Origin of the sequence: Streptomyces glaucosporus (assembly GCF_039533345.1) — a bacterium.
Lineage (GTDB): Bacteria > Actinomycetota > Actinomycetes > Streptomycetales > Streptomycetaceae > Streptomyces > Streptomyces glaucosporus.
Genome location: NZ_BAAATJ010000019.1, coordinates 1 through 112228 on the forward strand (window position 1 = coordinate 1; position 112228 = coordinate 112228).

Annotated in this window: 107 protein-coding genes, 8 tRNA genes, 1 pseudogene and 1 riboswitch (1 of these 117 cut by a window edge); of the genes and pseudogenes, 61 read left to right on the forward strand and 55 right to left on the reverse strand. The window is 73.5% G+C overall.

The annotated features are described in order from the left end of the window. Window positions 1-174 precede the first annotated feature (174 nt). The 4 genes from grpE to ABD358_RS19265 all read left to right on the forward strand — a co-directional run bounded on the left by grpE (window position 175) and on the right by ABD358_RS19265 (window position 3550). Window positions 175-894, forward strand: coding sequence for a nucleotide exchange factor GrpE (gene grpE, locus ABD358_RS19250; RefSeq protein WP_344632319.1), 720 nt, complete (start codon window positions 175-177; stop codon window positions 892-894). Window positions 895-927: 33 nt separating this feature from the next. Beyond that, the gene (dnaJ, locus tag ABD358_RS19255) at window positions 928-2097 is read left to right on the forward strand and encodes a molecular chaperone DnaJ (RefSeq protein ID WP_344632320.1); all 1170 of its coding nucleotides are present in this window, start codon (window positions 928-930) and stop codon (window positions 2095-2097) included. 4 nt (window positions 2098-2101) lie between these two features. After that, the gene (locus ABD358_RS19260) at window positions 2102-2578 is read left to right on the forward strand and encodes a heat shock protein transcriptional repressor HspR (protein WP_344632321.1); all 477 of its coding nucleotides are present in this window, start codon (window positions 2102-2104) and stop codon (window positions 2576-2578) included. A gap of 132 nt (window positions 2579-2710) precedes the next feature. Beyond that, entirely contained in the window at window positions 2711-3550 is an 840-nt protein-coding gene (locus ABD358_RS19265; protein ID WP_344632322.1) for a trypsin-like serine peptidase, read from the forward strand. 84 nt (window positions 3551-3634) lie between these two features. Here the strand turns inward: ABD358_RS19265 and ABD358_RS19270 are convergent, their stop codons facing one another. Next, window positions 3635-4057 carry a pyridoxamine 5'-phosphate oxidase family protein gene (locus ABD358_RS19270; RefSeq protein WP_344632323.1) on the reverse strand — a complete coding sequence of 141 codons (423 nt, stop codon included), beginning with the start codon at window positions 4055-4057 and terminating at the stop codon, window positions 3635-3637. Window positions 4058-4168: 111 nt separating this feature from the next. On the opposite strand from ABD358_RS19270, the gene clpB reads away from it, so the two are divergent. After that, window positions 4169-6763: an ATP-dependent chaperone ClpB gene (clpB, locus tag ABD358_RS19275; RefSeq protein ID WP_344632324.1), complete on the forward strand. Its 2595-nt coding sequence runs from the start codon at window positions 4169-4171 to the stop codon at window positions 6761-6763. A 176-nt stretch (window positions 6764-6939) separates the two neighbouring features. Further along, window positions 6940-7476 (forward strand): YbjN domain-containing protein, encoded by a 537-nt coding sequence (locus ABD358_RS19280; protein ID WP_344632325.1) that lies wholly within the window; start codon window positions 6940-6942, stop codon window positions 7474-7476. A 99-nt stretch (window positions 7477-7575) separates the two neighbouring features. Here the strand turns inward: ABD358_RS19280 and ABD358_RS19285 are convergent, their stop codons facing one another. Beyond that, a complete protein-coding gene (locus ABD358_RS19285) occupies window positions 7576-8760 on the reverse strand; it encodes a pyridoxal phosphate-dependent aminotransferase (protein ID WP_344632326.1) in 1185 nt (394 codons plus the stop codon). 183 nt (window positions 8761-8943) lie between these two features. Between ABD358_RS19285 and ABD358_RS19290 the strand changes: the two genes are divergently transcribed. The 12 genes from ABD358_RS19290 to ABD358_RS19345 all read left to right on the forward strand — a co-directional run bounded on the left by ABD358_RS19290 (window position 8944) and on the right by ABD358_RS19345 (window position 19566). Continuing rightward, window positions 8944-9168 (forward strand): hypothetical protein, encoded by a 225-nt coding sequence (locus ABD358_RS19290; protein WP_344632327.1) that lies wholly within the window; start codon window positions 8944-8946, stop codon window positions 9166-9168. Between the two features lie 124 nt (window positions 9169-9292). Then, window positions 9293-9529: a hypothetical protein gene (locus ABD358_RS19295; RefSeq protein WP_344632328.1), complete on the forward strand. Its 237-nt coding sequence runs from the start codon at window positions 9293-9295 to the stop codon at window positions 9527-9529. A gap of 254 nt (window positions 9530-9783) precedes the next feature. Beyond that, window positions 9784-10311 carry a DUF2617 family protein gene (locus ABD358_RS19300; RefSeq protein WP_344632329.1) on the forward strand — a complete coding sequence of 176 codons (528 nt, stop codon included), beginning with the start codon at window positions 9784-9786 and terminating at the stop codon, window positions 10309-10311. A 137-nt stretch (window positions 10312-10448) separates the two neighbouring features. Beyond that, the gene (locus ABD358_RS19305) at window positions 10449-12107 is read left to right on the forward strand and encodes a polyamine aminopropyltransferase (protein WP_344632330.1); all 1659 of its coding nucleotides are present in this window, start codon (window positions 10449-10451) and stop codon (window positions 12105-12107) included. Window positions 12108-12193: 86 nt separating this feature from the next. Next, complete coding sequence (locus tag ABD358_RS19310) at window positions 12194-13333, forward strand: hypothetical protein (protein ID WP_344632331.1); 1140 nt, start codon at window positions 12194-12196, stop codon at window positions 13331-13333. Window positions 13334-13363: 30 nt separating this feature from the next. Continuing rightward, window positions 13364-14173, forward strand: a complete 810-nt coding sequence (locus tag ABD358_RS19315) for an aldose epimerase family protein (RefSeq protein ID WP_425576371.1) — start codon at window positions 13364-13366, stop codon at window positions 14171-14173. Window positions 14174-14217: 44 nt separating this feature from the next. Next, window positions 14218-14757 (forward strand): orotate phosphoribosyltransferase, encoded by a 540-nt coding sequence (gene pyrE, locus ABD358_RS19320; RefSeq protein ID WP_344632333.1) that lies wholly within the window; start codon window positions 14218-14220, stop codon window positions 14755-14757. A gap of 288 nt (window positions 14758-15045) precedes the next feature. Next, on the forward strand, window positions 15046-16068 hold the full coding sequence (gene fbaA, locus ABD358_RS19325; protein ID WP_344632334.1) for a class II fructose-bisphosphate aldolase: 1023 nt from the start codon (window positions 15046-15048) through the stop codon (window positions 16066-16068). A 104-nt stretch (window positions 16069-16172) separates the two neighbouring features. Beyond that, complete coding sequence (locus tag ABD358_RS19330; protein ID WP_344632335.1) at window positions 16173-16586, forward strand: DUF3151 domain-containing protein; 414 nt, start codon at window positions 16173-16175, stop codon at window positions 16584-16586. Between the two features lie 133 nt (window positions 16587-16719). Continuing rightward, window positions 16720-17568, forward strand: coding sequence for a tryptophan 2,3-dioxygenase family protein (locus ABD358_RS19335; RefSeq protein WP_344632336.1), 849 nt, complete (start codon window positions 16720-16722; stop codon window positions 17566-17568). Beyond that, window positions 17561-18790: a kynureninase gene (kynU, locus tag ABD358_RS19340; RefSeq protein WP_344632337.1), complete on the forward strand. Its 1230-nt coding sequence runs from the start codon at window positions 17561-17563 to the stop codon at window positions 18788-18790. Before ABD358_RS19335 ends, kynU begins: the two co-directional genes overlap by 8 nt. Continuing rightward, window positions 18787-19566 carry an alpha/beta hydrolase family protein gene (locus ABD358_RS19345; RefSeq protein WP_344632338.1) on the forward strand — a complete coding sequence of 260 codons (780 nt, stop codon included), beginning with the start codon at window positions 18787-18789 and terminating at the stop codon, window positions 19564-19566. The genes kynU and ABD358_RS19345 overlap by 4 nt, the downstream gene beginning before the upstream one ends. A 39-nt stretch (window positions 19567-19605) precedes the next feature. On the opposite strand, the gene ABD358_RS19350 is transcribed toward ABD358_RS19345, so the two are convergent. After that, on the reverse strand, window positions 19606-21174 hold the full coding sequence (locus tag ABD358_RS19350; protein WP_344632339.1) for a PH domain-containing protein: 1569 nt from the start codon (window positions 21172-21174) through the stop codon (window positions 19606-19608). 1056 nt (window positions 21175-22230) lie between these two features. On the opposite strand from ABD358_RS19350, the gene ABD358_RS19355 reads away from it, so the two are divergent. The 3 genes from ABD358_RS19355 to ABD358_RS19365 all read left to right on the forward strand — a co-directional run bounded on the left by ABD358_RS19355 (window position 22231) and on the right by ABD358_RS19365 (window position 26175). Continuing rightward, on the forward strand, window positions 22231-23574 hold the full coding sequence (locus ABD358_RS19355; RefSeq protein ID WP_344632340.1) for a sensor histidine kinase: 1344 nt from the start codon (window positions 22231-22233) through the stop codon (window positions 23572-23574). After that, complete coding sequence (locus tag ABD358_RS19360) at window positions 23571-24236, forward strand: response regulator (RefSeq protein ID WP_344632341.1); 666 nt, start codon at window positions 23571-23573, stop codon at window positions 24234-24236. The genes ABD358_RS19355 and ABD358_RS19360 overlap by 4 nt, the downstream gene beginning before the upstream one ends. Before the next feature lie 109 nt (window positions 24237-24345). Next, entirely contained in the window at window positions 24346-26175 is a 1830-nt protein-coding gene (locus ABD358_RS19365; RefSeq protein WP_344632342.1) for a protein kinase domain-containing protein, read from the forward strand. A 74-nt stretch (window positions 26176-26249) separates the two neighbouring features. Here ABD358_RS19365 and ABD358_RS19370 read toward each other — a convergent pair whose 3' ends face one another. Beyond that, window positions 26250-27887, reverse strand: a complete 1638-nt coding sequence (locus ABD358_RS19370; protein WP_344632343.1) for an ABC transporter permease — start codon at window positions 27885-27887, stop codon at window positions 26250-26252. Next, complete coding sequence (locus ABD358_RS19375) at window positions 27884-28819, reverse strand: ABC transporter ATP-binding protein (RefSeq protein WP_344632344.1); 936 nt, start codon at window positions 28817-28819, stop codon at window positions 27884-27886. Before ABD358_RS19375 ends, ABD358_RS19370 begins: the two co-directional genes overlap by 4 nt. A gap of 51 nt (window positions 28820-28870) precedes the next feature. On the opposite strand from ABD358_RS19375, the gene ABD358_RS19380 reads away from it, so the two are divergent. Beyond that, window positions 28871-29461 carry a GbsR/MarR family transcriptional regulator gene (locus ABD358_RS19380; RefSeq protein WP_344632345.1) on the forward strand — a complete coding sequence of 197 codons (591 nt, stop codon included), beginning with the start codon at window positions 28871-28873 and terminating at the stop codon, window positions 29459-29461. 12 nt (window positions 29462-29473) lie between these two features. Here ABD358_RS19380 and ABD358_RS19385 read toward each other — a convergent pair whose 3' ends face one another. After that, window positions 29474-30301: a diacylglycerol kinase family protein gene (locus tag ABD358_RS19385; RefSeq protein WP_344632346.1), complete on the reverse strand. Its 828-nt coding sequence runs from the start codon at window positions 30299-30301 to the stop codon at window positions 29474-29476. A 309-nt stretch (window positions 30302-30610) separates the two neighbouring features. Between ABD358_RS19385 and ABD358_RS19390 the strand changes: the two genes are divergently transcribed. Continuing rightward, window positions 30611-31894, forward strand: coding sequence for an adenylosuccinate synthase (locus ABD358_RS19390; protein WP_344632347.1), 1284 nt, complete (start codon window positions 30611-30613; stop codon window positions 31892-31894). 145 nt (window positions 31895-32039) lie between these two features. On the opposite strand, the gene ABD358_RS19395 is transcribed toward ABD358_RS19390, so the two are convergent. Together ABD358_RS19395 and ABD358_RS19400 are read right to left on the reverse strand one after the other, a co-directional pair. Beyond that, window positions 32040-32489 carry a MarR family winged helix-turn-helix transcriptional regulator gene (locus ABD358_RS19395; protein ID WP_344632348.1) on the reverse strand — a complete coding sequence of 150 codons (450 nt, stop codon included), beginning with the start codon at window positions 32487-32489 and terminating at the stop codon, window positions 32040-32042. Then, entirely contained in the window at window positions 32486-33139 is a 654-nt protein-coding gene (locus ABD358_RS19400) for a DJ-1/PfpI family protein (RefSeq protein WP_344632349.1), read from the reverse strand. The genes ABD358_RS19395 and ABD358_RS19400 overlap by 4 nt, the downstream gene beginning before the upstream one ends. 163 nt (window positions 33140-33302) lie before the next feature. Here ABD358_RS19400 and ABD358_RS19405 point away from each other — a divergent pair, with 163 nt between their 5' ends. Both ABD358_RS19405 and ABD358_RS19410 read left to right on the forward strand, forming a co-directional pair. After that, window positions 33303-33956, forward strand: coding sequence for a GntR family transcriptional regulator (locus ABD358_RS19405; RefSeq protein ID WP_344632350.1), 654 nt, complete (start codon window positions 33303-33305; stop codon window positions 33954-33956). A gap of 111 nt (window positions 33957-34067) precedes the next feature. Next, window positions 34068-34718 (forward strand): hypothetical protein, encoded by a 651-nt coding sequence (locus ABD358_RS19410; protein ID WP_344632351.1) that lies wholly within the window; start codon window positions 34068-34070, stop codon window positions 34716-34718. Window positions 34719-34749: 31 nt separating this feature from the next. Here the strand turns inward: ABD358_RS19410 and ABD358_RS19415 are convergent, their stop codons facing one another. After that, window positions 34750-35496 carry an SLATT domain-containing protein gene (locus ABD358_RS19415; RefSeq protein WP_425576372.1) on the reverse strand — a complete coding sequence of 249 codons (747 nt, stop codon included), beginning with the start codon at window positions 35494-35496 and terminating at the stop codon, window positions 34750-34752. Between the two features lie 269 nt (window positions 35497-35765). On the opposite strand from ABD358_RS19415, the gene purD reads away from it, so the two are divergent. The 4 genes from purD to ABD358_RS19435 all read left to right on the forward strand — a co-directional run bounded on the left by purD (window position 35766) and on the right by ABD358_RS19435 (window position 41762). After that, window positions 35766-37079 carry a phosphoribosylamine--glycine ligase gene (purD, locus tag ABD358_RS19420; RefSeq protein ID WP_344632352.1) on the forward strand — a complete coding sequence of 438 codons (1314 nt, stop codon included), beginning with the start codon at window positions 35766-35768 and terminating at the stop codon, window positions 37077-37079. A gap of 206 nt (window positions 37080-37285) precedes the next feature. Beyond that, window positions 37286-38929 (forward strand): M48 family metalloprotease, encoded by a 1644-nt coding sequence (locus ABD358_RS19425; protein WP_425576373.1) that lies wholly within the window; start codon window positions 37286-37288, stop codon window positions 38927-38929. Between the two features lie 281 nt (window positions 38930-39210). Further along, complete coding sequence (locus ABD358_RS19430; RefSeq protein WP_344632354.1) at window positions 39211-40689, forward strand: N,N-dimethylformamidase beta subunit family domain-containing protein; 1479 nt, start codon at window positions 39211-39213, stop codon at window positions 40687-40689. A gap of 161 nt (window positions 40690-40850) precedes the next feature. Further along, entirely contained in the window at window positions 40851-41762 is a 912-nt protein-coding gene (locus ABD358_RS19435) for a phosphoribosylaminoimidazolesuccinocarboxamide synthase (RefSeq protein WP_344632355.1), read from the forward strand. A 117-nt stretch (window positions 41763-41879) separates the two neighbouring features. On the opposite strand, the gene ABD358_RS19440 is transcribed toward ABD358_RS19435, so the two are convergent. The 8 genes from ABD358_RS19440 to ABD358_RS19475 form a co-directional block, all read right to left on the reverse strand. Beyond that, window positions 41880-41952 (reverse strand) — tRNA-Gly (locus ABD358_RS19440). 55 nt (window positions 41953-42007) lie between these two features. Beyond that, window positions 42008-42649 carry a response regulator gene (locus ABD358_RS19445; RefSeq protein WP_344632356.1) on the reverse strand — a complete coding sequence of 214 codons (642 nt, stop codon included), beginning with the start codon at window positions 42647-42649 and terminating at the stop codon, window positions 42008-42010. Beyond that, complete coding sequence (locus ABD358_RS19450) at window positions 42646-44007, reverse strand: sensor histidine kinase (RefSeq protein ID WP_344632357.1); 1362 nt, start codon at window positions 44005-44007, stop codon at window positions 42646-42648. The genes ABD358_RS19445 and ABD358_RS19450 overlap by 4 nt, the downstream gene beginning before the upstream one ends. Window positions 44008-44024: 17 nt before the next feature. Continuing rightward, a complete protein-coding gene (locus tag ABD358_RS19455; protein ID WP_425576374.1) occupies window positions 44025-44855 on the reverse strand; it encodes an ABC transporter permease in 831 nt (276 codons plus the stop codon). Next, on the reverse strand, window positions 44852-45835 hold the full coding sequence (locus ABD358_RS19460; protein ID WP_344632358.1) for an ABC transporter ATP-binding protein: 984 nt from the start codon (window positions 45833-45835) through the stop codon (window positions 44852-44854). The genes ABD358_RS19455 and ABD358_RS19460 overlap by 4 nt, the downstream gene beginning before the upstream one ends. A gap of 142 nt (window positions 45836-45977) precedes the next feature. Further along, a tRNA-Gly gene (locus ABD358_RS19465) sits at window positions 45978-46050 on the reverse strand. Window positions 46051-46122: 72 nt separating this feature from the next. Beyond that, window positions 46123-46197, reverse strand: a tRNA-Gly gene (locus tag ABD358_RS19470). 100 nt (window positions 46198-46297) lie between these two features. Next, complete coding sequence (locus ABD358_RS19475) at window positions 46298-46615, reverse strand: histone-like nucleoid-structuring protein Lsr2 (protein ID WP_344632359.1); 318 nt, start codon at window positions 46613-46615, stop codon at window positions 46298-46300. Between the two features lie 344 nt (window positions 46616-46959). Here ABD358_RS19475 and purS point away from each other — a divergent pair, with 344 nt between their 5' ends. The 7 genes from purS to purM all read left to right on the forward strand — a co-directional run bounded on the left by purS (window position 46960) and on the right by purM (window position 55229). Beyond that, entirely contained in the window at window positions 46960-47226 is a 267-nt protein-coding gene (gene purS / locus ABD358_RS19480) for a phosphoribosylformylglycinamidine synthase subunit PurS (RefSeq protein ID WP_344632360.1), read from the forward strand. Next, window positions 47223-47903, forward strand: coding sequence for a phosphoribosylformylglycinamidine synthase subunit PurQ (gene purQ, locus ABD358_RS19485; RefSeq protein WP_344632361.1), 681 nt, complete (start codon window positions 47223-47225; stop codon window positions 47901-47903). Before purS ends, purQ begins: the two co-directional genes overlap by 4 nt. Then, a complete protein-coding gene (purL, locus tag ABD358_RS19490; protein WP_344632362.1) occupies window positions 47900-50161 on the forward strand; it encodes a phosphoribosylformylglycinamidine synthase subunit PurL in 2262 nt (753 codons plus the stop codon). Before purQ ends, purL begins: the two co-directional genes overlap by 4 nt. Window positions 50162-50274: 113 nt before the next feature. Beyond that, on the forward strand, window positions 50275-51546 hold the full coding sequence (locus tag ABD358_RS19495) for a hypothetical protein (protein ID WP_344632363.1): 1272 nt from the start codon (window positions 50275-50277) through the stop codon (window positions 51544-51546). Between the two features lie 66 nt (window positions 51547-51612). Next, entirely contained in the window at window positions 51613-52416 is an 804-nt protein-coding gene (locus tag ABD358_RS19500) for a maleylpyruvate isomerase family mycothiol-dependent enzyme (protein WP_344632364.1), read from the forward strand. 72 nt (window positions 52417-52488) lie between these two features. Further along, window positions 52489-54048, forward strand: coding sequence for an amidophosphoribosyltransferase (gene purF / locus ABD358_RS19505; protein ID WP_344632365.1), 1560 nt, complete (start codon window positions 52489-52491; stop codon window positions 54046-54048). Between the two features lie 95 nt (window positions 54049-54143). Next, a complete protein-coding gene (gene purM / locus ABD358_RS19510; protein ID WP_344632366.1) occupies window positions 54144-55229 on the forward strand; it encodes a phosphoribosylformylglycinamidine cyclo-ligase in 1086 nt (361 codons plus the stop codon). A 104-nt stretch (window positions 55230-55333) separates the two neighbouring features. Here purM and ABD358_RS19515 read toward each other — a convergent pair whose 3' ends face one another. Both ABD358_RS19515 and ABD358_RS19520 read right to left on the reverse strand, forming a co-directional pair. Next, a complete protein-coding gene (locus tag ABD358_RS19515; protein WP_344632367.1) occupies window positions 55334-55612 on the reverse strand; it encodes a DUF3073 domain-containing protein in 279 nt (92 codons plus the stop codon). A gap of 347 nt (window positions 55613-55959) precedes the next feature. Beyond that, window positions 55960-57093, reverse strand: a complete 1134-nt coding sequence (locus ABD358_RS19520) for a Leu/Phe/Val dehydrogenase (RefSeq protein ID WP_344632368.1) — start codon at window positions 57091-57093, stop codon at window positions 55960-55962. Window positions 57094-57294: 201 nt separating this feature from the next. Between ABD358_RS19520 and ABD358_RS19525 the strand changes: the two genes are divergently transcribed. Next, complete coding sequence (locus ABD358_RS19525) at window positions 57295-58158, forward strand: DUF8083 family protein (protein WP_344632369.1); 864 nt, start codon at window positions 57295-57297, stop codon at window positions 58156-58158. Between the two features lie 500 nt (window positions 58159-58658). Then, a complete protein-coding gene (gene bldC, locus ABD358_RS19530) occupies window positions 58659-58865 on the forward strand; it encodes a developmental transcriptional regulator BldC (protein WP_020869672.1) in 207 nt (68 codons plus the stop codon). 486 nt (window positions 58866-59351) lie between these two features. On the opposite strand, the gene ABD358_RS19535 is transcribed toward bldC, so the two are convergent. The 3 genes from ABD358_RS19535 to hrpA form a co-directional block, all read right to left on the reverse strand. Continuing rightward, window positions 59352-59774, reverse strand: coding sequence for a DUF6274 family protein (locus ABD358_RS19535; RefSeq protein ID WP_344632370.1), 423 nt, complete (start codon window positions 59772-59774; stop codon window positions 59352-59354). Between the two features lie 151 nt (window positions 59775-59925). Continuing rightward, window positions 59926-60000, reverse strand: a tRNA-Asp gene (locus ABD358_RS19540). A gap of 101 nt (window positions 60001-60101) precedes the next feature. Continuing rightward, on the reverse strand, window positions 60102-64073 hold the full coding sequence (hrpA, locus tag ABD358_RS19545) for an ATP-dependent RNA helicase HrpA (protein WP_344632371.1): 3972 nt from the start codon (window positions 64071-64073) through the stop codon (window positions 60102-60104). 107 nt (window positions 64074-64180) lie between these two features. Between hrpA and ABD358_RS19550 the strand changes: the two genes are divergently transcribed. Beyond that, window positions 64181-65287 (forward strand): ABC transporter permease, encoded by a 1107-nt coding sequence (locus ABD358_RS19550; protein WP_344632372.1) that lies wholly within the window; start codon window positions 64181-64183, stop codon window positions 65285-65287. Here the strand turns inward: ABD358_RS19550 and ABD358_RS19555 are convergent. Further along, window positions 65284-65865, reverse strand: a complete 582-nt coding sequence (locus tag ABD358_RS19555) for a DUF2087 domain-containing protein (protein ID WP_344632373.1) — start codon at window positions 65863-65865, stop codon at window positions 65284-65286. The genes ABD358_RS19550 and ABD358_RS19555 overlap by 4 nt on opposite strands. Before the next feature lie 116 nt (window positions 65866-65981). Between ABD358_RS19555 and ABD358_RS19560 the strand changes: the two genes are divergently transcribed. Beyond that, on the forward strand, window positions 65982-67271 hold the full coding sequence (locus ABD358_RS19560) for a DUF1877 family protein (RefSeq protein ID WP_344632374.1): 1290 nt from the start codon (window positions 65982-65984) through the stop codon (window positions 67269-67271). A gap of 227 nt (window positions 67272-67498) precedes the next feature. Here the strand turns inward: ABD358_RS19560 and ABD358_RS19565 are convergent, their stop codons facing one another. The 5 genes from ABD358_RS19565 to ABD358_RS19585 all read right to left on the reverse strand — a co-directional run bounded on the left by ABD358_RS19565 (window position 67499) and on the right by ABD358_RS19585 (window position 70168). Then, complete coding sequence (locus ABD358_RS19565) at window positions 67499-67717, reverse strand: cold-shock protein (protein ID WP_344632375.1); 219 nt, start codon at window positions 67715-67717, stop codon at window positions 67499-67501. A 437-nt stretch (window positions 67718-68154) separates the two neighbouring features. After that, a tRNA-Phe gene (locus ABD358_RS19570) sits at window positions 68155-68228 on the reverse strand. A gap of 4 nt (window positions 68229-68232) precedes the next feature. After that, window positions 68233-68307 (reverse strand) — tRNA-Asp (locus tag ABD358_RS19575). Window positions 68308-68345: 38 nt separating this feature from the next. Further along, window positions 68346-68418 (reverse strand) — tRNA-Glu (locus tag ABD358_RS19580). 136 nt (window positions 68419-68554) lie between these two features. Then, a complete protein-coding gene (locus ABD358_RS19585) occupies window positions 68555-70168 on the reverse strand; it encodes a metallophosphoesterase family protein (protein ID WP_344632376.1) in 1614 nt (537 codons plus the stop codon). Window positions 70169-70266: 98 nt separating this feature from the next. On the opposite strand from ABD358_RS19585, the gene ABD358_RS19590 reads away from it, so the two are divergent. The 3 genes from ABD358_RS19590 to crcB are packed head-to-tail and all read left to right on the forward strand — an operon-like array spanning window position 70267 to window position 71509. Continuing rightward, on the forward strand, window positions 70267-70629 hold the full coding sequence (locus ABD358_RS19590; RefSeq protein WP_344327321.1) for a metallopeptidase family protein: 363 nt from the start codon (window positions 70267-70269) through the stop codon (window positions 70627-70629). Next, a complete protein-coding gene (locus ABD358_RS19595; RefSeq protein WP_425576375.1) occupies window positions 70626-71114 on the forward strand; it encodes a fluoride efflux transporter FluC in 489 nt (162 codons plus the stop codon). Before ABD358_RS19590 ends, ABD358_RS19595 begins: the two co-directional genes overlap by 4 nt. Further along, complete coding sequence (gene crcB, locus ABD358_RS19600; protein WP_344632377.1) at window positions 71111-71509, forward strand: fluoride efflux transporter CrcB; 399 nt, start codon at window positions 71111-71113, stop codon at window positions 71507-71509. The genes ABD358_RS19595 and crcB overlap by 4 nt, the downstream gene beginning before the upstream one ends. A gap of 24 nt (window positions 71510-71533) precedes the next feature. On the opposite strand, the gene ABD358_RS19605 is transcribed toward crcB, so the two are convergent. Further along, complete coding sequence (locus tag ABD358_RS19605; RefSeq protein ID WP_344632378.1) at window positions 71534-72007, reverse strand: hypothetical protein; 474 nt, start codon at window positions 72005-72007, stop codon at window positions 71534-71536. Between the two features lie 575 nt (window positions 72008-72582). On the opposite strand from ABD358_RS19605, the gene ABD358_RS19610 reads away from it, so the two are divergent. Continuing rightward, window positions 72583-74508, forward strand: coding sequence for a DEAD/DEAH box helicase (locus tag ABD358_RS19610; protein WP_344632379.1), 1926 nt, complete (start codon window positions 72583-72585; stop codon window positions 74506-74508). Window positions 74509-74762: 254 nt separating this feature from the next. Then, window positions 74763-74835: transfer RNA gene (locus ABD358_RS19615), tRNA-Lys, on the forward strand. Window positions 74836-75053: 218 nt separating this feature from the next. On the opposite strand, the pseudogene ABD358_RS28465 reads toward ABD358_RS19615, so the two are convergent. Together ABD358_RS28465 and ABD358_RS19620 are read right to left on the reverse strand one after the other, a co-directional pair. Then, window positions 75054-76217, reverse strand: a pseudogene (locus ABD358_RS28465) (tyrosine-type recombinase/integrase); the annotation flags it as partial. Continuing rightward, on the reverse strand, window positions 76214-76966 hold the full coding sequence (locus tag ABD358_RS19620; RefSeq protein WP_344632380.1) for a helix-turn-helix domain-containing protein: 753 nt from the start codon (window positions 76964-76966) through the stop codon (window positions 76214-76216). The gene ABD358_RS19620 and the pseudogene ABD358_RS28465, both read right to left, overlap by 4 nt. 85 nt (window positions 76967-77051) lie before the next feature. On the opposite strand from ABD358_RS19620, the gene ABD358_RS19625 reads away from it, so the two are divergent. The 8 genes from ABD358_RS19625 to ABD358_RS19660 all read left to right on the forward strand — a co-directional run bounded on the left by ABD358_RS19625 (window position 77052) and on the right by ABD358_RS19660 (window position 81498). Continuing rightward, window positions 77052-77312, forward strand: a complete 261-nt coding sequence (locus tag ABD358_RS19625) for a hypothetical protein (RefSeq protein ID WP_344632381.1) — start codon at window positions 77052-77054, stop codon at window positions 77310-77312. A 132-nt stretch (window positions 77313-77444) separates the two neighbouring features. After that, the gene (locus tag ABD358_RS19630; protein ID WP_344632382.1) at window positions 77445-77876 is read left to right on the forward strand and encodes a hypothetical protein; all 432 of its coding nucleotides are present in this window, start codon (window positions 77445-77447) and stop codon (window positions 77874-77876) included. Further along, window positions 77873-78076 carry a hypothetical protein gene (locus ABD358_RS19635; protein WP_344632383.1) on the forward strand — a complete coding sequence of 68 codons (204 nt, stop codon included), beginning with the start codon at window positions 77873-77875 and terminating at the stop codon, window positions 78074-78076. Before ABD358_RS19630 ends, ABD358_RS19635 begins: the two co-directional genes overlap by 4 nt. Beyond that, window positions 78073-78561, forward strand: a complete 489-nt coding sequence (locus tag ABD358_RS19640; protein ID WP_344632384.1) for a DUF2742 domain-containing protein — start codon at window positions 78073-78075, stop codon at window positions 78559-78561. The genes ABD358_RS19635 and ABD358_RS19640 overlap by 4 nt, the downstream gene beginning before the upstream one ends. Continuing rightward, complete coding sequence (locus tag ABD358_RS19645; RefSeq protein ID WP_344632385.1) at window positions 78558-79634, forward strand: AAA family ATPase; 1077 nt, start codon at window positions 78558-78560, stop codon at window positions 79632-79634. Before ABD358_RS19640 ends, ABD358_RS19645 begins: the two co-directional genes overlap by 4 nt. Before the next feature lie 257 nt (window positions 79635-79891). After that, window positions 79892-80197: a hypothetical protein gene (locus ABD358_RS19650; RefSeq protein ID WP_344632386.1), complete on the forward strand. Its 306-nt coding sequence runs from the start codon at window positions 79892-79894 to the stop codon at window positions 80195-80197. A 157-nt stretch (window positions 80198-80354) separates the two neighbouring features. Further along, window positions 80355-80711: a hypothetical protein gene (locus ABD358_RS19655; protein WP_344632387.1), complete on the forward strand. Its 357-nt coding sequence runs from the start codon at window positions 80355-80357 to the stop codon at window positions 80709-80711. Between the two features lie 16 nt (window positions 80712-80727). Then, window positions 80728-81498, forward strand: coding sequence for a hypothetical protein (locus tag ABD358_RS19660; protein ID WP_344632388.1), 771 nt, complete (start codon window positions 80728-80730; stop codon window positions 81496-81498). Window positions 81499-81587: 89 nt separating this feature from the next. Here the strand turns inward: ABD358_RS19660 and ABD358_RS19665 are convergent, their stop codons facing one another. The 9 genes from ABD358_RS19665 to ABD358_RS19705 all read right to left on the reverse strand — a co-directional run bounded on the left by ABD358_RS19665 (window position 81588) and on the right by ABD358_RS19705 (window position 87661). Continuing rightward, entirely contained in the window at window positions 81588-81737 is a 150-nt protein-coding gene (locus tag ABD358_RS19665; protein WP_344632389.1) for a hypothetical protein, read from the reverse strand. 150 nt (window positions 81738-81887) lie between these two features. Then, on the reverse strand, window positions 81888-84059 hold the full coding sequence (locus ABD358_RS19670) for a cell division protein FtsK (protein ID WP_344632390.1): 2172 nt from the start codon (window positions 84057-84059) through the stop codon (window positions 81888-81890). Between the two features lie 87 nt (window positions 84060-84146). Continuing rightward, window positions 84147-84329: a DUF6257 family protein gene (locus tag ABD358_RS19675; protein ID WP_344632391.1), complete on the reverse strand. Its 183-nt coding sequence runs from the start codon at window positions 84327-84329 to the stop codon at window positions 84147-84149. 19 nt (window positions 84330-84348) lie between these two features. Further along, complete coding sequence (locus ABD358_RS19680; protein WP_344632392.1) at window positions 84349-84528, reverse strand: hypothetical protein; 180 nt, start codon at window positions 84526-84528, stop codon at window positions 84349-84351. A gap of 119 nt (window positions 84529-84647) precedes the next feature. After that, window positions 84648-85031 (reverse strand): DUF6251 family protein, encoded by a 384-nt coding sequence (locus ABD358_RS19685; RefSeq protein WP_344632393.1) that lies wholly within the window; start codon window positions 85029-85031, stop codon window positions 84648-84650. Then, a complete protein-coding gene (locus ABD358_RS19690; protein ID WP_344632394.1) occupies window positions 85028-86047 on the reverse strand; it encodes a hypothetical protein in 1020 nt (339 codons plus the stop codon). Before ABD358_RS19690 ends, ABD358_RS19685 begins: the two co-directional genes overlap by 4 nt. Beyond that, complete coding sequence (locus ABD358_RS19695) at window positions 86044-86313, reverse strand: hypothetical protein (protein WP_344632395.1); 270 nt, start codon at window positions 86311-86313, stop codon at window positions 86044-86046. Before ABD358_RS19695 ends, ABD358_RS19690 begins: the two co-directional genes overlap by 4 nt. Further along, on the reverse strand, window positions 86310-86474 hold the full coding sequence (locus ABD358_RS19700) for a hypothetical protein (RefSeq protein ID WP_344632396.1): 165 nt from the start codon (window positions 86472-86474) through the stop codon (window positions 86310-86312). The genes ABD358_RS19695 and ABD358_RS19700 overlap by 4 nt, the downstream gene beginning before the upstream one ends. A gap of 227 nt (window positions 86475-86701) precedes the next feature. Continuing rightward, entirely contained in the window at window positions 86702-87661 is a 960-nt protein-coding gene (locus tag ABD358_RS19705; RefSeq protein ID WP_344632397.1) for a helix-turn-helix domain-containing protein, read from the reverse strand. 50 nt (window positions 87662-87711) lie between these two features. On the opposite strand from ABD358_RS19705, the gene ABD358_RS19710 reads away from it, so the two are divergent. Continuing rightward, window positions 87712-88143: a DUF2000 family protein gene (locus ABD358_RS19710; protein WP_344632398.1), complete on the forward strand. Its 432-nt coding sequence runs from the start codon at window positions 87712-87714 to the stop codon at window positions 88141-88143. A 435-nt stretch (window positions 88144-88578) separates the two neighbouring features. Here ABD358_RS19710 and ABD358_RS19715 read toward each other — a convergent pair whose 3' ends face one another. Together ABD358_RS19715 and ABD358_RS19720 are read right to left on the reverse strand one after the other, a co-directional pair. Next, window positions 88579-89964 carry an Nramp family divalent metal transporter gene (locus ABD358_RS19715; protein ID WP_344632399.1) on the reverse strand — a complete coding sequence of 462 codons (1386 nt, stop codon included), beginning with the start codon at window positions 89962-89964 and terminating at the stop codon, window positions 88579-88581. Between the two features lie 488 nt (window positions 89965-90452). Next, window positions 90453-91361, reverse strand: a complete 909-nt coding sequence (locus tag ABD358_RS19720; protein WP_344632400.1) for a manganese catalase — start codon at window positions 91359-91361, stop codon at window positions 90453-90455. Between the two features lie 291 nt (window positions 91362-91652). On the opposite strand from ABD358_RS19720, the gene ABD358_RS19725 reads away from it, so the two are divergent. After that, a complete protein-coding gene (locus tag ABD358_RS19725) occupies window positions 91653-92423 on the forward strand; it encodes an AfsR/SARP family transcriptional regulator (RefSeq protein ID WP_344632401.1) in 771 nt (256 codons plus the stop codon). A gap of 80 nt (window positions 92424-92503) precedes the next feature. Here ABD358_RS19725 and arsB read toward each other — a convergent pair whose 3' ends face one another. Together arsB and ABD358_RS19735 are read right to left on the reverse strand one after the other, a co-directional pair. Further along, on the reverse strand, window positions 92504-93532 hold the full coding sequence (gene arsB, locus ABD358_RS19730) for an ACR3 family arsenite efflux transporter (RefSeq protein WP_344632426.1): 1029 nt from the start codon (window positions 93530-93532) through the stop codon (window positions 92504-92506). Between the two features lie 80 nt (window positions 93533-93612). Further along, entirely contained in the window at window positions 93613-93927 is a 315-nt protein-coding gene (locus tag ABD358_RS19735) for an ArsR/SmtB family transcription factor (RefSeq protein WP_344632402.1), read from the reverse strand. Window positions 93928-94007: 80 nt separating this feature from the next. Between ABD358_RS19735 and ABD358_RS19740 the strand changes: the two genes are divergently transcribed. The 4 genes from ABD358_RS19740 to ABD358_RS19755 all read left to right on the forward strand — a co-directional run bounded on the left by ABD358_RS19740 (window position 94008) and on the right by ABD358_RS19755 (window position 98541). Continuing rightward, entirely contained in the window at window positions 94008-94457 is a 450-nt protein-coding gene (locus tag ABD358_RS19740; protein ID WP_344632403.1) for an arsenate reductase ArsC, read from the forward strand. Between the two features lie 116 nt (window positions 94458-94573). Then, complete coding sequence (locus ABD358_RS19745) at window positions 94574-95806, forward strand: APC family permease (protein ID WP_344632427.1); 1233 nt, start codon at window positions 94574-94576, stop codon at window positions 95804-95806. A 107-nt stretch (window positions 95807-95913) separates the two neighbouring features. Continuing rightward, window positions 95914-97065, forward strand: coding sequence for a PP2C family protein-serine/threonine phosphatase (locus ABD358_RS19750; protein WP_344632404.1), 1152 nt, complete (start codon window positions 95914-95916; stop codon window positions 97063-97065). A gap of 237 nt (window positions 97066-97302) precedes the next feature. After that, window positions 97303-97473: riboswitch (cyclic di-AMP (ydaO/yuaA leader) on the forward strand. A gap of 12 nt (window positions 97474-97485) precedes the next feature. Then, on the forward strand, window positions 97486-98541 hold the full coding sequence (locus ABD358_RS19755; RefSeq protein ID WP_344632405.1) for a M23 family metallopeptidase: 1056 nt from the start codon (window positions 97486-97488) through the stop codon (window positions 98539-98541). Window positions 98542-98703: 162 nt separating this feature from the next. On the opposite strand, the gene ABD358_RS19760 is transcribed toward ABD358_RS19755, so the two are convergent. The 4 genes from ABD358_RS19760 to ABD358_RS19775 form a co-directional block, all read right to left on the reverse strand. Next, the gene (locus ABD358_RS19760) at window positions 98704-99114 is read right to left on the reverse strand and encodes a PPOX class F420-dependent oxidoreductase (protein WP_344632428.1); all 411 of its coding nucleotides are present in this window, start codon (window positions 99112-99114) and stop codon (window positions 98704-98706) included. A 137-nt stretch (window positions 99115-99251) separates the two neighbouring features. Continuing rightward, window positions 99252-99974 carry an antibiotic biosynthesis monooxygenase family protein gene (locus ABD358_RS19765; protein WP_344632406.1) on the reverse strand — a complete coding sequence of 241 codons (723 nt, stop codon included), beginning with the start codon at window positions 99972-99974 and terminating at the stop codon, window positions 99252-99254. Between the two features lie 181 nt (window positions 99975-100155). After that, complete coding sequence (locus tag ABD358_RS19770; RefSeq protein WP_344632407.1) at window positions 100156-100380, reverse strand: DUF397 domain-containing protein; 225 nt, start codon at window positions 100378-100380, stop codon at window positions 100156-100158. After that, complete coding sequence (locus tag ABD358_RS19775; RefSeq protein WP_344632408.1) at window positions 100380-101222, reverse strand: helix-turn-helix domain-containing protein; 843 nt, start codon at window positions 101220-101222, stop codon at window positions 100380-100382. Before ABD358_RS19775 ends, ABD358_RS19770 begins: the two co-directional genes overlap by 1 nt. A gap of 227 nt (window positions 101223-101449) precedes the next feature. Between ABD358_RS19775 and ABD358_RS19780 the strand changes: the two genes are divergently transcribed. Both ABD358_RS19780 and ABD358_RS19785 read left to right on the forward strand, forming a co-directional pair. Next, window positions 101450-102094, forward strand: coding sequence for an ATP-binding protein (locus ABD358_RS19780; RefSeq protein WP_344632409.1), 645 nt, complete (start codon window positions 101450-101452; stop codon window positions 102092-102094). Next, on the forward strand, window positions 102091-102468 hold the full coding sequence (locus ABD358_RS19785; RefSeq protein ID WP_344632410.1) for a hypothetical protein: 378 nt from the start codon (window positions 102091-102093) through the stop codon (window positions 102466-102468). The genes ABD358_RS19780 and ABD358_RS19785 overlap by 4 nt, the downstream gene beginning before the upstream one ends. Here ABD358_RS19785 and ABD358_RS19790 read toward each other — a convergent pair. From ABD358_RS19790 to ABD358_RS19820, 7 genes are all read right to left on the reverse strand, one after another. Then, the gene (locus tag ABD358_RS19790; protein ID WP_344632411.1) at window positions 102452-105598 is read right to left on the reverse strand and encodes a DEAD/DEAH box helicase; all 3147 of its coding nucleotides are present in this window, start codon (window positions 105596-105598) and stop codon (window positions 102452-102454) included. The two genes, ABD358_RS19785 and ABD358_RS19790, sit on opposite strands and share 17 nt — an antisense overlap. A 73-nt stretch (window positions 105599-105671) precedes the next feature. Continuing rightward, window positions 105672-106826, reverse strand: coding sequence for a PrsW family intramembrane metalloprotease (locus tag ABD358_RS19795; RefSeq protein WP_344632412.1), 1155 nt, complete (start codon window positions 106824-106826; stop codon window positions 105672-105674). A gap of 221 nt (window positions 106827-107047) precedes the next feature. Next, complete coding sequence (gene trmB, locus ABD358_RS19800) at window positions 107048-107917, reverse strand: tRNA (guanosine(46)-N7)-methyltransferase TrmB (RefSeq protein ID WP_344632413.1); 870 nt, start codon at window positions 107915-107917, stop codon at window positions 107048-107050. Between the two features lie 86 nt (window positions 107918-108003). After that, window positions 108004-109275: an alpha/beta hydrolase gene (locus ABD358_RS19805; protein WP_344632414.1), complete on the reverse strand. Its 1272-nt coding sequence runs from the start codon at window positions 109273-109275 to the stop codon at window positions 108004-108006. Window positions 109276-109412: 137 nt separating this feature from the next. Beyond that, window positions 109413-109820, reverse strand: a complete 408-nt coding sequence (locus ABD358_RS19810) for a PPOX class F420-dependent oxidoreductase (protein ID WP_344632415.1) — start codon at window positions 109818-109820, stop codon at window positions 109413-109415. Between the two features lie 126 nt (window positions 109821-109946). Next, window positions 109947-111182, reverse strand: a complete 1236-nt coding sequence (gene lhgO / locus ABD358_RS19815; RefSeq protein ID WP_344632429.1) for an L-2-hydroxyglutarate oxidase — start codon at window positions 111180-111182, stop codon at window positions 109947-109949. 181 nt (window positions 111183-111363) lie between these two features. After that, window positions 111364-112228, reverse strand: partial view of an NsdA family TPR-like regulatory protein gene (locus ABD358_RS19820; RefSeq protein WP_344632416.1) — the 3' portion only. 602 nt of this gene lie beyond the right edge of the window; the window shows 865 of its 1467 coding nt (coding positions 603-1467); its start codon lies off the right edge, out of view; it ends in the stop codon at window positions 111364-111366.

Sequence of the window (112228 nt, forward strand, 5' to 3'; positions counted from 1 at the left end):
GGCGTCGGAGAAGGTGGCCACCACCAGTCAGAAGCTGGGGCAGGCGCTGTACGCCGATGCGCAGGGCCAGCAGGCCGCGGGCGGCGCCTCCGCCGGCACCGGCCCCCAGGGCGGCGACGACGACGTGGTGGACGCCGAGATCGTCGACGAGGACAAGTCCAAGGGTGATGCAGCGTGACGGAGGAGACCCCGGGCTTCGAGCAGGAGCCCGACGTCCCCACCGAACCGGCACAGGGGCAGCAGGAGCCGAAGGCCCAGGGCGAGCAGCCCGCCGACGCCCCGGCGCAGCCCTCCGGACCCGCCGAGGAGGCGGGTCCGGGGGACCAGGCCGGTGACGGCGGCGCGGTGGCGGCCCTGACGGCCCAGCTCGACCAGGCCCGCAGCGCTCTGAACGAGCGCACGCAGGACCTCCAGCGGCTCCAGGCGGAGTTCTCCAACTACCGCCGCAGGGTCGAGCGGGACCGGGTCGCGGTCAAGGAGGCCGCGATCGCCAACGTGCTGACCGAGCTGCTGCCGGTGCTCGACGACATCGGCCGCGCCCGGGACCACGGCGAACTGGTCGGCGGCTTCAAGTCGGTGGCCGAATCGCTGGAGACCGTCGTGGCGAAGATGGGTCTGCAGCAGTTCGGCAAGGAGGGCGAGCCCTTCGACCCGACCGTGCACGAGGCTCTGATGCACTCGTATTCTCCGGATGTCACCGAGACGACGTGCGTGCAGATCCTCCAGCCCGGGTATCGCATCGGCGAACGCACGATCCGCCCCGCGCGGGTGGGCGTCGCCGAGCCTCAGCCGGGCGCGCAGCCGTCGTCCCAGTCGCCGGCGGCGCCGCCGGCCGAGGCACAGCAGGCGGAAGCGGCACCTGATGAGGAGAGCGGTGGCCCCGAGCAGGGCTGACGCGAGGAGAGACCGAGAGGAGGGACGCCGGGGATGAGTACCAAGGACTTCGTCGAGAAGGACTACTACAAGGTCCTCGGCGTCCCCAAGGACGCCACCGAGGCGGAGATCAAGAAGGCGTACCGGAAGCTCGCCCGCGAGTACCACCCGGACGCCAACAAGGGCGACCGCCAGGCGGAGGAGCGCTTCAAGGAGATCTCCGAGGCGCACGACGTCCTGGGCGACCCCAAGCGCCGCAAGGAGTACGACGAGGCGCGCGCCCTCTTCGGCTCCGGCGGGTTCCGCGCCGGGCCGGGGACGGGCGGCGGCTTCAACTTCGACCTGGGCGACCTCTTCGGCGGCGCCCCGGGCGGAGGCGGGGCCGGCGGCTTCGGCGGCGGCCTCGGGGACGTCTTCGGCGGACTGTTCGGCCGGGGCGGCACCACGACGCGCACGCAGCCGCGCCGCGGCCAGGACGTCGAGTCCGAGGTGACGCTCAGCTTCACCGAGGCGGTGGACGGGGCCACGGTGCCGCTGCGGATGTCCAGCTCCGCGGCGTGCAAGGCCTGCTCGGGCACCGGCGACAAGAACGGCACCCCCCGGGTCTGCCCGACCTGTGTGGGCACCGGGCAGGTCAGCCGCGGCGGCGGGGGCGGTTTCTCGCTCACCGACCCGTGCGTGGACTGCAAGGGCCGCGGGCTGATCGCCCAGGACCCGTGCGAGGTCTGCAAGGGCAGCGGCCGGGCGACCAGCTCGCGCACGATGCAGGTCCGCATCCCCGCCGGGGTCTCGGACGGCCAGCGGATCAGGCTGCGGGGCAAGGGCGCGCCGGGCGAGCGCGGCGGACCGAACGGGGACCTCTACGTCGTGGTGCACGTCGAGCCGCACCCCGTGTTCGGCCGCAAGGGCGACAACCTGACGGTCACCGTGCCCGTCACCTTCCCGGAGGCGGCGCTCGGCGGCGAGATCAAGGTGCCGACCCTGGGCGGCCCGCCGGTCACCCTCAGGCTCCCCCCGGGCACGCCCAGCGGCAGGACCATGCGCGCCCGCGGCAAGGGGGCGGTGCGCAAGGATGGCACCCGGGGCGATCTGCTGGTCACCATAGAGGTGACGGTCCCGAAGAACCTGAGCGACAAGGCACGGGACCTGCTGGAGTCCTACCGTGACGCGACCGCCGGGGAGGACCCGCGGGCGGCGCTGTTCAAGGCCGCGAAGGGAGACTGACGAGATGGACGGGCACGGCCGCGGGCGACAGGGCCAGGGACGGATGCGCGGCAACCCCTACGAGCTGACGGACGACTCACCGGTGTACGTCATCTCGGTCGCGGCCCAGCTCTCCGGGCTCCACCCGCAGACGCTGCGGCAGTACGACCGTCTCGGCCTCGTGTCCCCCGACCGCACCGCGGGGCGCGGCCGCCGCTACTCGGCCCGCGACATCCAGCTGCTGCGGCAGGTGCAGCGGCTGTCGCAGGACGAGGGCATCAACCTCGCGGGCATCAAGCGCATCATCGAGCTGGAGAACCAGGTCGCGGCCCTCCAGGCCCAGGTGGCCGAGCTCCAGCAGGCGCTGGAGGGCGCGGCGCTGGCCATGCGCCAGCGCGAGGCGCAGGTCCACGCGTCCTACCGTCGCGACCTGGTGCCCTACCAGGAGGTGCAGCAGTCCAGCGCGCTGGTGGTCTGGCGCCCCCAGCGGGCCGCGGACTGACCGGACCGGCCGGACCGCCGGACCGGAATCATGCGGCGGGGCCGTCCGGAATCCCCCGGACGGCCGCCTCCGGTCACCCGACCGGCGGTGTGCGGATGGCCGGATGGCCTAAGCGGAGCGCAGCGTGAAGACATGGCCAAGATACGCGCAGTCATAGCCGCAGCCGTCACCGTCGCCACGTCCGCCGCGCTTCTGGGGGCTGCTCCGACGAACCCGCCCGGGCCCGTCCCCGGGGAGGAGCGCACGGCCGGGACGTCCCAGGCGCCCTGGCCGCAGGGCACCGTCGGGACGGTCGGGAAGCTCGTCGGGACCTACCCGGACGGGCAGCTCCTCACCTGCTCCGGAGCCGTGGTGGACGCACCCAACGGGAGCGTCGTCGTCACCGCCGCGCACTGTGTCCACAACCCCGGCGAGCCCCGCTGGGAAGAGGCCTGGTTCGTCCCCGGGTACGACCGCCACGGCACCGCGAACGTCGCCAGGGACGGCTGGCGCGTGACGTCCGTGCACATCGAGTCCGCCTGGAAGGGCGGAAGCCTGCCCCAGGCCCTGCCGTACGACTACGCGTTCCTGACCGTCGAGAAGAAGGACGGCCGGACGATCAAGGAGCGGGTGGGGGCCAACCGGATCGACTTCGAGCCCGTCGACCCCTCCAGGCACACCCTCGTCCTGGGCTACCCGGCCGCGGCGCCGTACGACGGCGAGACGCTCGGCCACTGCGCGGGCACGCCCACCCTGCTGACCGGCCGGGACACCCGGCAGCCCAACGTGGGCGGGCTGCTGCTGGAGTCCTGCGACCTCACCCAGGGGTCCAGCGGCGGACCGTGGCTCCAGGACTACGACGGGGCGAGCCAGTCCGGCACGGTCGTCGCCGTGATGTCGGTCGGCGACGACCGGGGCCGGGTGCTCGGCCGTCCTCTCCCGGAGGAGGCGCGGAAGCTGCTGGAGGCCGCCGGCGGGACCGCCGTCCGCTGAGCCGCCGTCCCACCGGGCCCGCCGGGCCGCTCGCCACCGCACCGCCGGCGTCGCAGGACGCCGGCGGTGCGGTGGCGAGCGGGGTCAGACGCTGCCCAGCGCCCGGTCCACGGCGATCTCGATCAGCACCCGCTCCGGGTTGGGGCGCGGGGTGCGGTGGTAGCGCTCGGCGTACCGGGCGACCGCTTCCGCGATCGCGTCGGGGTCGGTGCGCACGGTCGCGGCGCCCTCCAGGGTGGCCCAGCGCCGCCCGTCCACCTGGCAGACGGCGACCCGGGCGCCGCCGGGGCGTTCGGATCCGGCCAGGACGTGGGCGACCTTGGCGCTGCCGCGCCGGGTGATGACCCGGGCCAGGCCCGCGCCGGGGTCGTAGGTGACGCCGACCGGGACCACATGGGGGGTTCCGTCCGGCCGGAGGGTGGTCAGGGTGCACAGGTGCCGTTCGCGCCAGAAGGCGAGGTAGGCGTCTTCGGGGTTCCGGGGGTCCCGCCGTGATTGCGTGGCCATGATCCGGAAACTATCCCGTTTCCTCTCCCGCCCACGCCTTGAGTGCCTTAGACTCAACTTAGTGCATGTGGTTCATCGCAGAGTTGGCGACAGCAGGAGGAGCACGCACCCGTGGACGCCGAGCTGACGAACAGGAGCCGGGACGCGATCAGCGCGGCCGACAACCGCGCCCTCACCGGAGGCCACCCGGACATCACCCCCGCCCATCTGCTGCTGGCCCTTCTGGAGGGCCGCGACAACGAGAACATCCAGGACCTGCTCGCGGCCGTCGACGCCGACCAGGCCGCCCTGCGGTCCGGCGCCGAGCGCCTGCTGGCCGCCCTGCCCAGCGTGCAGGGCTCCACCGTGGCCCGGCCGCAGCCCGACCGCGAACTGCTGTCCGTCATCGCCGACGCCACCCAGCGGGCCAGGGAGCTGGGCGACACCTACGTCTCCACCGAGCACCTGCTGATCGGCCTGGCCGCCAAGGGCGGGCAGGCCGCCGCGCTCCTCGCGCAGCAGGGCGCCACCGCCGCCAGGCTGCTCGACGCCTTCGAGCGCAGCCGCGGCGGGCAGCGCGTCACCACGCCCGACCCCGAGGGCACCTACAAGGCCCTGGAGAAGTTCGGCACCGACCTCACCGCCGCCGCGCGCGAGGGCCGGCTCGACCCCGTCGTCGGCCGCGACCAGGAGATCCGCCGCGTGGTGCAGGTCCTCTCCCGGCGCACCAAGAACAACCCGGTGCTCATCGGCGAGCCCGGCGTCGGCAAGACCGCGGTCGTGGAGGGCCTGGCACAGCGCATCGTCAAGGGCGACGTGCCCGAGTCGCTGAAGAACAAGCGCCTGGTCGCCCTGGACCTGGGCGCGATGGTCGCGGGCGCCAAGTACCGGGGCGAGTTCGAGGAGCGGCTCAAGGCCGTCCTGGCGGAGATCAGGTCCAGCGAGGGGCGGATCGTCACCTTCATCGACGAGCTCCACACGGTCGTCGGGGCCGGCGCCGGCGGGGACTCGGCGATGGACGCGGGCAACATGCTCAAGCCGATGCTGGCCCGCGGCGAACTGCGGATGGTCGGCGCCACCACGCTGGACGAGTACCGCGAGCGGATCGAGAAGGACCCGGCCCTGGAGCGCCGCTTCCAGCAGGTGCTGGTCGCCGAGCCCACCGTCGAGGACACCATCGCGATCCTGCGCGGCCTCAAGGGACGCTACGAGGCGCACCACAAGGTGCAGATCTCCGACGGCGCGCTGGTGGCCGCCGCCGCCCTCTCCGACCGGTACATCACCTCCCGCTTCCTCCCGGACAAGGCCATCGACCTGGTGGACGAGGCCGCCTCCCGGCTGCGGATGGAGATCGACTCCTCGCCCGTGGAGATCGACGAGCTCCAGCGCGCCGTGGACCGGCTGAAGATGGAGGAGCTGGCCCTGGCCGGGGAGAGCGACGCCGCCTCCCGGGAGCGGCTGGAGCGGCTGCGCCGGGAGCTGGCCGACCGCGAGGAGGAGCTGCGCGGCCTCACCGCCCGCTGGGAGAAGGAGAAGCAGGGCCTCAACCGCGTCGGCGAGCTGAAGGAGAAGCTCGACGAGCTGCACGGCCAGGCCGAGCGCGCCCAGCGCGACGGCGACTTCGAGACCGCCTCCAAGCTGCTGTACGGCGAGATCCCGGCCCTGGAGCGGGAGCTGGAGGAGGCGTCGGCCGCCGAGGAGGAGGCCAGCGGCAAGGACACCATGGTCAAGGAGGAGGTCGGCGCGGACGACATCGCCGACGTCGTCGCCTCCTGGACCGGCATCCCCGCCGGGCGGCTGCTGGAGGGCGAGACCCAGAAGCTGCTGCGCATGGAGGAGGAACTGGGCAGGCGGCTGATCGGCCAGAACGAGGCCGTCCGGGCCGTCTCCGACGCCGTCCGCCGCTCCCGCGCCGGGATCTCCGACCCCGACCGGCCCACCGGCTCGTTCCTGTTCCTCGGCCCCACCGGCGTCGGGAAGACCGAGCTGGCCAAGGCGCTCGCCGACTTCCTCTTCGACGACGAGCGGGCCATGGTCCGCATCGACATGAGCGAGTACAGCGAGAAGCACTCGGTGGCCCGGCTGGTCGGCGCGCCTCCCGGCTACGTCGGCTACGAGGAGGGCGGCCAGCTCACCGAGGCCGTGCGGCGGCGCCCGTACAGCGTCGTGCTGCTGGACGAGGTGGAGAAGGCCCACCACGAGGTCTTCGACATCCTGCTCCAGGTCCTCGACGACGGGCGGCTGACCGACGGGCAGGGCCGGACGGTGGACTTCCGCAACACCATCCTCATCCTCACCTCCAACCTGGGCAGCCAGTTCCTGATGGACCCGCTCGCCAAGGAGGAGGAGAAGCGGGAGAAGGTCATGGCGACCGTCCGCTCCGCCTTCCGCCCGGAGTTCCTCAACCGGCTGGACGACCTGGTGATCTTCTCCGCGCTCAGCGGCGAGGAGCTGCGCCGCATCGCGAAGCTCCAGATCGACGCCCTCTCCCGGCGCCTCGCCGACCGGCGGCTCGCCCTGGACGTCACCGAGGCCGCGCTGGACTGGCTGGCGGTGGAGGGCAACGACCCCGCCTACGGCGCCCGGCCGCTGCGCCGCCTGGTCCAGACGGCGATCGGCGACCAGCTCGCCCGGGAGATCCTGGCGGGCGAGGTCCGCGACGGCGACACCGTCCGCGTCGACGTGGACCCGGAGCAGGAGGGCCTGGCCATCGGCGCGGTGCGGTAGCGGCACCGCCCGCCGGGGGATCCCTCCGTCCGCCGCCTCCCCTGCTCCGTACCGTCCGATCGCACCAGTCCGACGGACGCCGACGGACGCTGATGGACGAAGCCGCATGTCCGGGCTTGCCATCCCCGGGCCGGGGTAGGGGAGGATGGCAGGAATCGTATGAAGGGAAATCCACGGTGAGCATCGACCCGTCCTCGATTCCGAACTTCGGGGGCCAGCAGCCCGAGAAGCAGCCGACGGGACCCGCCGGTCCCATCGTCCCCGACCAGGACCTGGTCAAGCAGCTCCTCGACCAGATGGAGCTGAAGTACGTCGTCGACGACGAGGGTGACCTCGCGGCGCCGTGGGAGGAGTTCCGCACCTACTTCATGTTCCGGGGGGAGGAGGAGCAGCAGATCTTCTCCGTCCGGACGTTCTACGACCGCCCGCACTCCATCGAGGACAAGACCCGCCTCCTGGAGCTGATCGACGACTGGAACCGCCGCACGCTCTGGCCGAAGGTCTACACCCACACCCACGACGACGGCACGGTCCGCCTGATCGGCGAGGCCCAGATGCTGATCGGCGTCGGCGTCTCGCTGGAGCACTTCGTCTCCAGCACGGTGAGCTGGGTGCGGGCCTCGGTCGAGTTCGACCGGTGGCTGGTGGAGCAGCTCGGCCTGGCCAAGGACGTGGACTCCGACGGCCCCGGCGACTCCGACGGCGAGGGCTGACCCCGGCCCCCGCGGGATCCCGGGACACCTCCGCACGGCCCCGGGCGCACTCCCCGTGCGCCCGGGGCCGCCGCGCGTCCTCCGTGCCCCCGCGGGCGCTCAGCCGTCCCGCAGCCGCCGCAGACGGGACACCGCCTCCCGCAGCGTCTCCTCGCGCTTGCAGAACGCGAAGCGGACCTGGGCGCGGCCGGCGTCCGGGTCGTCGTAGAAGACGGCGTTGGGGACGGCGACCACGCCGCACCGCTCCGGCAGGCTCCGGCAGAAGGCCAGGCCGTCCTTCTCGCCGAGCGGGGCGATGTCGGTGGTGACGAAGTACGTGCCCTGCGGGCGGAACACCTCCAGGCCCGCGTCGGCGAGCCCGTCGGCGAGGACGTCCCGCTTGGCGCGCAGGTCCTCGCGGAAGGCGGTGAAGTACGCGTCCGGGAGGCGCAGCGCCTCCGCGACGGCGTACTGGAACGGGCCGGCGCTGACGTAGGTGAGGTACTGCTTGGCGGTCCGCACGGCCGTGACCAGGGGCGGGGACGCCGTGACCCAGCCGACCTTCCAGCCGGTGAAGGAGAAGGTCTTCCCCGCGGAGGAGATGGACACCGTGCGGTCGCGCATGCCGGGCAGGGAGATCAGCGGCACGTGCTCGCCGTCGAAGACCAGGTGCTCGTAGACCTCGTCGGTCACCACGAGGAGGTCGTGCTCCACCGCCAGCCCGGCGATCGCGGTCAGCTCCTCGCGGGTGAGGACCGTGCCGGTGGGGTTGTGCGGGGAGTTCAGCAGGAGCAGCCGGGTGCGGGGGGTGATCGCGTCCCGCAGGGCGTCCAGGTCGGGGCGGAAGCGGGGGGCGCGGAGGGTGAGGGGGACGCGCACCGCGCCGGCCATGGCGATGCAGGCGGCGTAGGAGTCGTAGTACGGCTCGAACGCGATGACCTCGTCCCCCGGCTCCAGCAGGGCCAGCAGCGCGGCGGCGATGGCCTCGGTGGCGCCGGCGGTGACCAGGACCTCGGTGTCGGGGTCGAAGTCCAGGCCGTGGAAGCGTCGCTGGTGCTCGGCGATCGCGGCCCGCAGCTCGGGGACGCCGGGGCCGGGCGGGTACTGGTTGCCGCGGCCGTCGCGCAGGGCGCGGACGGCGGCCTCCCGGACGGACTCGGGCCCGTCGGTGTCGGGGAAGCCCTGGCCGAGGTTGATCGCCCCCGTCCGGACGGCCAGCGCCGACATCTCGGCGAAGACCGTCGTGCCGAATGCGGCCAGGCGGCGGTTGAGCAGCGGTCGTCCGGAGGCGGTCATGCCGGACATCCTCCGCCGAACCGCCGGACTTCCTCAACCCCGCCGTGACCCGTACGGCCGCCGCGGCGGCCGTACGGCGGGGACGCCCCGGGCCGAACCTCTGGACTTGCTCAACTCCGTTTCCCGCAGGTCAGCGATGGGGCATCGTGGCCGCAAGCCCCGCACGGGGGAATGTGTGGACAAGGGGGCACCATGAGGTTCCTGGTCTTCTCGCTCGTCGCGCTGTTCGTGCTGCTGATCATCGCCGTGGCCGTCTCGGCCCGGAGGAGCGGCCGCCGCAAGACCTCCCGCGGAGGCGGTGACGGCTCCGACGGCGGCTCCTTCTTCGGCTGGTGGGCCGACGGGGGATCGTCCGACGGAGGCTCGTCGGACGGGGGCGGCGGCGGGGGCGGCTGCGGCGGGGGCGGCGGCGACTGACGGCCGTTCCGGACGCCCTCCGTCCAATCCTCTGGGTTCGCTCAATTCCGCTTTGAGCCGTGCGGGGCCGGGGCATCGTGAGGGCAGGCCCCGCACGGGGGAGTGCGTGGACAAGGGGGGCGCCATGGAACTCGTCCTGATCGCTGTGCTGTTCGTCTTTCCGTTTCTGTTCGTGGCCGGTCTGACGGCCCGCGGGCTCGTGAACGAGCGGCGCGACCGCCGCCACCCGGGCGCCGGCGGTTCCTCCGGCGCCTGGTGGCTCCGGGCCGGTTCGTCCCGCGGGAGCGGCTCGTCGCACGGCGGATGCGGCGGCGGTGGCGGTTGTGGTGGAGGCGGCTGCGGCGGGGGCTGCGGTGGCTGATACTCGTTCACTCGTACGGCGGTTGCAGAACGCCGGGGAGAACATCTGACCTGATAGACCCCCGTTGGCATGGAATGCTGACGAGATTGTGTGAAAAGCCTGTGAGCGGTATGCATTCCATGGTTCGGTGACTTCGTACACCCGAACCACACGTGGGCACGAACCGGCGCACAGACGGTCTCTCGGGCTCTCTTTCAGGCCATCTGCGAGGGGCGGGCCGGCCCACTCCCACTGCGTGCTTGCGGAGCCGTTCCATGCTCACCACCCTGAAGACCCCCTATTCCGACACCCGCGCCGGCGACCTCGCCTGGGCACTCGGACGCGAGCCCCTGCCCGCGCTGGCGGAGCTGGACCTCGAACTGTCCGGCCTCCACGTGCAGTTGAGGTTGCTCGGCGCCTCCCACCAAGTACTGCTCAGCGGTGCGGACGGCACCGTCTGCTCCGAGACCGTGGCATGCATGCCCGGCAGCAGGACACCGCTGCCACTGGGCGTGTCCAAGCGGATCGACGACTGGGAGTACGCGTTCGCGGCACGCGTCGAGAGACTCTCCGGCGGCTCCTTCGCGGGACGCGCGCAGGAGCTGCTCGCGCTCGTCGCGGACCACCCGCACGGCCTGGCCGGCACCTTCCCCGGCAGCCCGCACGCCTTCACCGCCCTGCTGGTGCAGCGCCTCGGCGGCCAGGTGCACTGGCGGACCTGGCACGCCTACCCGCAGGAGGGGAAGCTCGTCGTGACGCACACCCGGGTGGGGACGCGGGTGCGGGAGCCGGCGGGCGTGTGAGCCCGGTGCGCACCGCGCGTATCCGGCGCGCACCCGGCGTGGAGCCGCTCGCAAGACGCCTGTGCGGCCGTTTGTGCTAACCATTGCACCCTCGTGGGTGACAGGCTGTGCGTTTGAAGTCACGTAGCGTTCACAACATGATCGAAACGTCCGCTTCCGCGCAGGCGGGGCCGGCCGGGCACGCGCCGCACCGCGCCACGGCCGGGCTGCCCGTACCGGCCGGGGTCGGCCGCTTCCTCGTCCTCGCCGCGGTCTTCGTCTGCGCCGCCTGCGGGCTCGTCTACGAGCTCGTCCTCGTGGCCATGGGCTCCCATCTGGCGGGCGGCTCCGTCACCAACACCTCCGTGGTGCTGTCGGTGATGGTCTTCGCGATGGGCCTGGGCGCGCTGCTCGCCAAGCGGCTGCGCGTCCGAGCGGCTGCGGGCTTCGGAGCGGTCGAGGCGCTGCTGGCCCTGGTCGGGGGCGGCTCGGCGATGGCGCTGTACGGGTGCTTCGCCTGGTTCGGCGGATCCCGGGCCCCGCTGATCGGCTTCGCACTGGTCATCGGAGTGCTCATCGGCGCCGAGATGCCGCTGCTGATGACCCTCATCCAGCGGATCCGCAGGCAGGACGCGGGCGGAGCGGTCGCGGACCTGTTCGCCGCGGACTACGTGGGCGCCCTCGTCGGCGGACTCGCCTTCCCCTTCCTGCTGCTGCCGCTGCTGGGCCAGATCTCGGGAGCCCTGCTGGTCGGGGCGGTCAACGCCGCCGTGGGCTGCGCGATGGTGCTGGGGCTGTTCCGCGGGGACCTCTCCCGGCGCGCCCGCCGCGCCCTGCTCCTGGTCAACACCGCGATCACCGTGCTGCTGATCGCCGGCACCACCGTCGTCGGGCCCTTCGAACAGGCCGCGCGCCGGGCGGTGTACGGGGGCGAGGTGCGGTCGGCGGTGACCACCGACGGCCGGCGGATCGTGCTGGTCGAGAACGGTCCCCCCGCGGACGGAACGGGGCGGAGGGGAGTCGGCCTGTTCGTCGACGGCCGCCTGCGGATGTGCTCCCGGGACGAACGGCGCTACCACGAGGCGCTGGTCCACCCGGCCATGGCCGCCGGGCCGCACGGCCGGGTGCTGGTCCTGGGTGACGGCGACGGCCTCGCGCTGCGCGAGGTGTTGCGCCACCCCGCCGTCGGCTCGGTCACCCTGGTGGAGCCCGACGCCGGGGTGGTCGGACTGGCCCGCGCCGACGCCCTGCTCGGACGCCTCAACCGCCACTCCCTCGACGACCCCCGGGTGCGGGTCGAGACCGGCGACGTCTTCGACTGGCTGCGCTCCTGGCCGGAGTCCGGGCGGCAGCCGTACGACGTGATCGTCGTCGATCTCCCCGGACCCGCCTCGGCGGCGGACCCCCGGCCCTACTCCCAGGAGTTCTTCGGGCTGGCGGGCCGGGCCCTCGCCGGACGGGGGCGGCTGGCGGTGCACGCGGGCCCACCCGGGGAGGACCCGCACACCTACTGGACGGTGGAGGCCACGGTGCGGTCCGCGGGACTGGGCACCACCCCCTACGCGGTGGACGGGCGGCTCCCCGGCTCCTGCGCCGGGCCCGGGCACACGCGGCCCCCGGAGTCCGGACGGTCCGCCCACTGGGGGTTCGTCCTGGCGGCGCGGGACGCCGGCCCGCCCCTCGGCCTCCCGCCGGACGGCCCGCGTCCGCGCGCCGTCGGTCCGGAGGACCTCCGCCGCGCCGCCGCACGCGCGGCGGCGGACCGCGTCGCCGGCCTGCCCCCCTCCACCCTGACGCGCCCGCGTTACCGGGGGTGAGGGCCGGAGCGGCGGCGGGAGGCGCGACGTGCCGTGTCCGCACGGACCGGGCACTGGCGGGGGGTGTACTGGGTAGGCTCCGCCCCATGGAGCATGAGGTGTACGTTCCGTTCGCTGTCGGGGCCGTACGGGCGGCGCTCGCCGAACCGGAGCGCGTCGCGCGCTGCGTCCCGGGACTCCAGCCGGACGCGTCGGAGGCGGAGGCCGGGGACGGCGTGTCCCTCAGGGGCCGGCTGCGGGTGCGGATCGGCGGCTCCAGCATCACCTACCGCGGCGGCCTGCGCCTGACGCACGAGATGCGCGGAGCGGACGGCGGGAGCGGGGACGAGCGGTACACGGTCGGGGGCGAGGGCGCCGAGGCCCGGGGCGACGGCTCGGTGGAGCTGACCCTGACGGCCGTGCCGCGCCCGGCCGGCGACGGCGAGGGCACGGTGCTCGCCTGCACCGCGGAACTGCGCGGCACGGGCCGGATCACGGAGTTCGAGGAGAAGCAGCGGGAGAGCGCGGGACGCCGCCTGCTGGACCGTTTCGGCAGCGAGCTGGCCGCGAGCATGGCGGACGACCCGGTGTCCCCGGTGGACGCGCCCGGCCCGGCCGCCGGGACCGGCGGCATCGGTGAGCCCGACGACAACGAGCCGGTGATCCCCGGCATCCCCGCGCCCGAGACCCCCGGCTCCGCGGACGCCCGGGAACGGGACGCCGAACGCGCCGGGGCCGCGGAGGAACCGGAGGAACCGGAGACGCGGAACGAGCCGGACGAGCGGGAGAACCCGGAGGAACCGGGGGAGGGGGCGCGGTCCGGAAGCGTCTTCGACGTCGAGGTCCCGCCGTCCTCGCTCGACCCGGAGAGCGACGCCGCGTTCGACGGCGGGCCCGGTGGAGGCTTCGGCGACGACCTCGCCGGCAGGGACGCCGGGGACGGCGGGGACGAGGGGTTCGAGGGGGACTTCGGCGGTTTCGGCGGCCCCGACGACTTCGGTGGTTTCGGCGACGGCCTCGGCGAGGGGCCGTCGCCCGCCGAGGCCGAGGCGGCCCACGCCCGCCGTACGATGATCGGACGCAGCGCCGAGGAAGTGGACCACGCCCCGCCGCGCGGCCGCTACGCCCCCGTCCCCCCGCCCGAGTCCGCCTCCTCCGCCCTCGCCGTGCTGCGCTGGGCCGCCCCGGCGGCACTGGTGCTGGTCTCCGCGGTCGTCATCGGCCGGATGCTCAGGCGACGCCGCTGACCGACGCGGTTTAGGGTCGGTGGTGTGACGGTGCATGAGACAGAGAGCGGAGTGCGTCTGCGGGCCGGCGACGCCGAGGTGACCGTCGAGCCGGAGCACGGCTGCCGGATCGCCTCGCTGCGCATCGGCGGCACGGAGGTGCTGCGGCAGGGCGAGAGATACGGCTCGTTCGTGATGGCGCCCTGGTGCGGCCGGACCAGGAACGGACAGTTCCGCAACGGCGGCGAGCTTCACCGGATGCCCGTGAACGCCGGCGACCACGCCATCCACGGCCTCGTGCGCGGACGCCCCTGGCGCACGGCCCGCGTCGACGAGCTGAGCGCGTCCTTCTACTGCGACCTCGCCGACCCCTGGCCCTGGCCGGGCCGGGTGACCCAGGTGGTGGAGCTGGCCGGGGACGGCGGCGGACTCACCCTCACCCTGGGCGTGGAGACGTTCGGGGACTCCTTTCCGGCCCAGGCCGGCTGGCACCCCTGGTTCCTGCGCAACCTCGGCCGGGGCGGACAGGACGTCACCCTGGACTTCGCCCCCGCCTGGCAGGAGGAGCGCGGCGAGGACCACCTCCCCACCGGCCGCCGCGTCGAGCCGGGGCCCGGCCCCTGGGACGACTGCTTCGGGATGCCCGACGGGGTGGACGTGACGCTGACCTGGCCCGGGGAGCTGGAGTTGAAGGTCACCAGCCGCACCGAGTGGGTGGTGGTCTACGACCAGCAGGCCGAGGCCGTCTGCGTCGAGCCCCAGACCGGCCCGCCCAACGGACTCAACACCCACCCCCGCCTGGTCACGCCCATCGACCCGCTGGAGGTCACCACGGACTGGACGTGGCGCTCCCTGGCCTGAAGGGCTGGTCCGGGGGGCGCGGGGGCTGGCTTAGGCTCGTCGGCATGAGCGACGCGCGCGAGAAGCTGCTGCAGCAGATCAAGGACAAGGCCGTGGTCCACGGCAGGGTGACCCTCTCCTCCGGCAAGGAGGCCGACTACTACGTGGACCTGCGCCGGATCACCCTGGACGGGGAGGCCGCGCCGCTGGTCGGCCAGGTGATGCTCGACCTGACCGCCGGCGTGGAGTACGACGCGGTGGGCGGCCTGACCCTCGGCGCCGACCCGGTGGCCACCGCCATGCTGCACGCCGCCGCCGCGCGCGGACGGAAGCTGGACGCCTTCGTCGTCCGCAAGCAGGGCAAGGCCCACGGCCTCCAGCGCCGGATCGAGGGCCCGGACGTGGCGGGCCGCCGGGTGCTGGCCGTCGAGGACACCTCCACCACGGGCGGCTCGGTGCTCACGGCGGTCGAGGCGCTGCGGGAGGCGGGAGCGGAGGTCGTGGGCGTGGCCGTGATCGTCGAACGCGGCGCGGCCCCGGCGATCGAGAAGGCGGGCCTGCCGTACTTCCAGGCGTTCGGGCTGGAGGACCTGGGTCTGGAGTGACCCGTTCCGCGCCCTGGCACGAGGGCGCGAGACGTCCGGAGGGTCACCGTTTCACGTGAAACGGTGACCCTCCGTGGTGCGTGAGGGAGCGAAAGCATCCCCGTGTGTCGCGGCACGGGCCCGGCAGCCCGGCCCCTCCGGTGACGGCGCGGGAGACTCCTCCGCCCGTCCCGGGGCGCGGGGGTGGATCATTCGCGCAGGTCTGGGAGGATGGGGACGACGATGACGTCGATCCGTTGACCCACACCAGAGCCGAACACTTTTCGCAGACCATCAAGGAGCGGACAGATGCCCATCGCAACCCCCGAGGTCTACAACGAGATGCTCGACCGGGCGAAGGCCGGCAAGTTCGCCTACCCCGCCATCAACGTGACCTCGTCGCAGACGCTCCACGCCGCGCTGCGCGGCTTCGCCGAGGCGGAGAGCGACGGCATCATCCAGATCTCCACGGGCGGCGCGGAGTTCCTGGGCGGCCAGTACAACAAGGACATGGTGACCGGCGCGGTGGCGCTGGCCGAGTTCGCGCACGTGGTCGCCGAGAAGTACCCGGTCAACGTGGCCCTCCACACCGACCACTGCCCCAAGGACAAGCTGGACGGCTACGTCCGCCCGCTGCTGGAGATCTCCCGCAAGCGCGTCGAGGAGGGCCGCAACCCGCTCTTCCAGTCGCACATGTGGGACGGCTCGGCCGAGACCCTGGCCGACAACCTGGAGATCGCCCAGGAGCTCCTCGCCGCCGCTCAGGCCGCGAAGATCATCCTTGAGGTCGAGATCACCCCGACCGGCGGCGAGGAGGACGGCGTCAGCCACGAGATCAACGACGAGCTGTACACCACCGTCGAGGACGCGATCCGCACCGCCGAGGCGCTGGGCCTGGGCGAGAAGGGCCGCTACCTGCTGGCCGCCTCCTTCGGCAACGTCCACGGCGTCTACAAGCCGGGCAACGTCGTGCTCCGCCCCGAACTGCTGAAGGACCTGCAGGAGGGCGTGGCCGCCAAGTTCGGCAAGCAGAACCCGTTCGACTTCGTCTTCCACGGCGGCTCCGGCTCCACCGAGCAGGAGATCGCCACCGCGCTGGAGAACGGCGTGGTCAAGATGAACATCGACACCGACACCCAGTACGCGTTCACCCGCCCGGTCGTGGACCACATGTTCCGCAACTACGACGGCGTGCTCAAGGTGGACGGCGAGGTCGGCAACAAGAAGGCCTACGACCCGCGGAGCTGGGGCAAGCTCGCCGAGGCGGGCATGGCCGCTCGCATCGTCACGGCCTGCGAGAACCTGCGCTCCACCGGCACCCGGCTGAAGTAACGGAGGACGCGGCGCACGGCACCGCGCACCCGGCGGCGGACGAGCCCGGCACCCGGCGGTGCCGGGCTCGTCGCACACCAGGGGCGACCGTGCAGACTGGGCCCATGGCCATTCACGAGAACCTCCTCGGGGGACCGCCCCCGACCCACCTCCCCGACGACCCCGAGCCGCGCGAGCTGCTCGCCGCGGGCACCCCGCCCGCCGAGGTCGCCGCGAAGCACCCGGCCTCCTCCCTGGCCTGGGCGCAGCTCGCCGACGACGCCTACGACGCCAGGCGCGTGGTCGAGTCCTACGCCTACGCCCGCACCGGCTACCACCGCGGCCTGGACGCCCTGCGCCGCAACGGCTGGAAGGGACACGGCCCGATCCCGTTCGAGCACGAGCCGAACCGGGGCTTCCTCCGCGCCCTCCACGCCCTCGCCCGCGCCGCCAAGGCCATCGGCGAGGAGGAGGAGTACGAGCGCTGCACCACCTTCCTGAAGGAGAGCTCGCCCACCGCGGCGGCCACGCTCTCCTGACGGCCCGCCCCACGGGCCCCGGGGGCCGTTCCGGAACGGCCCCCGGTCGGAGCCCTTGCCGTCGCCGGGCCCCGGACCGATGATCTCGGGTAGGGCCCGGCGATCCCGGGCGAGCGCGCAAGGAGATCCACGCATGTCGTCACAACAGCCCGAGGCCCCCGCCGAACACGGTCCGGAGGCCCCGAACCTCGACTTCGCGGGTACCACGCCGTACGAGGACTACGTCAGGGCCGACGTCCTCACCCACCTCCAGCACCCCCTCTCGGACGACCCCGGAGAGATGGCCTTCCTGGTGACCACCCAGGTGATGGAGCTGTGGTTCACCGTCATCGTCCACGAGTGGCACACCGCCGCCCAGGCGCTGCGCGAGGACGACCTGAAGACCGCACTGGCCGCGCTGAAGCGCTCCACCTACGAGCTGACCTCGCTCAACGCCTCCTGGGAGCCGCTGGCCCACCTCACCCCGGCGCAGTTCAACTCCTACCGCGGCGCCCTCGGCGAGGGCTCCGGATTCCAGTCGGCGATGTACCGGCGGATGGAGTTCCTCCTCGGCGAGAAGTCCGCCTCCATGCTCGTCCCGCACCGCGGCGCCCCCCGCGCCCACGCCGAGCTGGAGAAGGCGCTGCACGAGCCGAGCCTCTACGACGAGGTGCTGCGCTACCTCGCCCGCCGCGGCGAGGCCGTCCCCGAGCCGGTCCTGACGCGGGACGTCTCCCAGCGGTACGAGCCCGACCCGGGCGTGGAGGAGGTCTGGGCGCGGATCTACGCCGAAGACCCCGACAGCGACCTGGTACGCCTGGGCGAGGCGCTGACCGAGGTCGCCGAGCTGGTCTGGCGCTGGCGCAACGACCACCTGGTGGCCACCCGCCGGGCCATGGGCGCCAAGCAGGGCACCGGCGGCTCCGCGGGCGTGGCGTGGCTGGAGAAGCGCGCCCGCAAGAACGTCTTCCCCGAACTGTGGACGGCCCGAAGCCATGTCTGAGACCACCGATCTGCGAGACGAGGCGGCCGAACTGGACGCCGCCGACGACCTGGCCGGCAAGCGCGAGCACTTCGTCCTGGAGGACGAGAAGGGCGAGCGCATCGTCTACCTCGACGGCAACTCCCTGGGCGCGCTGCCCCGGACCGTGCCCGCCCGCGTGGCCGAGGTCGTGGAGCATGAGTGGGGGCGGCTGCGCATCCGCTCCTGGACCGAGTCCGGCTGGTGGACCGCGCCCGAGCGGGTCGGCGACCGGATCGCCCCCCTCGTCGGCGCCGCACCGGGCCAGATCGTGGCCGGCGACTCCACCAGCGTCAACGTCCTCAAGGCGGTGGTCGCCGCGATCCGGATGGCCAGGGAGGACAACCCCGCCCGCACCGACCTGCTGGTCGACGAGACCACCTTCCCCACCGACGGCTACATCGCCGCCTCCGCCGCCCGGCTGACCGGCGCGGCGGTCCGCGCGCTGCCCGCCGAGGGCCTGCCCGGCTCCGTCGGGCCGCGCACCGCCGCCGTCCTGGTCAACCACGTGGACTACCGGACCGGCGAACTCCACGACCTGCCCGGCATCACCGCCGCCGCCCACGAGGCCGGGGCCTACACCGTGTGGGACCTGTGCCACAGCGCGGGCGCCCTCCCCGTCGGGCTCGACGAGCACGGCGTGGACCTCGCCGTCGGCTGCACGTACAAGTACCTCAACGGCGGCCCCGGCGCCCCCGCTTACCTCTACGTCCGCCGCGACCTCCAGCCGCGCTTCGACTCGCCGCTGCCCGGCTGGAACTCGCACGCCGACCCGTTCGGCATGAGCCCCGAGTACGAGCCCGCCGAGGGCGCGGTGCGCGGCCGGGTCGGCACGCCCGACATCCTGTCCATGCTGGCCCTGGAAGAGGCGCTGACGGTCTGGGACGGCGTGGACATCGAGGCGGTGCGCGCCAAGAGCCTGGCGCTGACGGACTTCTTCCTGCGCTGCGTGGCGACCCATGTCCCCGAGGGCCGCGTGGAGTCCGTCACCCCGGCCGAGCACGCCCGGCGCGGCAGCCAGATCGCGCTGCGCTGCGCGGACGCGGGCGAGGTGATGGCGGAACTGGTCCGGCGCGGGGTGGTCGGCGATTTCCGCCGCCCCGACGTCCTGCGCTTCGGTTTCACCCCGCTGTACACGTCCTTCGCCGACGCCGAGCACGCCGCCCGCGTCCTGGGCGAGGTGCTGGCGGAACGCGACGCGTGACCGGGGCGACCGCGGGCCCGGCCGTCAACGAGGCGGAGGAGGCGGCGCTGCTGGGCCTGGCCCCGGTGCCGCCGTCCGCCACCGAGCGGTACGGCCCCCACCCCTCCCAGGTGATCGACCTGTACGGGCCCGGGGACGGCCCCCTGATCGCCGTCCTCCACGGCGGGTTCTGGCGCGAGGCGTACGACCGCGTCCACCTCTCCCCGGCCGCCGCCGCGCTGGCCGGCGGGTACGGGCTGCGGGTGGCGCTGGTGGAGTACCGGCGGGTCGGCGGGGGCGGCGGCTGGCCGGAGACCTTCGAGGACGTCGAAAGCGCCCTCGAGCACCTGGGCGGGACGGAGAGGGTACGGGCGCTGGCCGGCCACTCGGCGGGCGGCCACCTCGCGCTGTGGGCGGCGGCCCGCCGGCCGGCGGCGGGAACGGTGGTCGCCGTCGCCCCGGTCGCCGACCTCGGCCGCGCCCACGAGCTGGGCCTGAGCCGGGGCGCGGTCGCCGGGCTGCTGGGCGGCGCCGAGCACGTCGCGGCCCGGCTGCCCGAGACCGATCCGGTACGGCTCCCGCCGCCCGACCCCGCCGAGGTCGCCGTGACACTCCTGCACGGCACCGAGGACGCGGACGTGCCCGTCGAGCTGTCCCGCCGCTACGCCGCCGCCACCGGCGCCCGCCTCACCGAACTGCCCGGCACCGGCCACTACGCACCCGTCACCCCAGGCACGGCCGCCTTCGGGCTGCTGGCGGAACTGCTGGCGGCGCCCCGGACGCCGGGCGGCGGCTGAGCCGGGCCCGCGGAGGCCCGCCGCAGGCCGCGGAAGCGGTCAGGACCCGGCGTTCACGGGGGCTCCCGCGGCCTCCAGCGCACGCAGGATGCGGGCCAGGTCGGCCGGAGCGGCCACGAGCCGGACCGGCCTGCCCGCGTCGTCGATCTCGGCGACGTGCCAGCTCCTGGGGACGGCGCCGTCGTCGCCTCCCCGGAGGCGCCGCACACTCCCGACGGTGAGCCGCTCCACCGGTATCCGCTTCGCCGCGAACCGTCCCGGGCCGGAATGGGGCACCACCGCGGGCGGGCCGCCGCCGAGGACGATGTGGGTGCCGAAGCCGTGCGGGTTGTAGTCCGTGTTCTCCAGGAAGCGGGCGGCCAGGAACACCTCGCCCCCTTCGGCGGACTCCCCGGACTCCCCGGACTCCCCGGCCGCTTCGGGCGCGCCGACCGCTCCGGGCGTACGGACGCGGGTGGCGCGCCAGGCCCGGACGAGGAGGCCCAGCGTGGCCGCCGAACCCGCGGCCGCCCACGCCACCGTCACGGGGAAGGGGAGCGAGGCCGCCTGGTGGAGGTAGCACAGCGGCAGCAGCCACAGGGCCGTACCGGCGAGCGCGCCCGCGAACGGAAGGGCCGACGGGAGGACCTCGTCGTCAGGCCGGCGGCGCCCGCGCAGACGCAGCAGCACCTGGGCGCCGGGGTAGCCCGCGGCGAGGGCGAGCGCGGCCGAGACGACGGCCACGTCACCGGCGGGGGTGATGTGCTCGCGCCACACGTGGCGCTCCCCGGCGACCTTCCGCACCTCACCCCGCCAGAGGGTCAGCTCGACCCTGTCGCCGGGCCGGAACCCCTGGGCGGCCTCCCGCGAGACGCCGAGCCGCTCCACCGGCCGGCCGTCGGCGAAGTACAGCCAACTGTTCTCCCTGGGCCTGTTGGCCTCGGTTCGCTCGATCACGGTCGGCAGGGTGGTCAGGCACTCGGCGGACTCGGCGGCGGGCGTTCCGGCGGGGCACGGGGCGGCCGACCGCCACGCCCGCTCCTGCGCCGCGGTGTCCGGCACGGACCACGCGGCGAGGCCCGCGGCCGCGAGCAGCAGCGCGCACAGGGCCGCCGGGAACACCCAGCCGCCCCCGGCGCTGCGGTACGAGATGACGGGGAGGTGATCCGACGCCGGTGCCCCGTGGCGGCGGTGCAGCGCGCGGAGCGCGTCCAGCTTCGCGTCGAACTCCGGGTCCTGGAGGGACGCACTCCGCGGCTGGGGCAGGTTCAGCTTGCGTCCGTCGCGCAGCGCCACGCCGACACGGCGGCCCTCAGGGGCCTTGTGGTTCCTCTCGTGCGTCAGGTGCACGCGCAGGTCGGCGACGTCCTGCCACGGCACGCTGCGGCGGCGCAGCAGCGTCCAGGTGTGCAGGCCGTACGCGTCGGCGCGCACCCGGGCGGTGGCACTGTGGAGCGACGCCGCGCCCACCAGCGCGGACAGCAGGCCGACGGCCGCCCACAGCACGTCCGGGCCCCGGTACGCCGTGCACGCCGCTGCCAGGACCGCCCCGGCCGCGCCGAGTCCGGCGAAGAACCACAGGGCGCGTCTCCAGGGGGAACGGCAGATCACTTCCCCGGTACTGGTCATACGCGGAATTCTGCCGCCGTCCGGGCCGCGGTTTCCTGTGCAGCATGCGGCAGTCTTCCGGCCATTCACGTTGCCGACCGCTGGAGGCGGGGTGCCCCACGGTGCCCGTGCTCCGGGCGGGGTTTGGAGGTGCGGGTGGGGGTGCCGGGTGGAGGCGGGGCCGGTCCGGGGCGGGTACTCCGGACGGCATGATTTACGGCCGTTGCCGTGTCACGTTTCGGTGCCCGCTCATCGGCCGCAAATCACGCTTGAGTGTCCGGAGCACCCGCCCCTCCCCGTCCCCTCCCGCCGTCGCCGAGTGCGGGCCGCCTCCTGCACACCTCGCGGCCGGGCACATCGGCCTGTGCGACCGTCCTGCCGCAGGATGACGCCGACGGGCCCCTCCTCGTCGTCGCCGTCGTTCGGCACGCCTTGGGCCCGGGGCCGGGCAGGCTCGGATCGTTGTCCCCATGGCGGGGGCGGGGCCGACGGACCCCGCGGATGGGCCGCCCGGGGGACGGGAGTGGTGGAGGGGTGTCTCGCCCGGGTCGGGTCCGGCCGGAGGTGATCGTGGACGGTCGTCCTCGCCCGTGGGTTGCCGGGGTGCCGCGGGGTCGGCCGTGCGTCTGGTGCACGGTCGTCCCCGTGCGGGTGGCGGTGGGCACAGTGCTGGTGCGTTCGGCGACGGCGGGAGGGGACGGGGAGGGGTGTCTCGCCCGGGTCGGGTCCGGCCGGAGGTGACCGTGGAGGGTCGCCCTCATGTGCGGGTGGCGGTGGGCACGGTGCTGGTGCGCTCGGCGACGGCGGGAGGGGACGGGGAGGGGCGGGTGCTCCGGACACTCAAGCGTGATTTGCGGCCGATGAGCGGGCACCGAAACGTGACACGGCAACGGCCGTAAATCATGCCGTCCGGAGTACCCGCCCCGGACCGGCCCCGCCCCCACCCGGCACCCCACCCGCACCCCGGCATCCCGCCGTAGCACGGGCACCCCCCGTCGTGTCCTACCTGAGACGGATCCGGAAGGATGCGACCGCGGGGGGACGACCGGGGCGCCCGCGGTCCCTAGGGTCTTCCCCGTGACCGAGACGACGAAGACGATCCCGCGGGCCACCCCCGCCGCCGGACCGCGCACCGAGCTGCGGATGGTCCGCGACACCCTGCGCGGCCTGCGCGAGGACCTGCTGACCGGGGTCTTCGCTCTCCGGCCGCTCCCCCCGCTGCCGGTGGACGGCCCCTTGCTGCGCCGGCTGTCCGCGGCTGTGCGCGACCGCGTCCGCTGGCTGCCGCACCTGGCCCTCGGGGCCCTGGCGCTGCTGCTGATGTCCGCCGAGATTGACATCTCCTACGACGGTGACGCGGCCTTCGTCCGCGCGCTGCTCCTCGGGGCGCCGCTGGTCGTACTGATCTTCCGGCCGGTCGCCGCCTTCTGGCTGTCGCTGGCCGGGGTGCCCGTGATGGCGCTGACGTACGAGAACTCCGGGGGCTCCTGGCCCTGGACGGGGTCCGCGTTCGTCTCGTACCTGGTGGTGATGCTGGTCGTCGCCGCCCGCTTCCGGCCCCGGGTCGCGGCCTGCCTGTGGCTGCTGACCGTGGTGGTCAGCGGGTTCCTCGACCTGAATGCGCACGGGCAGGAATCGGGCGTCGCCGACATGGCGTACGTCTCCGGGATCGCGCTCACCCTGCTGCTGGCCGTGCGCGGCTGGCGCGAGTCGCGGCGGCAGGTCGTCGAGCAGGTGGCGGTGGTGGAGGAGGAGCGCTCCCGGCGCACGCTGCTGGAGGAGCGCACCACGATCGCCCGTGAGCTGCACGACGTGGTCGCCCACCACATGTCGGTGGTCGCGATCCAGGCGGAGGCGGCCCCCTACCGGGTGCAGGACCCGCCGGAGGAGCTGGTGGCGGCCCTGGCCACCATCCGGGAGAACGCGGTGACGGCCCTGACCGAGCTCCGCCGCGTCCTGGGCGTCGTCCGCGCCGACCTCCCCGCCGGCCTGGACGGCTGGGGTCCGGAGGCCCCGCAGCCCACCCTCGCCGACCTCGACGACCTGCTGGCCAACGTGCGCCGCGCCGGGCTGGACGTGGAGTCGGTGACCACCGGCAGGGTGCGGACGCTGCCGCAGGGTGTGGAGCTGTCCGCGTACCGCATCGTGCAGGAGGCGCTGAGCAACGCCCTGCGGCACGCGCCCGGCGCGAGCGCCCGCGTCGAGCTGGGTCATGTGCCGGTCGGGCTGGGCCTGCGGATCGTCAACGGCCCGCCCAAGGGGCTGGTGAAGGCGTCCCCGGGTGCCGGGCACGGGCTGCTGGGGATGCGGGAGCGGGTGGCGATGCTCGGCGGAGAGCTGACCGCCGAGGAGACCGAGGACGGCGGCTTCGTGGTGGAGGCGTTCCTCCCGGCGGAGCCGGTGGCGGAGGACGCGGCGTGATCCGGGTCCTGATCGCCGACGACCAGATGATGGTCCGCGAGGGCTTCTCCGTCCTGCTGAACGCCCAGCCGGACATCGAGGTCGTCGGAGAGGCCGTGAACGGGTGCGAGGCCGTGGATAAGGTCGCCGGACTCGCCCCGGACGTCGTGCTGATGGACATCCGGATGCCCCGGCTCAACGGGCTGGAGGCCACCCGGGAGATCTGCGCCTCCGGAGCCGGGGCCCGGGTGCTGATCCTGACCACCTACGACCTGGACGAGTACGTCTACCAGGCGCTGCGCGCGGGGGCGAGCGGCTTCCTCCTGAAGGACGCCTCCGCACGCCAGCTCGCCGACGGCGTCAGGACGGTGGCGGGCGGTGAGGCGCTGCTCGCGCCGACGGTCACCCGCCGGCTGATCGCGGAGTTCTCCCGGCTGGCCTCGTCCGCCGGGCCGCGCGCCCCGCTGAGGGAGCGCATCGGGGATCTGACCGAGCGGGAGACGCAGGTCCTGGCGCTGGTCGCGCAGGGACTGTCCAACGGTGAGATCGCCGACCGGCTCGTCGTCGCCGAGTCCACGGTGAAGACCCACGTCAGCCGGGTGCTGGTGAAGCTGGGGCTGCGGGACCGCACCCAGGCGGCCGTCTTCGCGTACGAGTCGGGGCTCGTCGTCCCGGGCGGCTGACCCGCCGCTCCGGCCGGCGCGGGGCGGTCACGGATTGGTTGCCGCCGCCGATGGCGTCCGTGCGCGCCTCTATCCTCGACACACGAGGTGAACGGGGAGGAGCCGCGCGATGGAGCCACTGGGGGACGGGGATCCGCGCCGGATCGGGGCGTACCGGTTGCTGGGCCGACTGGGCGCGGGCGGGATGGGCCGGGTGTACCTGGCGCGTTCCGAGCGCGGCCGTACGGTGGCGGTGAAGGTCGTCCAGGAGGAGCTGGCGCGGCAGCCGGCCTTCCGGGAGCGGTTCGCCAAGGAGGTGGCCGCGGCCCGGCGGGTGGGTGGCGAGTGGACGGCGCCGGTGCTGGACGCCGACACCGAGGCCGGGACGCCGTGGGTGGCCACCGGGTACATCGCCGGCCCGTCCCTCCAGACGGTGGTGGACGAGGACTACGGCCCGCTGCCGGAGGACTCGGTGTTCGCGCTGGCCGCCGGGCTGGTGGAGGCGCTGCGGGCGATTCACGGCGCGGGGCTGGTGCACCGTGACCTGAAGCCGTCGAACGTGCTGGTGACGATCGACGGGCCGAAGGTGATCGACTTCGGCATCGCGCGGGCGCTGGATCCGTTCGCCGACAGCGGGCTGACGCAGACCGGCGCGGTGATCGGTTCGCCGGGGTTCATGTCGCCCGAGCAGGTGCGGGGCGAGCGGGTGGGCCCGGCCGGCGACGTCTTCTGCCTGGGGTCGGTGCTCGCCTACGCCGCGACGGGCCGGACGCCGTTCGGGACGGCCGACAGCGGTTTCCACGCGCTGCTGTTCCGCATCGCGCAGGAGGAGCCGGATCTGAGCGGTCTGCGGGGGCCGCTGCGGGATCTGGTGGGGAGCTGCCTGGCCAAGGACCCGGCCGCCCGGCCCTCGCTGGACGAGCTGGCGGACCGGATCCGGGAGCGCGCGCCCCGGGGCGGGACGTGGCTGCCCGGCGAGGTGCTGGCCCAGCTCGGCCGCCATGCCGTCCAGCTCCTCGACAGCGAGGAGCCCGTCGTCGCGTCCGTCGGAACGCATCCGCCCACGGCGCCGCTCCAGGACCTTCCCTCCGCCCCGCCGCCCGCGGCCTTCGGCGCGCCCTTCACCGGGCCGGTGGCGGCCCCGCAGGCCGCCCCGCCCCTCCACGCGTATCCGACCGCGCCCGTCACCGGCCCGTACGCGCAGCCGGGACAGCAGGGGCAGTCGTGGCACTCCACGCCCCCGCCCCCGGTGACGGCCCCCTATGCGGCGGCCGGGACGGGGCAGGCCGGGGCGGAGACGGTGCGGTCCGTCCGCAAGCTGTCCAGGCTGCTCTGCCTGGCGCTGTTCGTGATGCTGGCCTTCGCGGTGTGCGACGTGGTGGTCCGGCTGCAGATCTTCGGCGAGCTGAACGACCTGTCCGAGGGGAGGGTGTCCTACTTCGCCGTCGACTACGGGTGGCTGGAGACGAAGACCGACCTGATGGCGGTCCTCAGGACGCTCCTGCTGTCGGTGACGGCCGTGCTGTGGCTGGTCTGGTTCTGGCGGGTGAGGGCCAACGCGGAGGCCATCGCCCCGGGCCGCATCCGCTTCCACCGGGTGTGGGCGGTCCTCTGCTGGCTGGTGCCGGTCGTGTCGCTCTTCATGCCCAAGCAGATCGTCAACGACGTGTGCGACAACAGCGACCCCGCGGCGACCCGGGTCGGCCCCTACGGCCACCGCCTGAGCGGCAACCGCGGGCTGCTCAACGGCTGGTGGGCGCTGTGGCTGATCACCATGGTCACCACCGGGCTGATCTCCGGGCACTCCTGGTACGACGAGCCCACCATCGACGACCAGGCGGGCTTCGCCGCCCTGTGGTTCCTCCAGGCCATCCCGGCCCTTCCCGCCACGATCCTGGCGGTGCTGGTGGTCACCCGTCTCACCGCCCTGCAGGAGTACCACGTCGCCCGGCGCGACTGACGGGACAGACGGGACAGACGGGACGCGGAGGCCGGCGGGCCGGCCGGGGAGGCCGGTCCGCCGGCCGCGGCCCGTCAGCCGATGTCGCGGCGGCGGAACGCGGCGAGTCCGGCCGCCGTCAGCCCGGCCGCGAGCAGCAGCAGCCACAGGTACGGGGCCGCGGTCGCCTCACCGCCCGGCAGTTTGGGGAGGTGGGTGAACGGGGTGAGGTTCATGACCCATTGGGGCAGCTCCAGCGTCGGGCCGATCCAGCCGACGACGAGCACGCCGGTGACCAGTCCCCACGCCGCCGCGCTCAGCCTGGGGAGGGCGCCGAAGAGCAGCACCGCCGCCCCGGCGAGCAGCCACACCGCGGGCGTCTGCGCCAGGGTCGCCGCGGCCACCCGCCACACCGCGTCCGCTTCGCCGGCGACCGTCCCGTAGCCCACGCCCATGCCCAGGCCGGCGGCGGCGAGCAGCGCGGCCGATCCGGCGTGGGCGACGAGCAGGTGGCCGGCCGCCCAGCGCAGCCGCGGCAGTGCCCCGGCCAGGACGGGCTCGGCGCGCCCGGAGGTCTCCTCGCCGCGCATCCGCAGCACCGCGCTCGCCGCGTAGACCGCGGCGACCATGCCGAACAGCCCGGCCAGAGCGGCGAGGAAGGCGTCGGTCATGCCCTCCGCGCCGCCCATCCGCTCGATGAGCCGGCGGCTCTGCTCGTTGCCGCCGAGCAGGTCGTCCGCGCCGTCGGCCATGCCGCCGAAGGCCAGGCCCGCCAGCGCGAAGCCGATGCCCCAGCCCAGCAGTGAGCCGCGCTGGAGCCGCCAGGCCAGCCCGTACGGGCCGGCGATGCGGCCCTCGGCCGGGCCGGGGCGGGTGGCGAGGAGGCCGGCGCCGATGTCGCGCCGCCCGGACAGCCCGTACGCCGCGGCCGTCACCGCCAGGGCCAGGGCGGGCATCAGCAGCAGGACCCAGGGGCGCTCGTCGGCGAACGGCCGGACGTTGCGCGTCCAGCCCAGCGGGGAGAGCCAGGCGAGCGCGGAGGAGCCGTCCGCCGTCCCGGAGTCGCCGGCCGCGCGGAGGACGAACGCGGCGCCGAGCACGGCGCCGGTCATCCCCTTGGCGAGCCGGGCGCTCTCGGTGAGCTGGGCGGCCAGGGCTGCGACCGAGGCGAAGACGAGTCCCGTGCCGCCGACCGCGAGCCCCGTGGCCAGTGAACCGGTGGCGGGCAGCCCGGCGCCGGTCAGTCCGAGGGCGATCAGGACGGCGATGGCCGCGTCGGCGGTCGCGGCGGCCAGCAGCGCGGCGGTGAGCGGGGCCCGCCGGCCGACCACCGCGGAGGAGAGCATCTCCTGGCGGCCGGTCTCCTCCTCCTCGCGGGTGTGCCGCACCACGACGACCATGCTCACGATGGCGGTGAGCACGCTGCCCATGGTGAGCAGCTCCCAGACGGAGACCGCGCCGAGGGAGTGGCCGAGGACCGGGCCGTACAGGGCGCGGATCGAGCTGTTGGCGTTCGAGGACGCGGCCAGTTGGGCGCGTTCGGCGGCGGTGGGGTAGAACTCGGCGACGGCGGCGGCGCTCTGCGCGGCGAGGACGGCGAGCAGGACCGCCCACACCGGGATCAGCACGCGGTCGCGGCGCAGCGCGAGCCGCAGCAGCGTTCCGGTGCCGGTCAGGTCGCGGCGGACGCCTCGGGGGAAGGCGGCGGGCGCGGGGTGCGCGACGGCGGTCACGATGCCACGACCCTCTCGTCCTCGGCGGTGCCGGCGGCCGTCTCGTCCCGGTAGTGCCGCAGGAACAGCTCCTCCAGGGTGGGCGGGGTGCTGGTCAGGCTGCGGACGCCGGCCTCGCCGAGCCGGCGCAGCACGCCGTCCAGCTTGTCGGTGTCGACCTGGAGCCGTACCCGCCTGCCCTGGACGGACAGGTCGTGCACGCCGGGGAGCCCGTCGAGGCCGTCGGGTTCGCCCGCCAGTTCGGCGCTGACGGAGGTGCGGGTCAGGTGTCGCAGGTCGGCGAGGGAGCCGCTCTCGACGGTGACGCCCCTGCGGATGATGCTCACCCGGTCGCACAGCGCCTCGACCTCGCTGAGGATGTGGCTGGAGAGCAGCACGGTCCGTCCGCGGTCGCGCTCCTCGGCGACGCAGTCCCGGAAGACGCCCTCCATGAGCGGGTCGAGGCCGGAGGTCGGCTCGTCCAGGATGAGCAGTTCGGCGTCGGAGGCGAGGGCGGCGACCAGGGCGACCTTCTGGCGGTTGCCCTTGGAGTAGGTGCGGCCCTTCTTGGTCGGGTCCAGTTCGAAGCGCTCCAGCAGTTCGTCGCGGCGCCTGCGGTCGAGTCCGCCGCGCAGCCGTCCGTAGAGGTCGATGACCTCGCCGCCGGAGAGGTTGCGCCACAGGCTGACGTCGCCGGGCACGTACGCCAGGCGCCGGTGGAGTTCGACGGCGTCGTGCCAGGGGTCGCCGCCCAGGAGGCGGGCGGTGCCGCCGTCCGGGCGCAGCAGTCCGAGGAGGACGCGGATGGTGGTGGACTTCCCCGCCCCGTTGGGGCCGAGGAATCCGTGTACCTCACCGGTCTCGACCCGCAGGTCGAGGCCGTTCAGCGCGCGGGTCCGGCCGAAGGTCTTCACGAGACCGGACACCGAGACGGCCGTGGTCGCTTTGGTCATGCCCAGGACGCTACGCTTCTTTCAGAAATTTGTGAAGTTACGAAACGGCCGATGTGGCAGGCCTCCACGACCTGGGAGGATGGTCATGTGGTGGTGAACGAGCAGCCGAACAGGCCGGAAGAAGCGGACGGGAAGGGCGCGAAGCCCTACACCCCGGAGGTCGCGGAGTTCGTCGAGCGCTTCGCCGCGGAACTGACCAACGCGGGCATGCAGCGCATGGCCTCGCGCGTCTTCGCCTGCCTGCTGGCGGACGACTCCGGCGCGCTCAACTCCGCCGAGCTCTCCGAACGGCTCCAAATCAGCCCGGCCGCGGTCTCCGGAGCCGTCCGCTACCTCTCCCAGACGCATCTGATCACCCGCGAACGGGAACCCGGCTCGCGCCGCGAGCGCTACCGCGTGCACGCGGACACCTGGTACGAGGCGGTCGCCGACCGCGACGTGCGGCTGGCCCGCTGGGTCGCCACCTTCGAGCGCGGGATCAGGGCCGTCGGCCCCGACACCCCGGCGGGCCGGAGGCTCGCCGAGACGGCGGAGTTCTTCGACTTCATGCGCGGCGAGCTCTCCGCGATGGTGAAGCGCTGGTACGCCCACCGCGACGCGCTCCGCGCCGCCGGCGGCCGCGACGGCTCCGGGCCCGCCTGACCGGCCGCCCTCTCAGGACGCGGCCGAGGCGGGCCGCTGCGGCGGGACGGACGGGTCGGCCGGGACGGTCAGGCGCAGGGCCGAGGGGTGTGCCGTCCAGGTGCGGGTGTGGACCGGGCCGGAGACCACCGCGTCGGCGCGGTAGCGGAAGTGCGTCCCGGAGACGGTGACCGTCCGGGCCCGTGCCCGCACCGGATCGGGCACCGCCCGCTGCCGGACCACCACGTCCGCGAAGCCGCCGCCGGGCGCCACGGAGACCCCCTCCACCGGGCGGTCGAGGTCGGCCAGCAGCACCCCGTCCGCCTCCACCCGCAGCCGCGGCGCCTGCGGGCCCGGCGCGGGCCGGGCCAGGGCGCGGACCAGGGAGCGGCAGCGGTCCAGCGGGCCGCGCTCCGCCCCCTGGGACACCGGCGGAATGCGCAGGCCCCCCAGCACCACCCCGCCGCTGTCGTCCACCAGCAGGTCGAACCGCCGCTCCACCCCGTCGAGCACCGCGCGCGCCGCCCGGACCGCGTCCAGCGGCACCCCCAGCGACCCCGCCAGCGCGACCGACTTCGGCCGCCCCACCGGGACCACCGACAGCGCGCAGTCCGGCAGTTCGCGCTCCATGTGCAGCAGCCGCACCGTGCGCAGCAGCGCCCGGTCGTCGCCGACGACCACCGGGCGCCTGCGGCCCCGGTGCGCCAGGACGCGCGCGGCCTCCTCGGGGCTGTCCGGCAGGGACACCTTCACCCCGGGCGCCCCGGCGCGCAGCACGTCCCGGGCTATCCGTACGGACTCCCCGTCCGTACGACGGGCGAGGGGGTCGATGAGCACGAGCAGCGGATGCGGAACCGGCACCTCGGTTCGGTCCTTCCTCAGGGGTCCGCGGCGGGAGCCGACGGCGAATGGCTGGATATCGACGGTGATCGGGCGGGGTTTTCCGGGGAGAGGGCGGCGGGGGGTCGTTCGGAGGCGGAGGGGCGGGGCGCGTCCGGGGCCGTCGCGTTCGCCTCCCGTCGGAGGAGTCCGGTAATCTCTCGGTGCAAGAGCCCCTGTCGCTGTTGCGCCAGGGGCTTCGTCGATTCGGGGCACCGGTCCGACGGTTCTTGGACAGCGCGTGGCCGACACGCACGTTGGACATGCCCCGACGGGAAGGGGTGTACGCCTGTGCCCGCACTTGTGCTGCTCGGCGCTCAGTGGGGTGATGAGGGCAAGGGAAAGGCCACCGACCTGCTCGGTGGCTCGGTGGACTACGTGGTGCGCTACCAGGGCGGCAACAACGCCGGCCACACCGTCGTCGTCGGTGACCAGAAATACGCGCTGCACCTTCTCCCCTCCGGCATCCTCTCCCCGGAGTGCACTCCGGTCATCGGCAACGGCGTCGTCGTGGACCCGGCGGTCCTGCTCTCCGAACTGAGCGGGCTCGCCGAGCGGGGTGTCGACACCTCCAAGCTGCTGATCAGCGGCAACGCGCACCTGATCACGCCGTACCACACGACCATGGACAAGGTGACCGAGCGCTTCCTGGGCAAGCGGAAGATCGGCACCACGGGCCGCGGCATCGGCCCGACCTACGCGGACAAGATCAACCGGGTGGGCATCCGCGTCCAGGACCTGTTCGACGAATCGATCCTTCGGCAGAAGGTCGAGGCGGCGCTCGACCAGAAGAACCAGGTCCTCGCCAAGCTCTACAACCGCCGTGCCATCCTGGCCGACCAGGTCGTCGAGGAGCTGCTCGGCTACGCGGAGCAGATCGGGGACTACGTCTGCGACACCACGCTGGTCCTCAACAACGCCCTCGACGAGGGCAAGGTCGTCCTCTTCGAGGGGGGCCAGGGCACGCTGCTCGACGTGGACCACGGCACCTACCCGTTCGTGACCTCCTCCAACCCGACCGCGGGCGGCGCCTGCACCGGTTCGGGCGTCGGCCCGACGAGGATCAACCGGGTGATCGGCATCCTCAAGGCGTACACCACGCGGGTGGGCGCCGGCCCCTTCCCCACCGAGCTGTTCGACGAGGACGGGGAGAAGCTGCGCCGGATCGGCGGCGAGCGCGGTGTGACCACGGGCCGGGACCGGCGCTGCGGCTGGTTCGACGCGGTGATCGCCCGGTACGCCACCCGTGTCAACGGGCTCACCGACTTCTTCCTCACCAAGCTGGACGTCCTCACCGGCTGGGAGCGGATCCCGGTGTGCGTCGCCTACGAGATCGACGGCCGCCGGGTCGAGGAACTCCCCTACAACCAGAGCGACTTCCACCACGCCAAGCCGATCTACGAGATGCTGCCGGGCTGGTCGGAGGACATCTCCGGGGCCAAGACCTTCGAGGACCTGCCGAAGAACGCGCAGGCCTACGTCAAGGCGCTGGAGGAGATGTCGGGCGCGCCGATCTCCGCCATCGGCGTCGGACCGGGCCGGGACGAGACCATCCAGATCAACTCGTTCCTCTGATCCGGACCCCGGCCGGCGGAAGCCGGCCGGGCCCTCCGCGCGACACACGAGGGCCGCGCCGTACCCGACGGCGCGGCCCTCGCCGCGTGGAGGACGTCCGCGGCCCGCGGCGCCCCGGCCCGCGTCCGGCCCCCGCGGCCCGCGTTCACGCGGCCGGCGGTTCCACCGCGTCCAGGGCCTTCGACAGCCGCTCCAGCGCGTCGTGCACCGCGGCGAAGTCCTCCTCGCCGCCCAGCGCCTCGCTCAGCCGGGCGGCGAACTCCGCGTGGCCCGGAGCGATCCGTCCGACCGCGGCGCGCCCCTCCTCGGTGGGGGCGAGCAGTTTGGCCCGGCGGTGCGCGGGGTTGGGCTCGTACACCGCGAGGCCGCGCTCGACCAGCAGGTCGGCCACCCGCTGCACGCTCTGCCGGGTGACGCCCATGGCGCGGGCTATCCCGGCCACCGGCAGCGGCTCGCGCAGCACCGAGCCGAGCACCTGCCACCAGGCGGCGGTCAGCCCGGCGGGCCGGGCCAGCCGTTCGGCGGCGGCCAGGAACCGGCCGTTGAGCCGGAAGACGGCCAGCGCCGTGTCCGACAGCAGTTCCGGAGCGCTCACGCCGCTCCGCCTCCGGGGTGCGCCCCGTGGGCCCCGGCCACCTGGTCCCCGGCGCTCTCGTCATGGGCCGCCAGCACCGGGTACGCGGTGGCGTCGGAGTGCCGGAACAGCCGGAACCAGGCGTCGCGCACCTCGGGCGGGTGGACGTCCAGGCGGGTGAGGATCTCGCGGGCGAACGCGACCGGTTCGGTGGGGCCGGCGGTGATCAGGTCGCCGTCGGTCACGGCGTCGGCCTCGCGGTAGTGCTCGCCGCCCCGGTAGCCGGTCGCGGCGAGCACCTCGGCCGCCGCGCCCGTGTGGGGCCGGTCGTCGAGCAGGCCCTCCCTGGCCAGTCCCGTCACCGCCCCGCAGATCGCCGCGACGGGCACTCCCGCGCCGAGGAAGCGGCGGGCCGCGGCGGCGAAGGGCGGGAGGACCTTCTCCCAGGCGTCCGCCCCCGGCAGGATCAGCAGCGCGCTGTCCTCGGGGCGGAGGTCGGCGACGGACAGGGTGGGCGTCACCCGCATCCCGCCCATGGAGATCACCGGTTCGCCGCTCTCGCCGACGTACACGGTCTGGTAGCCGGCGCCGGTCAGGGCGGTGGTCGCGTAGGGGATCTCCCAGTCGGCGAACGTGTCGTAGACGGCGATGTGCACGGTCTTGCGTTCCACGGTTCCTCCTCGGGGCGGTGGCCCGGTCGGCTATGACAAAATCCTGTCATGTGGACAGAATGCTGTCAATAGTTGGGGGCTAGTCTTGGCTCCCTGAGAGATTGGGGGTGCGGATGGACGACGGCGCCGGCACCCGGCCGTCCGGGACCGTGAGGAGCCGCCCGTGATACAGCGCAGCACGCTGCGGGCGCAGATCGCGGACGCGCTGCGCGACGAGGTGCTCGCCGGACGGCTTCCGGCGGGGAAGGGCTTCACCGTCAAGGAGATCGCCGAGCAGTACGGGGTCTCCGCGACGCCCGTCCGCGAGGCGCTCGTCGACCTGTCCGCGCAGGGCCTGCTGGACGTGGAGCAGCACCGCGGCTTCCGCGTCCACGTGTTCACCCGCGACGACTACCGCGCCATGGTGGAGGCGCGCGCCCTGGTCACCGAAGGCGTCTTCCGGCGGCCCGCCTCCCTGACGCCGCCCGAGCCCGGGGACGAACGGCTCGCCTCCGTGCGCCGCCGGGCCGAATCCGCCGAGCGGGCCGTGCTCGCGGGCGACCTGGACGTGCTCATCGGCTACGACCTGCGCTTCTGGCGGGAGCTGGGCGACCTGGTGGGCAACCCCTACGTCTCCGAGTTCCTCGACCGGCTGCGGGTGCAGTGCTGGGTCTTCGCCGTGCCGTACCTGCGCGAACAGCCCGGCCTGCGCGGCTCGCTGTGGGCGGACTACGGCGAGCTGGTCGACGCGGTGGAGCGCCGGGACGCCGCCGCGGCCGAGCGCATCGTCGCCGCGTACGACGAGCACTCCCTCCTGCTCGTCGAAAAGCTCGGCTGAACCGCACTACCCTGTTCCGACCGCTGTTCCGACCGCTGTCCCGGCCGGTGCGCCGGCCACCGAGCCGCCGCCGCGCCGACCGCCCCGCCGACCGCCGCATGGGAGCGATCCTTGGCCTGTGACCTCTGGCTGGTGCCACTCGTCGACGTGCTCTGCCACAGCCCCGAAAACCCCTTCGCCGAAGAACTCGCGGCGTACGACAAGGCACTGATCGCCGCCGGCCTGCCGCCCGTCCCCGTCTACGACTACATGCCCGGGCTCTCGGGCGAGGTGGCCCCCGTCGCGGGCTTCGACTACGAGGCGCTGCACTTCCTGCGCCGCGCCCACCTGCTCCAGCTCTGCGGCCTGGAAGTCACCCCGGCCGACGAACTCGGCGGCGAGTACGAGCGGTTGCTGGAGATGTTCGCCCCCACCGCCCAGCAGTCGCACCTGGTCTGGCACTACGACCACGCGGGCGCGTACATCCCGGTGGACTTCGCCCACCCGCTCTCCGACGACGAACTCCTCGCCGGGGGAGGCCCGTTGGGGTCCAGCCACGGACTGCTGCGCGAACTGGAGGCGGTGGCCCCCCACCTGGGCATCGACCCCCGCAACCCGCCGCCCGCCCCGGCGCCGCCGGGCCGCCCCACGGAACTGGAGGAGCCCGCGGCCCCGGTCGCGTACGACGGCGGTCCCTTCGCGCGGGAGCGCCACGTCTGGCTGGGCCTGCACGCCGCGGCCACCCGGAGCCTGGCGCAGGGCTCCATGATCCTCTTCGGCTGACGGTCCCCGGCGGACGCGGCTCCGGAGGGGCTCAGCGCGGCCCCTCCGGGGGCCGCTGCCGCGGCATGCTCGGCCGCACGCCCGGCGGGAGCGGGAAGCGGGCCGGCTGGGGGGCGGCGCTCCCGGCGCGCGCCCCCCAGGCGGACGCGGTCAGCGACTGGGTGTTCAGCGGCGCCGGACCGGACCGGAACTCCACCATCCAGGAGGCGGTCTCGCCCCGCAGCAGCTCCGTCACGTCCTCCGTGAACCGCCGCAGCACCCCCAGGCACCGCTCGGCCGCCTCGCTCGCCGTGCCCTCCGTGGGCCCCAGCACCTCCCGCACGCACTCCGACGCCCAGTCGTACTGGAGGACCTCCAGCCGCCGCTGCACGGCCTGCGCGGTGGCGATGTCCCGCATCCAGCCGGAGGTCAGCCCGAACCAGCGGTCGCACCCCGCGCACACGACGGCCCCCAGCAGGGCCACGAAGGACCAGAGGGCCGCCCCCGGCACCGCGCCGGTCAGCTCCAGCAGCGGCAGGGCGGCCCCGGCGGCCGTCCCCAGGGCCGTCCCGGCCCGCAGGATCCGGGCGCCCCGGCGCTTGCGCACCCGGTCCGCCAGATACCACTCCGCGATCTCCAGCGCCCCCTCCTCGGCCCACCGGTACAGCTCGTCCAGCCGCTCGGCGGGCTCGCCCCAGTCCCCCAGGGGGAAAGGCCGCCCGAGCAGGTCCCTCCGCAGATAACTCCGACCGCCCCGCCCCATATCGCCTGCCTCGGGCCGCATATCCGGCTGACTCACCCGCCCACTCCCATACAAAGCCCTCGATCGGCGGACCGTTCACGGACCGCTCGATGCCCCTTCCTACCGCCAGAAGTGGGAGGCGCCGAGGCCTTCGCGGTATTTCCGCCCGTACGTGGTTCCCGACCGGGTATACGAGCGCACCCCGCTCCCCCGAACGGGTGAGTGCCCCCGCCCGTGCTCCGCCCATGCCCCGCCCATGCCCCCCGTCCGGGCCCCCGCGGCGGGGACCGGGAGAGGGCGGCCGGCGGACGGATAGGGTGCAGGGCGTGAAGGTCCTCGTCATCGGCAGCGGCGCCCGCGAACACGCCCTGTGCCGCTCTCTGTCCCTCGACCCCGACGTCACCTCGCTGCACTGCGCACCCGGCAACGCCGGCATCGCGGAGGTGGCGGTCCCGCACGCCGTGGACCCGCTCGACGGGGAGGCCGTCGCCGGCCTGGCCGCCGAACTGCGGGCCGACCTCGTCGTCGTGGGGCCCGAGGCCCCGCTCGTCGCCGGGGTGGCCGACGCCGTGCGCGAGCGCGGCATCGCCGTCTTCGGCCCGTCGGCCGAGGCCGCCCGGCTGGAGGGCTCCAAGGCGTTCGCCAAGGAGATCATGGCCGCCGCCGGGGTGCCCACGGCCCGGTCGTACGTGTGCACCACCCCCGAGGAGGTCGAGGAGGCCCTCGACGCCTTCGGCCCGCCGTACGTCGTCAAGGACGACGGCCTGGCCGCGGGCAAGGGCGTCGTCGTCACCTCCGACCTCGGCGCCGCCCGCGCGCACGCCCTGTCCTGCGGCATCGCGGAGGGGAACGGCAGGGTGGTGATCGAGGAGTTCCTCGACGGCCCCGAGGTCTCCCTCTTCGCCGTGACCGACGGCGAGTGCGTCGTGCCGCTGCGCCCCGCCCAGGACTTCAAGCGCGCCCACGACGGCGACGAGGGCCCCAACACCGGCGGCATGGGCGCCTACTCGCCGCTGCCCTGGGCCGACCCCGGACTGGCCGACGAGGTGCTGGCCACCGTCCTGCAGCCCACCGTGGACGAGATGCGCCGCCGCGGCACCCCCTTCTCCGGCCTGCTCTACGCCGGGCTCGCGCTCACCTCGCGCGGGGTGCGCGTGGTCGAGTTCAACGCCCGCTTCGGCGACCCGGAGACCCAGGTGGTCCTGGCCCGGCTGAAGACCCCGCTGTCGGGCCTGCTGTACGCGGCCGCCACCGGGCGGCTGGCCGAGTTCCCGCCGCTGCGCTGGAGCGACGACGCGGCCGTCACGGTCGTGGTCGCCTCCGAGGGCTACCCCGCCGCGCCCCGTACGGGCGACCCGATCGAGGGCCTGGAGGAGGTCGCGGAGAAGGACGCCCCCACCGCCTACGTCCTCCACGCCGGCACGCGGCGCGACGAGGAGGGACGGGTGCTCAGCGCGGGGGGCCGGGTGCTGTCCGTCACGGCCACCGGCGCCGACCTGGCCGAGGCGCGCGAGCGGGCCTACCAGGCGGTGTCCCGCATCCGGCTGGCCGGCTCGCACCACCGGAGCGACATCGCCGCCCGGGCGGCGGAGGTGACCGGAGGGGCCGGGGAGGCCGGCGGGACGGGCGAGGACGCGTAACCGGGCACCCCCGGCGTGCGCGTCCGCGCACCCGGCTTTGCCCAAAGCCATTCCATCGGGTGACCGCCCTCTTATCCGACTGACGCCCGCGCGGGGTCCTACTAGGGTTCCCGCGGAGGGCTCCGGCAAGTGGCCCACCGCACATTGCGATGTCGACTTCCGGTGCCACAGTGGGGGAGTGACAGGCGCGGGGGATCGGCAAGGGGGTGAGCGGACCCGTGGCACTACCGGAGACGGGCACACGTTCGGCGCGCGACCACGCGCTGGCGGTCCTGCGGGTGCGCGGCGTCGCGCTGGGCGCCGCGCTGCTGCCCGCGGCGGCGGCCGTCGTGCTGCTCGCGGGAGGGATCACCGGACGGCTCGGTGACGGCTGGGACGCGGTCCGCTGGGCGGCCGTCGCGGTCGCCGTGCCGGTGCTCGCCGCGGCGGCGGGGGTGGCGGCCGTGATCGCGCGGGCGCGCCCGGCGGTCAGCCCCACGGTGCAGGTCGAGGAGAGCGCCGCCCCCGACCTGTACCGCCTCATACGCGACCTCGCCGACCGGCTGGACGTCCCCCCGCCCTCGGCGATAGCCCTGACGCCCGACTGCGACAGCTGGCTGGAGGACCGGGCGCACGGCGCCCGGCGGGGCCTCCCGCGCCTTCCGGGGCTCCTCCGCCCCGGCGGGGCGCGCCGCGGCGATGCCCCGGTGCTCGTGATCGGCTCCCCGTTCCTGTGGTGGATGCGCGTCGCCGAGCTGCGGGCCCTGCTCGCCCCGGTCGTCGCCGGGACGGGTCCCTCCGCGCATCCGGACATCGCCGCGGCGCGGCGCTTCGTCCGGGGCCTGGACGCCGCCGCCGCGGTCGCCGCGGCGGCCGGCGGCCCGCTTCCGCGGCGGCTCGCGTACGACTTCGTCGGCTGGGTGGCGCGGCTGCTGCTGCGGGTGGGGGCCTCGCACGCCGCGGAGATGGAGCGGATGGTCGCCGCGGCCGCCGCCGCGCGGGCCCAGCGGGTGGACTACGGTCTGCGGGTCGTCGCCCAGGAACAGGTGGGCCTGGCGTACGCCGGCTGGGACCGGCTGCTGACCCGGGTGGCACTGCCCGCCTGGCGCACCGGGCGCTGGCCCGAGCGGCTGGACGCCGGCGTGGTCGCCGCGCTCACCGAACTCTCCCGGCGCGACCGGCTGGCCGAGGGCTTCGCCACGCGGCTGGGCGAGCGTCCCGCCTGCGACCTGCTGGAGGAGCCCGGCGCCGTGGACCGCGCGGTCTCGCTGCTGGCCGCGCGCCTCTTCCACGACGGCCCGGCCGAGCCCGGTCCCGACTGGGCTCCGGTGGACTGGCCGCAGTACCCCGACGAGGTCGTGGACCGCATCTGGCGCACCGAGGCCGCCCGTCTCTTCGCGGTGCTGCGGGCCACCGAGAACCCGACGCTGGCCGAGCTGATCGACCGGCTGGTGGGGGAGGCCGCGGCGGCCGGCGGCGGCACCGAGGAGCTCGCCGCCCGGATCGGCGCGGTGGTGGCGAGGGAGGCCGCGGCCCGGGAGGGGGCCGTCCGGGCCGGGACGGCGTCCGGGGACGCGGGCGAGGTCGTGCCGCTTCCCTCCGGCGGGTTCCCCCTGCAACCGCCGCGCAGCGGACGCGACCTGCTGGCCGAGCACATCACGGCCGCCGTGTGCTGCGCGGCCGTGGACACCGCCGGAGCGGCCCCCGGCCTCGACTGGCTGGACGGCCCCGCCCTGCTCGTGGACGGCGAGCGCCGCGCCGACCTGGCCAGGCCCGTCCTCGCCCTCGCCGAGGAGGCGGACCCCCAGCCGCTGCGCGACTGGCTGGCGGCCGTGGGCGTACGGCACGACAAGCCCATACGCCTGGTCTGACGGTCTGACCGCTCCGGAGGGCCCCGCGCGGCTCCGGCGGCCCGCCGCCCCCGTACGGTCTCCGCGTCTCCGCGTCTCCGGAGTTTCCGGGTGTCGGCGAACTTTCCGGGCATATCCCCGCCTCCGCGCCTCTCCTTCCGGCCGTTTTCCGGCCCTTCCCCGCCGACCGGGTCGCGGAGCCCGGTCTTTTGACGACAAAGGGTGACCGGACGTTCTCTTTATGTGATGTGCTGGTGTCCGGCAACACCGGCCGGAGCGCGGACACCAGGGAGGGGAGACGAGTGGGCACGGAGCAGGTCCGGCGCTGGGAGTCGGGGGCGCTCGCACATGCGGTCACCGATCCGTTCGGACAGGGCCCCCTGCCCTGGCTGCGGTGCACCGAGCACTACTTCGACGACACCGGGCACGTCGTCCCCTGGTACCTGGACCACAGCAGCCTGGACGGGACCGAGGGCCCGGCCCGCACGGGCGGCGGCCCGCGCGCCGCCGACGACGTGCGCTGCCAGATCAAGGGCTTCACCTCGGAGAGCGCGGTCTCCCCCGGCCAGTCCATCGACTTCCGGATCACGGTCGACCCGCCCCAGCCCTTCGGCGTGGACGTCTACCGCATCGGCCACTACGGCGGCGAGGGCGCCACCAAGATCACCACCAGTCCCCGGCTGTCCGGCATCGTCCAGCCGCCGCCGCTGACCGCCGACCGCACCGTCTCCTGCCACCACTGGTGGCTCTCCTGGCGGCTCCAGGTCCCGGAGTACTGGAGCACCGGCGCCCATGTCGCCGTGCTGACCACCGCGGACGGCCACCGCTCCCACATCCCCTTCACCGTCCGTGACGAGCGGCCCGGCGACCTGCTGCTGATCCTCCCGGACGTCACCTGGCAGGCGTACAACCTCTTCCCCGAGGACGGCCGCACCGGCGCCAGCCTGTACCACGCCTGGGACGAGCGGGGCCGGCTGCTGGGCGAGGAGGACGCGGCCGTCACGGTCTCCTTCGACCGGCCGTACGCGGGCGCGGGCCTGCCCCTCCACGTGGGCCACGCCTACGACTTCATCCGCTGGGCCGAGCGCTACGGCTACGACCTGGCCTACGCCGACACCCGCGACCTCCACGCGGGCCGCGTCGATCCCTCCCGCTACCGCGGGCTGGTCTTCCCTGGCCACGACGAGTACTGGTCGGTGCCGATGCGCCGGGCGGTGGAGAAGGCCCGCGACGGCGGCACCTCGCTGGTCTTCCTCTCCGCCAACACCATGTACTGGCAGGTGGAGCTGAGCCCCTCGCCCTCCGGCGTCCCCGACCGGCTGATGAGCTGCCGCAAGAGGCGCGGTCCCGGCCGCTCCCTGCGCTGGCGCGACCAGGGCGACCCCGAGCAGCAGGTGCTGGGCATCCAGTACGCGGGCCAGGTGCCCCGGCCGCACCCGATGGTCGTGCGGAACGCCGACCACTGGCTGTGGGAGGCCACCGGGGCGGCGGAGGGCGACGAACTGCCCGGCCTGGTGGCGGGCGAGGCCGACCGCTACTTCCCGCGCACCGCTCTCCCCCTGTACAGCGAGCGCGTGCTGCTCGCCCACTCGCCCTACGAGGACGCCGCCGGGGCCCGCCGCCACCAGGAGACGTCCCTGTACCGGGCCCCCAGCGGCGCCCTGGTCTTCGCCTCCGGCACCTTCGCCTGGTCCCCGGCCCTGGACCGCCCCGGCCATGTGGACGCCCGCGTCCAGCGGGCCACGGCCAACCTCCTGGACCGCATCTGCAAGCACGACTGAGGTCCGGCCCGGTCCGCTCCGGGCCGCCGTCCGGCTCTTCTCCCCTCCGGGGGACGACCGTTCGCGTGCCCGGCCCGCCACCCGTCCGTCCGACCCCGTCCGGTGCGGACCGCCGGCGTGCGGGAGAATCGGAAGTCCTGGACCGAGCCACAGGAGGAGCCGTGACCGGATTCGTCGACAAGCCCGAGCCCGTGCAGGTGCCGGGCCTGGTACACGTGCACACGGGCAAGGTGCGGGACCTGTACCGGAACGAGGCCGGGGACCTGGTGATGGTCGCCAGCGACCGGGTGTCCGCCTACGACTGGGTGCTGCCCACCGAGATCCCCGACAAGGGCCGCATCCTCACCCAGCTCTCCCTGTGGTGGTTCGACCAGCTCGCCGATCTGGTGCCGGGCCATGTCGTCTCCACCGAGCTGCCCCCCGGCGCCCCGGCCGACTGGGAGGGGCGCACGGTGGTCTGCCGCTCCCTGCGCATGGTCCCGGTGGAGTGCGTGGCCCGCGGCTACCTGACCGGCTCGGGGCTGGCCGAGTACCGGGAGTCCCGGACGGTCTGCGGGCTGGCCCTCCCCGAGGGCCTGGTGGACGGCTCGGAGCTGCCCGCCCCGATCTTCACCCCGGCGACCAAGGCCGAGGTCGGCGAGCACGACGAGAACGTCCCCTACGAGGAGGTGGCCCGCCGGGTCGGCGCCGACACCGCCGCGGAGCTGCGCCAGCTGACCCTGGCCGTCTACTCCCGGGGCCGTGACATCGCCCGCGAGCGGGGGATCATCCTGGCCGACACCAAGTTCGAGTTCGGGTGGGGGCCCGAGGACGGCGGGGAGCGGCTGTTCCTGGCCGACGAGGTGCTCACCCCCGACTCGTCGCGCTTCTGGCCCGCCGACGAGTGGGAGCCGGGCCGCTCCCAGCCCTCGTTCGACAAGCAGATCGTCCGCGACTGGCTGACCTCCCCGGCCGCCGGCTGGGACCACCGCGGCGAGCAGCCGCCGCCCGAGCTGCCCGCCGAGGTGGTGGAGCGGACCCGCGCCCGCTACGTCGAGGCGTACGAGATGCTGACCGGCACCCGCTGGAGCTGACCCGCGTCCGGCCGGAGGCCGGACGGCCGGGCGGAACCCGTTCCGTCCGGCCGGGGAGCCGGCCGGTGGGAACACGGAGAAGGCCCCGGTCCTTCAGGACCGGGGCCTCGACTGCAGAGCGGACGACGAGGCTCGAACTCGCGACCTCAACCTTGGCAAGGTTGCGCTCTACCAACTGAGCTACGTCCGCATGCGCCGTGCGCGGACCCACCCTTCCGGGTGCGTTCCGTGCGGTGCGCTGACCACTATATCCAACCCCGCTCGCGGGCGATGCGCACGGCCGCGTGACGGTTCTCCGCCGACAGTTTCGCGGCGGCCGACGAGAGGTAGTTGCGGACCGTCCCCGGGGCCAGCGAGGCCCGTTCCGCGATCTCCGCTATCGGCGCCCCGTCCGCCGCCAGCTCCAGCAGCTCGGCCTCGCGGGCGGTCAGGGGGGAGTCCCCGGAGCTGATCGCGTCGGCCGCCAGCTCCGGGTCCACGTACCGGCTTCCGGCGTGCACCGTGCGGATGATCTCGGCCAGCCGCTGTGCCGAGACCGTCTTGGGCACGAAGCCGCGCACCCCCGCCGCCAGCGCCCGCTTCAGATGGCCCGGACGGCCGTGCCCGGTGACGATCATGGTGCGGCAGCCGGGGAGTTCGGCCCGCAGCGCCGTGGCGACCGCCACGCCGTCCTTCCCCGGCATCTGGAGGTCCAGCACCGCCACGTCGGGCCGGTGCGCCCGGGCCATCGCCAGCGCCTCCGGGCCGGACGCCGCCTCCGCGACCACCAGCAGGTCGTCCTCCAGCGCCAGGAGCGCGGCCAGCGCGCCCCGGATCAGGTGCTCGTCGTCGGCCAGCAGCACCCGCACGGGGTGGGGCCCGCCGGTGTCCAGGGCGCCGTCCGTCACCGCTCGTCCTCCCTCGCAGTGTTCTCCATGGCGTTCCCCGGGGCGTTTCCCGGGGTGTTCTCCCGGGCGTTCCCCCGGTTGTCGCCGCGGGCCTTCCCCCGGGCCTCCCCGGCCGGCTCGCCGCCGCCCTCCGGACGCCCCGGCACCCGGGCCGTCAGCCGGAAGGTTCCGTCGCCGCGCCGCTCGTCGGCCAGTGTCCCGCCGAGTTCGGCCAGGCGCTCGCGGAGCCCGGCGAGTCCCGAACCGCCCTCCGCGCCGGCCCGGGGCGGCGGCACCCCGTCGTTCTCCATGACCAGTTCGGCCGCGCCGTCCCCCGGGCCGGTCCGCAGCCGGATCGCGCACCACCGGGCGTCGGCGTGCCGCAGCACGTTGGTGGTGCCCTCGCGGACCACCCACCCCAGGGCCGACTGCAGCCGCTCGGGCAGCTCCCCGCTGCCGCTGTCCTCGATCCGGCAGTCGATCCCGGCGGCCCGCAACACCCCCCGGGCCCCGACCAGTTCGGTGTGGAGGTCGGCCTCCCGGTAACCGCGCACGACCTCCCGCATCTCCCGCTGGGACTCCCGCGCGATGCGCTGCACCTCGGTCATCTGGTCCACGGCCGAGGGCGATCCCCGCTGGGCGAGCTGGACGGCCAGCTCGCTCTTGAGGGCGATCACCGACAGGTTGCGGCCCAGCACGTCGTGGAGGTCCCGGCCGAACCGCAGCCGCTCCTCGGCGACCGCCAGCCGGGCCTGGGTCTCCCGGGCGGCCTCCAGTTCGCTGACGACCCGCATCGTCCAGCCGGAGCACCGGTAGGAGAAGCCGAAGAAGACGGCGCCGAGGACGGAGGCGCCCACGTGGTAGCCGAGGTTCTGGCCGGGCAGATCCAGCACCGCCACGGACAGTCCCGAGAGCGCGACGGCCGACGCGGTCAGGGCGCCGGCGAGCCGGACGGGCAGGACCAGCAGCAGCGGTCCCGGCAGGAACATCAGCAGCCAGGTGCTGGCGGCCACCGCCCCCAGGTCCGTCCACCCGGCGCCGATCGCGGTGTGGAGGAAGGCGACCCCGGCGGCCGTGACCGCCGCGTACGCGGCGATCAGCCTGTCGGGCCGCCCGGCCGTGCCCAGGTAGTACCGCAGCCCGGCCCGGGTCAGCAGCAGGTGGCAGGCGGGGTGGGCGACGAACAGGGCGAGCAGCGGGACGAGGACCCAGACGGCCATGCCACCGCGCTGGGCCGCGCACCAGAACGCCAGCAGCCCGGCTTCGCAGACGGCGAAGCTGTAGAGCGTGTACCGGGTGTACTGGTGGAAGCGGACCGGTCCGCTGGACCGCCGTATCCGCTCCACCCAGCCCAGCGCGCCCCCCTCGGCCACCGTCACGTCCCGCTCCTCACACCTCAGCGACGCGGTTCCCAGCGGAACCACCGGCGTACAGCAAACACCGACGCCACCGACCAGGCCACCGCGACCCCTGCCGCCCGCAGCACCTCGCCCGGCTCCCCGCCGCCGAACCAGCCGTACCGCGCCAGGTCGACCACCGGGGTCATGGGCAGCAGCCGCATCACGTCGGCCACCCGGTCCGGCGCGATCTCCAGCGGGACGAACACCCCGGAGCCGAGGAAGACCACCATCACCATCGGCAGCGCGGTGATCTGGGAGCTCTCCGCGGTCCTGGTGAAGACGGCCGTCACGGCCGCCGCCAGGACCATCAGGACGACGCCCAGCAGCACGCCCAGGACGAGCAGGACGGGCCGCCGGGGCGGGTCCGCGTCCAGCAGGAGCGAGCCCGCCGCGACCAGCACCGCGCACTGCAGCACCGCCAGGACGACCACCGGCAGCGAGGTGCCGGCCAGGATCTCCCAGTCGCGCACCTCACCGGTCCGCAGCCGCTTGAGCACCAGCTCCTCGCGGCGGGAGACGTAGGCGGGGATGAGGTTGGTGTAGACGACGAAGACCAGCACCATGGCGATGCCGCCCGTCATCACCACGCCGGTGGCGCTCAGACCGGTGCCCTCCAGCGACACCTGCCGGATCGTCGAGCGGGTGAAGAGCACCATCAGGAGCGGCATCAGCAGGGCGGTGAACATCGCGGTGCGGTTGCGGACGAGCAGGGTCAGCTCGGCCCGGCCCAGCGCCCGCATCCGCCGCAGGGCGGCGGCGGCCTCGCCGGGCCGCGGCTTCTCGGTGGATGCGGTGGGTGCTGTGGGTGCGGTGTCCGTCGCGCTCATCGTGCTCCCGCCTTCGCCGGCCGTGCGGTGTGGATGGTGTCCGTGGTCCCCGCGGGTTCCCCGGGGTCCCCGTGGGCGATCTCCAGGAAGGCCTCCTCCAGGGACGCCGAGCGGGCGTCGAGCCCCTCCAGTCCGACGTCCTCCCGCCGGGCCCACAGCAGGAGTTCGGTCAGCGCCTCCTGCAGCCGCCCGGTGCGGATCTCCACCCGCCGCCCGTCGGCCGCGGCCTTCAGCGACAGCGGGAGCCGCGCCGGCGGCACGCCCTCGGGGAGGGTGAAGCGGATCCGGGACGGGCGTGTGGCGGTGACCTCGGCGGGGGTGCCGGAGACGACGATCCGTCCCGCCCGCATGATCGCGAGCCGGTCGGCCAGTTCCTCGGCCTCCTCCAGGTAGTGCGTGGTCAGCACCACGGTCGTGCCCGCCGCGCGCAGTTCGCGCACCAGCCGCCAGGTGTCCCGCCGCCCCTCGGCGTCCAGCCCGGTCGTCGGCTCGTCCAGGAAGAGCACCTCGGGCCGGCCGATCAGGGCCATCGCCAGGTCCAGACGCCGCCTCTCGCCGCCGGAGAGCTGCTTGACCCGGACGTTCGCGCGCGGGCCCAGGCCCACCGTCTCCAGCACCTCCGCCACCGGACGCGCCCCGGTGGTGCACCCGGCCCACATCCTGGCGGTCTCGGCGACGGTCAGGTCGGACGGGAAGCCGCCCTCCTGGAGCATCACCCCGATCCGGGACCGCACCCGGGCGCGCTCCCGGTACGGGTCGTGCCCGAGCACGCGGACCCGGCCGCCGCTGGGCTCGGCCAGCCCCTCCAGCAGTTCGACGGTGGAGGTCTTGCCCGCTCCGTTCGTCCCGAGCAGTGCGAACAGCTCGCCGCGGGCAACGGAGAACGAGATCCCCCGCACGGCCTCGAAGCCGTCCCCCTTCGCCGGGCCGTAGCGCCGGCGCAGCCCGCTCACCTCGATGACGTGTCTTCCGGTGTCCATGTCCCCAGCGTTCCGCGGGATTCGGGGGCGGGGCAGTGCGGGCTGTCACGGGCGTGTGTGACAAATGTCAGAGGGACGGCCGGTGTGAGTACGAACACACGACTGAGGCCCCGGTCCTGAAGGACCGGGGCCTCAACCACCGAGCGGACGACGAGGCTCGAACTCGCGACCTCAACCTTGGCAAGGTTGCGCTCTACCAACTGAGCTACGTCCGCATGCAACCTCTCGGCTCTCACCAATCGGCGCGTCTCTCACTCTACCCGATCCCGGGGGACCGGTGGAGCGATTGGAGCGGGTGACAGGAATCGCACACTGCGCCTCCCTCTTGGAAAGAGGGCGCTCTACTACTGAGCTACACCCGCGTGACCGCTGGTTTCGGCTGTTTCCGGCCGCTCCCCGCGGTGTGCTCCAGACTCTAGCCGATCACCCGGGGTGGATGGCAAATCGGGGGCAACGGGCCGCTCAGTGGGCCTCGTTGAAGGCCTCGTAGACCTTCTTGGGGATCCGGCCGCGCGGCGGCAGCTCGAAGCCGTGGGACCGGGCCCAGGCGCGCACCGCCGCCGGGTCCGGGGCGAGGGAGGTGTGCCGGAACGTCCCGCCGTCCCTGGCCTGCCGGCGGCCGGCCCGTACGTACGGGGCGAGGCTCATGCGCAGTTTCTTCGCGTTCTCCTGGCTGAGATCGATCTCATACACCTTGCCGTCGAGGCCGAAGGAGACCGTTTCCGACGCTTCCCCGCCATCGATGTCGTCGGAGAGTGTGACCACCACACGCTGTGCCACGGATATCGGTCCTTTCGGGAGCAACGCCGTTGAGAACACCGGTGAATCGCCGCTTGACGTGCGGTGATGCCGGTGACCAAAGCGGCCGGGGGCAATACCCCTTCCGTTGTACGTCCTTTGTACAGCGGGGAGCATTGCCAGGTGAAGCGGGTGAATTCACACCCGCGTGTCACGTCGTGAAACGGACCTTACTTTTCCCTCGCCCTTTCCCGCAGTACTTCTCGGTGATTTTTGGGACGCCGATACCCGACCGTGACCGGAGTGTCCTTATCTACGCGAGTAGAATTTTTCGCCCGGTACGCTGAAGCGGCAGCCTCCAGCACCAACACCCACCGGGAGTACCTGTGGCTCGCGTCGTAGTCGACGTCATGCTCAAGCCGGAGATCCTCGACCCCCAGGGCCAGGCGGTTCAGCGGGCTCTGCCCCGGCTGGGCTACCAGGGGATCACCGACGTCCGCCAGGGCAAGCGCTTCGAGCTCGAGGTGGAGGGGCCCGTCGACGACGACGCCCTCGCCCGCATCCGCCAGCTCGCCGAGACGTTCCTCGCCAACACCGTGATCGAGGACTTCACCGTCCGCGTCGAGGAGCGCGAAGAGGTGACCACCGCATGACGACCCGCATCGGAGTCGTCACCTTCCCCGGCTCCCTGGACGACGCCGACGCCCGGCGCGCGATCCGCCTCGCGGGCGGCGAGCCGGTCGCCCTGTGGCACCGCGACAAGGACCTCCACCAGGTGGACGCCGTGGTCCTCCCCGGCGGCTTCTCCTACGGCGACTACCTGCGCTGCGGCGCCATCGCCCGGTTCTCCCCCGTGATGGAGACGATCATCGACCAGGCCCGGGCCGGCCTGCCGGTGCTCGGGATCTGCAACGGCTTCCAGGTGCTGTGCGAGTCGCACCTGCTGCCCGGCGCCCTCACCCGCAACGACCACCTCCACTTCGTCTGCCGCGACCAGAGGCTGCGTGTGGAGAACACGGACACCGCCTGGACGTCCGACTACGCCGAGGGCCAGGAGATCACCGTCCCGCTCAAGAACGGCGAGGGCGGCTACGTCGCCGACGAGCGCACCCTCGACGAGCTGGAGGCGACCGGCCGGGTCGTCTTCCGCTACCTGGACGTCAACCCCAACGGCTCCCGCCGCGACATCGCGGGCATCTGCAACGAGGCCGGCAACGTCGTCGGGCTCATGCCGCACCCCGAGCACGCCGTCGAGGCCCTCACCGGCCCGACCACCGACGGGCTCGGGTTCTTCACCTCGGTTCTGAAGAAGCTGGTCGCCACCTCATGACTCTCGACACCGTCAAGCACGCGAGCGACACCCCGGACGTCGAGCAGCCCTGGGCCGAGCTCGGCCTCAAGCGGGACGAGTACGACCGCATCCGCGAGATCCTCGGCCGCCGCCCGACCGGCGCCGAACTGGCCATGTACTCCGTGATGTGGTCCGAGCACTGCTCCTACAAGTCCAGCAAGGTCCACCTGAAGCAGTTCGGCGAGAAGGCCCCCGAGTCCGACGCCCTGCTGGTGGGCATCGGCGAGAACGCCGGCGTCGTGGACGTCGGCCAGGGCTACGCCGTCACCTTCAAGGTCGAGTCGCACAACCACCCGTCCTACATCGAGCCCTACCAGGGCGCGGCCACCGGCGTCGGCGGCATCGTCCGCGACATCCTCGCCATGGGCGCCCGCCCGGTCGCCGTGATGGACCCGCTGCGCTTCGGCGCGCCGGACCACCCCGACACCAAGCGCGTCCTGCCCGGCGTCGTCGCCGGCATCGGCGGCTACGGCAACTGCCTGGGCCTGCCCAACATCGGCGGCGAGGTCGTCTTCGACCCCTGCTACCAGGGCAACCCGCTGGTCAACGCCCTGTGCGTGGGGGTGATGCGGCACGAGGACATCCACCTGGCCAAGGCGTCCGGCACCGGCAACAAGGTCGTCCTCTACGGCGCCCGCACCGGCGGCGACGGCATCGGCGGCGTCTCCGTGCTCGCCTCGGAGACCTTCGACGAGACGGGCCCGGCCAAGCGCCCGGCCGTCCAGGTCGGCGACCCCTTCCAGGAGAAGCTCCTCATCGAGTGCACCCTGGAGGTCTTCAAGGAGGACCTGGTCGTCGGCATCCAGGACCTCGGCGGCGCCGGCCTGTCCTGCGCCACCTCCGAGCTGGCCAGCGCCGGCTCCGGCGGCATGCGCATCGACCTGGACACCGTGCCGCTGCGCGACTCCACGCTCTCGCCCGAGGAGATCCTCATGAGCGAGTCGCAGGAGCGCATGTGCGCCATCGTCGAGCCCGACAAGGTCGACCGCTTCCTCGCCATCTGCGAGAAGTGGGACGTCATCGCCACCGTCATCGGCGAGGTGACCGACGGCGACCGCCTGGAGATCTACTGGCACGGCGAGCAGATCGTGGACGTCCCGCCGCGCACGGTCGCCCACGAGGGCCCGGTCTACCACCGGCCCTACGCCCGCCCCGAGTGGCAGGACGCCCTCCAGGCCGACGACGCGAACAAGCTGCCCCGCCCGGCGTCCGGCGAGGAGCTGCGCGAGCAGGTCCTGAAGCTGGTCGGCTCCCCCAACCAGGCCTCCAAGGCGTGGATCACCGACCAGTACGACCGCTACGTGCTGGGCAACACCGTCCTCGCCCAGCCCGAGGACAGCGGCATGATCCGCATCGACGAGGAGACGGGCCTGGGCGTCGCCGTCGCCACCGACGGCAACGGCCGCTACGCCAAGCTCGACCCGTACACCGGCGCGCAGCTCGCGCTGGCCGAGTCGTACCGCAACGTCGCCACCACCGGCGCCAAGCCGCTGGCCGTCACCGACTGCCTGAACTTCGGCTCCCCGGAGGACCCGGCCGCCATGTGGCAGTTCGCCGAGGCGTGCCGCGGCCTGGCCGACGCCTGCCAGGCGCTGGGCACCCCGGTGACCGGCGGCAACGTCTCCCTGTACAACCAGACCGGCGACACCGCCATCCACCCGACCCCGGTGGTCGGCGTGCTCGGCGTGATCGACGACGTCACCCGCCGCACCCCGATGGCGTTCTCCGAGGAGGGCCAGCTCGTCTACCTCCTGGGCGACACCCGGGAGGAGCTGGGCGGCTCGGCCTGGTCCCAGGTGATCCACGACCACCTGGGCGGGATGCCGCCGAAGGTGGACCTGGAGCGGGAGAGGCTGCTCGCCGAGATCCTGATCTCCGCCTCCCGCGACGGCATGATCGACGCCGCGCACGACCTGAGCGACGGCGGGCTGATCCAGGCGCTGACCGAGTCGTGCCTCAAGGGCGGCAAGGGCGCCCGGCTGATCGTCCCCGACGGACTGGACGCGTTCGTGTTCCTGTTCTCCGAGTCGGCCGGCCGCGCGATCGTCTCGGTCCCGCGCAGCGAGGAACTGCGGTTCACCGACATGTGCGGGGTCCGGGGCCTGCCCGCCACCCGCATCGGCGTGGTGGACGGGGACGCGATCGAGGTCCAGGGGCAGTTCTCCATCCCGCTGGCGGAGCTGCGCGAGGCCCACGAGACCACGATCCCGGCGCTGCTGGCCGACGGGCTCGCCTGACGCGCACGCCCGCACTCCGTCCCGCGCCCCGCTCCCCTCCCGGAGCGGGGCGCGGTGCCGCGCGGGGGCGCTGGTAGGTTCGCCGCCGGACGCGTGGCACTGAGGAGGCGGAGATGGACCGCGAACGGCGGCGGACGGTCTTCAACCGGATCATGTGCGGCACGGCGGTCCTCGCCATCGGCCTGAGCGGCTGGACGCTGTGGGACCTGTGGGACCGGCGGCACACCGTGGACGAGGCGTGCGGCGGACTGGTCCCGGTGGGCGAGGTGCTGGCCCTGTCGGGGAGCGGGGGCGAGATCACTCCCGCCCGGAACGTCTCGGACGGCATCCGGCCGGACGAGGGCCCGCTGCCGCAGGACTGCGTCCTGCGCAGCGAGGAGGTCGCCGAGGGGCGCCGGGTGGGGCAGGGCATGTTCTTCTTCTCCGCGCGGGTCGCCACCGAGCCCACCGGACAGACGTCCGAACCGGTCGACGACAGCTTCGAGAACGCGCTCGACCCCGGCAACCCGTACGTCCGCGTTCCCCGCGTGCACCAGCCGATCGGCGGCGGCGTGCCCGGACACGTCACCGACATCGGCGTCTCCGTCCGGCTGCCCTGTCCCGGCGTCGAGCACCGGGGCGAGGAGATCACCGCGGTACGGGTCTCCGCCGAGCTGGACGCGGCCGTACGGCCGGAGTTCTCCGAGGACGGCCAGCTCCGCCGGGCCGACCGCGACCGGCTGGCGGACATCGCGGTCACGACCGCGAACAACCTCGCCGGCGAACTGGGCTGCCCCGACCGCCTTCCGGAGCCGCCGGACGGCATACCGGCGCTGAACACCGAACCCGTGGCCCCCGGCGAGGCGGAGGGCACCTGCGCCTGGTACGGCCGGGCGGGGCTGGACACCGGCCGGGCGAACGCCTCCGGCTGGCTGCCGGACCGGGTGCTGGAGGCCCGTGCCGACGACCGCGTGTGGGAGGAGCGCTGCCTGCTGAGCGTCAGCGGGGAGGCCCGTGGCCGGGCGTACGAGCGGTACGCGGACGATCCCGCCTACCGGGAGTTCCGCGAGGCCGCGGCCGGAGAGGGCCGCAGGAGCTGGTGGCTCAGCGCCGAGAGCTTCTTCGGGGACGCCGCCGAGCAGGTCGCCGTCGATCCCGCCGACGACGAGCGGGTGGCCGTACCCGGCCGGGGCGGGTACGACGACGGCGCGAACGCCTGGTGGGCCACCTCCGTGTGCGACGGGAGGCCCGCGGTCCACGTCCTCACCGCCGGCTACCCGTACTCCGAGGCCGTCGGCCGCCATCTGGAGCCGGTCTTCCGCGCCTACGTCGAGGACGTCGCGGAGCGGCGCGGCTGCACGGACATCGCCCTGCCCTCGAAGAGGGACTACCAGCGGGGGAGCTGATCCCCACGCGCCCCCGACCGGCGGGTAACCGCCTGTTCCGGACACGCGGCGTTCTACGCTGACGCCATGCCTCCGGTGAAGCGCAAGCCCAGGACGTACGACCCGGCCATGGTGCGGGCCGGGCTCATCGGACAGGTGGAGTCGGTACGCAACGCCGTGCACAGGCTCACGCCCGATCAGATGGCCCGCCCCTCCGGGCTGCCGGGCTGGGACGTGCACCATCTCGTGGTCCACATCGCCGGGCAGATCGAGGCGTTGCCACGGCTGCTCGCCGAGCCCCCGCCCCGCGCGGCCGCCCCGGAGACGGACCTCAGCACCTGGGCGGTGTCCACCGCCGGCGCCGCCCACGAGCTGGACGAGGCGACCCGCCGGCACGCCAAGGCGTACGCGAACGCCGCGGACGCGGTGGACGACGCCGTCGAGGAGCTGGAGCCGGTCCTGGAGGAGGCCGTGCGGACCGACGTGCTGCTGCCGCACGGCTTCGGCGCGATGCGGGCCCTGGACTTCACCGTGACCCGTCTCGTCGAGCTGGTGGTGCACGGCGACGACCTCACCCGCGCCACCGGCGTCCGCGTCCCGCCGGCCCGCCACGCGCTGGCGGCCACCGTGCGGCTGCTGGCCGACGCCCTGGCCGCCAAGGCGCCCGGGGGCTCGGTGGAGGTTCGGATTCCGCCCTTCGCGGTCGTCCAGTGCGTCGAGGGGCCCCGGCACACCCGCGGCACCCCGCCCAACGTGGTGGAGACCGATCCGCTCACCTGGATCCGCCTCGCCACCGGCCGCACGAGCTGGGAGCGGGAGCTGGATGCGGCGCATCTCACAGCGAGCGGCGAACGGGCCGACCTGCGCGCTCACCTTCCCGTACTGGGCTGATGCCGGAGGACGGCGGTCCCGCGGGCGCTCCCCGGTACTGACCACCGCGGGACCTGTCCTAGACTCAAAGACGTGCCACGTGGTGACGGACGACTCAACCACGACCTGCTCCCCGGTGAGAAGGGCCCCCAGGACGCCTGCGGCGTCTTCGGTGTCTGGGCTCCGGGGGAAGAGGTCGCCAAGCTCACCTATTTCGGGCTGTACGCGTTGCAGCACCGAGGACAGGAGTCCGCGGGCATCGCGGTGAGCAACGGCTCCCAGATCCTCGTCTTCAAGGACATGGGCCTGGTCTCCCAGGTCTTCGACGAAACCTCCCTCGGCTCCCTCCGGGGCCACATCGCGGTCGGTCACGCGCGCTACTCGACGACCGGTGCCTCGGTGTGGGAGAACGCCCAGCCGACCTTCCGCGCCACCGCGCAGGGCTCGATCGCGCTCGGCCACAACGGCAACCTGGTCAACACGGCCGAGCTGGCCGAGATGGTCGCCGCACTCCCCAGCACGGGCGGCCGGGCCACCCAGGTCGCCGCCACCAACGACACCGACCTGGTCACCGCCCTGCTGGCGGGCCAGGTGGACGACGACGGCAAGCCGCTCTCCGTCGAGCAGGCCGCCCCCCGGGTGCTGCCGAAGGTGAAGGGCGCGTTCAGCCTCGTCTTCATGGACGAGCACACCCTCTACGCCGCCCGCGACCCCCAGGGGATACGCCCGCTGGTGCTGGGCCGCCTGGAGCGGGGCTGGGTGGTGGCCTCCGAGACCGCGGCGCTCGACATCGTCGGGGCCTCCTTCATCCGGGAGATAGAGCCCGGCGAGCTGATCGCCGTCGACGAGGACGGACTCCGCACCCAGCGGTTCGCAGAAGCGAAGCCGAAGGGCTGCGTCTTCGAGTACGTCTACCTGGCGCGTCCCGACACCGACATCGCCGGCCGCAACGTCTACCTCTCCCGGGTGGAGATGGGCCGCCGTCTGGCCGCCGAGGCCCCGGCGGAGGCGGACCTGGTCATAGCGACCCCGGAGTCCGGCACCCCCGCCGCCATCGGCTACGCCGAGGCCAGCGGGATCCCGTACGGCAGCGGCCTGGTCAAGAACTCCTATGTGGGCCGGACGTTCATCCAGCCCTCGCAGACCATCCGCCAGCTCGGGATCCGCCTCAAGCTCAACCCGCTCAAGGAGGTCATCCGCGGCAAGCGCCTGGTGGTCGTCGACGACTCGATCGTCCGCGGCAACACCCAGCGCGCCCTGGTCCGGATGCTGCGCGAGGCGGGCGCGGCCGAGGTGCACGTGCGGATCAGCTCCCCGCCCATCAAGTGGCCGTGCTTCTTCGGCATCGACTTCGCCACCCGCGCCGAGCTGATCGCCAACGGGCTCTCGGTGGAGGAGATCGGCACCTCGCTGGGCGCGGACTCCCTGGCGTACATCTCCCTGGAGGGGATGGTCGAGGCCACCACCATCGCCAAGCCGAACCTGTGCCGGGCCTGCTTCGACGGGGAGTACCCGATGGAGCTGCCGGACCCGCACCTGCTCGGCAAGCACCTGCTGGAGTCCGACGCGGCCGCCGCGGCGAGCGCCGACCCCGACGGTGTGAAGACCCTGCTGGGAGGCGCGGGCGCGGCCGACGCGCTGCGCAGGCCCTGACCCCCGCGACCGACACCGATCCCGCGACCGACACCGCGACGCGTCACATGAGCCACGTGAGCCACGTGAGCCACCGTCCGTCACAGAGGAAGACCATGACCTCCACCAATCCCGCCGCGGCCGGCCAGGGCGCGAGCTACGCCGCCGCCGGAGTGGACATCGAGGCGGGCGACCGCGCCGTCGAGCTGATGAAGGAGTGGGTGAAGAAGGCCCGCAGGCCGGAGAGCATCGGCGCTCTCGGCGGCTTCGCCGGACTCTTCGACGCCTCCGCCCTCAAGCGCTACGAGCGGCCCCTGCTGGCCTCCGCCACCGACGGCGTGGGCACCAAGGTCGCCATCGCGCAGAAGATGGACGTCCACGACACGATCGGCCACGACCTGGTGGCGATGGTCGTCGACGACCTGGTGGTCTGCGGCGCCGAGCCGCTGTTCATGACGGACTACATCTGCGTGGGCAAGGTCGTGCCCGAGCGGGTCGCGGCGATCGTCAAGGGCATCGCCGAGGGGTGCGTGCTGGCCGGGTGCGCGCTGGTCGGCGGCGAGACGGCCGAGCACCCCGGGCTGCTGGGGCCCGACGAGTACGACGTGGCGGGCGCGGGCACGGGCGTCGTCGAGGCGGACGAGGTCCTGGGCGCGGACCGCATCCGTGCGGGGGACGCGATCGTCGCGATGGGGTCCTCCGGACTTCACTCCAACGGGTACTCGCTGGTGCGGAACGTGTTCTTCGAGCGGGCGGGCTGGACGCTGGACCGCCACGTCGAGGAGTTCGGCCGGACCCTGGGCGAGGAGCTGCTGGAGCCCACCAAGATCTACTCGCTGGACTGCCTGGCGCTGATCCGCGCCACCGAGGTGCACGCCTTCTCGCACGTCACCGGCGGCGGGCTCGCCAACAACCTGGCCCGGGTCGTCCCCGAGGGGCTCCACGCCACCGTGGACCGCTCCACCTGGGCGCCGGGCGCGGTCTTCGACACCGTCGGCGCCCTCGGCCGGGTCGAGCGGACGGAACTGGAGAAGACCCTCAACATGGGCGTCGGCATGGTCGCCGTCGTGCCGCAGGAGTCGGTCGGGACGACCCTGTCCCTCCTGGCGGAGCGGGGCGTGGACTCCTGGGTCGCCGGCGAGATCACCGAGCGCGGCGACCGCGCCGACGCGGTGACGCTCACGGGCGACTACGCGGCCTGACCAGTCGGCGGACCGGAAGGAGAGTGCACCAAAACCCGGTCCGGCGGTGACCGGACCGGGTGGTGGTGATCAATAGGAGACCGCTGTATCAGTGGACGACGGCGTCAGGCGCGGCGTCGGTGGTTCGACGGAGAGGAGGAGTGGCGTGCGTCGGGCGACTGGCCGTCGTCCTCGTCGTCCTCATCGTCGTCGTTGTACAGATCCGCGTACCGTGCGTACGGGTCGTCCAGCTCATCGTCCTCGAACCGTTCGCCGTTCGGCGGCTGACTCGACGTCGATGCGCCCAGCTCCTCAGCCAGGCGTGCAAGATCAGTCCCACCGCTGTTGTACTTCAGCTGGCGGGCGACCTTTGTCTGCTTGGCCTTGGCCCGGCCGCGCCCCATGGCTCGACCCCCTCAACGTCGGGGCTCAACGGCCCCAGAGTCTTGACACGCGTTCACGATGCGGATCGGACTCTCGATGCGATCGAGAGACCGTCCGTGGAGCTTCAACGGTACCTGCTTCCGTGGCCCTACGGTACGCCGCCCGCACGACACGGCAGGCGCCGCCCTGCCTGGTGACCATTTCTTTGCTGGTCAGTGACGATTTTACCTTCTGTCCGTCCGGTCACCCGCCCAGGGGTGGTGAGGGGTGTCCTCCCCCCACCACCCGTCACTCCGGGTGACGAACCGCGATACGCCGTGTGGCCGAAAGCGGTAGAACGCAGCCGGAGCCGGCCGGGGCGGACCGGTCAGGCGCGGCCGGCCCGCCGGGCGTCGGCCATCCGCTGCTCGGCGATGCGGTCCGCCGCCACTGCGGGCGGCACCCCGTCGGCCGTGGCCCGCTCGAAGATCGAGAGCGTGGTGTCGTAGATCTTCTCGGCCTTTGCCTTCGCGCGAGCGAAGTCGAAACCGTGGAGCTCATCCGCCACCTGGATCACGCCGCCGGAGTTCACCACGTAGTCCGGCGCGTAGAGGATGCCCCGGTCGGCGAGGTCCTTCTCGACCCCCGGGTGGGCGAGCTGGTTGTTGGCCGCGCCGCAGACCACCCGGGCGGTGAGGACCGGGACGGTCTCGTCGTTGAGCGCGCCGCCGAGCGCGCAGGGCGCGTACACGTCGAGCCCCTCGGTGCGGATCAGGGCGTCGGTGTCCGCGACCGCGGTCACCTCCGGGTGCGCGGCGCGGACGCGGTCCACCGCCTCCGGGCGCACGTCCGTGATCACGACCTCGGCGCCGTCCTCCAGGAGGTGCTCCACCAGGTGGTGGCCGACCTTGCCGACGCCGGCGACGCCGACCCTGCGGCCGCGCAGCGTGGGCTCGCCCCACAGGTGCTTCGCGCTGGCGCGCATGCCCTGGAAGACGCCGAAGGCGGTGAGCACCGAGGAGTCGCCCGCACCGCCGTTCTCGGGGGAGCGGCCGGTGACCCAGCGGCAGGTGCGCGAGACCACGTCCATGTCCTGCACGTAGGTGCCCACGTCGCACGCGGTGACGTAGCGGCCGCCGAGGGAGGCGACGAAGCGCCCGTAGGCCTCCAGCAGGGCCTCGCTCTTGAGCTGCTCGGGGTCGCCGATGATCACGGCCTTGCCGCCGCCGTGGTCCAGCCCGGCGAGGGCGTTCTTGTAGGACATGCCGCGGGCGAGGTTGAGCGCGTCCAGGACGGCGGCCTCCTCCGGGTCGTCCGCGGAGGCGTACGCGTGGAACCGGGTGCCGCCCAGGGCCGGGCCCAGGGCGGTGGAGTGGATGGCGATGACGGCCTTCAGGCCGGTCTCGCGGTCCTGGCACAGCACGACCTGCTCGTGGCCGCCCCGCTCCGAGTGGAACAGGGTGTGCAGGGCCTTGGTCTCGACCGGTCCGTCGGCGCTGACGGCGGGACGTACGTCAGTCACGGTGGTGACTCCTGTATGTCGCGGAAGGAATGCCCTCCCGGGTCTTCCCGCTTGTGGCGGGGACCACGGGGGCGGGCCGGATGGGACGAGGGTACGGCTTGCCGGGCCCCGGGGGTACAGCGATGCGGAATCGGTGCCACGATCGGGGTACCGAACTGCCGTCGTCCGCCCTCGGCCCACCGCTCCGGGAGGAAGAAACCCGTGGCCCTCACTACTCCGGTGGTCGTCCCGTACGCGTCCTATCTGCGGGTCTACGAGCCGCTGGCCGCTTTTCCCGAGCCGGAGCGCTCGCACTGGGCCCGCTACGCGGAACGCGAGCACCTGCCCGGCGCCCAGGAGGAGCTGCGCCGGTCGCTGGCCGACCTGGTGCCGGTCCCGCCCGTGGTGGTTCCGGTGCGGGAGAGCGCGGACGCCTTCGTCGCCGAGGTGGACGGGATCGTCTGCGTCTGCCCCTGGCGGACCCGGCTGCGCGGCTGGCAGGCGCTGTCCAGCGTGGGCGGGGACCTGCCCGCGCCGGTCCTGGACGCGGCGGTGCCGCCGGTGGTGCGGCGCGAGGCGGCGGCGGACTACGACCGCTGGCGCGAGCGGAATCCGGACGCCCGGCCGTGGATCCGCTCGGCGGCGTGGCACGTCCCGATCCGCTGGTTCGTGCTCTTCGCCGACGAGGAGCGCGAGTACGGCAAGGGGACGGGCGGAGGCGCCGGGAAGGGCGGGGAGGAGTCCCTCGTCCTGCGCTACCGCACCCCGATGGTGCAGGCCCGGCGGCGGGTGGCCCGCGGGCTGAAGGTGCTGAGGGACAGGCTGGAGGAGAGCCCGCTCATCGACGGGCTGGTGGACGTGGGCCGCTGGCTGGAGGAGTTCCACCCCCGCTCGCTGGTGGAGCTGGACTACGGCGGACTGGTGTATACCATCTCCGAGGACCGGCTGGCCGAGGACCATTCCGCGGCCGACGCGGCCGAGGGGCTGGCGGCGCTGCGCGAGGGGGACGGCGAGCGCGCGAGCGCCGTGTACGAGCGGTTGACCGAGCGTTGGCGGGCCGTGCGGCAGCGGGGACTGGCCAGTTGAGGACCGCTGTGCGGCCGTGCTTCCGGAGGAGGTCGCTCCGCGCGTCGCGGGGTGCGCCGATCCGCTCGATCCGGGTTATCCGCCCAAGCGTGATGGAAAGCACTTAACCGGGGCCTTGTTCTCAAGCGCATCTCTCATGTCAAAATAGGACAAGGAGTCCGGAGAGGGCTCCTTCCGGCCAACTAAGGTCGGAACCATCGGTATTGCACTTCTCCTCGGAGGGCCGGAGGGCTCTGCTCACGTTGTAACCGATCGTCACGAGGGCGTGACTGTCCGTTATGGCACGGTCCATCGGCTTCCGTCGAGGTTGGACACCTGCGAGGGCAATTCCGTCGGTTTGGCCGACGTGGCTGGACAGATGGTGTAGTTGTAGTGCCGAGGACAAGCCGTTCGTCCTATAACCGACTCGGCCCGCGTCCGCCATTTCGGGCAACGCGGGTCAAGGTGCAGAATTTAGAGGAAAGAACCGTGATGGTTCGGTTCTCCCGAGGAGGCCGCTCATGACCGCTCGCACCCCTGATGCCGAGCCGCTGCTGACCCCGGCTGAGGTTGCCACCATGTTCCGCGTGGACCCGAAGACGGTCACCCGCTGGGCCAAGGCGGGCAAGCTCACGTCCATCCGCACGCTCGGAGGGCACCGCCGCTACCGCGAGGCGGAGGTGCGTGCTCTGCTGGCGGGCATCCCGCAGCAGCGCAGCGAGGGCTGAACAACCCCGCAGGAAACGGGCGTACAGGGACCCCCATCCCGCTTCGGCGCCCGCTCGCACCATCTGTCAGGCCGGTGTCCCCCACGTGGCCTGAACGTCGACCGCGCTGGGCTCCGCCGGGCCCGGCGCGGTTTTCGTCTGCGAGAGGCCCCCTCGACCGGAACCGGAAGGTCCGGTCGAGGGGGCCTCCGCGCGTCAACAAGGCCGCAGGGGAGGGGTGTTCGCCGGCCGAAGGGGATCCTCCCGCATGCGGAGGGGGTGTGGCGAGGTTGTGAAGAAGGCCGTGGGGAGCGAACAGTGCAATGGCACATATTAAATTTGGCTGGTGTGGGAGGAGGGTCGATTCCCCTTCCCGATGAACCGATTCGGTGACTCCCGTCACATTGCACGGATCTTGCCCGCAGCAACTCCCGTGCGGTAGTGGAACATGAGCGTCCGACAGGCCGCCGCAGGCACCGCGGCGGCCGGAGGGCCGTGCGCCGCCGGTCAGTTCACCGGTCCGCCGACGGCGGCCGGCTCGCCCCCGTCCCGCTCCGCGCGGGCCGCGGTCCCGGCCGGCGCGGCGAGCGAGGGGGAGTCCTCCGGAACCTCCGGCCGCGGCGCGCGTGCGGACGCCGCGGAGAGCTCCGGAGGGAGGACGGGAGCGGGAGGCGCCGCGGAGGGCGCCTGAGATCCCTCGACGGATCCCTCGACGGAGTCCGAGGCGGAATCCCCGGCGCCCGAGGCGGCCTCCGCGCCCGGCTCGGGACGTGTGCGGGAGGGCTCGTCGGCCGGGTCCATGGCGAGCAGCCGCAGCCGGTGGCAGACCGGGCAGTGGCGGGTCGCGTGGCCGTAGCGCGCCGCGGCCGCCAGATGGGCCCTCAGCAGGGCGCGTGTCTCGTGACGCGGGGAACCCGGAGCAGCCGGCATGGCGCCACCTCCCTCGTAGCAGGGGTACCCGCGTACCGGGGAGGCGTCAAGACGGCCCGGCGGCACATGGCAGAGGAAGGTGCCGGGAGGACCGGGCGAACCGGGAGAACGGCCGAAGGCCCGAGTCCGGTGGACTCGGGCCTTCGCTGTGCGGTCCTGACGGGATTTGAACCCGCGGCCTCCACCTTGACAGGGTGGCGAGCACTCCAAACTGCTCCACAGGACCTGGAGACCACAGCCGGTTCTCCGTCGGATTCCCGGGCTGCGAAAAGAGACTCTACAGCAGCTCAGGGTCTCAAGGCGAACTCACCGACCGTGGCCGTCGTACTACGGCGCCGCCGCGTCCACGGCCTTGACGATGCGCTTGTCCGACACCGGGTACGCCGTTCCCAGGGCGTGGGCGAAGTAGCTCACCCGCAGCTCCTCGATCATCCAGCGGATCTCCTTCGCCTCGCGCGGCACCGGCCGCCCCGGCGGGAACTGCTCCAGCAGCCACGCGTACTCGTCCCGCATCTCCTTCACCTTCGCCATCCGGGCCCGGTCCCGGTCGACGTTGGTGGGGAGCTGCTGGAGGCGGCGGTCCACGGCCACCAGATAGCGCAGCAGGTCCGGCAGGCGGCCCGCCCCGTGGGCGGTCACGAAGCCCGGGCAGACCAGTTCCGAGAGCTGTTCGCGCACGTCCGCCAGGCTCGGCACGAGCGCCGGGCTGCCCGCCAGCTGGGGCGTCTTCAGCCGGCGTTCGCAGGCCTGCCAGGCGGCGAGCACCTCCCGCACCTGCCGGACGGTCGCCACCACCGCGTCGGTGATGTCGGCGCGCACCGCGTCGAAGAGCTTGCGGAAGCCCTCCTCGTCCCAGGCCGGGCCGCCGTGCGCCGCCATCAGGCGGTCGGCGGCGGCCGTCACGCAGTCGTCGAACAGGGCCTGGACGCTGCCGTGCGGGGAGGCGGCGAGCGCGAGCCGGTCGCGGTTGGCGAGCCGGTCCTGGGCGAACTTGGCAGGATTGGAGGGCAGGTTCAGCAGGATGAGCCGGCGGGTGCCGCGCCACATCGCCTCCCGCTGCTCGTCCTCGGTGTCGAAGAGCTTCACCGACACCGAGTCGCCGTCGTCCGCCAGCGCCGGGTACGCCTTGACCGGCTGGCCCGCCCGCCGCGTCTCGAAGGTGCGGGGGAGCGTGCCGACCGTCCAGGACGTCAGGCCGGTGCGCTGCTCGACGCGGGCGCCCTCCTTCGCGGAGTCGAACGCCTTGGACAGGGCGGCCCGGGTGCGGGGCCGCAGGGCGGTCTTCAGCTCCTCCAGGTCCTTGCTCTCGGAGTCGCCGGAGAGCTTGCGGCGACGCTCGTCCACCACCCGGAAGGTGATCTTCAGGTGGTCGGGGACCCTGGAGAGGTCGAAGTCCTCCGGCTCCACCCGTACGCCCGTCATCCGCGTCAGCTCGCGCGCCAGCACGTCCGTCAGCGGCTCCCGCAGCGTCCGCTCGGGCACCCCGCCGCCCTCGGAGACCGCGTCCAGGAAGCGCCGGGCGAAGTTGGGGGCGGGCACGCAGTTGCGGCGGACCGCCTTGGGCAGGGAGCGGATCAGCTCGGTGACCAGGTCCTCGCGCAGGCCCGGGATCTGCCAGTCGAAGCCCTCGGGGACGACCTGGTTGAGCACCTGGAGCGGGACGTGGACGGTCACGCCGTCGGCGTCCGCGCCCGGCTCGAACTGGTACGTCACCCGGAGCCTGAGCTTCCCCTGGTGCCAGACGTCGGGGTAGTCGGCCTTGGTGACCTCCCCGGCCCGCTCGTTGATGAGCATGGACTTCTCGAAGTTGAGGAGGTCCGGCTCGTCACGGCGCTTCTTCTTCCACCAGGAGTCGAAGTGCGCGCCGGAGACCACGTGGTCGGGGATGCGCCGGTCGTAGAAGTCGAACAGCGTCTCGTCGTCGACGAGGATGTCGCGCCGGCGGGCCCGGTGCTCCAACTCCTCGACCTCGCCCAGCAGTTTGCGGTTCTCGTGGAAGAACTGGTGGTGGGTCCGCCAGTCCCCCTCCACCAGGGCGTGGCGGATGAACAGGTCGCGGCTGGTCTCCGGGTCGATGCGCCCGTAGTTCACCTTGCGCTGCGCGACGATGGGGATGCCGTAGAGCGTCACCTTCTCGTACGCCATCACCGCCGCCTGCTTCTGCTCCCAGTGCGGCTCGCTGTAGGTGCGCTTGACCAGGTGCTGGGCGAGCGGCTCGATCCAGTCCGGGTCGATCTTCGCGTTGACCCGCGCCCACAGCCGCGAGGTCTCCACCAGCTCGGCCGACATCACCCAGCGCGGCGGCTTCTTGAACAGCGCCGAGCCGGGGAAGACCGCGAACTTGGCGCTGCGCGCGCCCAGGTACTCGTTGTTCTTCTCGGCGTCCTTGAGCCCGACGTGCGACAGCAGTCCGGCCAGCAGCGACTGGTGGATGCGGTCCGGGTCCGCCTCCTGGTCGCCCAGGTGGACGCCCATGGACTTGGCGACCTGGCGGAGCTGGACGTAGATGTCCTGCCATTCGCGTATGCGCAGGTAGTTGAGGAACTCCGACTTGCACATGCGGCGGAAGGCCGAGGAGGACAGCTCCTTCTGCCGCTCCCGCACGTACTTCCACAGGTTGAGCAGGGTGAGGAAGTCGCTGTTCTCGTCGCGGAAGCGGGCGTGCTGCTGGTCGGCCTGCTGCTGCTTGTCGGCGGGCCGCTCGCGCGGGTCCTGGATGGACAGGGCGGCGGCGATCACCATGACCTCGCGGACGCAGCCGTTGCGGTCGGCCTCCAGCACCATCCGGGCCAGCCGCGGGTCCACCGGGAACTGGGCCAGTTTGCGGCCCGTCTCCGTCAGGCGCTTGCGGGGGTCCTTCTGCGTGGGGTCGAGGGCGTTCAGCTCCTCCAGGAGCTGCACGCCGGCCTTGATGCTGCGGTGGTCCGGCGGGTCGATGAAGGGGAAGCGCTCGATGTCGCCCAGCCCGGCGGCGGTCATCTGGAGGATGACGGACGCCAGGTTCGTCCGCAGGATCTCCGGGTCGGTGAACTCCGGACGGGAGAGGAAGTCCTCCTCGGAGTACAGCCGGATGCAGATGCCGTCCGAGGTACGGCCGCAGCGGCCCTTGCGCTGGTTGGCGCTGGCCTGCGAGATCGGCTCGATGGGCAGCCGCTGGACCTTGGTGCGGTGGCTGTAGCGGGAGATGCGGGCGGTGCCGGTGTCGATGACGTACTTGATGCCCGGCACCGTCAGCGACGTCTCGGCGACGTTGGTGGCCAGGACGATCCGGCGGCCGCTGTGGCGCTGGAAGACGCGGTGCTGCTCGGCGTGGGACAGCCGCGCGTACAGCGGCAGCACCTCGGTGAAGCGGAGGTTCTTCTTGTTGAGCGCGTCGGCGGTGTCCCGGATCTCCCGCTCGCCGGAGAGGAAGACCAGGATGTCGCCCGGCCCCTCGGCCTGGAGCTCGTCGACCGCGTCGCAGATCGCGGTGATCTGGTCCCGGTCCGGGTTGTCCCCCTCGTCCTCCAGCAGCGGCCGGTAGCGGACCTCCACCGGGTACGTACGGCCCGAGACCTCGATGATCGGGGCGTCGCCGAAGTGCCGGGAGAAGCGCTCGGGGTCGATGGTCGCCGAGGTGATCACGACCTTGAGGTCGGGGCGACGGGGGAGGAGCTGGGCGAGGTAGCCCAGCAGGAAGTCGATGTTGAGGCTGCGCTCGTGCGCCTCGTCGATGATGATCGTGTCGTACTGGCGCAGCTCGCGGTCGGTCTGGATCTCGGCCAGCAGGATGCCGTCCGTCATCAGCTTGACCAGGGTGTCCTCGCCCACCTGGTCGGTGAAGCGGACCTTCCAGCCCACCGCCCCGCCCAGCGGGGTGCGCAGCTCCTCCGCGACGCGCTCGGCCACGGTGCGGGCTGCGATCCGCCGCGGCTGGGTGTGCCCGATCAGCCCGCGGACACCGCGCCCCAGCTCCAGGCAGATCTTGGGGATCTGCGTGGTCTTCCCCGACCCCGTCTCACCGGCGACGATCACCACCTGGTGGTCCCGTATCGCCGCCAGGATCTCGTCCTTCTTCTGGCTGACGGGGAGCTGCTCGGGGTAGTCGATCGCGGGTACGGCGTCCCGCCGCGCGGCGACCCGCAGCTCGGCCCGCTCGACCTCGGCGGCGATCTCGGAGAGGACGGCCTGCCGCGCCTCCGGTTTGCGGATGCGGCGGGTGCCCTCCAGTCGCCGTCCCAGCCGCTGCTGGTCGCGCAGCATCAGCTCGGGCAGCCGTTCCAGGAGGGCGGGGAGGGTGGGATCAGACACAGTGGACATACGAACTCCAGGATCGCACCCGCGCCGAGCACCGGGCGAATCAATTCGCCCGGACTTCCGGGCGGTATGCGGTCTTGTGGGGGGAATGACTGATTAGGGTGAGGCGCATGAGCGACCAGCGCCACCCCTCCTCGCGCGGTACGCCCGGCTCCCATGATGCACAGGAGCCCCACGGGACCGTCTCCCGGTGGTGGCGGCGGTTCAGGGCGTCGCCGTTCCTGCCCGCCACCGTGCTGGTGCTGATCGTCGGCGCGGCGGCCGGGCTCTTCGCGGGCTCCTACACCTATGCCATGGCCGACCCCACGCCGCACCGCATCCCCGTCGCGGTCGTCGGCGACACGGCGGCGCACGAGGAGCGGGCGGACGTCTTCGCGGACGCCATGAGCGAGGACCTGCGCTCCTCCCTGCAACTGCACCGGTACCCCACCCGCGCGGCGGCCGGGGACGCCCTGGAGGCCCAGGAGGTCTTCGCCGTGCTGCTCATCCCCGGCGGGGGCGGTGAGGACGGCGGGGACCGTGGGGCGGGGCCCGTCCTGGAGGTCTCCAGCGCCTCCGGCGCCTCCGTCGCAGAACTGCTCACCGAGGCCGCCCGGGAGGTGGGCGAGGAGACCGGCCTGCGGGTGGCGGTACGGGACGCCAAACCGCTGAACCCGGGCGACCCGCGCGGCCTGGCCCTGTTCTACGTCACCCTCGCGGCCGTCGTCGCCGGCTTCATCGGCGCCATCCAGCTCAGCGTCAACGCCCGCGCCCTGAATCCGCCCGAACGGATCGCCTTCACGGCCGCCTACTCCCTGCTCGGCGGCTTCTCCATCACCGCGATCGTGGACTGGGGACTGGACGCGGTCGACTTCCCCTTCGTCCACTCCTGGATGATCCTGGCCCTGACCATGTTCGCCTCGGGCATGGTCTTCACGATGTTCCAGACCCTGATCGGCCGCTGGGCCATGCTCCCCACCTGGGGCCTGATGGTCCTCATCGGCAACCCCTCCTCGGGCGGCGCCGTCTCCTGGCCCCTGCTGCCCTCGCCCCTGGGCGTCATCGGCCGCTGGCTCCCCCCGGGCGCCTCCGTCAACGCCCAGCACACGGCCGTCTACTTCCCCGGTCACCAGCACGTCCAGCCCTATCTGGTGCTGGCCGGCTGGGCGGTGCTCTCCTGCGCCGTGTTCTGGATCTGGCGCCACCGCCACCCGGGCGGCCGCCGCGCGGACACCTAGTGCCGCGTCAGCCAGTACCGGCCGTTCTCTCTGGTCAGCAGGCACTCGTCGATCAGGTACCGCCGCACCGTCACATGGTCGGTGGCCCCGCCCTCGCACCATGTCCGCAGCCGGTCGTCCACCTCGCGCTCGGCGTAGACGCGCCCGGGTTCGAAGGACTCGGCCGCGACGCGCTCCAGGACCGGCCGCCGCCTGCCCTTGCGGGCGGGCAGGTGGACGATCCGGCCGTCGTGCACGAAGGCGTGCAGCGGGTCGGCCGCCGTCCGCCGCCCGGCCGCCTCGCGCGCCGCGCTCCCGGCGGTACGCGCGAGCTCCTTCAGCCGCCCGTCCGCCACCCGCAGCCCGTCCCCGCCGTTCCCGCTGTTCCCGCCGTCTCCGCCGTCGCCGTCCCCGCCGTTCCCGCCGGAGACCAGCCCGCCGTCCCGCAGCCTGCGCACGGCCACCGCGGCGTCCTTCACGGACAGCCCGGTGGCCGCGGCCACGGCGGGAACGTCCCCGGCTCCCAGGACGAGGGCGGCGAAGGCGCGCAGCCGTGCCGGTTCGGCGAGCAGCCGGACGAGACCGTCGGAGGAATCCATGCCCGCCACCCTGCCACCGCCCCGCCCCGTACCGCCCCTGGTTTTCCCGGCGGACGCGGCTACGGTGACCCCGTCCGTCCGCGGGAGAGCCGCGGGAAGCGCAGGGAGGAGGCACCGTGTCCGAATCCGTTCCCGGCCCGCGGGCACTGTGGCGGGAGGCGCTCGCCGGGGCGGACCGGGCCTTCACCCCGCCGCCCGCCCTCCGCGGACCGGTGCGCGGCTGCGCCTTCTGCCGTCCCGAGGAGGAGCTGCTCCTGCTCGGGGGCGCCCCCGACGCCGTACCGGACGACCTGTTCCTGCACTTCATGCACAAGACGCCCGGCCACTGGATGCCGGACCAGTACCCCGTCCTGTGGCGCCGCCTGATGCCCCGCGCCCTGCGCCACTGGGGGCCGGACGGCGGCAGCTTCGACCACGCCAGGGAGCTGAGCCGGCTCGGCCCGCACGGCGCGGACCTGCCAACCTGGCCCGAGGACGAGCGCACCGCCGTCGAACGGGCCTTCCGCGCCCTGCTGACCACCGCCCTGACCGGCGGCGGCTCCCCGTACCCGGCGACCGAGCTGGTGGAGGGGATCGCCTGCGCCACGGACGGCCCGGAGCCGTGGCTGGAGCACCTGGCCCGCCTCCCCGGCCCCGACGCGGACACCGGCCTCGTCCGCCTCGCCCGCCGGTGGACGGACGACCTCCTCCGGGACGACCTCAGGTTCTGGTGGTACGACGACGGCGCTCCGCGGGTGATCGCCGAGTGGCTGCCCACCCTGCGCCCCCGTCTCGCCCGCATCGCGGCCCGCCACCCGCACCCCGGGACCGCCGGGGAGGCGCGGGAGGTGCTCGACCTGCTCCGCGAAGCGCCCGAGCACACCTGGCTGTCGGTGGACGCCCCTAGCATCCGCGGCATGGGGATGACCGGAAACTACGCGCGCCTCACCCCGGCCGAGTACGAGCGGGCCCACGCCGACCCGGAGTGGGCGCACGGCTTCGTCCTGGAGACGGCCGAGACCGAGTGGCGGGCGGCGACACCCGCCGGGCGGGCCCGCTTCCTGGACGTGGACAAGACCTGGCACGCCCTCCAGTTCCTGCTGGACCGCGCCGGGTTCCCCCTCGACATCGTCCTGTGCGACGAGCCGCTCCCCGGCGCTCCCGACTGGGGCTGCACCCCGCCCCTCCGCCTCGGCCCGGACGAGGTGGCCACGGCGGCCGGGGCCCTGGCGGAACTGCCGTTCGACGCACTCGTCCGCGACCTGCGCGCCGAGGAGATGACGCGCGCCGACGTCTACCCCACGGTCATCTGGGAGCGGGACGGCGCGGACGCCCTGGACTACGTCCGCCACCACTACGAGGACCTGCGCCTCTTCTTCACCGCCGCGGCCCGGGACGGCGACACCGTGCTGACGTGGATCTCCTGACCCGTCGCCCGCGCCTCAGCCGTTGAGCCGGTGACCCGGCATCAGGGCGCGGGCGGCGTCCGGCCGCTCCTCGGCCGCGTCCGGCGACGGCGCGGTCGACGCATGGAGGATTCGACCTGGCCACCGCCTTACAAGTTCGATCAGCCGAACGCCACCGCATGCCGCACTGAAGGGTGCGGGGGGCAGGACGAGCCGCGGAGGATCGTGGGCGTGCGCCGTCGCCGATGTCAGGCCGGCCGAGGGACGATGTTCACCGCTCGGTAGGCGTACCCGTCCTGCCCGGGGGCTTCCCACTGGAGGTCCACTCGCTGTCCCGGTGACAGCGTGCGGAACCCTTCCATCTGGATGTGGGAGTAGTGGCCCCAACATCCACCAGGAGTCTCGGGGGAGTCGAGCACGCCCCACCCTTCCTCGTCGCGCCACTCGCGGACAGTCGCAACCACCATGGGAGGAACCCTACGAGTTTTTCCCGGGGGAGGCCCATGGCGGGCATGGGTTCACGCCGTCGGCGGACGCCGGGGCGGAGCGGGAGGAAGGCAGGAGCGCGGGCCCGGCGGGGAGCCGGGCCTGTGCGGCCACGCGCTCCTGGCTCTCCCCGCTCTGCCGGGTCCAGACGGATACGGCGTCCTCGCCGTTGGGGCTCATCACCGCCACGTGTCCGACGACCTGGTGGGACGAACCGCCGGCGAGGCCTGTCGAGGGACTCGTCCACCCGGTCTGTGCGTGCGGCTGCCACGCGGCCCTGGAACGGCGGGAGGCGGTCATGAGGGCCGCCGGGCGGACGGGGGCGCGGCTCCCGGAAGTGGTGGAGCGCCCCGGCTGAGGGCGTCCGAGCACGGAGAAGCCCCCGGCGAGCGGACTCGCACGGGGGCTTCTCCTGCGGTGGCTGGGGCCGGGGTCGAACCGGCGACCTTCCGCTTTTCAGGCGGACGCTCGTACCAACTGAGCTACCCAGCCGCAGCGGTCCTGACGGGATTTGAACCCGCGGCCTCCACCTTGACAGGGTGGCGAGCACTCCAAACTGCTCCACAGGACCAAGCTTGTACGAGCACTAGTCTCGCACAGGGTGGTGCGTGCCCCCAACGGGATTCGAACCCGTGCTACCGCCTTGAAAGGGCGGCGTCCTGGGCCACTAGACGATGAGGGCTGATGGCCCACCTGGGCGCCTCTCAGCGCGTCGGGGACGTGAGAAGCATATGGGATGGGAGGACGGTTCGCCAAAACCGTTTTCCGGGGGTGTCCCGGCCGGGGCCCGAAAGGGGCCGCCCGTGCCCCGGCCGGGGCTAGTCGGAAGGCTCCTCGGACGGCCGGCCCGAGGGGGTGCCGGAGGGTGACGGGGAGGAGTCGGGGGACGGGTCGGGGGAGGGGGTTCCGCCGGGCTCCACCTCTTCCGGGAGGTGGCGGCTGACCTCGGCCGTCGTCAGGCCCAGGCCGCCGAGGGTGATCTCGTCCCACGCCTGGAGCCGCTTGGTGTCCTGGTCCAGGTAGAGCACGGTGGCCATGACCTGCTGGGGCTCGTCGCCCTCCACGGCCCGCAGGCCGCCGCCGCCCGTGGAGCCCACGATCATCAGCCGGGTGCCGTCCTCCATCACCCGCGTCTCGCGGCGGTGGACGTGGCCGGAGAGGACCAGCGGCACGCTGCCGTCCGTCTGCTGGGCCGCGATCGGGTTGTGCGCCGCCGCGATGTGCACCGGCTCGCCCCTGGCCGCGCTCTCGCGGATCGCCCCGGCCAGTTCGCGCCCGGCGGAGCGTTCGGACTCGTCGCCCTCGGCGACCACCGAGCGGTCCGGGGTGAACTGCGGGTCGCCGGTGCCCGCGATCCGCACGCCGTCCACGACGACCGACTCGCCCTCGTCCAGGACGTGGGTGTTCTCCAGGTCCTCCAGGTACTCCTGGGTGGTCTCCGAGTCGTGGTTGCCGCGCACCCACACGTAGGGCGCCTCCAGGTCCTCGACGGGGTCGAGGAAGCCGTTCTCGGCGGCGGTGCCGTGGTCCATGGTGTCGCCCGTGTCGACGATCACGTCGATGCCGTACTGCTCGACCAGGGACGCGATGATGTGCCACGCGGCCGGGTTGAGGTGGATGTCGGAGACGTGCAGCACCCGGATGGTGCCCGGGTCGGGCCGGTAGGTGGGCAGGGTGGAGGTGGCGTCGTAGAGCTTGGTGACGTTGGTCACCAGCCGGGCCAGCTCCTGCTGGTAGACGTCGAACTCGGTGACGATGCTGCGCGCGTTGCCGACCACGCTCGGCGCGCCGGCCAGCAGCCCGGAGAACCTCGGCTCCAGCACCGACTTGGGGTTCCACGTCGCGTACGCCGTCGCGCCGGAGGCGGCCAGCAGCGTCAGGGCGAGTCCGCCCGCCGCGAGCGCGGGCCGCGGCCGCCGGTAGACGGCCAGGCCGAGAGCCGTGGCGCCGGCGAGCACCGCCACGCAGGACCGCACGGCCAGGTCCCGCGCGCCGGCCTGGACGTCCCGGGAGATCTGCTCCTCCAGGCCGCTGATCCGCTCCGGGTGGTCCACCAGGGCCCGGGCGCGCTCGGGGTCGAGCTGGTCGATGTCGACGTCGAGGCCGAGCGGGGCGGTGTGGCTGTCCAGTTCGAGCGAGCCGAGTGGCGGCACGTCGATCTCCGTCCCCCCGTCCGGCGAGGGGCGCAGCGACATCCTGGTGTCCACCGGTCCCACGGGCGCCTCCACACTGCCCACGACGAGCAGCCCGAGCCAGGCGCCCAGCAGCGTGACGGCGGCCAGCGCGAGCGCACGGACCCAGGGACGGGGAGTGCGGGCGAGGGAGGGCGCCGGCGCCGTGCGGCGTGCCCGGCGGCGGTGCCGGAGAGCGCCGGGAACGGCTGCGGCCCGGCGGGCGGCGGCCCGGAGCGGCCGAAGTGGTTCGCGGCTCATGACGTGCCATATGCCCTGCTCGTGCGGCGGCCATGCGGTGACCGGCACGCGGTGCCGGGACCGTGCGGCGGCCGAGGGGCGTGGCGGACAATGGGCGCGTGCTGGAGATGACGCGCGAGGAGTTCGAGGAACTGGTCGCCGAGGCGCTCGACCGGATCCCTCCGGAGCTGACGCGGCTCATGGACAACGTGGCGGTGTTCGTGGAGGACGAGCCGCCCGCCGAGGACCCCGAGCTGCTCGGGCTGTACGAGGGCACGCCGCTGACCGAGCGCGGCGAGTGGTACGCGGGGGTCCTGCCGGACCGGATCACCATCTACCGCGGCCCCACCCTGCGGATGTGCGAGCGCGACGGCGGCGACCGGGAGATGGTCGTCGAGGAGGTGGAGATCACGGTCGTGCACGAGATCGCCCACCACTTCGGCATCGACGACGAGCGGTTGCACGCCCTGGGCTACGGGTGAGCCGCGGGCGTCGGGTGGAGGCGCGGGGGGAGGAACCCGTCGACCCGGACGTCGACCTGCGGGTGCCCGCCCAGCGCGCCGAGACCTCCGGGGGCCGTGCCCGGACCGTCCTCGCGGCCGTCGCGGCGGGCGGGGCGCTGGGAGCGACGGCCCGCCACGGCCTCACGCTCGCCTGGCCGGCGCCGCCGGGCGGCTTCCCCTGGGCGGTCCTCGCCGCCAACGCGGTGGGCTGCGCGCTGATCGGCGTGCTGATGGTGCTGGTGAGCGAGCACGGACGGGTGCGGCACCCCCTGGCGCGGCCCTTCCTCGGCGCGGGCGTGCTGGGCGGCTTCACCACGTACTCCGCGTACGCGCTCGACACCGTGCGGCTGCTGGAGCGGGGCGAGACGGGCACCGCCGTGGCGTACCTGGGCGGCACCCTCGCCGCCGCGCTCGGCGCCGTGTGGGCGGCTGCCGCGGCGACCCGGGCGGCGGTGGCGCGGTGAGCTGGACGGACCCGGGCGGCGCGGCCGGCTGGCCGCTGGTGGCGCTCGGCGGGGCGGCCGGGGCGTGCCTGCGGTACGCGGTGGACCGGGCGGTGCAGGCCCGGCACGAGTCGGTCTTCCCGTGGGGGACCTTCACCGTCAACGCCGCGGGCAGTCTGCTGCTGGGCCTGGTGGCCGGCGCCGCCTGGGGCGCGGCCGGGCCGGCGGCGGGGGCGCTGCTCGGCACGGGGCTGTGCGGCGCGCTGACGACGTACTCGACCTTCTCCTACGAGACGCTGCGGCTGGCCGAGCGCGGCCACGTGCGGGCGGCGCTGGCGAACGCGGTGGGCACCGCGGTGGTCGCCCTGGGGGCGGTTTGGGTGGGTCTGTCCGTCGCGCGTGACCTGTCGGGCTGATGGCAGTTGGGCAGTGGGCCCGCCTCAGTCCTCGCATCCGGAGGTGCCGCCCGTGCGCCGCAACCCCACCGCTTCCCACACCCCGTCCCGCACCCCGTCCCGCGCGTCGGCCCGCACCGCCGGGCGCGGGGGCGTCCGCACGGCGGCCGGCGCCCTGCTGGTCGCGGCCCTCGGAGGCTGCATGACGGTCGGCCCGCCACCCGACGGGGAGGACGCCGGGAGGCGGCCGGCCGGGCACCAGGCGTCCCGGGCCGCCGACGGCGTGCCGACCGGGAGCGCGGTGGTGCCGCGCGGTGGGAGCGCGGGGCGGGACGGCGACCGGAAGCGCCCGGGGGAGAGCGGGGACGCGAAGGGCGGTGACGGGAAGGGGCGCGAGTCCTCCGGTTCGCCGTCGCCCTCCTCCTCGCCGTCCGCGGGCGCGTCGCGCTCGGCGCGGCCGTCGCCGTCGCAGAGTCCGGGCAGGGGCGGCGGCAGGCCCTCCCCGCCCGTCCCCCCCACGCGTGACTCCACTCCGCCGCCGGCTCCCACGGCCCCGCCCGCCGACCCGACCCCGTCCGGAGGCGACGGGGGAGGGGGCGGCGGCGGAGACGGCGGCGCGGGAGGCGGTGCCGGCGGCGGGGAGGGCGGCGGCGGGGCGGACCCGGGCGCGGAGGAGGACCCGCGGGGCGGCCCGCGGGACGGCCCGCGGGACGGCCCGGGGACGGCGTCCACTCCCCGCGCGGCCCTCCCCGGTGCGGCCGCCCTTCCCACCGCGACCGCCCTCCCCGGTGCCGTGCTCCCGGACACCGGCCTCCCCGGCGCCGGAGTCCCGGACGGCTCCGCCGGACGGTCCGGCGAGTCCGCCGACCGACCGTGACCGTTGTCACAAGGTCCTTGCGGGGGAAGGGATTTGCGCGGGGGGCCACTGGGCCGTATGGTGGTAGATCGTTTGATCCCATTTGCCCGGCGCCCATTTCCAGCGCGCCGTGTGGCGCGTTCCTTACCCGAGCCGTGGCTGACCGCATCGAGGCGGTCGTATGCGAAAACACGGAGTCGTGGGCGCGTGCCATGACTCCGGAAGGTTTTCATCTCGCATGACCGTAACCACCCCTGACGTCATCCTGCCCGAGGACGAGAAGACGACCACGTTCGCCGACCTCGGACTGCCCGGGGAGATCGTCCGCAAGCTCGCGCACAACGGCGTCACCGTCCCCTTCCCGATCCAGGCCGCGACCATCCCGGACGCGCTGGCGGGCAAGGACGTCCTCGGCCGCGGCCGCACCGGCTCCGGCAAGACGCTGAGCTTCGGTCTGCCCCTGCTCGCCCGGCTGGCGGACGGGCAGACCCGGCGCAAGCACCCCCGCGGCATCGTCCTCACCCCCACCCGCGAGCTGGCCATGCAGGTCAGCGACGCCCTCCAGCCCTACGGGGACGTCCTCGGCCTGAAGCTGAAGGTCGTCTGCGGCGGCACCTCCATGGCCAACCAGATCAGCGCCCTGGAGCGCGGCGTGGACATCCTCGTCGCCACCCCGGGCCGGCTGCGGGACCTGATCAACCGCGGCTCCTGCTCGCTGGACGACGTGCGGATCGCCGTCCTGGACGAGGCCGACCAGATGGCCGACCTGGGCTTCCTCCCCGAGGTCACCGAGCTGCTCGACCAGCTCCCCGAGGGCGGCCAGCGGATGCTGTTCTCCGCCACGCTGGAGAACGAGATCGACACCCTGGTCCGCCGTTACCTGGCCGACCCCGTCAGCCACGAGGTGGACGCCGCCCAGGGCGCCGTCACCACCATGAGCCACCACGTGCTGATCGTGAAGCCGCGCGACAAGGCGCCGGTCACCGCCGCGATCGCCGCGCGCAAGGGCCGCACCATCGTCTTCGTCCGCACGCAGATGGGCGCCGACCGCGTGGCCGAGCAGCTCCGCGAGGCGGGCGTGCGCGCGGACGCGCTGCACGGCGGCATGACGCAGGGCGCCCGCACCCGGACGCTGGCCGACTTCAAGGACGGCCGCGTCAACGTGCTGGTCGCCACCGACGTCGCCGCGCGCGGCATCCACGTCGACGGCATCGACCTGGTGCTGAACGTGGACCCGGCCGGCGACCACAAGGACTACCTGCACCGCTCCGGCCGCACCGCCCGCGCGGGCCGCTCCGGCACGGTCGTCTCGCTGGCGCTGCCGCACCAGCGGCGGCAGATCTTCCGGCTGATGGAGGACGCGGGCGTGGACGCCTCGCGCCACATCATCGGCCGCGGCGACGCCTTCGACGACGACGTGGTCGAGATCACGGGCGCCCGCTCGCTGACCGAGGTCCAGGCCGAGTCGGCTCTGAACGCCGCCAAGCAGGCCGAGCGCGAGGTGGCCGAGATCACCCGTCAGCTCGAGCGCGCGCAGCGCCGTGCCGCCGAACTCCGCGAGGAGGCCGACCGCCTGTCGGCCCGTGCCGCCCGCGAGCGGGGCGAGGACCCCGAGGCCGCCGTGGCCGCGGTGGCCGAGGCGACCGCCACCGCGGCGGCGGAGGCCATCGCCGAGGTCGCGGCTGCCGAGGCGGAGGCCGAGGCGCGGCGGGAGCGCGAGGAGAGGTCGTACGACCGCCGGGACCGGGACCGGGACGACCGGCGTCCGTTCAACCGCGACCGCGACCGTGATGACCGCCGCCCGTTCAACCGGGACCGGGACGACCGGCGTTCATTCAACCGGGACCGTGACGACCGCCGGGACGGTTACCGCGGCGGCGACCACCGCGGCGGCGACCACCGCGGTGGCGACCACCGCGGTGGCGGCCGTCCGTACGAGCGCCGCGACGACCGGGGCGGCTTCCGCCGCGACGGTGAGCGCCGCGACAGCGACCGCCGTGACTTCGGCCACCGCGACCGCGACGACCGCCGCCCGTTCAACCGGGACCGCCGTGACGACCGCCGCCCCTTCGGCCACCGCGACGACCACCGCCGCGACGACCACCGAGGTGACCGCGGGTACGACCGCCGGGCCGACAAGCCGCGCTGGAAGCGCAACGGCTGACGCCCCGGCACCCCGGACACCCGAGGGCCCGTTCCGAACTCCCGTTCAGGAACGGGCCCTCGGCCCGTCCGCGGACGAGGGTCGCCGGACCGGCCGACGGGTGCGGGGCGACGCCGGCCCGGGGGCGGCGGAGGCCGGAGACGCCGCCCGGCGGAGGCGCGGCGGGGCTCCGTAACCCCACCGGCCGTCGCGCCGCGCGCAATGTCCCCAATGCCTTCGAAGCACGGCCCGACTCCGGGCTATGCTTCGTGGGCGGGCCGTTAGCTCAATTGGCAGAGCAGTGGACTTTTAATCCATTGGTTGTGGGTTCGAGTCCCACACGGCCTACCGGAACCCTCGGGGTTGGAACCCTCGTTGACCTGCGTCAACGGGGGTTCCGTCGTCTCCGGGGCCGCTTCGTCGGCGGAATCCGTAGGCGGGGTGGTCACAGAGTGGTCACACACGTCCTCGGCCGGCGCAGCCGGGGCCGTCTTCCGGGACCGCGGAACCAGCGCCGAAGCGCGCTCCGCAGCGTCCCGTCCGACACCGGCCAGCAGGTGCGAGTAGGTGTCCGACGTGATCGAGATAGAGGAGTGCCCGAGGCGCTTCGAGACGATGGCGAGGTCGACGCCGGCCGCGAGCATGAGCGACGCCTGCCCATGCCGCAGGTCGTGCAGCCGCACCCGGCGCAGCCCAGCCTCATCGACCAGGGCGCCGAACAGCTTCGTCACGTCGTCCGGCCGGAGCGGGCTCCCGTCCTCGCGGGCGAACACGAGCCCGTGATCCTTGTACGCCTCGCCCCACTGCTCCCGCTCGGCGTCCTGCCGCATCCGGTGCGCCAGCAGCGCGCCCACCGTCCCCTCGTCCAGATCGATGACGCGGTCCTCACCGGACGCGGTCTTCGGCTTGCCGAAGGACATGCCCAGGTGCCCGGCCTCGCAGTACTGGCACGGCGCCGGCGCGAGCTTGTTCTTCTTCCGCCCCGACTCCTGCACGATCTGCTGCCGGACCACGATCACCCGGCGGGCCAGGTCGACGTCCTCCCAGCGCAGCCCGATGGCCTCGCCGCGGCGCATCCCGGTACCGGCGATGACCTCGAACAGCGCCCCGAGGCGGTGCGTGCCGATGTGATCCAGGAACGCGCCCAGCTCGGCAGGCTCCCACGGCTTCACCTTCGGCCGCTGCGCCTTCGGCAGCTCCACGTCCTTGGCCGCGTTGAAGGTGACCAGGCGGCGCCGCACGGCCGTGGACAGGGCGCTGCGCAGCGTCGCGTGCACCCGGCGGATGGTCGCCGCCTTCCGCTCGCCGTTGTCCAGCGCGGTAAGGAGCTGGTCGACGTGCGACGGGCGCAGATCCCGCAGCCGCAGGCGACCGAGCTGGGGAACGAGGTAGTCCTCGATGTGGTGCCGGTAGGCGCGCAGCGTCGACGGGCGCAGGCCGGCCCGCTCCTTCGTCTCCAGCCATGTGGCGAGCCACTGCGCGACCGTTTGGCCGTCGTCGTGGGTGTACGTGCCCTCGCCGACCCGGGCCAGCAGCTCGGTAAGCGCGGCCTCGGCCTCGGCCGCGGTGCGGAACCCGCCCTTGCGGACCTGCCGGCGCTTGCCCGTCTCGTCCCGGCCGGCGTCGGCGACGTAGTACCACGCGCCGTGATCCTTGCGGCAGTTCCGCCGGTTGCCCTTGGCGTCGTAGGTCACCGGGCACTTGCACCGCTTGTAGACCGAGCCCTTCATGCCTCAGCACCCCCTCGAACGATTTTTCCGTCCGGCATGAGGACCGGCAGAGCCTCGGGACGGTCGAGGATGTCCAGCGACTTGAGCTCCTCGGCCCAATCGGGTGTGAAGGCTGGCACCTGGACTCCCTCACGCATCATCTTGTTCAGCACCTTGGCGAGGGCGCGGAAAGCATCCAAGCGAGCTGCGTTCGCTGCCCGGTGCTCCTCCGATTCCTCGCCGTACCCGCGGCGCGCGAAGTTCTGTTCGCGGATCGCCACACGTAGCGCGTCGGCCGCGGCCTGGTGCTCCATGTACAGCTCCAGCGGGTACGCAGCCGCCCTCCAGGCGTCCACGATGTCCTCGTACTGTCCGAGCGGCCCGCCAGCTTCCGCGATGCGTCCGTCTTCCGTGCGGACGCCGGGCACTTCGTGGCCGGCTGCCCATCGCCAAGCGAAGTAGGTGGACAGCAGGTTGTTGTGGGGCGGGACTGGGACATCGTCCAGTGTGCCCACAGGGAAGGCCAGCAGCAGGGGCGGCACGGCCAGCGCGTAGCCGAGGACCATCAGCTCATCGACTGTGACCTCTCGCCGACGTTTGCCGGTCTCCTTGTGCTTGCGGCCGGTCTCGATGTTGGTGATCGCGGCGTATGACAGTTCCGGGTAGCCGATAGCGGCACACCGGGCGGCGAGGTCTTCCCGGGTCATACCCAGGCGTTCCCGGTGCTTTCGCACTTCGGCGGCGACGACATCACTAAGGCTGGGGTGCACATCGACAAGCTACCGCACAGGGTTGCACTGTGTCGAGTGGCGGCGTACCTTCTTGCTTGTAGTTCTGCACTCCATTGAGTGCAGGATGCAACGCAACGGAGGAATCATGCCCTCGTACACCACCACCGCTCGGCGCGGCCTCACTCGCGAAGAGCTGCTCAAGCTGCCTGCCAGCGCGCCGCTGGAGATCGGCAACAAGGCGTTCGGTATCGGCCGGACGACCGGATACGCGCTGGTCAAGCGAGGCGAGTACCCGTGCAAGGTGCTGCGGCTCGGCAACGCCTACCGCGTGATCACTGCCGACCTGCTCCGCGTGCTCGGTGTCGAGCCGGACACCGAGGCCTGAAACCCGAGCGGCCCCCAGCAGGCGGACCAACGCCTGTTGCCGGGGGCCGGAAGCACCCATCCATTCCTGAACAGCCGAACGGCGGCGCGGGTCTCGACCACCCGTGTGCGCCGCCGTCGAAAGGAGCTTCAAGTGAAGCGTAACGCCCTTCCCGCCCAGCGGACCACCAGCGCCGACGCGCCGCTCATCGCCACCCAGAAGGCAGACACCCTGCCGCCCGTCCTGCTGGAGCAGGCCACCCTCTCCGAAGGCATCTACGTCATCTTCAAGGACGACAGCACGCCGATCCGCGCCGCCTACGACCCGAAGCAGGTCAACCCCGCGGTCGCCGAGGCGATGCTCCGGCTGGAGCTCGGCCGCCGCCACGACGTCCCCGCCGGCCTGGTCATCTCCGTCGGCGGCTCCCTCGCCCTCGCCCCGCTCCCCGACGGCGAGCCGCTGCGAGTCGAGCGCCAGGACGACAGCGGGCTGCACGTCACCCTCGACACCGCCCAGGCGGACCTGGACACGGTGCTGGAGCTGCTGGAGCGGGCCCACGAGGAGAAGACCGGAGCCCGCGCGTGACCGACCGTCCCCGCTCCCGTGGCCTCCGCCTGGTGCACAGCACCGGGCGGGGGCCCTCCCCGCATCTGCGGCTGCTGAGCAGCAACCCCTACGGCCTCACTACGGCCGAAGTGCGGGCCGAGGCCCGGCGGTGCCTCGCCTGCGGTTGGCAGCTCTGGGAGGTCCGCTACCGCTTCGCCACGAAGGGAGGCGGCCGGTGACGACCACCGAACCCGACTTCACCGCCGACCCCACGGCCCTGTGGGCGTCCGCCCAGGTCACCGCCCTACTCGGTGAGCAGAACGAGCCCGCCCCCGAGTACGGCAGCCCGGCGTGGGCCCGGCTCCGTGCCGCCGACCCGCGACGGGCCGCGGCCATCATCACCGCCGCCGAACAGTGGCGACGCCACACCGCCCGTACGGCCTGGCTCGACCAGCTCCTCGAAGAGGACCCCGAGCGCTGGTTCGCCGTCGTCACCGCCGACGCTGACGACCAAGCCCGTCGCCTCGCCCCGATGCTCGCCCGCCGGCCGACGAACACCGAACAGGCCTTCCGTCGCCGGTACGGACCCGTCCGCCCGGTCAGGGCCGTGCCCGGGTGGCCCGTGGCCATCCCCGGCCGCCCCGGCTGGTGGCGCCACTGCATCGACGGCCAGCAGACCGACCTTCCGCACAGCACCCTGCCCGGTCAGGAGACAGCAGCTTGACCACGTACTACGAAGCAGAGGCACCGCCGGACGGGCGCCCGCCGCTCGACCCGGCGGTGGCTCTGTTGCAAGGCCCGTACCCGCCCCAGGAACAGCCCGAAGCAGCATCTCGCTTCACCCCGGGCGCGGCGTTCTTCCACGATGTACCGGACGCCCCGCCCGCCGTGTGGGGCGCGGGCAGCGAAGTCCTGTGGGCCGAGGGCGAGGCGCTGCTCATCGCCGCCCCGCAGGGCGTCGGGAAGACCACGCTCGCCCATCAGATCATCCGAGCCCGTATCGGGCTGCAAGAGGACGTCCTCGGCTTCCCCGTGACGCCGGGCCGGCGCGTCCTGCTGCTGGCCATGGACCGGCCCTCTCAGACCCGCCGGGCTGGCCACCGCATCTTCGGCCGCGACGATCCCGCCTACCTCAACGAGCACCTGATCGTGTGGCAGGGACCGCCGCCATTCGACCTCGCCCAGCGCACGGACATCCTCGCCGCCATGTGCGACAGGGCCGGAGCCGACACGGTCGTCATCGACTCCCTCAAGGACGCCGCAGTCGGCCTGTCCGAAGACCAAGTGGGCGCCGGGTACAACCGAGCCCGCCAAAAGGCGCTCGCCAACGGAGTGCAGGTGCTGGAGCTGCACCACCTGATCAAGCGCGGGCCGAACGGCGCGGCGCCCAACACCATGGCGGACATCTACGGCTCAACCTGGATCACCTCGGGCGCTGGCTCCGTGATCCTGCTGTGGGGCGAGGCCGGCGACCCGATCGTGTCCTTCCGGCACCTGAAACAGCCCATGGACGAAGTCGGCCCGTTCCACCTCTCCCACGACCACGCGGCAGGGCTAACGACCGTCTCGCACGCCGTGGATCTCCTCGCCCTGGTGCGCGCCACGGGAGCCCGCGGCCTCACCGCGGCCGAGGCTGCTCAAGCCATCTTCGAGACGAAGAAGGCCACCCGCCCGCAGAAGGAGAAGGCCCGCCGCCGTCTCGAACGCCTCACCGAGAGCGGCGCGTTGCTCCGCATCCCGGCCGCCGACCCGGGCGGATCGACCACCTACCGACTCGCCGCCCCGGAATTCCCGTGACGGCCCGCGGGGTGCACGCACAGGTGCACGCAGCCCCTTCGACGTGCACCCCGCACGCACCGCACGACAGGTGCACGCACAACACAAACCCACAGGCCACAGGTGCACGCACAGGCGCACGCACCGCACGGAGCCTAGGTGCACGTTTTCCACCCCCCCTAGAGGGGGGGAAACGTGCACCTTCCCGCTCGCATCCGGTTCCACCCGCCTCGCGTGCACGCGCGCACGCGGGAGACCACCCCGCAGAAAGGCACGTCATGATCCTCGGCCCCGAACAGATCAAGTGGAACGAGCGCGTCATCAGTCAGGCTCGCCGCCATGGCTGGCAGGTGTACGAACAGGCGCGGCGGAACAAGCGCGCTTTCGACCCGGGCCTACTGCTGGTGCGCGGTGACCGCATCCTCGCCGTGTGGCTGCGGACCGGCCGGCGCCGCGAAGACCGTCAGCCGGACACCGACCGCTTTCCCGCGGCCGTGGAACGGTACGTGTGGTACCCGGCTGACTGGCCGCACGTGGTCTCCGCACTGCTGATAGACCCGGGCGACGGCGCTCCGGGAGCGTGACCACCAAGTGAGCACCCCACCGACGACCAGTAGCGGAGCGCCGCCCAGCGGATACCAAATCCGCTGGAACACGGTCCCGAACGGCTTCTCGACCGCAGCACGGTCGCCCCCTCGCACCCTCTCCCACCGCTGCAAATCTCAACCCTCGGGAGATCACATGCCGACCACGGAACCGAGTCTCATCGCCCGCCGCGTATGGCCTGGCACACTGCGGGCCCGCTGCTGCGTCTGCGGCGAGCCCCGCAACCTCACCCGGACCGTCCTTGAAGGCCCGTACGCACACGTCTGCCCGCGCTGCCTGGACGCAGCGCTGCGCCTGGTCGCCGAGCCCGTCCCGTCGACCATCAATCGCTGCTCCGGCCGCCACGACCACAACGACGACCGCCGGTTCAACGTCGTCGCCGTCTGGCCACTGGGCGGCTTCCTGAACTCCAGCGAGCCCACGATCCGGGCCTGCCCACGCCACCTGACCGAAGCGCTCGACACCCTCGCCGAGCGCCGAGCCACCGCCTGACTGTAGGAGGAGAACCATGCATCTGTTCGGACCCACCAGCACCGACGCCTACAACGCGCTGCACACGCTGCGCACGATCCGGCAGGAACGCATTCCGCGGCTGCGGCAGGACTTCGCCGACGCCGAACAGGCGGCGCGGACCTTCACCGATCCGCACCTGAACGACGAAGGGCTCCAGGCCCGGCGGAAGGAGATGCTCGACCAGGCCCGCGCGAAGCTGGCTGCCGCGCTCGACCGGCTGGAGGCCGAGGCGAAGCAGGCGGCCGACACCATCCGCCGGGTCGCTCAGGAGGCCACCGCACCGGCCGGGAACGCCAACGAGCAGCTCCTCGCCGAGATGCGGCAGAGCAAGGCGTGGGAGCGGGCGCGGTCGCTGCTGGAGGCCGGCCGTACCCCGGCCGAGGTCATCGCCTCGGCTGACGTCGACACGCTGCGGGCGCTGCGGGCCGAGCTGCCCACCTACCTGGCCGCGCAGGTGAAGCGGAAGCCCGGCCTGCGGAACGCCTACGGGCAGACCGGGGAGGAGTTCGACCCGGCGCCGGTGCTGCGCACCATCGACATGGCTATGGCAGAGAAGGTGGGAGGCCAGGAAGGCGCGGCGCTGCGGGCCGTTCTCGACCTGGCCACGGTCGAGCCCGGGCTCGAAGTGACGTTCAAGGGACTGCGGGCCGAGGCCGCGGGCATGGTCGACTCGATGGCCCGGATGTCCAACGCCATGGAGGCGAAGTACGCCGAACAGATGGCGGCCCGGACGCTGGTGGCCAGCGATCCCGCTCCGGCTGCCTGAGCGGCCTTCTCGCAGGCGTACAGCGGCCCCGGACCCTTCCCGGTCCGGGGCCGTTCGCGTGGCTTCTGTGGGCTACTACAGGCGTAGTGTCAGCGGCGGCCGTCGCGGTCGATGCGGCGCAGCGCGTTGTAGGCGCGGCGTCCGAGACGCAGCTTCCCGGCCGGGGTGAACGGCTGGGAGGCGCACAACGCTGCGTAAGCGACGAGCCAGAGCAGAATGGCGAGGCTAGCGGCGATCATCGGTGTCTCGGCTCCTTCTGTGGGCGGGATTCCGCGGGTTCGTGCTGGTGTGCTGCTAGGAACTAGATCGCTGGTCAGTGGACGGATGGGCCGCTAGTAGAGGTGCTAGACCTAGCAGCGCGGGCCGCTAGACCTAGCACCTCTGCGCGGTCAGCCCGCGGCCTTCTTTCCGTCACGGGCGGTGATGGCGGCGGCCACGTCGGCGCGCTTGATGCCGCGCCGGTTCTTGCCCTCGCCGTCGTCGGTGGTGCCCCACACCTGGGCGGTGGCGACGCCGTGGGGCTTGAGGGCGGCGGTCACCTGGGCCCCGGTCCACCCGTCGTAGACGTCGGGGCGGCGGTCGGCGAGCCGGGCGGCGATCCGCTCGTTCCACACCGCCTCTTCGTCGGCCGGGATGACGGCCAGGACGTCGGCGAGGATGTCGAAGTCGGCCCCGGGGTCGTCGGGGCCTTCGCCGATGGCGTGGCCGGTGATGTTGCCGTACTCCTCGCGCATCTTCCGGGCTCGGGTCACGATGCGTTCGGCGGCGGGGGCGTCGACGAACGCGCTGGAGACGATGCGGGGCTCGTCGCCCTCGCCGGCCATCCAGCAGATGCCGCGGTCGGAGCGGGAGAACATGGTGGCCCGGTAGCCGGCCTTGTACATCGAGGTGCCGAGCACCATGTCGTTGGCGGGCTGGCCCATCACCTTCAGGCAGAACCGCAGGACGGCGTTGGAGGAGATGCCGGTGGGCAGGGACTTGGCGTCCGGGCGTTGGGTGCCGAACATCGCCACGATGCCGAGCGCCGGGCCGCGCTTGACCAGGTCGGTGCAGATGGATTCGATCTCCGCGCCGTGCGTCTCGTGCTCGAAGGCGACTTGGCATTCGTCCAGGCCGACCACGATGGGGTGCAGCCGCAGCCGCTTGTCGCCGGCGAGCGTGGACGTCACCTTGGACTCCGGGCACACCTTCCGCGGCAACCCCTTGATGACCTTCGCGCGGCGGCGCAGCTCGTCTTTCAGCTCGCGCAGGGCGGCGAGGACGTAGGCGATGTCCTCGTCTTCCTCGCCGGCCCGGTAGCGGTGGCAGACCGGTTCCAGGGCGCCGAAGTCGCCGGTGCCCTTGAAGTCGAAGGCGTGGATCTCGGCCCGCGGGTCGAGGGCGGCGATGAGCAGCAGCAGCCGCATGAGGAACGTCTTGCCCATGCGCGGGATGGAGCCGACGACGACCGAGGCGAACATCAGGGTGACGCTGACCTCGCGCATGCGCTGGTCGTTGCCGAACACGACCGGCTTGAAGAGGTCGACGGTGCCGGCCTTCGCGAGCGGCCACGCGGGCTTGGTGGTCTCGTTCATCGGCTTGTCGCCGACCCACAGCACGAGCCGCCCCTCGTGCTCGTCCGGGTCGGGCGCGGGCCACACGCAGCCCAGCTTGCGGCGCAGGCCGGAGGCGAGCGGCTTGCGGGCCTCCATGATGTCCTCGGGGGTGACGCCGTAGGGCAGGTCCAGATCGGCGCGGTAGCCGGGCCCGTCGCGGGTGATGGGGGCGACGAACCGCAGCCCGTTCATGTCGCCGCCCTTCTTGATGGCGGCGCTGATCTTGGCGTTGCCGATGGCGTCCAGGCCGCGCAGCACGATGTCGCTGGTGAGCTTCTGCACTTCCGTCCTGAGCACGGCCGGGCCGATGACCGGGGCGTCCTTGGGCTGGCCCGCCCAGCCGAGGGCGAGGACGGCCACCGAGGCGGCGGCGTACAGCCACCCGGGGGCGAGGACGTACAGGGCGGCGGCGAAGGCGGTGCCGAACACCGCGGCGACGGCGACGACCAGGCCGCGCAGCCGCACCCGGTCGGCGCGCAGCTTGGCCAGCCGCATGTACTCCTCGGCGTCCTCGGCGCGCACCGCGGCCGCGCGCAGCGGCGCGGCCTCCCGGTCCCAGATCCAGCGGCCCGTCTCCCGGATCAGGCGGGCGGCGCCGCGCGGGGCCATGGCGGCGAGCTGCGCGCTGTACCAGGGCAGTCGGATGCCGTGGTAGGCGGTGGCGTATCCGGCCCGGCCGGCGGCGTGCTTGGCGGTGGCCAGCGCGTCGGCCTTGCTGCGCAGCCACGCGGGGATGATGGGGCGGCGCTTCTCCTCGTGGATGCCCGGGGCGGGCAGGTCGGGCGGGTCGACGGCCACCGGCCGCTCGCCGATGTCCTCGATGTCCTCGACGTCCTGGGCGGCGTCGGCGGGGGCGGGCGCCGGCCGCGGCTCGGGGACGGGCTGGACCGGCACCGGCTTGAGCAGCGACACCTGCGCGTCGTGCCCGTTGACCGCGGGCGGCGGGGTGATGGTGGAGTCGGTCATCATGGATCCTTCCTGGGGTTCTACGGACTCTGGGAGGACCCGGGGCGGCCGACGTCGCTGGCAGGCCTGTCCGGCCGCCCCGGGGCTTCACTGGCCGTTCTTCGCGGCCTTCTCCTCGCGCTCGCGGGCGCGGTCGATGATGCGGTCGACCTGCCGCTCAAGGTCGCTGCGGTCGATGTCCTCGGAGATCGCGCACCGCTTCGCCATCCGGGCGATCAGCAGCGCGACCTTCGCCTTCTCGGTGGCGGTCAGCTTCGGCTCATGGGCCATGACAGGGGTTCCTTCCTGGTCAGTGAGTGGTGGTGCGGTGCACCGCGGCGGTGATTCGGTGCTGTTCCTCGGGTGAGGCGAGGGCCAGGCCGCGGGCGAACTCGCGGGCGGCCTCGGCGTGGTCGTCGTTGCGGAGAGCGGCGTCGGACCGCTCGAACGCGGCGGCTGTCGCGGGGTTGTAGTGGGAGTAATCGCGCATGGCGGGGGTGGCTTCTCTCCGGTTGGGGGTGGTCGGTGGATGGAGGTCCGGGCGGGCTGTCCCGGCTCCCCGCCCCCGCCCGCCGCCGTGGTGGCCGGCGGGCGAGGACAGGCAGCCGGTCAGCGGCGCTTGCGTGCCTTGCCGATGGCCTTCGCCGCGGCCTGGCCCTCGGGGCCGCCCACCGAGCGGACGACCGTGACGACGGCCCACGCGGAGACGACGACAACCAGGGCGACGACGGCCAGGGAGATGGCCATGGAGGTCAGGGCGGCGGTCAGCAGCGGGCCGAAGTACACCGCCCCGGCGGTCATCCCGCCGCCGATGCCGGCCCCGAGGGCGACCCGCTGCACGGTGCGGTCCGGCGGCGCCTGGTGGACGTGCACCACCTGGGGGACCTGACCGGCGTTGTGCGCCTCGGGGGCGAGCGGGGTGGGCTGGTGCACCGGCAGGTTGCCGTGCGGGCTGTAGCAGCCGCAGTCGGCGTGGTGGACGTGCTCGCTCATGACCGCTCCCCCTCGACGATTTCGCGGCGCAGCTCGGTGGCGTCCCGGCGGGACAGCCCCAGCTCCTCGCGGAGCCTGGTGATGGTCACCGGCCGCCCGGTCGACCTGACCGCCTCCCGGTGCAGCGCGCGGGCGCGTTTGCGCAGTTCGGCCGGGGTGAGGGTGACCACCTCGGTGACCACCTGGCGGCGGGCGGCGGCCGGTACGGCGGCGGTCACCTCGGCCCGCTCCTCGGCGGTCACCTCGGGCGGCCACGCGATGGGCCGGAAGGCGTCCGGCCGCACCGCCGGGATGACCACCTCGGGCTCGTCCCGGTCGGCCCGGGAGACGGTCACCTCGGGCTCGGCGGCGGGCCGCGGCTCCTCGGCCGGCGGCAGCGCCGGGGCGGCGCCGAACATGCCCGCCAGCGCCACGTCGGCGCCCTCGGTCAGCCGCTCCCGCTGCACCGCCACCAGCCGCTCGCCCAGGGCGATGTCCCCGACCCCGACCCGCCGGGCCAGCTTCCACGCGGCCAGCTCGGCCCTGCGGCGGGTCTTCTCGTCCGGATGCCCGTCGGCCACCGCCCGGTGGTACGCGAGCCGCTGCACCGCTTCGGCGTTGCGGCGCATCGCCTCGGCGTCGATGCCGGTGCGGTAGACCACGATCCGCCGGGCCAGGAAGCCCAGCCCCTCGGCGGCCACGACCATGCCCATCGGCGAGACGCCGTAGATCACGGCCTCGGTGCCGTCGTCGGCGACCGCCAGCCCCACCACCGAGGCGACCACCGGGGCCAGCCACAGCCCGACGCGGACCGGGGCGGGCGCGGCCTGCCCCAGCAGGGTGACGCCGACCATCACCAGGGCGAGCACCAGCGTCGCCCCCTCGCCGGCGGCCACCATGCCCGCGGCGGTCGCGCCGTTGCCGAACTCGACGCGGATGTTGGTGTAGGTGCCGTAGGCGCCGATCCCGGCGGTGGCGAGCATCAGGGCCCCGGCGATGCCGAAGACGGCCTTCTGGCCGCTGCTCAGGGCGTTCACTGGCCCTCACCGCCCACATGCCGGTAGCCGGTCGGGGGGTGCTCGGCCAGCCGCTCGCGCAGGTACTCGGCCTCCCACTCGGACCCCATCAGGGGCCGGTCGTGCAGGACGCCCCGCAGCGCAATCGCGACGTGAGCGACGCGCCGTTCGAGGACATCGTGGTACCGCTCGGAGTCGCCGACGGTGGCCGGGTACGGCAGGTCGATGGCCTCCAGCACAGCGGCCAGCAGCGCGCGCATCGGGGCGGGGATCTCGTGGGCGGTCATCGGGCACCGCCGCTCTGCTGCTGGGCGGCCTGCTGACGGGCGGCCTCGGCCGCGGCGGCGGCCTGCTGCGCGGAGTCGATGCGCTGCTGCGCCATCTCGTCCTGCGTCTGCTGGGCGGCGTCGGCGGCCCAGTCGGAGTAGTTAGAGGTACGGTCGTGCATGGGTTCGGACTCCTTGATCGGAAGGGGTTCGGATCAAGGCGCCGTGCCGGTGTGGCTGCACCGGGCGGCGCCGCTGCGTGTCGGCGGCGCGGTGGTCACGTGGTCACACGAGTGGTCACGGACGCGCCGTAGAGGGCCGACACAGAGCGGCACCGGGCGGAGGAGCCCTAGCCCGCTGACCTGCGGGAGAGTGAGGGATCGTCACCGGGCATCACCCGGCGGCACGATCAGGTTCGAACTTTTAATCCATTGGTTGTGGGTTCGAGTCCCACACGGCCTACCGCCCGGGCCGGCGAGGAGTCCCCGCCGGCCCGCGGAAGCGCCCCGGCCGGGCTCCTCCGGCCGGGGCGCTTCCGCGTCTCCCGGACCGGCGTCCCGGCGGGCTCGGCGGGCGGTCCGCTCCGCGCGTAGCGTCCCGGACTCGTTCCGATCACCTTCGTGAAGTGCCGGGTGAAGTGCGACTGGTCGTAGAACCCGGTGGACGCCGCCACCGCACGGGGAGGGACGCCGTCGAGGAGCATCCCGCGGGCGAGGTCGACCCGGCGGCCGATCAGGTACTGGTGCGGGCTCATCCCGAACCTCCGGCCGAACGTCCGGACCAGATGGGCGGGGTGGGCATGCAGGACGCCCGAGGCCTCCCGCAGGGAGACGCCCTCCGTGAACCGCGCGTCCAGCAGGTCCCGCAGCCGTTCGGCGAGGCAGGGGTCCTCCACGGTGCTCCCCGGCTCGAACCTGCGTTCCAGGTGCCGCCGCAGCCGCTCGGTGACGAGCGCCAGCCGGCTCTCCGCCTCCAGCTCGTCCCCGGGGCGGGCCAGGGACAGGTGGAGCAGGTGGATCCGGTGCCGCAGCACGGGGTCGTCGATGGACGGACGGTCCACGGCGAGTCCGGCGAGACCGTCGTCCAGCAGCGAGGAATCCAGGTAGAGCACCCTTTTGCGGAATCCCTCGGGCGTGACCTGGCACCCGTTGTGCGGTACGTGCGGCGGCAGGAGCGTAACGACCTGTTTCAGGGCTCCGCGTCGGTGGCGGTGGAGGTCGTACCTCACCATTCCCCTGTCGACGATGAGCAGCGCCCATGTCGCGTGTGTGTGCATCGGATACGCATGGCCGGTTATGTGCGCGTGGAAGACCTCGGAAATTCCCGCCACGGCCGGGCTCCATGCCTTGATGTCCGCGCGAGCAACCATGCAAAGATCGTACAAGACGTGTCCTGGTGGGCTGGGGAAGAATCCGGGCCATGGGATCGGAAAACAAGGCTGTTCGTTTCGACACGAAGATCGCGGTGATTCTGCGCGACGACCTCCTGACCTGGCAGCGGCTGAATGTGACCTCCTTTCTGGTCAGCGGCATCGGCACGAAGGCGCCCGAGGTGATCGGGGAGCCCTATGCGGACGCGGACGGAACGGAGTACCTGCCGATGTTCCGCCAGCCCGTTCTCGTGTTCGAGGGGACGAAGGAGTCGCTGACCGACTCCCACAAGCGCGCCCTCGACCGCGGTGTGCCGATGTCGGTCTTCACCTCCGACCTGTTCGCCACCGGCAACGACCGCGACAACCGGGCCGCCGTGCGTGCCGTCCCCGGGGGCCGGCTCGATCTGGTGGGGCTGGCCGTGTACGGGCCCCGCAACGCGGTGGACCGGATCGTCAAGGGCGCCCGGATGCATCCCTGACGCCGAACGGACGCCGGCGTCCGGCCCCGTACCCCGGAATTCGGGGTGACGGTCCGGATCCGCCGACGCGCATGTGCGCCCGCGGGCCGCCGCGGCATTCTCCGGAAGTGCGTTCGCGAGTTCGGTGATCCCCGTCGGGGACGTGCCGTATCAGGTGGCCGTGGCACTGGAATTCGACGGGTGGACCGTCGTCCCGTTTCTTTTCCCGGTATTCGCGAAAGGCGGGACGAGGAGAGCGGAGGTGAGATGGCCGGGAGGCAGCCGGCGCGAGCCGCGGCGGCAGGGGATGTCCGGCGTATTCGCCCGCGATTCGTTCCCCTTCCGGGGAATTCCCTCCGGACCGTTCCGTGAACGGCAGTGTGATCGTCCCCGTGCCGGCCCCTGCAGGGCGTTCCCCGTGAGGTGCCCCGGCCCCGTCGTGGACGGGGCCGGGGCTCAGCCCAGGAGCACGTCCTGGACCAGGAAGAGGTTGAGGCCGGTGATCGCCGCGGCCGCGGCCGTGCCCAGGACGGTGGTGACGGGGCGGTTCACCAGGGCGCCCATGACGCGTCGCCGCGCGGTGAAGACGACCAGCGGGATCAGGGCGAAGGGGATGCCGAAGGAGAGCACCACCTGGCTGAGCACCAGCGCCTGGGTGGGGTCGACGCCCAGGGCGAGCACGGTCAGGGGCGGGCCCATCGTGATCAGGCGCCGCAGCGTCAGCGGGATCCGGCGCCGCAGGAAGCCCCGCATGATGACCTGCCCCGCGTAGGTCCCGACGCCCGACGAGGCCAGGCCCGACGCCAGCAGGGCCAGCGCGAACGCCAGCGCCGCGCCGGGGCCGATCGCGGCCCCCAGGCCGTGGTGGAACTGTTCGAGGGTCTCGTGGGCGGCGGATCCCGGGGACCCCTCCCCGTGGAAGGCCGCGGCGGCGACGGTGAGCATGGTCGCGTTGACCACGCCCGCGGTGCCCAGGGCGACGAGGATCGCCGTGCGGTTCGCACGCAGCACCAGCCGTTTGCGTTCCGGCGAGGTGCGGCCGTACCGGCGGCTCAGGGAGGAGTGGAGGTAGATCACGTGCGGCATCACCGTGGCCCCGACCATGCCGGTGGTCAGCAGGATGCTCCGCGTGTCGGCGAACCTGGGCCGCAGGCCGCCGAACGCCCCGCTCCAGGAGCCGGTCCGCAGGCTCTGGTAGAGGAACCCGGCGAGGATGACCAGCAGGAAGCCGGTGATCACCAACTCGAAGCGCCGCCTGCCCTCGGGGGCGAGCGTCAGCAGCACCAGGGACGCGGCCCCGACGATGAACGCGGCGGGCACCAGGGGGATGCCGAACAGCAGGTACAGGGCCACCGCGCCGCCGACGAACTCGGCCAGGTCGGTGGCCATGGCCACCAGTTCGGCCTGGACCCACAGCACCCGGCACAGCGGCCGGGGGGTGTGCTCGCGGCACAGCTCCGGCAGGTCGCGGCCGGTGGCGACGCCGACCTTGCAGGCCAGGTACTGGACGAAGATCGCCACCACGTTGGCCAGGGCGATCACCCACAGCAGCAGGGTGCCGTAGCGGGCGCCCGCGGTCATGTTGGTGGCGAAGTTCCCCGGGTCGACGTAGGCCACCGACACCACGAACGCCGGGCCGAGCATCGCGGCCACGGCCCACGGGCCGGGGTGCCGCCGCGGGCCCGTCCACCGCTCCGCGCCGGTGTCCGGGCGGTCCGGGCGGTCCGGGCGCTGAACGGTGTCCGTGCCCGTCGCGGCGGGGGCCGGGGGCGGGGCCGGGTCCAAGGCGGCGGACGGCGGTGCGGGCGGGGGAGCCTTCTGGTGCTGACGGGGGTCAAGCATCGGACGCCCCTCCGCTCCCCGCTGCCCGGGTCCGGGCGGCGGCCGGCGGGACGTCCCCCCGTGCCTTCCGCACCGACCGCGTCCCCCGTGCTCCACGCGTCTCCCGCGCCGCGCGGAGGTATGGCACCGGCCTGAGGACGACGGCGGCGAGCAGGGCGAGTGCCGACAGGCGCTCGGCCGTTCCGCCGGCGACCAGGCCGACGGCCGCCGCCGCGGCGTACAGGGCCAGGAGCGTCATGGTGACGGGGCGGGGGCGCCCCCGGACGGCCGCCGCCGGGGCCGCCCCGCTCGCCGTCCCCCGTGCGGAATCCGGTGCGGAGTCCCGTGCGGGGCTCTGTGCGGAATCCCGTGCGGGGCCCTGCGAGGGATCCCGTGCGGAATCCCGTGTGCCCGTGCGTGTGCCCATGGTCTTCTCGCTTCCTCCGGGCGGGCGGACGGGTCGGCGGACGGGCGGGCCCCTCCCGCGCCGGGAAGGGCCCGCGGCCGCCTCACTCGTCGGGCGAGAGCGCGTTCCTGAGCTTGCCCTTCAGACCGGTCTCGGTGCCCAGCGCCGGGCTCTTGGGGTCCCCCATGCTGCCGTCGTAGGTGGCGAACAGCTTGGGGTCGGGGGGCGGGGGCGACGCCTTGTCGCCCAGGGGCTGGGCGTCGGCGAGCACGCCGAACTCGTGGTCGCCGTCCGGGGTCGGGCCGGACGCCCACAGGCCCGCGGCGGCGGCCTCGCCGTCGGAGAGGTGCCACAGGGCCGCGGCGTGCTCGCGGTGCTCCTCGTCCGCGAGGCTGCCGGGGACGACGACGTCCTCCAGGTTGTCCTCGCGGAGCTGCTCGATGGCCGCGAGCCACAGGTTCTGGTGGTAGGTGTCCCGGGCGAGGTTGAAGCGGAGCATGTCCTTCACGCCGGGGTCGTCGGTCATGTTGTACAGCCGCGCGGTCTGGAGCCGGCTCTGCGCCTCGGCGGCGACGTTGGCGTAGAAGTCGGCCAGCAGGTTGCCGCTGGCCGTCGCGTAACGCCCGTTCCAGGGGTAGCCGTTGCTGTCCGACGGGAGCGCGGCGCCGCCCGCGATGATCGCCTGCTGCGGGTCCATGCCGCCCATGACGGCGCCCACGGCGGGGTCGGAGACGGCGACCTGGGTGGTGGCGGTGGCGGGGGCGCCCTCCATCAGGCGGGCGATCATGGTGGCGAGCATCTCGACGTGGCCGATCTCCTCGGTGGCCACGTCCATGATCATGTCCTTGTACTTGCCTTTGACGCGGCAGTTCCAGCCCTGGAACATGTACTGGACCATCACGGTCATCTCGCCGTACGCGCCGCCGACGAGTTCCTGGAGCTTGTGGGCGTAGACCGGGTCCGGCTTCTCGGGCTTGGCGTCGAACTGCAGCCGCTGGGTGTGTCGGAACATCTGTGCTCTCGCTTTCCGGACGAGGACGGTTCTCGGTCGTCGGCGGAGCGCGGGCGTGCGCCGTTCGCGGTGCCGGGCCGCCGTGCGTTCCGCCCTTCGGACGCTAGGAGGGGCCCGTCACCGTTCCGTCTCCACCGGGCGGGGCGAGGGCGGGGCGGGAGCGGGACGGAGGCGGGCGGGGGCGCCCGGGGTGTGTGACGCGCCGGGCGGCGGGAACCCCGTCCGTCCGCGGACCTGTGGAAGCCGGCCGCGCCGTTCCCCGCGGAGAAGTCCCATGCGGAGAGAAGTCCCATGACGTCCTCCTTCGTGCTCACCACCCGGCCGCCGCACGCCGACACGGCGGAGTGGGAGGCCCGTCTCGCCCTGCTGGGCCGCTTCCGCATGGAGATCCGGTCCCGGAGAGTGGTCCTCAGCCCTTCCGTGCAGCGGCTGCTGGCCCTGCTGGCGCTGCATCCCGAAGGGGCGACCAGGGGGTCCGTGGCCTCGACGCTCTGGCCGGACCTGCCCGTCGGGCGCGCGGGCGCGAGCCTGCGCTCGACCCTGTGGCGGCTGTCCCGGAGCAGCGGGCCGAGCAGGCTGGTCGACGCGGGCGGCAACTGCCTGGCGCTCGCCCCGGCGGTCGGCGTCGACCTCCACGAGGCCGAGGGGCACGCCGCGTCCCTCGTGGCGTCGCGCGACCCCGGTCCGGTGCCGCTGCCGGTCCTGGCCGAACTGAACGAGGACCTGCTGCCCGACTGGACCGAGGACTGGCTGCTGGTCGCCCGGGAGCACTTCCGCCAGACCCGGCTGCACGCGCTGGAGGCCGTGAGCCGGCACCTGCGCGACGGCGGTCAGCTCGCCGCGGCCATGGAGTCCGCGATGATGGCGGTGGAGGCCGAGCCGCTGCGCGAGAGCGCGCACCGCCACGTCGTGGACGTCCACCTGGCGGAGGGCAATGTCGCGGAGGCCCTGCGGCACTACGAGTTCTTCCGGCGGATGATCCGCAGCGAGCTGGGGCTGGGCCCGTCGTCCGGCTTCCGCCGGCTCGTGGCGCCCTACCTGGGCCGCCCCCTGGACCCCTGACGGCCCGGCGTCCCGTCCGCGGTGACGCCCCTGTGACGCCGCCGGACGCTCGCCCCCGGAGCGTCCGGCGGCGCCGGGGTTCAGGGGCGGGTCCGGGCGGGGCCGAACCCCTTCCGCCACGCGAGGGAGACGTGGACCAGGGCGACGAGGACGGGGACCTCGATCAGCGGGCCGACGACGCCGGCCAGGGCCTGGCCGGAGGTGACGCCGAAGGTGGCGACGGCGACCGCGATGGCCAGTTCGAAGTTGTTGCCCGCGGCGGTGAAGGCGAGGGTGGCGGTGCGGTCGTAGGGCAGGCCGACGGCCTTGCCCAGGGCGAAGGAGCCGGAGAACATCAGCGCGAAGTACACCAGCAGCGGCACCGCGATCCGGGCCACGTCCAGCGGCCGGGAGGTGATCGTCTCTCCCTGGAGGGCGAAGAGGAGCACGATGGTGAACAGCAGCCCGTACAGCGCCCAGGGGCCGATGCGGGGCAGGAAGCGCTGCTCGTAGGCTTCGCGGCCCATGCGCCGCTCGCCGAGGCGGCGGGTGAGGAACCCGGCCAGCAGCGGGATCCCGAGGAAGATCACGGTGTTGAGGGCGATCTCCCGCACGGAGATGTCCAGCCGCTCGCCGTCGCCCAGGCCCAGCCGGCCGGGGAGCAGATCGAGGTAGAACCAGCCGAGCAGGCCGAAGGCGAGGACCTGGAAGAGGCTGTTGAGGGCGACGAGGACGGCGGCGGCCTCGCGGTCGCCGCAGGCCAGGTCGTTCCAGATGATCACCATGGCGATGCAGCGGGCCAGCCCGACGACGATCAGCCCGGTGCGGTACTCGGGCAGGTCGGGCAGGAAGATCCAGGCCAGGGCGAACATCACCGCCGGCCCGACGAGCCAGTTGAGCACCAGGGAGGAGATCATCAGCCCGCGGTCGCCGGTGACGGCGTCGAGCCGGTCGTAGCGGACCTTGGCCAGCACCGGGTACATCATCACCAGCAGGCCGAGCGCGATCGGCAGGGAGATCCCGCCGGTCTCGATCCTGCTCAAGGCGTCGTTCAGGCCGGGGACGAGGCGTCCCAGTCCGAGGCCGGCGGCCATGGCCAGCAGGATCCACACCGCCAGGAAGCGGTCCAGGGTGGAGAGTCCGGCGACGACGCCGGCGGTCTCGTCCGCCGGTCTGCCGGTGCGTCCGGGCGCGGCCCGGTCGGCGGTGCTCACGGGCAGGGCCTCTTGGTCTCGGTGGCGCGGGCGGCGCGGGCGGTGCGGGCCAGGGTGTCGAGGCCGCGTCCGAGGCACTCGATGACGTCCGGGCGCAGCCGGTAGTAGGTGTACCGGCCGCAGGGCTCGGTCTCGACGATGCCGGCCTCGCGCAGCACCCGCAGGTGGTTGGAGAGGTTGGTCTGCTTCGCCCCCGTCTCGGCCACCAGGTGTGTGGTGCACAGCGTCTCGGTGGCGAGCAGGGTCACGATCTTGAATCTGAGCGGGTCGGCGAGAGCCCGCAACAGATCAGTATCGACTGAAGTCAGCATGGGCTGATACTTTCATGCGGCCGGGGCGGTGTCACCCCCTTCTTCCGCGGGCCCCGGCCGACGACACGAGAGGTTCGCCGATGCCCGACAAGCCGTCCGTGCTGTTCGTCTGCGTCCACAACGCCGGACGCTCCCAGATGGCCGCCGCCTGGCTGACCCACCTGGCCGGCGACCGGATCGAGGTCCGCTCCGCCGGCTCCGCCCCGGCCGACCGGGTCAACCCGGCCGCGGTGGAGGCCATGCGGGAGGCCGGGGTCGACATGTCGGCCCGGGTGCCCGAGGTCCTCACCACCGAGGCCGTCCGGGCCTCCGACTACGTGATCACCATGGGCTGCGGCGACGCCTGCCCCGTCTTCCCCGGCAAGCGTTACCTCGACTGGAAGCTGGACGACCCCGCGGGCCGGGGTGTCGAGGCCGTCCGCCCCATCCGCGACGAGATCCGCGGGCGGGTCGAGGCGCTGATCGCCGAGATCGACGCCGGGACCGGTGCCGGAACCGGCGCCGGATCCGATGCCGGGGTGGCCGGGTGAACCCCCCGGAGAGCGCCGTGCCGCCGCCGTCCGGCGGCGCCGGGGGACGGCGGGACGGCGGGAAGCGCGCGCAGGAGCCGGCGGACGGGCGGCGCGGTCCGGACGCGGCCCCGCGGCTGAGGCGGCGCCTGGGCACCTTTGACGCGGTGGTGATCGGCCTGGGCTCGATGATCGGCGCGGGCGTCTTCGCCGCCCTCGCCCCCGCGGCGCGCGCGGCCGGGTCCGGACTGCTGCTCGCCCTGGTCCCGGCGGCGGTCGTGGCGTACTGCAACGCGACCTCCTCGGCCCGGCTGGCCGCCCGCTACCCGGCCTCCGGAGGCACCTACGTCTACGGCCGCGAACGGCTGGGCGAGTTCTGGGGCCACCTCGCCGGCTGGGGGTTCGTGGTCGGCAAGACCGCCTCGTGCGCGGCGATGGCCCTGACGGTGGGCCTGTACGCGTGGCCCGGGCAGGCGCACGCCGTGGCGGTGGCCGCGGTGGTGGCGCTGACCGCCGTCAACTACGCCGGTGTGCAGAAGGCCGCCTGGCTGACCCGCGCGATCGTGGCCGTCGTCCTGGCGGTGCTGGCCGCCGTGGTGGTCGCCTGCCTGACCTCCGGGGAGGCGGACCCGGCGCGGCTGGGGACCGGCGGCGGGGACGTCTCGCCCGGCGGGGTGCTCCAGGCGGCGGGCCTGCTGTTCTTCGCCTTCGCCGGGTACGCGCGCATCGCCACGCTGGGGGAGGAGGTCCGCGACCCGGCCCGCACCATCCCCCGGGCGATCCCGCTGGCCCTGGGCATCACCCTGGCCGTCTACGCCGCCGTCGCGGTCGCCGTGCTGGGCGTGCTGGGCGGCGGCCTGGCCTCGGCGACCGCGCCGCTGGCGGACGCGGTGCGCGCGGCGGGCGCGGCGGAACTGGCGCCGGTGGTCCGGACGGGCGCGGCGGTGGCCGCGCTGGGGTCGCTGCTGTCCCTGATCCTCGGGGTGTCGCGCACCACCCTGGCGATGGCCCGCGACCGGCACCTGCCGCCCGTCCTGGCCGCCGTCCACCCCCGCTCCGGGGTGCCGCACCGCGCCGAACTGGCGGTCGGCGCGGTGGTGGCGGTGGTGGCGGCCACGGCGGACCTGCGCGGGGCGATCGGCTTCTCCTCGTTCTGCGTGCTGGTCTACTACGCGGTGGCCAACGCCTCCGCCTGGACCCTCACCCCCGCCGAGGGGCGTCCGCCGCGGGTCGTGCCCGCGCTCGGACTGGCCGGGTGCGCGGCGCTCGCCCTGTCCCTGCCGTTCGCGTCGGTGGTCTCGGGCGCGGCGGTGCTGGCCGGCGGCGCCGCCCTGTACGGGGTGCGGCGCGCGGCCGGCGCGCGCCCGTAGCCGCCGGGGGGCGGTCCCAGGCTCCCCCGGGGCACCACGCGGCACGGCCGTGACCCGGCCGGTGCGTCCGGCTCGCCCGGCGGCCGGACCTCGGGGAGAGTGGAGAGGTGTACGGCGAGGCATGGCACGGGACGTCGGACGACGGGGGCAGGGCCCGCGTCCGCTCCATTCCGGGCATCGGCCGTCCGCCGTGGCTGCTGCCCCTGGTGCTGATCGCGCTCGGGGTGATCGTCGACCTGCTGATACCGAGCAGCCTGCTGGTCGGCTCGCTGTTCGCCGCCCCCATGGCCGCCGCCGCCCTGTGGACGGGCCGCGGCACCGTCCTCACGGGGGCCGTCGCGACGGCGCTGGTCCTCCTCCTGGTGGTGTGGGCGAACGTGCTGTCCGTGGTGGAGGGCGTGCTGCGGGTGACCGCGATGTCCGCCGTCAGCGCGCTGGCCGTGGCCGTCCACCACGCCCTGCACCACAGCGAGTTGCGGCTGGCCTCGGTCCGCCGGGTCGCGGAGGCCGTCCAGCTCGCCGTGCTGCCCGTCCCGCCCTCCCGGATCGGGGACCTGAGGTTCGCGGTGCGCTACGAGGCCGCGCAGGTGAACGCCCTCATCGGCGGTGACATGTACGGCGTGCAGCGGACGCCGCACGGGGTGCGGATGCTGGTGGGCGACGTCCGGGGCAAGGGGCTGGACGCGGTGGCCGTGGTCACCGTGGTGTTCGGCGCCTTCCGGGAGGCGGCCGAGACGGAACCGGACCTGGGCTCGGTCGCGGACCGGATCGAGCACTCCCTGGTCCGGGAGAGGGGGCAGCGGGGCGGGGCCGGCCGGCTGGAGGGGTTCGTCACGGCCGTCCTGGCGGAGGTCCCGGCCGGGGCGCCGGGCACCCTGCGGATCGTCAACCGGGGCCACCCGCCGCCCCTGCTGCTCCCCGCGGACGGGGCGTCCCCGCGGCTGCTGGAGCCGGACTCCTACGCCCTGCCGCTGGGACTGGGGGACCTGGCGGTCGGGGGCGGCCACGCGGAGCCGGTGCCCTTCCCGCCCGGCAGCCTGCTGCTGCTCTACACGGACGGGCTGACCGAGGCGCGGAACGCCGCGGGCGCCTTCTACGACCCGGTGGCGCGGCTGCGCGGCCGGCGATTCACCGGTCCGGGCGCCCTCCTGGACGCGCTCGTCGAGGACGTCGGCGCGTACACGGGGGGCGGCACGGACGACGACATGGCGATGCTGGCGGTCATGCGCGAGCCCGCCACCCCGCCCGCCGCGCGGTGACCGTGCGTGAGCGGCGTGCAGCTCTCCGCATAACATCTGAGACAACGTCAGAAAGTGTGACGCGTGTCTCCGGCGGAATTCCGGCGGCAACTCGCCCGGATTGAGCAGTTATTGACCCGTTAAGTCCTCCCTGAAATTACTTCCGCTTTAAAGGGGAGACTTGGAATCCCGAGCGCCCCTCTATTAACGTTCGATAACGCAGCGCGGTCGTCACTGCCGCCGTAAGAGGCGGCACCGTGCGCCGTCGCCGAATCCTGAACGCGCGGCCTCACCGCACCGGGAGGCCGGGCCCAGGGAACCGGGGAACCACCAATTGGGGTGAATCGGGCCGTACCGCGTGTACGACCCGTAGGAGACCTTCCTGCTCCGAACCCGTCAGCTAACCCGGTAGGCGAGAAGGAAGGAAAGGAGAGCGCCCCCGTGGCGTCCAGCAGCCAGGCCCCCGAGGCCCCCCGGGTCTCGCACGACCCGCACACCGCCGGTTTCGTCCCGTTCGGCCCGGAGGGGGACGGGGACCGCCCGGCGTGGAACCCCACCGAGGACTCCATACGCCCGGTCCGCGGCCGGCACCGCGTGGTCAAGCAGCGCAGCGGCGGCATGGCGCGCAGCGGGGCCGTCCTCGGCGTCGGCATGATCGCCGCGGTCGGCGCGGGCGGCATCGCCACGGCCAAGGAGAAGTCCCCGGCCGCGATCTCCATGCCCGACCTGGGCGCCGTCGCCGAGAACATCCCCGGCATCGGCGGACTGGTGGGCGACTCGGAATCCTCCGACGGCGGAGAGGCCGGCGAGACCGAGGCCCTGATCGCCCAGGCCGCCTTCGGCGCCGGGACCGAGGACGTCGCCGCCGACCCCCTGACCGCGGACGCCGGCGAGGCCCTGCGGGCGCGCATCCTCCAGCAGGCCGACCAGCAGCAGACGGACGCCGTCCAGGCTGCCCTCGAGGACGCCGCCGCCCAGGCCGCGGACGAGGCCGCCGAGGAAGCCGCGGACAAGGCCGCCGACGAGGAGGCCGAACGCAAGCGCAAGGCGGCCGAGGCGGCCAAGCGGAGGGCCGAGGCCGAGCGCCTCGCCAAGCTCGCCGCCAGCTACACCCTCCCCCTCTCCTCGTACCAGCTGACCTCCACCTTCGGCCAGTCCGGCTCGATGTGGTCCAGCACCCACACCGGCCTGGACTTCGCGGCCCCCTCCGGCACCCCCGTCAAGGCCGTGCACAGCGGCGAGATCGTCGAGGCCGGCTGGGCAGGCTCCTACGGCTACCGCATCGTCCTCAAGCTCGACGACGGCACCGAGGTCTGGTACTGCCACCTGTCGTCCATGACCAGGACGAGCGGCAAGGTGACGACCGGCGACGTGATCGGCCGCGTCGGCTCCACCGGCAACTCCTCCGGCCCGCACCTCCACATGGAGGTCCGCCCGGGCGGCGGCGACCCGATCGACCCGCTGACCTGGCTGCGCAGCAAGGGCCAGAACATCTGACCCACTCCCCGCCCGCCGCCTCCGGGATGCGGGCCGGGCAGTGCCCGCACACCCCCGTGCCCCGGCGGCCCTGGTGACCACCCCCCGACACCAGGGCCGCCGGCCTTTCCGTACACCGCCGGCCCTCCCGCCCGCCGCCGGGGTCCGGCCGCGCCGTGCGGCTCAGCGCCGCGGCTGCCCGTACGCGCGCCCCACGGTGAGCCGCACCACCAGCCGGCGGTCGGCGACCATGGCCCGGCGGTAGTCGTCCCAGTCGGGGTGCTCGCCCCGGATCGCCCGGTAGACCTCGACCAGCTCCTCGACGGTGGCGTCGTGCGGATCGGCCGCCACGGGCGTCAGCTCGGCCAGCCCCTCCACCACCGTCCAGGCCCAGCCGTCCTCGCTGGTGACGTGGAAGCTCGCGCGGGGGTCGCGGGCGAGGTTGCGGGCCTTGGCCCGGTCGGCGGTGACGGAGACCCTGATGAGCTGCCGCCCGGGATCGTAGGCGTAGTTCACGTTGGACAGCTGCGGCCGGCCGTCCCGCTTGAGGGTGACCAGCACCCCCAGGTCGCGCTCGGCGAGCAGGGAGAGCAGGGCGTCCTGCGGGGTGCCTCCGGTGTTCGCGCTGCCGTTCGCGCTGTCGTTCCCGGTGTTTCCGCTGTCGTTCCCGGTGTTCGCGGCCACGGTGGGTCGGTCCCTTCGTCGGCGGGCGGCGTGGTGTGCCGTACGGCTCAACGAACCGGCGACCCGGCCGATTCCAGGGGACGCGCCCCGGCGAACCGCAGGTGGTAACGCCTGACGTCGCTGCGGACCATCCCGGGGAAGTTCTGAACGCGCTGCCACTGCGGAGTCGTCGTGCCGATGCCCTCGCCGGGCGCCTTCAGCGCGTCGATGTGGGCCTGCTCGCTCTCCCACTCCGCGTAGTTGACGACGCGTGTGCCGTCCAGACCCAGGTGGAAGTGGCCGGAGATGCCGCCGGACGGCAGGCCGGCGTCGGTGGCGATCGCCTCGCCGACGGCGTCGACCCACGCCCGCTGCCGCTCCTCGTCGGGCCCCTCGAACGTCACGTCCACGATCACCACGCACCCCGGCTCGGGCCGCTCGCCCTCCGGCTCCGGCGGGAAGCTGCGGTAGAGCCGGGTGCGCAGCAGCTCGACCCGCTCGATCCCCGGCACGGCGGCGTCGATCTCGTCGTTCCGCTCCTGCCGGTGATCGCGGACGAAGGCGTCGTACGCCTCCTGGCTCGTCCACTGGGAGTAGTGGAGCAGCGTCCGGCCGTCGGTCCCGGCGTACACGCTGTACGACAGCAGCTCCGGCGTCGGCCAGGGCCGCTTCTCCCAGGTGGCGGCGATCGCCTCCACGGCGGCGCGCTGCCGCTCGGGCGTCCCCACGTCCCAGGTGCTGAAGAGCGCGGCACCGGAGTCGGGGCGGGTGGGGTCGGGGTGCACGGGCATGGCGGTTCTCCCTCGCTGGTCACGGATGTGTCCGTCGCGTTCGTCCACACCCTCACACTTCAAGTTCCCTTGAAGTCAAGGGCTTTCGGAACCGCCCGCCGCGTCCCGGCGGCAGCGCCGCGGAGCCCGCCCGCCCCGGCCCTCGGGGCCCCGTCTCCCGGGCCTGCTCGGGGGGCGGACGTCAGAGACCGTCGCGCCCCTTCACCCCGCCGAGGAACGCCTCCCACGCGTCCGCCGCGAACACCAGCACCGGCCCGCCCGGCTCCTTGCTGTCGCGGACGGCGGTCCGCCCGGCCGCGAGGAAGGCGGCCTCGACGCACTCCAGTCCCTGTCCACCGCTGTGGGAGGACTTGAACCAGCGGGCGGAGGGGAGTCCGTCGGTCGGCGTCGGACGAGGGGAGGGCATCACAGCTCCTTGCGCAGCTTGTCGAGCAGGGCGATCGAGGCGTCCGGTTCCAGAGCCTGCTGCCGGAGATCGGCGAACGCCTTGCGGTACTCCTCCACCTCGGCGTCCTTCTCCAGATAGAGGGAGACGGTCAGGCTCTCCTGGTACACGACGTCCAAGGACGGATCCGTACCCACGAGGATGAGAAACGTACTCAGGGCGGAGGAGCGGAACCCTCTGTCGAACGGCAGGACGCGCAGGTCGATGTTGGGTTGGTGCGCGCATTCGATGAGGTGCTCCAACTGCTCCCTGTGGACGTCCGGCGGGCCGGTACGCCGGACGACGGCCTCGTCCAGGACGACCCGCAACTCGAGCGGATCGGGGCGTGTGAGGATCTCCTGCCGCTTCATGCGGACATCGAGGTTGGCCTGGAGATGCTCCTCGGCGAGGGACGCGAGATCCGTGCGGTGCAGCGCCTCCGCATAGCGGCGGGTCTGGAGCAGGCCGGGGACGTAGACGGCCGAGTAGTGGTCTTCCCGGACCGATTCGTTCTCCAGGGTCAGGAACAGGTTCATCCGGCTGGGGATCGCTTCGAGGTACGACTGCCACCAGCCCTCGACCTTGGCGTTCTTGGCGAGGTCGACAAGATGGGCGCGTTCTTCGTCCGATGCGCCGTATGCGCGGCACAGTGCATCGACGAAGGCCCACTTGACCGAGCCTTCCTTGGTCTCGTAGCGGCTGACCGTCGCCTTGGAGAGGCCGACCAGTTCACCGGCCTCTTCCAGCGACAGTCCCTTCTGCCTGCGCAGTCTGCGCAGGCCGGCCCCCAGTTGTCGGCGTCGCGTCGTCGGCCCCGTAGCCATGGCCCGCCACGTCTCCCTTCGTTCCGGCACCGGGCCCGCTCATCCCGCGTGCGCCAAGGCGCCGTCGCCCAAAGGTAGTTCACAGGCGAGTGGCTCAGGGTGAGGTCTCTTGTGAGAGTTACACAGCGATAGTTACCGTGCCATACTCTCACCCGCTGCTACGCAGCGCACTCGGTCGGTCACTCAGCCGACGGGACTTGAGCGAGGACTTGAGGGGGACGGCGTCCATGGGTCTCAATCACTGCCTGCCGAGGAAGCGATGGGAGCTTCCCTTCCTGGCGGATCCGCGAGAAGTCGCAGGGCTGCGCCGCGTTGTGCGGAAGCACCTGGAACTCTGGGGAATGCCGGAGCTCGCCGACACGGCGCAGCTCTGCGTCAGCGAACTCGTCACCAACGTCATCAGGCACGTCGGAGCGGGTACGCCGGCCACGCTCGCTGTCTCCATGAACCGGACCCGCCTTCGCATCGAGCTGAGCGACCCCGACGTCCGTGCGCTTCCCACCCTCATCAGTGCATCGGACGACCAGGAGTCGGGGCGCGGACTGGCACTGCTCGACGCCGCGACGGCCGCCTGGGGCGTCGTGCTGCGGGAGGACTCCAAGGTGACGTGGTGCGAGTTGGACACCGATCTGACCAGCCCGAACGGTCACACCGGAGGAGAGCGCGTCACCAGGGCCGAGGCGCTCCTCACTCTCTACGGCAGCCAGGGAGGCGCACCCGACTCCCTGGCGGGTGCCGCTGCGCGGGAGGCCGCCGTCCACCTGATCACCGACGTCCTCCACTGGCTCCGCGCTCACGGCCACGATCCGGACACCGTCTTGGACCACGCCCAGACGCGCTACGAGACGACGCCGGCGGAGGCGGGCCGGTGAAGCCGACGGACGCCGCGCTCGCGGAGATCACCGCCGAGTTCTGCGACTCCGAACCGGAGCACCGGGACTCGGGCGACCTCTCCTTCCTCGTCAAGACAGCTCGACGCCATGGCCTTCTGGAAGGCGTCACCGTCCACGAACTGACTCCCGAAGCCTGCGGCGACGAGGCCTTCCTGATCACCGTCGAGATCGCCGACCGCATCACCGTCTCCTCCTCTCCGCTTCTCTGGAGGGAGATGGCACTCGGGGCCGACGACTTCGTACGGAGGCTGCTGGAACGGATCGCCCAGGTGGCAGATCGGCTCAGGGCCGACTTCGCCGCCGAGGCGGTTCTCAGAAGCGCACTGGAGCGCGCTGCTAGGCACCCCGAGTGACGGCCGTGTACGTCCACACGTCCGCCGGAAGGTCGTGAGCCAGCTTCCACACGATGCCCATGGGACGGCTGCCCTTGTGCGACACGTATTCGGCCGGGCCCAGCAGCATCCAGGGGCCGGGGCCGGTCTCGGTCGTCTTGAAGCGGCGGGCGAAGAGCAGGACGTGGCTCCCCAGCTCCTTGTGGCGCTGGTAGCGCTGCCCCACGGGAGAGGTCTCGGAGGTGCTCACCTGGGACTCCCAGTGGAAGTGGTCCCGGCTCAGGGCGTAGTCCTTGTACCGCGTCTGCGGCGAGAAGTCCTTCTCGTCCTTCTCCAGGGTGATGAGCAGGGCGTCGGTGCGCAGGTTCTCGCACCAGCGCACACCCTCCCGGAAGTTGACGGGCTTGGAGCCGTTCACGTCCACCTGCCCCAGGGCGGTCAGGATCTCCTCGCGGTTGTAGTACGCGTGGACGGTGAGAGGAAGGTCCGCGTGCACCCCGCTCAGCGGGATCGGGTAGTGCTCGGTGTGCTCCAGGTTGTACGCCAGGATCTGGCGCACCTCGTCGCGGAAGGCGTGCTGCCCGCGCAGGGACTCCAGCCCCTCGGCGTAACTGCCGAAACCGCCACCGTCCGGCCAGAGGGTGAAGAACAGCATCCGCGCATACGCCTGGTCCGCGGGGGACAGCGATGCATAGCCGGGTGCGTCGTCGCCCAGGAGGCGGGTGTAGGCGTCCACCCGCTTCGGATCGTCCGCGTGGAGGAACACCGAGGCGCGCTTCAGCAGGCCGTCCTCTCCCTCCGGTGCGGCGCCGGCCAGGAGGCGGGCGCGGCGCAGCAGCCCGGTCCAGGAGCCGTTGTTCCGGTAGAGCTCCCGCAGTTCCCGGCCGCTCTCCCGGAGGTACGCGGCGAGCCGGGGCTCGGCGTAGGACGCGACCTCACCGGCGAGCCGTGCGGAGTTGACTTTGATGTTGCTCTTGATGTTCGCCAGGATGCGTTCCTTCGACTGGCGGTCGAGAACGATCTGGCAGCCGGAGGGAAGCTGAGGGAAGTCCTCCTCCATGTGGCGGAGCAGCCGGGTCCTGCCGAGGTTGGTGAGCGCGCGGAACTGCGGCTCGAAACGGAACTCCCTGCGGTGCTGGCCGATGAAGTCCAGGACGGTGAGCACCGCCTTGTCCGGGGTGCGGCGCAGCCCGCGCCCGAGCTGCTGGAGGAAGACCGTGGCGCTGGCGGTGGGGCGCAGGAGCAGCAGGGTGTCGACGTCGGGGATGTCGACACCCTCGTTGAACAGGTCCACGGAGAACACCGCCTGCACCCTGCCGTCCCGCAGGTCCGCCAACGCCCGGGCGCGGTCCGGGGCGGGGGTGCTCCCGTCCACGGCGACGGCGTCGATCCCCGCCTGCCGGAAGCACTCCGCCATGAAATGGGCGTGCCGGACGGACACGCAGAAGCCCAGCGCCTTCATGCGCCGGGGGTCGGCCACCTTCTCCTCGACGGCCTTCACGACGAGCCGGGCCCGGGCGTGGTTGCCGGTGAAGAGGTTGTCCAGCTCCCCGGTGTCGTACGAGCCGCGCTTCCAGGTGACCGACTCCAGGTCGGTGCCGTCCGCGATGCCGAAGTAGTGGAAGGGGGAGAGCAGGTCGTTCTCCAGCGCCTCCCACAGCCGCATCTCGGCGGCGATGCGGCCGTCGAAGAACTCGTCCTGGACGTTGCGGCCGTCCATGCGCTCCGGGGTCGCCGTCAGGCCCAGCAGCTCGACGGGCTTGAAGTGGTCGATGACGCGCCGGTAGGTCGCGGCCGTGGCGTGGTGGAACTCGTCGATCACGATGACGTCGAAGTGGTCCGGCGCCAGCCGCTCCAGGGAGGAGGCTTTCGACAGCGACTGGACGCTGGCGAACACGTGCCGCCAGTCGCGGGGAATCGTGCCGCCGACGAACAGCTCGCCGAAATTCCCGTCGATCAGCACGTCCTGGTACGTCCGCAGCGACTGCTTGAGGATCTCCTGCCGGTGGGCCACGAAGAGCAGCGTGAGGTCCCGGCCGAGCTCGCGCCGCAGGGACCGGTAGTCGAGGGCGGCCATCACGGTCTTGCCCGTGCCGGTGGCCGCGACCAGCAGGTTCCGGCGGCGGTCGTGGACCTCGCGCTCGATGCGGAGCCGCTCCAGCATGTCCTGCTGGTGCGGGTACGGCCGCACCTCCAGGCCGGAGAGGCTGATGCCGTGCGCCTCGCCCTTCGGTACCCCGCCGCCGGCCTGGAGGAGCGCGTCGTCGAGCTGCTCGGCGTCGCGGTCGGGGTCGTAGGACTCGAAGGCGGGATCGTTCCAGTAGGAGTCGAAGGTCGCCTCGAACTTCCTCAGCACCGCAGGCGTCGCCACCGAGGACAGCCGGACGTTCCACTCCAGACCGTCCAGCAGGGCCGCCTTGGAGAGGTTGGAGCTGCCGACGTAGGCGGTGTCGAATCCGCTGCGGCGGCGGAACAACCACGCCTTCGCGTGCAGCCGGGTGGAGCGCAGCTCGTAGTTGACCTTCACCTCGGCGCCGAACTCGCGCACCAGGCGGTCCAGCGCATGCCGCTCCGTGGCGCCGATGTACGTGGTGGTGACGACCCGGATGGGGACGCCCCGCTCGGCGGCCTGCCGCAGGGAGTCCTCCAGTACCCGCAGCCCGTGCCACTTGACGAAGGCGCACAGCAGGTCGACACGGTCGGCCGTCGCCAACTCGGCCCGCAGTTCGTGCCCGAGGCTGGGGTCCTCGGGGGCGTTGGTGAGCAGCGCCGTGTCGGACAGCGGGGTGGCGGGGCGGGGCAGTTCGTAGACGCCCCTCGCCTCCTGCCGGACGACCGCGACGAGTTGCCGCGGACCCTCGGCGACCCGCTCGACCAGCTCCTGGACACCCTCCCGGGCGCCCAGGACGTCGAGTATCCGGTTGGCCTCCGCGACCCGGTCCTCGTGCGGCAGCTCCGCCAGCACCCGGTATGCGGCCTCTGCTATGTGGCGGGCCAGGACGTGGGGCGAGGACTGCTCGCCCACCCTTTTCTCGAAGGCGTGCCACTCGCCGTCCCGCAGTGCCCGCAGGCGCTCCTCCAGCCGGTCGGTGACCAACTGCTCGTACAGGCCCGGAACCGGCGTGTTCCGGGCGGCGGAGGTATCGGCCATGGGAGTCGCTCCCTGCTGGGACGGTGGGTCACGGCAGTTCTACCAGCAGGGACCGACACGGGCGCACGGGGAGTCAGCGCCGATGCACCGAGTACGGGGCGGCCCGGGCCGCCGTCGTCGTGGCGGGGGAGGCCAGGGGGCGGCGGCGCCAGAGGGTGCCCAGGAGCTCGCGTTCGTGGGCGAGGAACCCCGGCGGCGGGGCCCCGCGCTCCGCGCGGGCGCGGAGCAGCGCCAGGCACGCGGCCGCGCGCTGGTACTCGGCGACCGCGCGGGCCGCCCGCCGCCCGTACCGGCGGCGCGCCAGGTCGCGGGCGAGGGCGCGGGTGCGCAGGCAGGCCAGGGCGGACGGCTCGGGGTCCGCGAGCCAGCCGGCCGCCGCGTACTGGGGGAGCGTGGCGCGCACGGTGCGCAGTACGCGGCGGCGCGCCCAGAGCACCACCCCGGCCACCAAGCCCAGCACGGGCACCATGAGCAGGCCGTAGACGGCGAGGAAGACCTCCATCGGCCGGGTCGCCGCGCCGTTCCACACGGAGTGCAGCGCGATCGCCGCGGCCAGGCCCAGCAGCGGCAGCGCCGTACGCGCCGCGCGCCGGTGCCGGGCCACCAGGGCCGCGGCGCCGAAGCCCATGCCCACCAGCACCGTGAAGAGGGGGTGCGCCAGGGGCGCCATCACCGCGCGCTGGAGGAACGTGCCCAGCGTGGTCGACTCCAGACCGGAGTGCCCGAACGCCAGGTCGTCGCCGAAGGCCCGGCCCAGGTAGAGGATGTTCTCGGTGAAGGCGAAGCCCGTGGCGGCGACGCCCCCGGCGACGGCGCCGTGGACGATGCCGCCGAAGTCCCGCGGCCGGTGGAGGTACAGCAGCAGGACCGCGCCGGCCTTCGCCGTCTCCTCCACGACGGGCGCGATCACGGTGGTGCCCAGCGCGTCGGCCCGGTCGGGGGCGCGGGGGAGGACGCTGGAGGCCAGCCACTCGGTGGCGAAGCCGTTCACGGTGATCGCCACCAGCGTGGCCGCGCACGCGCCCCAGCCGAAGGCGAAGAGCAGGTGCCGCCGGGGTGTGGGCGCGGCCCGGTCGAGCCAGCCGAACACCGCGAGCAGCAGCGGAACGGGCAGGAGGGCCAGGCCCAGTCCGACGAGGAAGCCGTCGGATCCGGTCTGCTGGTGGACGAGCCCCAGGATCACCGCGCCGCACAGCCCGAGCAGCACCGTCAGCGCGGCCGTGCCCACGGCCGCGACGAGGCGCGTACGGACACGCGTACGTCCTGCCGGGACCACGGAAACCTCTCGGTGCACGTCAGGACCATAAGCACATCCGGGGCGGTGAGGGCCAGAGGCTGCCCGGCCGATCGTGTCCGGACCCGGAACGGGACGGACGCGCCGGCGGTCGCGGACGCGTCGGCCACGGGCACGCCCGGCGGCCTGGGCGCGTCTCCCGGGAGGCGCGCCCCTCAGGAGACGCGGCGGAAGATCAGGTCGTGGACGACGTGGCCCTTCTCCAGGCCCTGCTGCTCGAAGCGGGTCATCGGCCGGAAGTCGGGGCGGGGCGCGTAGCCGCCGTCCGGCTGGGTGTTCTCCAGCGCCGGGCAGCCGGTGAGCACCTCCAGCATCTGCTCCGCGTACGACTCCCAGTCGGTGGCGCAGTGCAGCAGCCCGCCCGGCGCCAGCCGGGAGGCGGCCAGCTCGACGAACTCGGGCTGGATGATGCGGCGCTTGTGGTGGCGCTTCTTGGGCCACGGGTCGGGGAAGAAGACGCGGACCCCGGCGAGGCTGCCCGGGGCGAGCATCTCGCGCAGCAGGATGATCGCGTCCCCGTTGGCGACCCGGACGTTGGTCAGCCCGAGCTTCTCGGCCAGCAGCAGGAGGTTGCCCTGGCCGGGGGTGTGGACGTCGGCGGCCAGCAGGCCGGTGCCGCGGTCGTCGGCGGCCATCTGCGCGGTGGCCTCGCCCATCCCGAAGCCGATCTCCAGGACCACGGGCGAGCCCGGCGGGAGGGTGTCGAAGAGCGCGTCGAGGTCCAGCCCGCGCTCGCCGTCGATCTCCAGGCCCCACTTCGGCCAGAGCCGCAGCAGGGCGTCGCGCTGGTTGGGGGAGACCCGGCTGCGGCGGGGCTGGAAGCTGCGGATGCGGCGTTCGTGGCGCTCCCCGGCCGGGTTGGGGGACGGGCCGGTCCCGTCGGGGAACATGCTCCCCCGGCGACGCTCGGAGGCCGGCTCGACGGCCTGCTCGGCGGCTGGTTCGGGAACCGACTCGACGGCCGGCGCGGCGGCCGGCTCGGGGAGACCCGCGGGAATCGTCTTCTCTGGCGCTTTCTCGGACACAGTGGATACGAGTGTACGGCCCGTCCGCGCGTCCGCCGGGCGGCCGGCGGACGCGCGGACGGGCGGGGCCGGGGGGACGCGGCCGGTCAGTCCCGGTCCAGGCGGGCGAACCAGCGCGCGTTGTGGACGATCGCCGCCGTGTACGTGCCGAAGTGGTCCGTGTCGCCGTGGTCGATCACCTCGGCGCGCACCCCGCGCCCGGCCAGCTCCTCCGCGCAGGAGCGGGCGTTGGCGGCCGGCACGTCGCGGTCGCCGCGGGAGGTGTGGAGCCGCACGGGGACGCGCGGCTTCCACGCGCAGACGCCGTCGTTGAGCCGGATCACCTCCGCGAGCGTGCCGGTGGGACGCTTCAGCCGCTCGTACCACTCGTCCGTCAGCAGCTCCTCCACCGTCCCGGGCAGCAGGCCGGCGATCTCCTCGTCGCGGTGGTCGTTGTCGAACAGCTCCTCGACGCGGTCCGCGTACGGGGCGCGGAACACCTCGCGCGGGTCGTCGTAGAGCGGGTGCAGCCGGTTCTGGGCGACCAGGAAGTAGGTGAGGTAGAAGACCGCGGACCCGCCGTCGATCCGCCCGTCGAACATCGCGGGCAGCTCCACGCCCCCGATGTCGTACGGCCCGGCGACCGGTGCCAGCGCCCGCGGCCGGAAGGACCGGTCCGCGCCCCGGGCCAGCTCCCGGCCCAGCGCCATGGCGACCTGCCCGCCCTGGGAGAACCCGGTGACGTACACCTCGCCGGTGAGCCGCCTGCCGTGCCGCGCGGCCGCGTCCCGGGCGGCGCGCAGCGCGTCCAGGGAGGCGGAGACGGAGGAGCGGGTGTCCACGTACGGGTGGGTGCCCGGGCCGGAGCCCAGCCCCAGGTAGTCCGGGGCGACGGCGGCGCGCCCGCCGGAGGCGTAGAGCAGGGCGGCGAGGGCGGAGAAGCTCTCCCCGGTGGAGGGCACGTACCCGCGGTAGGCGGTGGTGCCGTGCGTCTCGGAGACGGCGGCCAGCCGCGTCCCGCCGCCGTCGGGCAGGACGAGCAGGGCCGAGGCGGTGGTGGGCTTCCCGTCCGGGGTGACGGTCGCGTAGAGGAGACGGTGGGCGGTGACGCCGTGGCGCACGGCGGAGGCGTCCACCCCGTTCGCGGACAGGAGTTCCCGCAGCTCGCCCGGCGTCTTCCCCAGCAGGGGCGTGACGGACAGCAGCGTGCCCCGGGCGGGTTCGCCGTGCCCGGCCCGCGCGCTCCCCGGGGCGGCGGTCGCGGCGGGAGCGGTGGGGGCGGCCACCGCCGCGGGCGCGGCCGCCAGGGACAGCGAGAGGGCGACGGCCACGGCGGCGGCCGTCCGCCGGACGGCCCGTCGGGTCTGGTGTTCGCTCATACGGCGATCCTCGGCCGGAGGCCGGGACTCCGTAATACGGCCCGCTCCCGGACACGGGGTGGGGCTGCCCCCACTCCCGCCGGAGACCGTGCCCGCCGCCGAACCCCGGCGCCGAGCCCCGCCGCCGAGCCCCGCCCTCAGAACCGGCCGGTGACCCTGACCGGGGTGACGCGCACCACGATGCGCTCCCCGTCGTTCTCCGACGCCGGGTTGAACGTGGCGTAGTCCCGGCCCGTGTACTTCACCGACAGCTCGTTCAGCAGCTCCTCGGAGTCGTCGGGCGTGACGGTGGCGTCGCCGCGGACCTCCGCGTACACGTACGGGTTCTCCTGCGGGCTGATCATCACGGTGACGCGCGGGTCGCGGACGACGTTCCTCCCCTGCTGCCGGTCCGCGGTGGTGGAGAACAGCAGGTCGTCGCCGTCGCGCTTGATCCACACGACGGTCAGGTGCGGCCGCCCGTCGGGCATGAGCGTCGCCACGGTCGCGAAGGCACGCGATTCGTCGAGGTACTTCTTCAGGTCGTCCGAGAGCACGGCTGCCATGAGGGGTCCTTGGGTGCGAGGCGGTCGGGATGCCAACTCCATTACGCTGTGCGCCGGTTGAACATCCCGGAGACCGCCGGCATTCCACGGCGCCGCCCGGCTCCCCACCCGCCGGACCGGCCCGGCTCAGCGTGCCGCGTCCAGCGCCGCCAGCACCCGCCGCGCCACCTCGCGGCCGATCGGCAGGGACGCCGTCGCCGCCGGGGAGGGGGCGTTGAGGACGTGGACGGTGTGCGGGGCCTCGGTGATCAGGAAGTCGTCCACCAGCGTCCCGTCCCGCCCGACCGCCTGGGCGCGCACCCCCGCCGGGGCCGGGACGAGGTCGTCGGCGGACACGTCCGGCAGCAGCCGCCGCACGGCCTCGGTGAAGGCCGCCTTGGACAGCGAGCGGCGCACCTCGCCCGCGCCGTACCGCCAGTGGCGGCGGGCGATGTGCCAGGTGCCGGGCCAGCCCAGCACCCCGGCCAGGTCGCGGGGGCGGACGGCGGCCCACCGGTAGCCCTCGCGGGCCAGGGCCGGCACGGCGTTGGGGCCGATGTGGACCGAGCCGTCCACACCGCGCGTGAGGTGGACGCCCAGGAACGGGAACGCCGGGTCCGGAACCGGGTAGACCAGGCCCCGCACCAGTCCCGCACGGGCCGGGGACAGCTCGTGGTACTCCCCCCGGAAGGGGACGATCCGCACCGGTGGCGCGTCGCCGGCCAGCCGGGCCACCCGGTCGCAGTGCAGCCCCGCGCAGTTGACCATGGCGCGGGCCCGCACCACCGCACCCGCCGTCGTACGGACGGCCACGCCCACCCCGGGGCGGCGGTCCACGGCGGCCACCTCGGAGCCGTAGCGGACCTCCGCGTCCGCCGCCGCCGCCAACCGGGCCAGCTCGGCGGCCACCGCGCCGAAGTCGCAGACCCCGGTGGTGCCGACGTGGATGGCCGCCAGCCCGCTGACGTGCGGCTCGTACTCGGCGATCTGGGCCGGGCCCAGCTCCCGCACCGGAATGCCGTTCTCCCGGCCGCGCTGCACCAGCGCGTGCAGCCGGGGCAGCTCCTCCCGCTCGGTGGCGACGATCAGCTTCCCCGTCACCTGGTACGGAATGCCGTGCTCCGCGCAGAACTTCACCATCTCCGCCGAGCCCCGCACCGCGAACCGGGCCTTGAGCGAACCGGGGCGGTAGTACACGCCGCTGTGGATCACCCCGCTGTTGCGGCCCGTCTGGTGCCGGGCCGGACCCGGCTCCTTCTCCAGGACCACCACCCGCGTGCCGGGCCGGGCCCGGGTGAGCGCGTACGCCGCCGACAGGCCGACGATCCCGCCGCCGACCACCAGCACGTCGCAGTCGTACGCCGCGCGCCTCGCGGAAACCATGGAGGGAGCCGTGGAGACAGTGGACACGCCTTCCATCATGGCCCGCACCGCTGACAGCCAACCCCCGAACGGCCCACGGTGTGACCCGTCCGGCGATCCGCCCGGACCCCCTCCGGGGCCGCTGCCGCCCCCACTGGGACCGTCCGCATCCCGCCGGGACCCGTCCGCGCCGCGCCGGGGATCACGCCGGCGCGGCCAGCAGAGGCCGGGCCCGCTCCCGCAGCTCCACCACGCGCGGCTCGTCGCCGTACGGCTCCAGCCGGTGCAGCAGGTCCCGCACGTACTCCTTCGTCCGCGCCGAGGAGATCCGCCCCGCCACCTCCACCGCCCGGGTGCCCGCGGCGCAGGCCGCGTCCAGATTGCCCGACTCCAGCTCCGCGACGGCCGACACCACCAGCCGCAGCCCGTGCGAGCGGACGAACTCCTCCGTCGGCCGCGACAGCGCCTGCTCGGTGAACCGGCGCACCTGGCGCGGCGCGTTCAGGTCGCGGTAGCACTCGGCGGCGTCGGCGGCGAGCCGGTCGTAGGAGTAGAAGTCCAGCCAGGAGGGATCCGGGTCGCCGTCCCGCGAGCGCTCCAGCCAGCCCTCCGCCGCCGCCAGCGCCGTACCGCAGGCCGCCGCGTCGCCCGCCTTGGCCTGGGCGCGCGCCTCCACCAGGTGGAAGAAGCTCATCGTGCGGGCCGTCGCCAGGCCCCGGTTGCGCTCCAGCGCGGCCTGCGCCAGGTCCACGCCCTCGTCGGCGAACCCCCGGTACGTCGCCTGGAGCGACATCGAGGCCAGGACGTACCCGCCCAGCGGCACGTCCGCCGCCGCCCGCGCCAGCCGCAGCGCCTGGATGTAGTAGCGCTGCGCGGCCTCCTGCTGGCCGGTGTCGAAGGCCATCCACCCGGCCAGCCGCGTCAGCTCGGCGGTGGCGCCGAACAGCGCGCGCCCCACCTCGTCGCTGTAGGAGCCCAGCAGCAGCGGAGTGGCGTCCACCCGCAGGCACTCGGGCACCATCGACGAACGCCAGTCGCCCCCGCCGTACTTGGAGTCCCAGCGCCGC

Coding starts and splice junctions, on each gene's coding strand:
- ABD358_RS19670 (WP_344632390.1), bottom strand. CDS start 84,059: ATGACCGACTCCACCATCACCCCGCCGCCCGCGGTCAACGGGCACGAC.
- ABD358_RS19550 (WP_344632372.1), top strand. CDS start 64,181: ATGAGCGACCAGCGCCACCCCTCCTCGCGCGGTACGCCCGGCTCCCAT.
- ABD358_RS19555 (WP_344632373.1), bottom strand. CDS start 65,865: ATGGATTCCTCCGACGGTCTCGTCCGGCTGCTCGCCGAACCGGCACGG.
- ABD358_RS19495 (WP_344632363.1), top strand. CDS start 50,275: ATGGACCGCGAACGGCGGCGGACGGTCTTCAACCGGATCATGTGCGGC.
- ABD358_RS19665 (WP_344632389.1), bottom strand. CDS start 81,737: ATGATCGCCGCTAGCCTCGCCATTCTGCTCTGGCTCGTCGCTTACGCA.
- ABD358_RS19460 (WP_344632358.1), bottom strand. CDS start 45,835: ATGGACACCGGAAGACACGTCATCGAGGTGAGCGGGCTGCGCCGGCGC.
- ABD358_RS19300 (WP_344632329.1), top strand. CDS start 9,784: ATGCTCACCACCCTGAAGACCCCCTATTCCGACACCCGCGCCGGCGAC.
- ABD358_RS19350 (WP_344632339.1), bottom strand. CDS start 21,174: ATGACCAGTACCGGGGAAGTGATCTGCCGTTCCCCCTGGAGACGCGCC.
- ABD358_RS19330 (WP_344632335.1), top strand. CDS start 16,173: ATGGCCATTCACGAGAACCTCCTCGGGGGACCGCCCCCGACCCACCTC.
- ABD358_RS19285 (WP_344632326.1), bottom strand. CDS start 8,760: ATGTCCGGCATGACCGCCTCCGGACGACCGCTGCTCAACCGCCGCCTG.
- ABD358_RS19710 (WP_344632398.1), top strand. CDS start 87,712: ATGGGATCGGAAAACAAGGCTGTTCGTTTCGACACGAAGATCGCGGTG.
- ABD358_RS19805 (WP_344632414.1), bottom strand. CDS start 109,275: ATGAGCGAACACCAGACCCGACGGGCCGTCCGGCGGACGGCCGCCGCC.
- lhgO (WP_344632429.1), bottom strand. CDS start 111,182: ATGGTTTCCGCGAGGCGCGCGGCGTACGACTGCGACGTGCTGGTGGTC.
- ABD358_RS19790 (WP_344632411.1), bottom strand. CDS start 105,598: ATGGCCGATACCTCCGCCGCCCGGAACACGCCGGTTCCGGGCCTGTAC.
- pyrE (WP_344632333.1), top strand. CDS start 14,218: ATGAGCGACGCGCGCGAGAAGCTGCTGCAGCAGATCAAGGACAAGGCC.
- ABD358_RS19500 (WP_344632364.1), top strand. CDS start 51,613: ATGCCTCCGGTGAAGCGCAAGCCCAGGACGTACGACCCGGCCATGGTG.
- hrpA (WP_344632371.1), bottom strand. CDS start 64,073: ATGTCCACTGTGTCTGATCCCACCCTCCCCGCCCTCCTGGAACGGCTG.
- ABD358_RS19365 (WP_344632342.1), top strand. CDS start 24,346: ATGGAGCCACTGGGGGACGGGGATCCGCGCCGGATCGGGGCGTACCGG.
- ABD358_RS19720 (WP_344632400.1), bottom strand. CDS start 91,361: ATGTTCCGACACACCCAGCGGCTGCAGTTCGACGCCAAGCCCGAGAAG.
- ABD358_RS19775 (WP_344632408.1), bottom strand. CDS start 101,222: ATGGCTACGGGGCCGACGACGCGACGCCGACAACTGGGGGCCGGCCTG.
- ABD358_RS19295 (WP_344632328.1), top strand. CDS start 9,293: ATGGAACTCGTCCTGATCGCTGTGCTGTTCGTCTTTCCGTTTCTGTTC.
- ABD358_RS19650 (WP_344632386.1), top strand. CDS start 79,892: ATGATCCTCGGCCCCGAACAGATCAAGTGGAACGAGCGCGTCATCAGT.
- ABD358_RS19680 (WP_344632392.1), bottom strand. CDS start 84,528: ATGCGCGATTACTCCCACTACAACCCCGCGACAGCCGCCGCGTTCGAG.
- ABD358_RS19695 (WP_344632395.1), bottom strand. CDS start 86,313: ATGACCGCCCACGAGATCCCCGCCCCGATGCGCGCGCTGCTGGCCGCT.
- ABD358_RS19565 (WP_344632375.1), bottom strand. CDS start 67,717: ATGGTGGTTGCGACTGTCCGCGAGTGGCGCGACGAGGAAGGGTGGGGC.
- ABD358_RS19685 (WP_344632393.1), bottom strand. CDS start 85,031: ATGAGCGAGCACGTCCACCACGCCGACTGCGGCTGCTACAGCCCGCAC.
- ABD358_RS19305 (WP_344632330.1), top strand. CDS start 10,449: ATGATCGAAACGTCCGCTTCCGCGCAGGCGGGGCCGGCCGGGCACGCG.
- ABD358_RS19780 (WP_344632409.1), top strand. CDS start 101,450: ATGGGTCTCAATCACTGCCTGCCGAGGAAGCGATGGGAGCTTCCCTTC.
- ABD358_RS19705 (WP_344632397.1), bottom strand. CDS start 87,661: ATGGTTGCTCGCGCGGACATCAAGGCATGGAGCCCGGCCGTGGCGGGA.
- ABD358_RS19380 (WP_344632345.1), top strand. CDS start 28,871: ATGTGGCAGGCCTCCACGACCTGGGAGGATGGTCATGTGGTGGTGAAC.
- ABD358_RS19660 (WP_344632388.1), top strand. CDS start 80,728: ATGCATCTGTTCGGACCCACCAGCACCGACGCCTACAACGCGCTGCAC.
- dnaJ (WP_344632320.1), top strand. CDS start 928: ATGAGTACCAAGGACTTCGTCGAGAAGGACTACTACAAGGTCCTCGGC.
- ABD358_RS19765 (WP_344632406.1), bottom strand. CDS start 99,974: ATGCCCGTGCACCCCGACCCCACCCGCCCCGACTCCGGTGCCGCGCTC.
- ABD358_RS19735 (WP_344632402.1), bottom strand. CDS start 93,927: ATGCTGACTTCAGTCGATACTGATCTGTTGCGGGCTCTCGCCGACCCG.
- ABD358_RS19625 (WP_344632381.1), top strand. CDS start 77,052: ATGCAACGCAACGGAGGAATCATGCCCTCGTACACCACCACCGCTCGG.
- ABD358_RS19655 (WP_344632387.1), top strand. CDS start 80,355: ATGCCGACCACGGAACCGAGTCTCATCGCCCGCCGCGTATGGCCTGGC.
- ABD358_RS19725 (WP_344632401.1), top strand. CDS start 91,653: ATGACGTCCTCCTTCGTGCTCACCACCCGGCCGCCGCACGCCGACACG.
- ABD358_RS19515 (WP_344632367.1), bottom strand. CDS start 55,612: ATGGGGCGCGGCCGGGCCAAGGCCAAGCAGACAAAGGTCGCCCGCCAG.
- ABD358_RS19700 (WP_344632396.1), bottom strand. CDS start 86,474: ATGCACGACCGTACCTCTAACTACTCCGACTGGGCCGCCGACGCCGCC.
- purQ (WP_344632361.1), top strand. CDS start 47,223: ATGACGACCCGCATCGGAGTCGTCACCTTCCCCGGCTCCCTGGACGAC.
- ABD358_RS19585 (WP_344632376.1), bottom strand. CDS start 70,168: ATGAGCCGCGAACCACTTCGGCCGCTCCGGGCCGCCGCCCGCCGGGCC.
- ABD358_RS19770 (WP_344632407.1), bottom strand. CDS start 100,380: ATGCCCTCCCCTCGTCCGACGCCGACCGACGGACTCCCCTCCGCCCGC.
- ABD358_RS19675 (WP_344632391.1), bottom strand. CDS start 84,329: ATGGCCCATGAGCCGAAGCTGACCGCCACCGAGAAGGCGAAGGTCGCG.
- purL (WP_344632362.1), top strand. CDS start 47,900: ATGACTCTCGACACCGTCAAGCACGCGAGCGACACCCCGGACGTCGAG.
- ABD358_RS19375 (WP_344632344.1), bottom strand. CDS start 28,819: ATGACCAAAGCGACCACGGCCGTCTCGGTGTCCGGTCTCGTGAAGACC.
- ABD358_RS19740 (WP_344632403.1), top strand. CDS start 94,008: ATGCCCGACAAGCCGTCCGTGCTGTTCGTCTGCGTCCACAACGCCGGA.
- ABD358_RS19610 (WP_344632379.1), top strand. CDS start 72,583: ATGACCGTAACCACCCCTGACGTCATCCTGCCCGAGGACGAGAAGACG.
- ABD358_RS19260 (WP_344632321.1), top strand. CDS start 2,102: ATGGACGGGCACGGCCGCGGGCGACAGGGCCAGGGACGGATGCGCGGC.
- ABD358_RS19455 (WP_425576374.1), bottom strand. CDS start 44,855: ATGAGCGCGACGGACACCGCACCCACAGCACCCACCGCATCCACCGAG.
- bldC (WP_020869672.1), top strand. CDS start 58,659: ATGACCGCTCGCACCCCTGATGCCGAGCCGCTGCTGACCCCGGCTGAG.
- ABD358_RS19535 (WP_344632370.1), bottom strand. CDS start 59,774: ATGCCGGCTGCTCCGGGTTCCCCGCGTCACGAGACACGCGCCCTGCTG.
- ABD358_RS19715 (WP_344632399.1), bottom strand. CDS start 89,964: ATGCTTGACCCCCGTCAGCACCAGAAGGCTCCCCCGCCCGCACCGCCG.
- ABD358_RS19270 (WP_344632323.1), bottom strand. CDS start 4,057: ATGGCCACGCAATCACGGCGGGACCCCCGGAACCCCGAAGACGCCTAC.
- purM (WP_344632366.1), top strand. CDS start 54,144: ATGACCTCCACCAATCCCGCCGCGGCCGGCCAGGGCGCGAGCTACGCC.
- fbaA (WP_344632334.1), top strand. CDS start 15,046: ATGCCCATCGCAACCCCCGAGGTCTACAACGAGATGCTCGACCGGGCG.
- ABD358_RS19335 (WP_344632336.1), top strand. CDS start 16,720: ATGTCGTCACAACAGCCCGAGGCCCCCGCCGAACACGGTCCGGAGGCC.
- kynU (WP_344632337.1), top strand. CDS start 17,561: ATGTCTGAGACCACCGATCTGCGAGACGAGGCGGCCGAACTGGACGCC.
- ABD358_RS19265 (WP_344632322.1), top strand. CDS start 2,711: ATGGCCAAGATACGCGCAGTCATAGCCGCAGCCGTCACCGTCGCCACG.
- ABD358_RS19290 (WP_344632327.1), top strand. CDS start 8,944: ATGAGGTTCCTGGTCTTCTCGCTCGTCGCGCTGTTCGTGCTGCTGATC.
- ABD358_RS19310 (WP_344632331.1), top strand. CDS start 12,194: ATGGAGCATGAGGTGTACGTTCCGTTCGCTGTCGGGGCCGTACGGGCG.
- ABD358_RS19810 (WP_344632415.1), bottom strand. CDS start 109,820: ATGGCAGCCGTGCTCTCGGACGACCTGAAGAAGTACCTCGACGAATCG.